The organism is Trinickia sp. LjRoot230 (genome assembly GCF_964253315.1).
Lineage (GTDB): Bacteria > Pseudomonadota > Gammaproteobacteria > Burkholderiales > Burkholderiaceae > Trinickia.
This window is the reverse complement of sequence record NZ_CAXUQX020000001.1, coordinates 3,479,224-3,590,374: the sequence shown is the minus strand read 5'-3', so window position 1 is coordinate 3,590,374 and position 111,151 is coordinate 3,479,224. Positions and strand designations below refer to the sequence as shown.

Below are 111,151 nucleotides of genomic sequence, written 5' to 3'. Positions count from 1 at the left end.
GACGTCGTGATGGGCGAGCCGATTCCCGACAAGGGCCGCGTGCTCAATCAGATGGCGAATTTCTGGTTCGATCGCTTGGCGCATATCGTCCCGAATCATTTGACGGGCGTGGCGCCCGAGACCGTCGTCGCACTCGATGAAGTCGAGCAGGTGAAGGGCCGGGCGGTCGTCGTCAAGCGCCTGGAGCCGATCTTGGTCGAAGCGGTGGTGCGCGGTTATCTCGCCGGCAGCGGCTGGAAGGACTATCAGGCGACAGGCGCCGTATGCGGCGTGACGCTGCCCGCGGGCCTCGCGAACGCGCAGCAACTGCCCGAGCCGATTTTTACGCCGGCGGCCAAGGCCGAACTGGGCCAGCACGACGAAAACATCACGTTCGACGATATGGAGCGGCGCATCGGCACCGAACTCTCGGCGACCATCCGCGATATCTCGATCAAGCTGTACAAAGAGGCATCCGAATACGCGGCGACGCGCGGCATCATCATCGCCGATACGAAATTCGAGTTCGGGCTCGACGAGCGCGGCCGACTGTTCCTGATGGACGAAGCGCTGACGGCGGATTCGTCGCGTTTTTGGCCGGCCGACCAATATCAGGTGGGCAGCAATCCGCCATCGTTCGACAAGCAGTTCGTGCGTGACTGGCTGGAAACGCAGCCGTGGAACAAGACGGCGCCCGCGCCGCAACTGCCGGCCGACGTCATCGCCAAGACGAGCGGGAAGTACCGTGAAGCGCTCGAGCGTCTGACCGGGCAGACGCCCGCGTAACGGCGCGGCGTTCGCCACCTTGTATCGTTGATAAAGCGAAGGAAAACCGCACGATGAGCGAAGCAGTCCAAGCCGCCCAGATCGCCCCAAGCGCCCATACCCATGACGCGCCGCTTGTCGGCGTTCTGATGGGATCGAGTTCCGATTGGGACGTGATGAAGCACGCAGTGTCGATTCTGCAGACACTCGGCGTGCCTTACGAGGCGCAGGTCGTGTCGGCGCACCGCATGCCCGACGAGATGTTTGCCTATGCCGAGACGGCCCGGCAGCGCGGGTTGCGCGCAATCATCGCGGGCGCGGGCGGCGCGGCGCATCTACCGGGCATGCTCGCGGCGAAGACGACCGTGCCGGTGCTCGGCGTGCCTGTGGCGGGCAAGTATCTGAAAGGCGTCGATTCGCTGCATTCGATCGTACAGATGCCGAAGGGCGTGCCCGTCGCGACGTTCGCGATCGGAGAGGCGGGCGCGGCCAACGCGGCGCTCTTCGCGGTGGCGTTGCTCGCAGGGACGATCGATGACTATGCGGATCGGCTCGCGGCATTTCGTGCGCAGCAAACCGATGCGGCCCGCGCGATGGTGCTGCCGGCGCTGTGAAGCGCCGCGTTGCGCTCGCCTGGCTTTGAAGACCATTTGAAGACCACGAAGCGATGAAGATGTCCATGCGAGCAGCGTTTGCCGCACAATACGCCCATCGGGCGAGAGCAAGATGACCCCAGACAACACTCCCGTTTCCCCGATCCTGCCGGGCGCCTGGCTCGGCATGGTCGGCGGCGGCCAACTCGGCCGCATGTTCTGCTTTGCCGCGCAGGCGATGGGTTATCGCGTGGCCGTGCTCGATCCCGACGAAGCGAGCCCGGCTGGCGGCGTCGCCGATCGCCATGTGCGCGCCGCTTACACCGATCAGACAGCGCTCACCGAGCTTGCCCGCTTGTGCGCTGCCGTGTCGACCGAGTTCGAGAATGTGCCCGCAGCGAGTTTGGATTTCCTCGCGCGCTCGAGCTTTGTGAGCCCGGCCGGCCGCTGCGTGGCGATTGCGCAAGACCGCATCGCCGAAAAACGTTTCATTGAAAGCTGCGGCGTGCCGGTGGCGCCGCATATCGCGATCGACTCGGCCGACGCACTCGCCGCGCTGACCGATGCGGCGCTCAGTGCCGTGCTGCCCGGTATTCTGAAAACCGCCCGGCTCGGCTATGACGGCAAGGGGCAGGTGCGGGTCGCGAGCGTGCAGGCGCTGCGCGAGGCGCATAACGCGCTCGGTGGCGTGCCGTGCGTGCTCGAAAAGCGGTTGCCGCTGAAGTACGAGGTGTCGGCGCTGGTCGCGCGCGGCGTGAACGGCGCGACGGGTGTGTATCCGATTGCGCAGAATATCCATCGGCATGGCGTGCTCTCGCTCACGATGGTGCCGGCGCCCGACGCCGGCGCGGCGCTCGTCGAGCGCGCGCAGCAGGCGGCTCTGCGCATCGCAGACGCGCTCGGCTATGTGGGCGTGCTCTGCGTCGAATTCTTCGTGCTCGAAGATGGCTCGCTCGTGGCCAACGAAATGGCGCCGCGTCCGCACAATTCGGGGCATTACACCGTGGATGCATGTGCTGCGAGTCAATTCGAGCAGCAGGTGCGGGCGATGACGGGTATGCCGCTCGGCGATACGCGCCAGCATTCGCCTGCCGTCATGCTGAACGTGCTCGGCGATGTCTGGTTCGCGGGCAATGGACCGACCGGCGCGCCCGGTGCGGCTTCGGCGACGCCGATCATGCCGCCCTGGCATGAGGTGGCCGCGATGCCGACCGCGCGGCTTCATCTGTATGGCAAAGAGGAAGCCCGGCCCGGCCGCAAGATGGGGCATATCAACTTCACGGCCGCGACGCTCGACGAGGCGCGCACGGCGGCGCGCGACTGCGCGCGGCTGTTGCACATCCCGCTCGGCTGAAAGCCGGCGGCACGCATCCTGACGGACACGTTTCAATGCCCCCTCGCGCGACTCCTCCCCCGACTTCTTCCGACGCGCCGGCCGTCACGGCAGCGCAAATCGAAGCGGCCGCGGCGCGGCTCGACGCGGGAGAGCTCGTCGCATTTCCTACCGAGACGGTGTATGGGCTCGGAGGCGATGCCGAAAATCCGGAGGCGGTCGCGCGCATTTATGCAGCGAAGGGGCGGCCCGCCACGCACCCCGTCATCGTCCATCTCGGCCCGCATGGCGACCCGCAATATTGGGTCGATGCGTTGCCAGCCGATGCGCAAAAGCTCATCGACGCATTTTGGCCGGGCCCGCTCACGCTGATCCTCAAGCGCGCCGCGCACATTCCGCCCGCGGTCAGCGGCGGCCAGGATTCGGTCGGGTTGCGCACGCCTTCGCACCCTGTGGCGCAGGCGCTGCTCGACGCATTCGGAGCGCGGCGCGGCGGGCACGGTGGCGTTGCGGCGCCGTCGGCGAACCGGTTCGGCCATGTGAGCCCGACCTCGGCGCAGCACGTGCGCGACGAATTCGGCAGCAGCATTTATGTGCTCGACGGCGGGCGCTGCGAGGTGGGGATCGAATCGACGATCATCGATTTATCGCGCGGCTTCGCCGCACTGTTGCGCCCAGGGCGTATTACGCCGTTCGAGATTGCCGATGTGCTTGGTGTGGCGCCGCGTCTGCCCGACGGCAGCGATGCGACTGCCCCGCGCGCGTCGGGCACGCTAAAGGCCCATTACGCGCCGCGCACGCCATTGACGCTTGCGCCGTTCGAGGTTCTTGAGCCGCTGCTCGTGGCGGCCCGGGATGCAAATACGCGCGTGGCGCTCGTGGCGCGGCGCTCGTGTGCCGGCGTTTGGGCTGATGCGCACGATGTCCATTTCGTCGCGGCGCCGGAAGACCCGCATGTCTACGCGCGCGAGCTTTATGGCTTGCTGCGGGCGCTCGATCGGGCCGATGTCGCGCGCATTCTTGTCGAGCGGCTGCCCGACACGCCCGCGTGGGCGGCCGTCAACGATCGGCTCGGGCGGGCCGCCGCAGCGTTCGAAGCGAATCCCTGAGCGAAGGGTGGGCGTGATGCGGTGATGCCGTGATGCGCGCCGCGCCGTAAGACGCGGCACGCGAAACGAACACTCACTGAACGAGCCCGGCCGCGGCGATCCGCTGTTCGACGTATTGCGCGAAAAGCAGATGCGCATGCGTGGTCGGATGGACGTTGTCGGCGAACATATACGACTGATCTGCCCCGGCCACCGTCAGCGTTTGCGGCGAGCAAAACAGCGACGACGCGAGCGAGGCGCCGAACTGCGCCGCCGTCTGCCCTGGTAACAACACGCTTGGGTTGTTCGTCGCGTAGGTCGTCCCCGACGCCTGCATTTGCGTCAGATTGCAGGCCGTGCCCGTATTGCCGACAGTGAAGCCATTGGCCGCGAAGTTGGCGCTCACGCCGTCTTGCCAAGTGAACGCGTCGATGTAGAGCACCTTGCTCGACAGGCCGAGTGCTTGCAGCGTAGCAGCCAGTGTGGAGTTGAAGATCGTCGACAACTGCGTGAAGGCCGCCTGCGTACCGGACGCAACCGCGAGCGGCGTGCCCCCGATATCGGGCACGTTGACGACAACGACTTTCGTCGCGCCCGCGTTGACGATCTGCTGCACGACGCCGCCCAACTGCTGAGCGGCGGTGCCGATTGCGGTCGCAGCGGCCAGTTGCGCCGCAGGCGTGTTGCCGGCCGCCTGCGCCACTTGCGCGTTGTAGAAGATGTCGTTCGCGCCGCCTTGAATCAGCACGAGTTGGCCCGCGTTGAAACTGCCATGGCTGGTCAAATAATTCTGCACTTGCGTGGCGACAGGCACGGTCGACAGCGTCGGATAGCTGATGCCCTGCGCATTGGTGACGCGCGCGCCGCCTTGCGCGTAACCCATTCCGCCGACGTTCACCGTGGCTTGCCCAAAGCCGCTATGGACGGCCGGCGTGAGCGTGTCGCCGTAGTTCGCCGCAACGTCCTGGGTCCAGACGAGACCGGGGTTCGTCGTGAAGCGGCCGCCGCCAAAGGTCGGCTGCACGTAGCCTGCATAGGTTCCGGCATCCGACAAACTGTCGCCGAAGGAGACAACCTGAACCCGCGCGCTCGGCGTCGGCGACGATGAACTGTCGCCGCCGCCGCATGCGGCGAGCAACGCGAACGCGACGCTGGCTAGAGCCGTTCGCGCCGCTCGCTTGAGGCGTCCGATTTGCAAGCTATAGGTGGTGTGTTCCATCGACTTCATCTCCTCGTATGTGCGGCTGAGCCGTAATGTGCGTTTGTCTCGGTGTGCGCGCGGCAGCCCGCTCGGGCGGGGCAAAGAGCGCGCGCAGCTTGTTGCGCAGGCCGTCGGCGCGCGCCGCATCGGCGAACATCGACGCCCATTCGTGAAACGTCGCCGTGAGCGGATTGTGGGTAATCAGCGGCTCGACGATGCCGTACTGGGGCGGCTCGCTCGGGTCTTCCTCGACATAGCTGCCGAATAGCCGATCCCAAATCACGAGCACGCCCGCATAGTTGCGATCGAGATAGCGCGGGTTGCGCGCGTGATGGCATCGGTGCATCGATGGCGTGTTGAAAACATGCTCGATCCAACCGAGCCGGCCGATTGCCTGCGTATGGACGAAAAACTGGAAGGCGAGGTTGATCAGCACGATCGCAATGACCTGCCGCGGCGAAAAGCCGAACAGCGCAAGCGGTATCCAGAACACCCACATGCCAGCAATCGGATACATCAGGCTTTGGCGAAAGGCGGTCGACAAGTTCAAGTGCTCCGATGAGTGGTGCACGACGTGCGCCGCCCAGAGCCAACGCACACGATGGCTCATGCGATGGAACACGTAGTAGAGCAGGTCTTGTGCCAGAAACAGCACGGCGAACGCGCGCCATCCCGGCTGCCAAGTGATCAGCCGCCAATGCGAGTAGACGTAGTCATAAACGGGCACGACCGCGAGCCAGGCGAGCTTGTCGGCGCCCTGATGCATCAGCGCCAGCGCAGCGTTGCACAGCGTGTCGCGCCAGCTGTAGATGCGCGCCTGCGGCCGTGTGCGCGTGAAGTGCCAGGCTTCCCATCCAATGCATGCGAGAAAGACCGGCGCCATGGCGATCAGGAGCAATTCGGCGTCGAATTGCATGGACGTCTTCCTCCTGGCTTTTCCTCGATTTTGTCTTGTCTTGCAGCGCGCGGCCGCGTGAGCCGCAGTGCCGTCGCTGCTGTCCCCTTATGCGAATCGAGTTACGAAGAATCCTGGCCGCTGTCTCGATTGCTGCCCGACAGCGTACACGCTAAGGCGCTCTGCCCGCGCGCTTTATCCTAGAAGAACTATTCGAGGGCGCGAGGGCGCGAGGGCGCGAAGGCCGTCGCCGTAAACTTTCAGCGCAGCCCGCGATAGACCCAATCGAGCAGCGCATCATGCGCGGCGCGTGCGGCTGCGGCATGGTCATCGTTGATGAAGCTCACGACGACGTAGCTTTCGCCGTTTGCCGCGGCGACGTACCCTGCGATCGCTCGCACGTCGCGCAGGGTGCCCGTTTTGATGTGCGCGTTGCCGAGCACCGGGTCGTTGCGCAACCGGTTGCGCATCGTGCCATCCACGCCGGCGACCGGCAGCGATGCGACAAACACTTGCGCGACGGCGCTCGCGTTCGCCGCTTGCAGCAAGTCCGCAAGCGAGAGCGCGCTGATGTGCTCGTCGCGCGAGAGGCCGGAACCATTCGCGAGCGCGAGCTCCGGCATGGCGAGGCCCCGCGAGTCCAGAAAGTGTCTGATTGCCGTTGTCGATTTCTCGGGCGTGGCTGGCGGCTTGTTGGCGACGGCGCCGATCGTCAGAAACAAGTTGCGCGCCATCACGTTGTTGCTGAACTTGTTGATGTCGCGCACGATGTCCGAGAGCACCGGGCCATGATGGGTGGCGACGAGCCGCGCACCGAGCGGTACCGCGCCTTCGTGCACGGTGCCCGCGAAGGTGCCGCCTTGTTGGCGCCACAGAGCGAGAAAGCCGCCCGCGAAGAAGGCGGTGTGATCGAGCACGGCGAGGTTCACCGTGCGCGGCCCGCAACGCAGCGGGTAGTCGCCCGAGAAAAGCGCATCGACGGTTCCGTCTTTTTGCGGCGTGACGCTCGGCGTCGCGGCGTCGCTGCCGACGCAGGCGCCCGGTTTCGCGCGTAGCGTGTTGTCGATTTTCAATTGCGCGAGCGGCGGCAGAACGTCGACGGCCACCGTGCCGTCGTTTGCCGGCGTCAACGTGAACGACAGCGATTTGAACGCATACAGCAGAGGGTCGGGGCCGACGTTGTATGGCGCGTTCGCGTCGTCGTCGAACGGCGGGAGGTCCCGCGTCGATGGATCGAAGAAGCGCTTGTCGAGCACGAGCGCGCCGTCGATGCCGGTGATGCCCGTCTTGCGGATCTTGTCGACAAGATCGATCAATTCCTCCGGCACGAGCTTCGGGTCTCCCGTTCCTTGAATGTAGAGGTCGCCATGCAGCACGCCGGCGGTGTCGATGGTGCCATCCGCATAGGCGCGGGTGGCCCAGCGATAGTCGGGCCCGAGCATCGCCAAGCCCGAGTAGGTGGTGACGAGCTTCATGGTCGACGCGGGCAGCATCGGCTTGGCCGCATTGAGTGCCACGACGGGTGTCGTGCTGCCGATGCGTTCGATCACCACGCTGACCGAGGCGAGCGGCACGTGGGCGCGCTCGAGCGCGCGCGTCACCGATAGCGGCAACTCGGTACTAACGTTTACGCGCGGATGGTGCTTGAGCTTGCGGGCGTCGGCGGGCGCTGCGAACGCCAACGCGGCGGCGAGGCCGGCCGCCACCGCGGCGCGCGCGCGCACGCTGCGGCTGGAACACGGCGAAGACGGTAGGAAACGGCAGGCGAGTTGAAGCGTCGAGATAAGCGAGGCGATCGTCATGAAAGCGAGGAACACGAGAGGCAAGAGAAGTCGAGCGGGGCCACGCTGATCGCTGATCGCGCCCACGCGGGCGGCGAGCCCGCGCACATTGTAGAGCCTAGCCGCGCCGCGGGCCCGCTACAATGCGGTTCATGATGGACTTCCGGCGCGCTTTCACGCGCGAAGCGATGCGGATACTGCTGGTTGAAGACGATAGGATGATTGCCGAAGGCGTGCGCAAAGCGCTGCGCGGCGACGGCTTTGCGGTCGATTGGGTGCAAGACGGCGAAGCCGCGCTAACGGCAGTGGGGGGCGAGCCCTACGATCTCGTGCTGCTCGATCTCGGCTTGCCGAAGCGGGACGGCTTGGACGTGCTGCGCGCGATGCGCACGCGCGGGCTGACGATGCCGGTGCTGATCGTCACGGCGCGCGACGCCGTGGCCGATCGCGTGAAGGGGCTCGATGCCGGCGCCGATGATTACCTGGTGAAGCCATTCGATCTCGACGAACTCGGCGCGCGGATGCGGGCGCTGATCCGGCGCCAGACGGGGCGTAGCGAATCGGTGATCCGCCATGGCCCGCTGACGCTCGATCCGGCGGCGCATCAGGTGACGCTCGACGACGCCCCCGTGGCGCTTTCTGCACGCGAATTCGCGCTGCTCGAAGCGCTACTGGCCCGCCCTGGCGCCGTGCTTTCGAAAAGCCAGCTCGAGGAGAAGATGTACGGCTGGGGCGAGGAGATCGGCAGCAATACCGTCGAAGTCTACGTTCATGCGCTGCGCAAGAAGCTGGGCGCCGAACTCATCCGCAACGTGCGCGGCTTGGGCTACATGATCGCAAAGGACGCCTGAGTGTCTCGCACGCCCGGTTTTTTCATGCGTTCCATTCGCCATCAACTGCTCGTCTGGTTGTTGGCGATCGTTGTAGCGGGTGTCGGGGCCGCGGGCTGGCTCATTTATCGGCAGGCGCTGGCCGAGGCGAACGAACTGTTCGACTACCAACTGCAGGAAATTGCGGCGGCCTTGCCGTCCGAGCCGTTCTCGCAGATCCTCGGCGCGCACAAAGAGGCCGACGAAGGCATCGTCATCCAAATTTGGAGCCGCACCGGCGCGCTGATGTATTACTCGCATCCGCGCGCGCCACTCGCGCCGCGCGCCGAACTCGGATTTTCGACCGAGCGCACCGAGCGCGGCGATTGGCGCGTGTACGGTGCGATCGTCGGCGACAACGTCGTGCAGCTCGGCCAGCCGATCTCGGTGCGCAACCGGCTGGCTGCCAACGTCGCGTTGCGCACGCTTTGGCCGCTGATCGTGCTGCTGCCGCTGCTCGGCTTCGCGGTCTGGATGATCGTCGGGCGGGGGCTTGCGCCGCTCGCGCGGGTGACGCGCGCGCTCGATGCGCGGCGGCCCGATGCGCTCGATCCGGTGCCCGATACGCGGTTGCCGCTCGAAGTCCAGCCGCTCGTGCGTGCGCTGAACGGGCTGCTCGCGCGGCTCACCGAGGCGCTCGACACGCAACGCGCGTTCGTGGCCGACGCCGCGCACGAGTTGCGCACGCCGCTTGCCGCGGTGCAGATCCAATCGCAGCTCGTGGCCCGCGCGCAAGATGCGGACGCGCGCCGCGAGGCGCTCGTCGATTTGCAAGCAGGCGTCACGCGCGCCACGCGTCTTGCCGAGCAACTGCTCGCGCTCGCGCGCGCGGAGCCGTCAGCCGGTGCGGTTCGTGAACCCGTCGACTTGCAGTTGCTGCTGGCCGAATGCGTCGCTGCGCATGCGCCGCTGGCCGAACGGCGCGGCGTGGATCTCGGTTTCGAGGAGGCGCAGCCCGCAACCGTGACGGCCGACGGCGACGCGTTGCGCGTGATGTTCGGCAACCTGCTCGACAACGCCATCAAGTACACGCCGCCCGGCGGGCGTATCGACGTGACGCTGGCGGTGGATGCCGACGGCCGGCCGCGCGTGGCGATCGCCGATAGCGGCCCCGGCATCCCGGCCGATGAGCGCGCGCGCGTATTCGACCGCTTTTATCGCGACGCCTCGGCGCGCGCACGCACCGACATTTCGGGTAGCGGCCTGGGGCTTGCCATCGTCAAGCGCGTGGCGAACCAATGCAATGCGAGTATCGACCTCGGCGACGCCCCACTGGGTGGCCTGCTTGTCACTGTCCGGTTTTGAACGTGGGACGGCGGCCCCCCCGCTTTACGCAACAATACGGCTCACATCGTTAAGATTCCTTTAAGAGAGGCCGCTTAATCTGCGTTCCATCAGTTAGGAGGCCTATCTCATGAATACGAAGATCCTGTCTCGCGGGGCGATTGCAGTCGCGGTCGCGCTCGCTGTTTCCGGCGGTTACGTGGCCGGCACGCGGCACGCTGATCCGCAGATCATTACGGCCGCGCACGCCGCGGCGATGATGCCTGCCGAGGCGGCTGCCAAGACGGGCATCCCTGATTTCTCCGGCCTCGTCGAAACCTATGGCCCTGCTGTCGTGAACATCAGCGCGAAACATGTCGTGAAGCGGCAGGCGCGCCGTACGCAGCAATTGCCGATCGACCCGAGCGATCCGTTCTATCAGTTCTTCAAGCGTTTTTACGGCCAGTTCCCGGGCTTCGGCGATGGCGACGGCACCTCGCAGCAGCAAGCCGATGTGCCGAGCGCGAGCCTCGGCTCGGGCTTCATCATCAGCAACGATGGCTACATTCTGACCAATGCACACGTGGTCGATGGCGCCAATGTCGTGACGGTGAAGCTGACCGACAAGCGCGAGTACCGCGCGAAGGTGGTCGGCACCGACAAGCAGTCCGATGTCGCGGTGCTGAAGATCGACGCGTCGAACTTGCCCGTCGTGAAAATCGGCGACCCGCAGCAAAGCAAGGCCGGGCAATGGGTAGTCGCCATCGGCTCGCCTTACGGCTTCGAGAACACCGTGACCTCGGGCATTATCAGCGCGAAGGGGCGCTCGCTGCCGGAGGAAAACTACACGCCGTTCATTCAAACCGACGTACCGGTGAACCCGGGCAATTCGGGCGGTCCGCTCTTTAACCTGCAAGGGCAGGTGATCGGTATCAACTCGATGATCTATTCGCAAACGGGCGGCTTCCAAGGGCTGTCGTTCGCCATTCCGATCGACGAAGCGATGCGCGTGAAAGACGAGCTCGTCAAGACAGGGCATGTGAGCCGTGGCCGGCTCGGCGTGGCCGTGCAAGGCGTCAACCAAACGCTCGCCAACTCATTCGGGCTGCAAAAACCGGCCGGCGCGCTCGTGAGCTCGGTCGATCCGGGCGGCCCGGCGGCCAAGGCCGGCCTGCAAGCGGGCGACGTGATTCTGGCTGTGAACGGCGTGGCGGTTGGCGATTCGACCGATCTGCCCGCACAGATTGCCAGCATGAAGCCGGGTACCAAGGCGACGCTCGACGTCTGGCGCGACAAATCGAAAAAGCAGCTGGCCGTGACGCTCGGCTCGCTTTCGGACACCACCGTGGCCGCTAAGGGCGGTGCCACCGCCGAGCCGAGCCGGCTTGGCGTGGCGGTGCGTTCTCTGACGCCGCAGGAAAAGAATAGCAGCTCGCTCACGCATGGCCTGCTCGTGCAGCAAGCATCGGGGCCGGCTGCCAGTGCTGGCATTCAGCCGGGCGACGTGATCCTCGCGGTGAACGGCAGCCCGGTGTCGTCGCCGGAGCAGTTCAAGCAGATCATTGCGAAGTCGGGAAGCAGTGTGGCGCTCCTGATTCAGCGTAACGATGCGCAAATCTTCGTGCCGGTCGATCTCGGCTAACGGCAGCGACGGTAAGCGTTCGGGTACAAGCATTGCTGAGCCACATCTTCATGCGGGGAACCGGCGTATGCTGACACCTCGCGTAACGAAAGGAGCGAAGCCATGAGAGAGTCAAGCAGCAAACGGGCAGGCGCGATGGCCATGGCCGCGGCGCTTGCGATTGGATTCGCCGGTGCGGCGTTTGCACAGGCGTCCGACGGGACCGTCGGCGGCACGACGACCGACATGACGAGCGCCGGCAACGCCAACGGCGGCGGGATGCCGCAAATCCAGCATCAAGGTTCGGTCGAATATGTGTCGGGCGGCGTGGGTCTCGACGAATCGACGGCATTGAAGCGCGCCGCGTCTCATTGGCCGCTGGCGTTGCGTTTTACGGGCCCGACGGCCGAATACCTGTCGGGCGTGCATGTGAGCATTGGCGGCGCGGGCGACACCGCTACGCTGGACGCCGATTCGAGCGGCCCTTACATGCTCGTCAAGTTGCCGCCGGGCCGTTATACCGTCCATGCGCGCTACAAGGATCAGGAGCAAACGCGCACGGTCACAGTTTCGAGCCATCCGGGCGCGCACGCCGATTTTCACTGGAAAACGCAATAGCGCGCGAGCTGCGCAAGCAGGTCCGCTTTGTTTGATAATGGATGCCACGGGTACGCGCCCGTGGTTTTTTTTTGCATCGCGCGCCGAACATTGTTAATAGATCGCAAGGGAATCGCCATGCCGAATGCCGTTTTCCATCAGATTGAAATCGAGCCCAATCCGCATCGCTTGCGTGTCATTCATTGCGGCATCACACTGGCCGATACTTCACGCGGGTTTACGCTGAAAGAGACGGGGCTGCCCGAGGTGCTTTATTTCCCGCGCGAGGACGTCAATATGACGCGTTTCGAGCGTTCCGCGCATGTGACGCACTGCCCGTACAAGGGCGACGCATCGCATTTTCATTTGCACACCGAGGCCGGTGAGATTGTGGAAAACGCGGCGTGGAGCTACGAGATGCCATATGAAAACGCCGCGGCCATCAAAGACTGCGTCGCCTTTTATCCGTCTCGCGTTGATCGTATCGATCAGACTTCCTGATTTCGGATCGAGCGAGGTGCGCGTGCGAAGGAGACCGCCGTGGAACTGACCAATGCGCTGCGTATTCCGCTCGACATCACCGAGGTCGCCAACGCGCTTTCCGACACCGCGCTCGTGCGTGCGAGCCTCGAGAATTGTGAGTCATTCGCCCGTTTGTCGAGCGGTGAGTATGCGATTGCGTTCACCGTGCCCGTCGGCCCGCTCAGGGCGCGCTACGATCTGCGCGTGCATGTGGCCGCGGCGATGTCGGGCGGCGACACAGCGGGCAACCGCCAGGATGAAGGACTGTGGCGGCGCGTGCTGAACATCAAGGCGAGTGCGCCGGGGATCGGCTCGCTGCGGGGGCAAGTCGAGATCGTGCTCGATGATGATAGCCGAACCGCTCAGGGTCACGCCGATGGCAATGACAACGACCATGACCATGACAACGGCACGGCGCACACCATCGTCCAGCATGATGCCGCCGAGACGGTTCGTCTGACCGAATCCGCCACGCGGATCGAATACGCGGTGTGGGCGACGTCGACCGGACCGCTCGCCGCGTTGCCGCCCAGACAAATCGAAAACGCCTTGCTCGGGCTGGCCGAAGATTTTTTTGCGGAGTTTGCGGCCGTGGTCGAGACCAAGCACGGCAAGCGGCCAAACCGCGCCGCGACGGCAGCACACACGCGGCGCCGACATGTGTTCCTGCGACCGATCAGCTTGGCCCGCTTTGCTCGGCGAGCGGCACCGGCGACAGACGAGGCGTCCGAGGCGGCGCCGGGCCGCTGGGGCAGTCTGTTGCTCGGGCATCGAGCCGCGCAGGAGGTCGAGCGTCGTGCGCCGAGGGCGATGCCGTTTTGGGTGTGGGCCGCAATCGTAGTGCTCGTGGCTGCGCTGCTTTACGTGCTGCGCCGCTTGCAATAACGCGCTACCTATCGGCTCTATGCTGCTGAGCAGCCGTGCATCAAGCCGTGCCGCGGAATTCACGCCGGTACGCGCGCGGAGATGTCTTGAAGGTACCGGCGAAGTGCTGCCGCAGCGATACCGCCGAACCGAACCCTGTCGATTCCGCAATCGCTTCCACGGTCTGATCTGTCGTCTCGAGCAGCTGTTGCGCTCGGGCGAGACGCGTCTCGAGCAGCCACGCGCCGACGGTCGTTCCTGTTGCTTGCCGAAACCGGCGCGTGAACGTGCGCCGGCTCATTAGCGCACGCGCCGCCAGCGTATCGAGCGAATGCGGCAGATGCACGTTGGCGCGCACCCAATCGAGCAGCGAGGCCAAGCGTTCGTCGCGCGCATCGGCGCTCAACGGCTGCTCGACGAATTGCGCCTGCCCGCCTTGCCGATGGGGCGGCACGACGAGCCGCCGCGCCACATAGTTCGCGGCATGTGCGCCGTAACGCGTACGCAGCAGATGCAGGCAGCAATCGAGGCCGGCGGCGGTACCGGCCGACGTCAGCACGTGGCCGTCTTCGACGTAGAGCACCGATGCATCGACGTTGACGGCAGGATACCGGCGGGCAAATTCGCCCGCCCAGGCCCAGTGCGTTGTGGCTGTGCGGCCATCGAGCAGCCCTGCGGCGGCCAACACAAACGCACCGAGGCACAGACCGACGCATTGCGTGCCTCGGGCATACGCACGGCGCAGCCCGTCAAGCAGCGCTTCGGGCGGCTCGAGTGCCTGGTTCCAGCTCGGCACGATGATGATATCGGCCGCCGCTAGCGCTTGCGTAAGCTGATGGCGCGCGCTAATCGTAAAGCCGGCTTTGGTACCGAGCGCGCCGGCGCTGACGGCAGCCACGCGCAGATCGAAAGCCGGCAGGCCCGCGGCGGTGTAATCCTCGCCGAAGACGATGCATGGCACGGCGAGATGAAACGGACTGATGCCCTCGAACGCGACGACAGCGACGACAGGACTGGATTGGGCTCCCGCTACGGCGGAGGGGACGGCGGGCATGGTCGCTCCTGCGATAAATGATTGGCCCAATTATATCGATTGATGGCAGATGGGCCACTATTGTTGAACGGTCGAAATGGGAACAATGGCTCCTGTCGACGCGCTTTCCGACGCACCGCAAAACGCAGCGGCCGCGCCCCGAGCGCATTCGATCCACTCATTTTTCGATACCAGGAGCCCATCATGTCTACCGTCCCGCGCCGTGCACTGATCGTCATCGACGTACAAAACGAATATGTGACCGGCGATCTGCCGATCGAATATCCCGACGTGCATCGTTCCCTTGCCAACATTGGCCGCGCGATGGATGCGGCGCGTGCGGCATCCGTACCGGTGATCGTCGTGCAGAACATTGCGCCGCCTGATTCGCCGCTTTTCGCCCGCGGCACCGATGGTGCCGAACTGCATCCGGTCGTTGCGGGCCGCCCGCGCGATCATTACGTCGAAAAGTCGTTGCCTAGCGCCTTCACCGGGACCGATCTGGCGCAATGGCTCGCCGCGCACGAAATCGACACGCTGACCGTGGTGGGCTACATGACACACAACTGCGATGCGTCGACGATCGTCCACGCGTTGCATATGGGTTTGAAGGCGGAGTTTCTCTCCGACGCGACGGGTGCGGTCCCCTACGAGAACAGCGCCGGCTATGCGAGCGCAGAGGACATTCATCGCATCTACAGCGTGGTGCTGCACTCGCGCTTTGCCGCCGTCGCCGACACCGATGCATGGATCGCCGCTGTGGAGGCGAATGCGCCGCTCGAGCGATCGACCATCTACGCGTCGAATCAGACGGCACGGGCACGGGCGGCGGCCGCAATGACGACGGCTTAAAATCGGGTTTGACTTCAATACGCACGTGCGTATATATTGGCGTCAATACGCACGAACGTATTGACGCCATGACCAAACCCTCATTACGCGAAAACATCATTGCGGCCGGCCTGGAGACGATGCTCAAGTCCGGCTACGAAGGCGCCAGCGTGCGCGATATCTGCGCCGCCGCAGGCGCACCGCATGGCTCCTTCACCAACCACTTCCGCTCGAAGGAGGCTTTTGCCGAGGAAGTGCTGGACCGCTATTTCGCCCACACCAAAACATTCGTCAAAACGGCGTTGGACGATAAGTCACTGACGCCGCGGCAGCGCTTGAAGCGGTACCTGGACATCATCAGCGGCGTGCTGGCGGACGACAAATGGCATCGCGGTTGTCTGATCGGCGATTTCAGTCTCGAAACCGCTTCTCGAAGCGACCGCCTGCGCGAGCGGCTCGAGGCGATCTTTCAAGAGTGGCGGGTGCCGTTTGCGTCGTGTATCGCCGAAGCGCAAGCGGCCGGTGAACTCGATCCGGCGCTTGATCCCATCGAACTCGCGGAATTCCTGCTGGCGTCCTGGGAGGGGGCAATTCTTCGAATGAAAGTCGAACGTGGTCCTGCCGCGCTCGAGCGGTTCAAGCGCATCGTTTTTCAGACGTTATTCAAGGAGCAAAAATGACAATGACAGCCTCTTTTGATGTTTCGTTGCCGTCGCTGGATGTCCTGAATTCCACGATGGCTTATCGCGAAGCGGGAGACGCCGACGCACCGGTCGCGCTTTTTCTGCATGGCAACCCGACTTCGTCGTATATCTGGCGCAATATCATTCCGCTCGTCGCGCCCGTGGCGCATTGCATAGCGCCTGACCTGATCGGCTTTGGGCAATCGGGCAAGCCGGATATCGAGTACCGCTTCGCCGATCACGTCCGATATCTCGATGCGTTTATCGAGAGAGCGGGAATCTCGTCGGCCTTCGTCATCGCGCAGGATTGGGGCACTGCGCTGGCATTTCACTTGGCCGCTCGCCGGCCGGAATTTATCCGCGGGCTGGCTTTTATGGAATTCATCTGGCCGATGCCCAGCTGGGACGATTTTCATGCGGATGCGCGCGAAACCTTCCGCAAGTTCAGAACGCCCGGCGTTGGCGAGCAGATGATTCTGGAAGGCAACGCATTCGTGGAGCACGTGCTTCCCGGAGCGACTTTGCGAAAACTGATGGACGAGGAAATGGCTGTCTACCGAGCTCCGTTTCCCACGCGGCAATCGCGTCGGCCAACATGGCGTTTGCCGAACGAGCTACCCGTGGCCGGAGAACCGGCGGACGTCTATGCAACGCTGGAACAAGCGCACCTCGCGCTCGCACAGTCGTCGTACCCAAAGCTATTTTTCACCGCGAATCCGGGCGCATTGGTGTCCCCAGCCGTCGCTGAGCGTTTCGCCAAGAAACTGAAAAACTGCCGCGTCGTTGAGCTTGGCGCGGGCGCTCACTACCTGCAGGAGGATCATCCGGCCGCCATCGGTGCTGCTGTCAAGGACTGGATGATCGGCCTAGGAGCAAGTCCGCACCATCAATAGACCGCGGCAACGCCGGGCGGCCGGTGTTTGAAGCGTCGATGCACCCAATAATACTGTTCCGGAAACCGCAAGATCTGCGCTTCGAGAAACGCGTTCATTCTGAGCGCATCGTCGGTATCGCTTGCGGATGGAAAATCGGTGAGTGGCTCGAAAATGGTGAGCTTGTACCCTTTGAAATCGGGCAGTACTTCGGTCACGAACGGCACGACGCGTGCATTGCCCATTTTTGCCAGGCGCGAGACCGATGTCAGCGTGCAGGCCTGAACGCCGAAGAATGGCACGAAAACCGAGTTGTCGATGCCGTAATCCATGTCCGCCGCCAGCATGACCGGTTTGCCGGACCGAAGGATGCTGAGGACTTTTCTCGCGCTCGTGGCGCGTTCGATCATCTGCGCGCCAAACCGGCCGCGCTGCCGCCGCGCAAGCTCGCAAAGCCGCGCGCTCGACATCCGCGTATAGAGGGCCGCGACGGGCCACTGCATCGAATACAGCATGCAGCCGACCTCGATGCCGACGAAGTGGAAACCCATAAAGATGGTTGGCGGCGCGTTTTTATCGTCGAGATCAATTTTGCTGTCGATCTGAACGATGTTTTTTATCGCGCGCGCACTACCGAACCACTGAATGCCTCGTTCGAGATAGCTGCGAACCACTTGCCGGAAATGATCCTTCGCGAGCGCGTGATGCTCGGCTTCGGACTTGTTCGGAAAGCAAAGGCGCAGATTGACGAGCACGATGTGCTTGCGGCGGCTTGGCAGCGCATATAACCCGGCGCCGATCAGGTTGCCGAGCCGCGCCACCAGAGGATAAGGAAGGATCGAGAAAGCGCGCAGGAGCGCGATGACGAGGGCGTGACCGAGTTTTTCCACGAGTTCCTTCTGGGCGCAATAGCCGACCTGCGCCATGGGGGAAGTTACCGTCCGCCGATAACGAACGGCCAACGAGGCATGTTGTACAAGCAGCGCCGTTGTTTTGTCGCGCCCGGGTCAAGCGGTGCGTCGCGGGATCGAGGTCGACCCTGCTCAGCGTGCCGCCAGCCTGCGCATTATCGCATGCTGCGACCCCCCAAATTTGGTGGGTCGCGGTTGGCCTGCTCGCATAGGGTTTCTGACCGAAGCGCCGCGCTGGGCTAAACCGCTCCCCCCGCACGCGCCCGCATCGCCTGACTGGAGCGCAAAGTGTCGAGGCAGGCGTCGACGAACGGCTCGGTCTGCGCGTCGAAACCGACCGACGGCGGCATCATCAGTGCGTCGCGAAGGCAGCCCCCGATGAACGCGTGTAGAAAAAGCGCCGCGCGCCGCATATCGAGATCGGCCGGCAACTGACCCTTTCGCACAGCCAGACGCAGATCGTTTTCGAGCTTGCCGATGCCTTCTTGCATGCTCGATTGGTGTCGCGCCTTGACCGGGCCCATCTCGTCGACGAATTCGCATTTCAGAAACAGAATGTCGAATACGCGCCGCCGCTGCGCATCACCCGACACCGCGTGCAGACACCATTTCAGCTTGTCGGCGAGCCGGCCGAGCGGGTCGTCGGGGTCCCCATCCGCCGCGTCCAGTTCATCAAGCGGTAACAGCACCCGGTCGAACATCGCGGTAAAAAGATCGCCCTTGTTCGCGAAGTGCCAGTAAATCGCGCCGCGCGTCACGCCGGCAAGCGCTGCGATATCGGCGAGCGACGTGCGCGACACGCCTTTGTCGTAAAACACCTGCTCCGCCGCATCGAGAATCCGATTGCGTGTCTCCCGCGCCTCTTCTTTCGTTCGTCTGACCATGTTGCTAGCCCGCCCCCTAACCCCCAACGGCTTTTCTGACGGTGGATATCGTAAGAATCGAATCCGGCCAATTGGTCGGATCAGTCAATTACAGCATGTTACAAGCGCGATCGTTGCGGACCCCGGTAATTTCAAGCAATGAAAAGCTTTTACATACATCCATGAATGTATATACAATACATGCCGACGCGCGAAGGGTCCAGTGCGGAATCCCGGTAATATCCCTGACTGGCCGCCGTTCGCGCGAGCCGGCCGCCTTCGGGTGTGCCGCTCGAGCCGTGCGTATGTCCATCAGGTGCGTTCCAACGCAGTGCCGCGTGTTCGATTCCGCGCGTCTCAGCCGCACCTGCCGGTTTGCATCAAGCGTTTTGCGACATGCGCGTTTGCGACATGCGCGTTTGCGACATGCGCGTTCGCGACATGCGCGTTCGCGACATGCGCGTTCGCGACATGCGCGTTCGCGACATGCGCGTTCGCGACGTGCGTCGTGCCGCGCGCCCCGTGGGGATGGGGCGCAGCGGCTCTACATGTTCCCAGTCTTTGACCAGAGGTCGCTCCATGCGTGTCGAACCGGTTCCTCTTCGCCTGATCACTATCGCGACGGCTGCCCTGATGATGGCCGCGTGCGGAAAAAAGCCGCCGGCGCCGCAGCAGCGCACGCCGGAGGTCGGCGTCATCACGGTGCAAACGAGCACCGTGCCGGTCGTCACCGAACTGCCGGGCCGCACCAGCGCATTCCTGGTGGCGCAAGTGCGTGCGCGCGTCGATGGCATCGTGCTGCGCCGTGAGTTCACCGAAGGCAGCGAGGTCAAGGTCGGCCAGCGCCTTTACAAGATCGATCCGGCGCCTTTCATCGCCTCGCTCAACAGCGCGAAGGCGTCGCTCGCGAAGGCGCAGGCGAATTTGGCCAGCACCTCTGCGCAGGCCACCCGCTACAAAGTGCTCGTCGCAGCAAACGCCGTGAGCAAGCAGGATTACGACAACGCCGTCGCCTCGCAAGGGCAGGCCGCGGCCGATGTCGCAGCGGCGAAGGCTTCGGTTCAGACGGCGCAGATCAATCTCGGCTACACCGACGTCGTCGCTCCCATTACGGGCCGCACGGGTGTCTCGCAGGTCACGCCGGGCGCGTATGTGCAATCGAGCGCGGCCACGCTGATGAATACGATTCAGCAACTCGATCCGATGTACGTCGATCTGACGCAATCGAGCCTGGATGGGCTCAAGCTGCGTCGCCAGATTCAGGAAGGGCGCGTGAAGACGAACGGCGCGGGCGCGGCCAAAGTCACGCTGACGCTCGAAGACGGCCAGACCTATACGCAACAGGGCAAGCTGCAATTCGCGGATGTCACCGTCGACCAGTCGACCGGCTCCGTGACGCTACGCGTTATTTTCCCGAACCCGAACCGGGTGCTGCTGCCCGGCATGTTCGTGCGGGCGCGCATTGAAGAAGGCGTCAACGAGCGCGCGATGCTCGTGCCGCAAATTGGCGTCACGCACGATCAGAAGGGCGATGCCATCGCGCTCGTGGTCGGCCCCGATAACAAGGTCGTGCCACATACGCTCGTGACCTCGGGCATGCGCGGCCCGAATTGGATCGTCGACAGCGGTATCACCCCCGGAGACCGCGTCATCGTGCAAGGCACCGAGAAAGTCCGCCCGGGTATGACGGTCAAGGCGGTGCCCGCGCAACTCGGCTCGACGGCCGCGCCGGCGTCAGGCGCCTCGGGTGCCGCGGCACCGCAAGCCGCATCGGCATCGACACCGGCATCGAAGCCGGCGTCGGGCGCGTAACAGAGGGGAGCCCGGCACATGGCCAAGTTTTTTATCGATCGCCCGATTTTCGCTTGGGTGATCGCCATCATCCTGATGCTTGCGGGCATCGCGTCGATCTTCAGCTTGCCGGTGGCGCAGTATCCGACCATCGCGCCGCCGTCGATCCAAATCAGCGCGACCTATCCGGGCGCATCGGCGAAGACGGTCGAGAACACCGTGACGCAGGTCATCGAGCAGCAGATGAGCGGGCTCGATCACATGCTGTACATGTCGTCGACCAGCGACGACTCCGGTACGGCGACGATCACGATCACCTTCGCGGCCGGCACGAATCCCGACATCGCGCAGGTGCAGGTGCAAAACAAGCTGTCGCTCGCGACGCCGCTGTTGCCATCGGTCGTGCAGCAACTCGGCACCAAGGTGACGAAGTCGAGCAGCAGCTTCTTGCTCGTGCTCGCGTTCGTGTCGCAAGACGGCAGCATGAGCAAGTACGACCTTGCCAACTACGTCGCCTCGAACATCCAGGACCCGATCAGCCGAATAGACGGCGTAGGCACGGTGACGGTGTTCGGCACGCAGTACGCAATGCGGATCTGGCTCGACCCGACGCGGCTCACGAACTACGGCCTGACGCCAAGCGACGTCACCACCGCGCTCACGAATCAGAACGTGCAAGTCGCGGGTGGCCAGTTGGGCGGCACGCCGTCGGTGCCGGGGCAGATGCTGCAGGCAACGGTGACGGAGCAAACGCTGTTGCGCACGTCGGCTGATTTCGGCGGCGTGCTGTTGAAGGTCAACCAGGACGGCTCGCAAGTGCGCGTGCGGGACGTGGCGCGCATCGAACTTGGCGGCGAGACCTACAACTTCGACACCAAATACAACGGCCAGCCATCGGCGGCGATGGGTATCCAGCTTGCGACGGGCGCCAATGCGCTGCAAACGGCGAAGAGCGTGCGCGCGAAGATTGAGGAGATCTCGAAGTACTTTCCGCACGGCTTGGCTGTGACGTATCCGTACGACACGACGCCGTTTGTGCGGCTGTCGATCGAGGAAGTGGTCAAGACGCTGCTCGAGGGCATCGTGCTGGTGTTCCTGGTGATGTATCTGTTCCTGCAGAACCTGCGCGCGACGTTGATTCCGACCATCGCCGTGCCCGTGGTCTTGCTCGGCACGTTCGCCATCATGAATCTGGTGGGCTTTTCGATCAACGTGCTGTCGATGTTCGGCCTCGTGCTCGCCATTGGTCTGCTCGTCGACGATGCGATCGTCGTCGTCGAGAACGTCGAGCGGGTGATGTCCGAGGAGGGTTTGTCGCCTCGAGAGGCGACGCGCAAGGCCATGGACCAGATCACGGGCGCGCTGATCGGCGTGGCGCTCGTGCTTTCGGCCGTGTTCGTGCCTGTTGCGATGTCGAGCGGCTCGGTCGGCGCGATCTACCGGCAGTTCTCGCTGACGATCGTCTCGGCGATGGTCTTGTCGATTCTCGTCGCGCTCGTGCTGACGCCCGCGCTTTGCGCGACCATCCTCAAGCCGATTCCCGCCGGCCATCATGAGGAGAAAAAGGGCTTCTTCGGCTGGTTCAATCGCACCTTCGAGACGAGCCGCGACAAGTACGGCAGCGGCGTGACGCACGTGGTGCGCCGCTCGGGTCGCTGGCTGGTGATCTATCTCGCGGTGATCGTCGCCGTGGGGCTGCTGTTCGTCAAGCTGCCGAAGTCATTCCTGCCCGACGAGGATCAAGGCCTGTTGTTCGTCATCGTGCAAACGCCGACCGGCTCGACGCAAGAGACGACCGCCAAGACGCTTGCCAATATTTCAGACTACCTGCTCAAGCAGGAAGGCTCGGTCGTGGAATCCGTCTTTACGGTGAATGGCTTCAGTTTTGCCGGGCGCGGACAGAACTCGGGCCTCGCGTTCGTTCGCTTGAAGGATTACGGTGTGCGGCAGGGCGCCGATCAGAAAGTGCAGGCAATCATCCAGCGGATGTTCATGCACTACGCGGGCTACAAGGACGCGATGGTGATCCCGTTCAATCCGCCGTCGATTCCCGAACTGGGTACGGCTTCGGGCTTCGACTTCCAGCTGACTGACAACGCGGGCCTCGGCCATGACACGCTGATGGCCGCACGCAATCAGCTGCTCGGCATGGCGGGGCAAAACCCGACGTTGCAATTGGTGCGCCCGAACGGCCTGAACGACACGCCGCAGTTCAAGGTCGATATCGACCGCGAGAAGGCGGCGGCGCTCGGGGTGTCGCCCGAGGCCATCGACAACACCTTCTCGGTGGCCTGGGCGTCGAAGTACGTCAATAACTTCCTCGACACGGACAACCGGATCAAGAAGGTCTATGTGCAATCCGATGCGCCGTTCCGTATGAAGCCGGAGGACATGTCGAACTGGTTCGTGCGCAACAGCGCGGGAACGATGGTGCCGTTCACGTCGTTCGCTTCAGGTCGCTGGATGTTCGGCTCGCCCAAGCTCGAGCGTTACAACGGCGTATCGTCGGTCGAAATCCAGGGCCAAGCGGCGCCGGGCAAGAGTACCGGGCAGGCCATGACAGCGATGCAGCAGATCGCGGCCAAGCTGCCGGTGGGCATCGGCTACTCGTGGACGGGGCTGTCGTTGCAGGAAATTCAGTCGGGTTCGCAAGCGCCGATTCTGTACGGCATTTCGATCCTGGTCGTGTTCCTTTGTCTGGCCGCGCTCTATGAAAGCTGGTCGATTCCGTTCTCGGTGATCATGGTGGTGCCGCTCGGCGTAATCGGCGCGCTCGTCGCGGCCACGGTGCGGGGGCTGGAGAACGATGTGTTCTTTCAGGTCGGCTTGCTGACGACGGTGGGGTTGTCGGCGAAGAACGCGATTCTGATCGTCGAGTTTGCGCGGGAGTTGCAGCGCACCGAAGGCATGGGGCCGGTCGAAGCGGCAATGGAGGCCTCGCGATTGCGGCTGCGTCCGATTCTGATGACGTCGCTCGCGTTCATTCTCGGCGTGATGCCGCTGGCAATCAGCAACGGCGCCGGTTCGGCGAGCCAGCACGCGATCGGCACTGGCGTGATCGGCGGGATGCTGACGGCGACCTTCCTCGCGATCTTCTTCATTCCGATGTTCTTCGTGGTCGTTAGGGCGAAGTTCTCCGGTGACGCTGAGGACCCGGAGGTCGCGGCACGGCTCGCGCAGGAGCATCACGCGGCGAAGTCGCGCGACAGCGACGGGCACAACGACGAGGGTGGCGGTGAAGCCGGCAAGGACGGTAAGCGTAATAACGGTAACAACGGTAACAACGGCGGCTCGGGCAACGAAGGACAGTGAGATGCAGATGCGAAACCATTCTTTGATTGCGAGCGCCGCGGCGGCCGCTGCCGTGGCGCTTGGTGCCGCGGGCTGCTCGTTCCAGCCCAAGTACGAGCAGCCGGCTCCGCCGGTGGCAGGCGCATTCCCGAGTTCGGGTGTGTACGCCACGCAACCGGCCGCGACGCCGGGCCGCAGCGCAGCGGGCCAAGCGGCCGCCGATATCGGTTGGCGCGATTTCCTTGCCGATCAGCGCTTGCAGCGGCTCGTCGACATTGCGCTGGCGAACAATCGAGACCTTCGCGTGACGATGCTCAATGTTGATTCGGCTCGTGCCCAATATCGCGTGGCGCGCGCGGCGCTATTCCCGTCGCTCGACGCAACGGCTGAAAAGAGCGTCTCGCGAACGCCGAAGAATCTGTCGTTCCTCGGGCAGACGATTTCGAACAAGTATTCGGTCGGACTGGATACGTCGTGGGAAATCGACTTCTGGGGGCGCATTCGCAGCCTCAAGGATCAGGCGCTCGAGAAATATCTGTCGACGGCACAGGCGCGCAAGGCGGCGGAAATCTCACTCGTCTCACAGGTGGCCGATCAGTATTTGCAGATGCTGGCCGACGACGAACTGCTGAAGGTCACCGACGACACGCTGCGATCGGCGCTCGATCAGTACAACCTGACGAAGCTGCAATTCGATAACGGCACGGGCTCCGAACTGGATCTGCGTCAGGCTGAAACGGTGGTCGAGCAGGCGCGCGCGAACCGCGAATCGGAAGCGCGCTTGCGTGCGCAGGCGGAAAACGCGCTCGTGCTGCTGATCGGCCAGCCGCTGCCGGCCGATCTCCCGCCGGGCCGCCCGCTCGGCGATCAAGCGCTGCTGACCGACATTCCGGCCGGGCTGCCGTCGGACTTGCTTACGCGTCGCCCCGACATCATGGAAGCCGAGGCCACGCTGCGCGCGGCGAACGCGAATATCGGCGCGGCACGCGCGGCGTTCTTGCCGAAGATTTCGCTGACCGGTTCATTCGGTACCGCGAGCCCGACGCTCGGGGGGCTTTTCAAGCCGGGCTCGGCGGCCTGGACCTTTGCACCGCAAATCTCGTTGCCGATCTTCGAAGGCGGACAGAACATCGCCAATCTCGATCTGGCGAATATCCAAAAGCGCATCGAGATTGCGAACTACGAGAAAGCGATCCAATCGGCGTTTCGCGAGGTGTCCGATGGGCTTGCTGCGCGCAGCACCTACGATGCCCAGATCGGTGCGCTCGAGCGCAATACGAATGCACTGCAGCGAACGCTCGATTTGTCGCAACTGCGCTACCGCAATGGCGTGGATAGCTACTTGCAGGTGCTCACAGCGCAAACGAGCCTCTATTCGGCGCAGCAGTCGCTAATCAGCGCGCGTGCGGCGCGGCTCACGAGCCTCGTCGATTTGTACGTGGCGCTGGGCGGCGGTTGGTTGCAGCAGACCGGCGAAACGCCGCGTTCGCCCGATGCCGACACCGACTATCGTTCGATGCCCGCCCAAGTGCCGCAAAGCGGCACAGCACCTGCCGCTGCGAAGGCTGCGCCCGCGAGCTGAGCTTGACCTGATAGCTGATCGGGCCCGCGCACCCAAGTGGGGGGGCGTGTCTAAAGCGCAAGCCTCGGCACCACATACACGCCGTACGCGGGGCCGATGCCCGACGCCGCAACGCCCACGCGATAGCCGCCGGCGAAGTGACCTTCGATGTATTTGCTGCTGCCGCCATATGACCCATCGACATGGAACGCGGCGAACGCGACGATCGGCACGTAGGTTTTGCTATCGATGTTCGCCGCCACCGGCACGAGAATCGTCGTGCCCACCGGCACGTCGCTATAGATCGCCGTCTTCACGCCGGGCTCAATCCAGATGCTGTCGCCAATCGAGAGTGACGTCGGGTTGCCCGATGCAATGAGGCCGCGGATCGTCGTCACGTCGTCCGCATTGGTCAGGAACGACGTCCATTGCCCCGCGCTGCATGAACCTTTATAAAGCTGGCCATTACCGATCTGCACTTCGTAAGCGCTGCCCGTCGAAGGGTCGATCAACGGTTCGTTCGTCTGCGCGTTCCAGTACGCGTCGAGCACGCATTGGCTGACGACGATCGGAAAAAGCCCGCCCGGGCCGACGGTCGATGGCGCGGCGCTGACCGCCACGGCCGTCGCGCTGGCCGGTGAATGCAGCGAGTCGAGAAAGCCGCCGAGCAGTAACGCGATGGCGCCGCCGTTTTGTCCGCTCGCGCGCGTGATCGTCACTTGCACCGCGGGTGCGTCGTAAAGCGTCTGCGTGATGGTGGTGGGCTGCAGCGTTGCCGGGTTGCCGGTCACGTTCCAGTACCCGGTCTGTACGCTGGCTGCGCTGAGCGTCACGCCATCTGAACTGTTGAGCGGCACCGCTGCGCTCGTGGCGCTTGCGGCGCCGGCCCAATCCGGGCCATCCCCGCCGGCACGCAGTTGCGCGGCGCCGGCGAGCGCGGCGGCATCGGCGGCGTTTTGCAGTTCGTTGCGCACGGTGGCCACGCGCGGCAAATCAACGGCGAACGCGCCGAAGGTCAACAGCACCGATACCAGAAACAAAAACCACAGCGTGGCCGAGCCGCGCTCGGCACGACGCGCGCTTCGCCGTGGCTTACGCGTGCCGCTCATGTCACTCATAGTTCATCACGGTGGTGGCCGTCACGGTAGCCGGGCCCGTCAGTGCGCTGATGGCGGAACCCAGCACCAAGCCGTCGTACGTGTAGGTCACCGTTACCTTCAGCGGATTGCCGGGCGCGGTGCCGGCCGATTGGTCGACGCTCACAGTCGGCGTCGTCGCCGTGCCGCCGGTGACGAGATTGTTCTGCGCGTAGGAGAGCGCGACGTTGGCAATTTCGCCCGCGCTCAGTTGCGGCACGCGCACGACGACACCCGCGCGCGCTGCTTCGCGCGAGGCGTTCGTGATGACGGCTTTATCGCAAAGCAGCAGGCTCGCGTCGACGATGCCGAACAGCAGCGTCATCAAGAACGGAAACACGAGCACGAATTCGAGCGCGACCACGCCACGCTCGTTCGCCGCGAAGCGCGCCAGCGGTCTCATTCGCGGCCTCGATCGGCCAAGCTGCCGGCTGTTGTGGGCGCGAGTGTCGGCACTGGCCCGACGCGCACCGCGTTGTCCTGCTTCGCGGCCGAGAACCGGCTGCGCACGGTCTGATAGAAAAGCAGGTTGTCGTCGACGGAGGCCGCGGGCAGGTCGGCGAGCAGAATGCGTTTGGCTGCCTCGCCGTTGCCGAGCAGGCCGTAGGCGAGCGCCAGATTCTGTCGCGCCTGCAACGGCGCATCAGGCAGTCCGGCGATGTCGAGCAGCACGTTGGCGCCTTCGCGCGCCTGCTGCGAGAGGATCAGCGATAGGCCGAGATTCGTCTTGAGCCCTTGCGCGTCGGGATGCTGCTGCAAAGCAGCGCGATAGACCGCCTGCGCGTGCGCGTGGTCTCCCTGCAAATCGAGCGCGGTGCCAAGCCCCTCGGCGGCAATCGCTTGACCCGGCAATGCCGCCATCAGCGCACGGTAGCGCGCCACGGCGTCGTCAAGGCGCCGCTCGCGCAACGCCACGCGCGCCAAGCCCAATTGTGCGCGCGGGTCCGCAGGCCCGGCTGCGGCAACATGCGAATACAGCACACCGGCGCGTGCGAGATCGCCGGTCTGATACATCGCGTCGGCCAGCCCCAGCTGTGCGTCGTTCGACTGCGGCGACGCTTTCAGCACCTTCTCGAACAGCGTGACGGAAAGCTGCGTGTCGCCGCTTTCGAGCGCGCTTTGCGCGATGCGCAGATCGGTGGAAGTGTCGGTGCCGCGCTCGGAGAGGACCGGACGCGTCGTCAACGTGCCGCCGCTTGCGCACCCGCCCAGCAAAACCGAGATGGCCAGCGGCAAGCCGAACGCGAAGGCGAACGAACGCGTGCGCGTGAAGGCTCGTAACATAACAGAGGACGTATTCATGGCATGCAACCTGTATCGATAAAACGTCACTGATTGGACTAGTTAGTTGTGCTAACGAATACTCGTCTCTTTCTCAATGACGAAACACGGCAATGAGCCGGATGACGGCCGGCCCCGCGGCGATCAGCGCAACGGTCGGCATGATGAACAGCATCATCGGCAGCGTCATTTTCGGCGCGAGCTTCGCGGCTTTCTCTTCGAGCGCGATGATCTGCATCGCACGCTCGGTCCGCGAAAGCATGCGCAGCGATTGCGTAATCGGCGTGCCGTACTGCTGCGACTGCACGAGCGTCGTGACCAGCGCGCGCATCGAGGGCAGGCCAATGCGTGTTGCCATCGCGTTCAGCGCGAGCGCGCTGTCGCCGCCGATGCGCAGCTCGTCAGCCGTCACCGAAAACTCGTCGGCGAGCGCGGGGCAGATCGTCTGCAGCTCGCCGGCCACGCGCTTGATCGCAACGACGAGACTGTTGCCGGCGTTCGTGCAGATGACGAGCAGGTCGAGCGCGTCGGGCAACGCTGCCGCAATCGATTTTTGGCGGCGCCGCGTGGCGAAGCCGACGCCATACTCGGGCAGCATCATGCCAATGACAAAGGCGCCCACCATCATCAGCGCACGAAAGACGAAGTACTCGCCGATGCGCGGTATATGCGGGCTGATTACGATGGCACTCAGCGCGAGGCATGTGCCGATGACCACCTTGAGCCCCGCGACGACGGCTACCGCACGCCGTTCGCGAAAGCCGGCACGGGCCAACCGCATCGCAAGCTTGGCACGCTCGCCCGCGTCGATGATCGGCATATGCTCGCCGAGCGTCGCGATGCGTCGCACGAAACGTTGCGGCATGTTCTTGACCGGCGCACTGATTGCGCCGGCAGGCTCGTTTGCCGCGCGTGCGACGCCCTGGCGCACGCGCTGAGCGATGCGCGCGCGTGCACCGGTGCCGCGCAACACGAGCCACAGTGTGCCGAAGGCGAGTAGTCCGACGAGCGCCGCATTGCGCCAAAAATCGAGAGTGTTCATCGCGAGGTATCCAGGTTCGAGATCTTGCGAATCATAAAAAGGCCGACCGTCAGCAAGACGGCCGCAAGCACGAGCATCTTGTGGCCGGCGCGCGTGTTGAACAGCAGCGCGACGTAAGGGCGATTGACGATCGAGAGAAACCCCATGATGAAAAACGGCACGCCGGAGATGATCTTGCTGGAGATGCGTCCTTCGGCCGTGAGCGCCTTTGTCTTGGCGCGGATGTCGCGGCGCGTGCGGACGATGCCTGCAAGGTTCTCGAGCGTCTCGGCCAGATTGCCGCCGGTCTCGCGCTGCAGGATCAGGCATACGGAGAAGAACGAAAAATCGGCGAGTTGCAGTCGTTGCGCGGCTTTCTCGAGCACGTCTTTCACTTCCGCGCCGACGAGCAGTGCATCGCCCATCGAGCGAAACGTCGTGCCCACGGGCTCTTCGCTTTCGACGCCGGCCGTGCAGATCGCCTGTACTGCGGGAATGCCAGCACGCACCGCGCGGATGATCAGATCGAGCGTATCGGGGAAAACGGCCAGGAACCGTTGTTTGAATCGCGCGAGCATCCAGCCGTAGACGCCGCGCGCGGCGGCCAGCGCAGCGACGAGGCCGATTACGACGCGCAGTGCGGGCGAGAACGAGAAAAACGACGCGACGGCAACGGCGACGACGCACGCGACGAATGCGGCCAAGCCGATCGTACGCATGCCGCTGCGCCCGCTGACGGTCTGCACGCGCGTGCGCCATGTGTCGAACCACGCGAGCCATACACCATGCTCGCCGTTGCGACGCGCGAGGCTGAACAACTGATGCGGGGCTTGCCTGCCGGGGCGCGTTGTTTTGGTCGCTTCGCGTGAATCGTCGCGCAGCTCGACCACGCGGGCGCGGATGCGCGCGCCGGGTCGGCGCGCGGCCAGATCGCACAGCGTGCGCAAGATCAGCCCTGCGATGATGATCGCAAAGAACGCACCGCCGGCGACGACGTCAGCGGGCGTCATGGCTGCATCGCCGCGATGAGGGCGTCTTCGAGCCCGTAATAAGCGGCCCGCTGAGCGAACGCCGGGCGCAGCGACGAGCACTCGAACGCGCCGCTGACCTGCTCTTCATAGGCGCTTGCGTTGTAGCGAAATGAAAAGAGGTCCTGCGTGATGACGATATCGCCTTCCATGCCGCTGATTTCGGTGACGCGTGTCACGCGTCGCACGCCATCGCGCATGCGTTCGATTTGCAAGATCATGTGCACGGCGCTCGCGATCTGGCGGCGAATGGAGATTAGCGGAAGATTGCCGTTGGCCATCATCACCATGCTTTCGAGCCGCGTGATGGCATCGCGCGGCGTATTGGCGTGAACCGTGGTCATCGATCCATCGTGCCCGGTATTCATCGCCTGCAGCACGTCGAACGCCTCGGTGCCGCGCGTTTCGCCGAGGATGATTCGATCGGGCCGCATCCGCAACGCGTTGCGTACGAGGTCGCGCTGCGAAATGCCGCCGAGCCCCTCGCTGTTCTCGGGCCGCGTTTCAAGGCTCACCACGTGCGGCTGCTGCAATTGCAATTCGGCCGCGTCTTCGATCGTCACGATGCGTTCGTGTGCATCGATGAAATTGGACAGTGCATTCAGAAGCGTTGTCTTGCCCGAGCCCGTGCCGCCCGAAATCACGATATTGAGCCGGCAGGCGCTCGCGATGCGCAGGACTTCAACCATCGCCGTCGAAATGTTGCCCTGCTGCGCCATGCGAGCGAGCGTGATGTTGCGCTTGGCGAATTTGCGAATCGAGATCGAAGCGCCACGCAGCGCGACCGGCGGCAGCACGACGTTCACACGGCTGCCGTCGGCCAGCCGCGCGTCGACCATCGGGCTGCTTTCATCGACGCGCCGTCCCACCGCCGCGGCAATGCGCTGCGCAACGTTGATCACGTGTGCGTTGTCGCGAAACTTGAGCGGCGTCAGTTCGAGCCGGCCGCCTCGTTCAACAAAGACCTGGTCCGGGCCGTTCACGAGGATGTCGGTGACGCGTTCGTCGGCCAACAGCGGCTCGATCGGACCGACGCCGAACATGTCATTGAGGATTTCGTCGACGATCAGCGCTTGGTCGGCCTGCGACAGCGTCAGGCGATCTTTTGCGATCGTGTCCGCGGCGATGTGTTCGATGCCTTCGCGCACTTCGCTGCGCGACATCATCAGTGCGGCCGACATGTTCATCGACGAGAACACGGCCGAGCGGATCGTCTTGAACGTATCGGAGCGGATCAACGCCTGATGCCGGTCGGTGGTGGGCAGCGGGGCGGCCGGTGACGGTGCGGCTTGTGCGAGCGCGTGGGCGCGCGCGGTGGGCGGTGCCGAGACGGGGGCGGCAGCCGCAACGACGACGTCCGACGTGCCGGCGTCGCTGTGCGCCGGCACGGCGTCGTCAGGCCGTGCCAGGCAATGCTCGTACGTGCTTGCCCCGTGCGTGTCGGGCACGTACGAAGCTGAAACGGGCTTGACGCTGCGGCGACCGAACATCAGCGCGCTCCGCGTTTGGGCAACAGCTTCGCGTACCAGCGAGCATCGGCGGGCAACGCCGTGTCGCCGCCGGTGATCGCATCGGCAAGCGAGACGATGGCACGTGAGAACGGCGAGCGCCGAACGTCGCCGAGCCCCTCGCCGAGATTTTCCGCGAGCGCCAGCGTTTCCGGTTCGTAAGGGAACCGATGAACCGAAGCACGCGCGAGCGCATGCGTGAAATCGTCGGATGTCACGCGCCCGCTCACGGGCTGCTGCGCGTCGTTGAGCAGCACCGAGATCGCCGGATCGCCCGCTCGCCCTTCCGCGAAACGGCACAAGCGCGCGGCCTCACGTGCCGCATGCACGGAGCGGTCCGCGACGACGTGAATCATCGCGCAGGCATCGAGCACTTCGTCGGTGAGCGGACCCGCACGCTGCGGCAAGTCGAGCACGACATAGTGAAACTGGTGTTTGAGGGCGGTCAGGAGATCGGTGACGGCCCCCCGGCGCAAGCTGAAATCGGCATCGAGCGGCTGCTCCGACGACAGCACGAAGAGCCGATCGCTTTGCGCGACGAACGCTTGATGAATCAGCTGTTCATCGAGCCGCTGCGTGTTTTGCAGCAATTCGGCGAGGCGGTTGTTGCTCGACACGCCGAGCATCGAACTCGCGGCGCTGCCGTACGGATCGAGATCGACGTAGGCAATGCGGCGGCGCGTTTTGTCGGCGAGGTGGCGAGCGAGTGCCGTGGCGATCGTCGTGACGCCGACGCCACCGCGCGCGCCGACAAAGCCGAGCGCCTTGCCCACGCGGGCCGACGCGCTCGGGTCGCTCGCGGCGAGCGCACGCTGCACGAGTTCGACGGTAAGCGGCTTGACGAGATAATCTTGTACGCCGATGCGCAACAGGTTGCGAAAGAGGCCCACATCGTTGCGTTCGCCGGTGACCACGACAGACACCGACGGGTCGACGACGTCCGCGAGCCGCATCAGATCCGATACGGGCATGGCGCTCGCCGAGACATCGACGAGCAGATGTCGCGGGGCTTGTCCGGCTTCGCGCATCAGCTCGATGGCGTCATCGAGCGTGCCGCGCACGACGTGCGCGTTCGCGATGCCCTGATCGAGTATCAGGTTCTTCACGACTTCTTCGCTGCCGGCGTCGGCGACGACGGCAACGAGCCTGTCGCCCGCGCGCGGCGCGGTGCGATGTTTTGCGATATTCGGTTCGAAGGCACCCATTTGCGAAGCGGCTCCGTCAGTGGCGGTCGGTGAGTCGGTGAATCAGTAAGCCGATAAGTCGATAAATCGATAAGTCAGCGTGAGATGCGTGAAGTCGTCGATGTCGGGTTGAGCGGCGTCATGCGCCCTTCGTCGTAGCGGCGCACGGCGCTAGCGCCCAAGGCTGCGTCGGCACCGGCATAAGGCTCGGGTGCCACGAGGTCGGCCGGACGCGCGAGCATGGCGGCGAGATTCGAATAGGTCGCACAGCCGAACGCAACATTAGGCCGGCCCCGGCCCGCATCGACCATATGAGACGGCTGAGCGAGCGCATCGCATGTCGGCGCAACGGCGTGACCACCGTCGCCGGGCGTGAAGCCGATCACCGACGGATCGGGCATGCCAAGCGGCGGGTGGGCCGACATGCAGCCGGCGATGCCTGTCAGCGCGGCTGTCAGCGAAAGCGCGAGAGCAACGCGTGCGGCGAGCGAGTTGGAAAGGGTCCGGGTGTTCATCGAAATTCTCTGTCGGCCGCCGATATCAGTAGACGAAGCCTGCGGCGCCGATCAGGCGCGGCGCATCGCCCGATAGCGGATCGATGCCGAGTGCGCGTTGCAGCGCGTATTCGATATCGCTGCTCGGGTGCGTGACGCCGTCGAGCGCATCGTGCAGTTGTCCGGGGCCGGCCGGCTGCACGATGTACGGCGTGACGATCACGACGACTTCGGACTTGTTGTTCAAATAGTTCTTCGATGAGAACAGCTTGCCGAGCACCGGCAGATTGCCGAGCCCCGGCAATTGCGCGAGCACGTCGCTCGTTCTGCTTTGCAACAGCCCGCCGATGGCGAAGCTCTGGCCGCTGCCGAGTTCGACCGTCGTATCAACGCGGCGCACCGTCAACGCCGGCACCTTGATCGAGCCGGTGGTGACACTGTTGGCCGGATCGATCTCGCTGACTTCGGGGCGCACCTTCAAACTGATGCGATTGTTCGCGAGCACGGTCGGCGTGAAGTCGAGCGACACGCCATAAGGCTTGAACTCGATCGTGATGCCGCCCGTCGTGTCTTGCGCCACGGGAATCGGAAACTCGCCGCCGGCGAGAAAGCTCGCGGTCTGCCCGGACATCGCCGTCAGGTTCGGCTCGGCGAGCATCGTGATCAACCCTTCCTGATCGAGGGCATCGAGCACGCCGTCGATCGAATACTTCGACGTTCTAAAGCCGCCCACCACCGAGAAAGCCCCGGTCGGCGAGAGGTTGAATGCGCTCGCAGCGGCATCGGCAATCGCGCGGCCGTTGAACAGCCCGCCGATGAAGTTGCCATCGCGCCCCAGCGCGCTCCAATTGATGCCGAGTTGCTGCGTGATGTTGCGATCGACTTCCGTGATGCGCACGCGCAAGTGAACTTGAATCGGCTGCGCGAGTGTCAGGCGGTTCACGATCTCCTCGCCCTGGTGCAAATACGGCTTGAGCGTTTGCACGACCGCATCGGCATCCGATGCGCTTGGCACGCGGCCCGCGATCATCAGCGAGCCCGGCGCGCTCGTGACGGTGAGCCGCAACTGCGCGAAGCGCGCGTCGAGCAGACGCTGGATCGACTGCGTATCGGTGGCGACGCGAATCGTCTCGCGCAAGATGGTGCGATTGTTGGGGCCGAGCGCAAAGAGCGTCGTCGTTCCGGCGCGCTTGCCGAGTACGAACACGGTTTGCGGCGTCGGCACGTGCACGTCGGCTACGTCGGGATCGGCGACGAACACAGCAACGGCAGGCTCGGGCAGCTTGATCATTTCGCCGCTGCCGGCTGCCACCGAGATGATGCCGTCCTGCGTCGCGGCGCGCGCAAGCGGTATCAATGCGCAGCCGAGCACCAGGGCCACAAGCCAGGCGAATATAACGGGGAATCGACGCATCCAGCGAATCATGATTAGGAGTCCTAAGCAGCAGGGTGCGCAGCGGGCTGCGTAACAGGTTGCGTAGCGGGTGGTGCACCCGAAGGCAGCGGCGGCAATCCGGTCGGCAGGCCCGGCATGGCTGAGCCGCCTGCATCGCTTTGCCGCGAGCCGCGATAAACGAGTACCGCACGCGGGCTCTCGACGGGGCGCGAAAGCGCGGTGCGCGTGGCGCTCGCTTGCGGGGAGGCAGTATGCAGCGCGCGCGAGACATCGCCGGCCCACACCGGCGGCGTGTGCAGATCGGTGATCGCTTCGGCGTCGGGCGTATGTCGATCGCGCGTGGCGAAGCTGCGCAATGCGAGCGACAGCGAGCCCAGATGCGCGGCTACCGTCACGACTTCGGCGCTTCTCGGCGTCAACTCGAACGTGACCGTGCGCGCGCGCGTGTTCGGTGCCGCGGCGGCGTCGTTCGGACGGCGAAACGCTGAGCCCACCGCAAGCACGCGCACGCGTTCGACGATGGCTTCCGTTTCGACCGCGCGCTGTGCGTCGGGCTGCGCACCGGTTGCCGTACGCATTTGCTGCGTCAGCAACACATCGACATAATCGCCCGGTTGAATGAGGCCGGCGTTGCCCGAGACATCGTCGATTGCGACCGAGATCGCGCGCATGCCGGGCTTGAGTGCCGCAGCGAGAAAACCGGGTGCGTTCGGCGAGATCACATCGGCTTGCCCGAGCGGGGTACCCGCCTTGACGGCATGGCGCAGCAAATCGCCCTTCAGATCGACCTCGGATGTGCCCGTTTCCTGCGCTTGGGCTTGAGCTTGGACTTGGACCAATGCACCAGCGGGTACTTGGCCGCGCGGCACGGCTTTCCAGACGAGATCGCTTTCGCGTAACAGCAGGCCATCGGGCAGATCGGCTGCTGCGGCGCGGATGTGCACTGTCGGCGCGGTGGGTGCCGGGCCGGGGCGCGACGAAGCAATGTAAAGCGCGCGCAGGACGAACGCACCGATGGCCGCGACGACCACGAGCGCAGCAAACTTGATGATATTTCGCATGGCGACGGCTTGCCGGGAGATGTTAGGAAAGTCGTGCCAACGCATGCGGCAACGCATGCATCGACGCGGGGGCGAGCCATACGGCGACCAGGCCGCCGGTTGCCAGTGCAATGCCGTAAGGCACCCCGCGTACAGGCGCGAGCCAGTCCAGTCGCGGGCGTGCCCACGTGTGATGTACGGCAACACGGCCTACGGCAAAAACGGTCAAACCGAGCATCAATCCCGACACCGAAATAATGAAAAAGACGCTCGCGGCGTACGACGGGCCGGCCCATAGGAAGACGGCGGCAGCGAGCTTCGCGTCGCCGCCGCCGACCAAGCCAAAGCGAAAGAGGACTGCCGCCGCAAACAACGCGACGACACCGGTCAACGTATGGGCGACCAGCGCCGGATCGGCATCGCGCGAGCATGCCGCTGCGACGAAGTAGAGCGCTGCGAATGCGGCGACCCCGAGATTCGGCAGGCGGCGTGCACGCAAGTCGGACCAGGCGAGCATCGCGAGCACGCAGCAGGCAGTGAGTCTTACCCAGTCCATCGTGATCGTATGCGCCATGAAAAATGGGCGGGCGCTTGATACAAGTGCTCGCCGCGGGTTACCTCAGTGGCCGTTGTTCTGAACGCTCGTCACTTTCGTGACCATGCTCTGGAACAGTGCGGGAAGGCCGTCGGTGCCGCCGAAGATTGCACCCGCGGCAGCTACCGCCACGACGACAATGCCCGCCAGCACCGAGTACTCGAGGGCGCTGACACCGCGCTCGTCACGCGCGAGAGATTGGATGAAACGCAGCATGGATGGCTCCTGTTAAAGGTCACGCTCGAACCGGCGGACGTCGCCGCAACGAGTAAGGTCGGGAGGCAAAGCGCCTCTCCGTACGCGTTTACGGCAACCGTTTGCGAGGCTTGTATAGGTAGGAGTACTAATGATTTCGTCAGACAAAAAAATTAGTTCGGACAACTAATCATATGAGTGAAGCAGATGGACCAATGGCGCGATCTGAGGCCAAAAATCGGCGTATTTCATCTACCGTATTGATATGATCAATGGCACTCTTGAATTAGTTCGGACAACTAACTAATTGATTCGAAGCGGGTGGCAAATAGTGTTGGATAACCGAATGCAGGTCGCCACAATTCGAGCCGAATGAGGCCGAGGACGATACACACCGCTATGATGTACCGCGTCTGGCGCCCCGCAGCATGGCGGCATGACGGCAACCGTTCCATCACACGATCAACGGACCCTCGACAATGCATTTTCTCGGTATCGATCTGGGCACGGCCTCGCTGAAATTGGCCATCATCGACGAGCAAGGGCGCGAGCGCGCGGCATCGGGCGCGACGTACCCAATCGAAACACCGGTGCACGGCTGGGCGCAAACGCCGGTGAGCGCATGGTGGCAAGCGCTCGTCGACGCAGCCGCACATTTGCCGAGCGAGGCGCGCGCCGCTGTGTCGGCCATCGGCATCGCGGGCCAGATGCACGGGGTCGTGCTCGTCGATGCGCACGCGCGCGCGGTGCGGCCCGCGATGCTGTGGCCCGACACGCGTGCTGCGAGCCTGATGGACGCTTGGTCCGAGCCGCAGCCGAACCCGGTTGCGCCCGGCATGGCCGGCCCGCTGTTGCGTTGGATCACGCTGAACGATCCGCAAGCCGTTGCTGCCACCCGCTGGGCGTTGCAGCCGAAGGATTGGCTGCGCATGGCGTTGGGCGGCAGTGTCGTCACCGATCCGTCGGATGCGTGCGCGACGGCGCTGGCGTTCGCATCGGGGGAATGGGACCATGCATTGATCGATCGTCTGAGCTTGCCGCGCGGATGGTTCGCACCGTGCTGCGCGAATTCGTATGCACTGGCCGGCACGCTGTCGAGCGAAGCTGCGCATGCGTTGGGGTTGCCCGCCGGCGTTGCGCTCGCGGCGGGCGCGGCCGATACGGCCAGCGCGGCACTCGGCAGCGGCCTCACGCACGACGGCGACGCACTCGTCACCACGGGCAGCGGCGGGCAAATCGTCGTGCTGTCGAGCGATGAGCCAACACCCGCGCGCGGCTTGCATCGTTACCGCACGGCGACGGGGCAGTGGTACCGCATGGCCGCTATGCAAAACGTCGGTGTCGCGCTCGAGACCGTGCGCGGCTGGCTTTCCTATGCATCGTGGCCCGACGCCTATCGCGACGCATTTCACCGCGACGCCGCGCCGACGAACGGCAGCAAGCTGAGCTTTTTGCCTTACTTGAGTGGCGAACGCTCGCCATGGATGAACGCGGCCGCGCGTGGCGGCTGGCTCGGATTGAGCCTCGACGATACGCGCGGCACGATGATGCGCGCCGCGTTCGAAGGCGTCGCGTTTTCATTGCGCGCGGGGCTCGATGCGATCCGCGCGAATGCGCACGCGAGCGGTGGCGCGCCGGTGCATCGCTTGCGGCTCGCGGGAGGCGGCTCGGTCGAGCCGCGCTGGCGCCAGTTGCTGGCCGATGCGCTCGATGCCGATCTGGAAGCGGTCAGTTGTCCCAACGTGGGCGCGAGGGGCGCGGCACTCGTCGCGGGGCTCGCGACCGGGCACTGGCGCGAAGCCGACTTGCCGGCACTGGCCCCGCCTGCCGAACACGTGGCCAGCCCGCGCGGCGATACGGCGCTTGCCGCACGCTATGCGCGTTTTCTCGATCTATATGGGCGCACCGAAGGCTGGTTCGATGCGCCGTTTTAGGCGATGATGACCGGCTGCGCGACTACGCCACTGAGCGCCTCGTTACACACAACAAGGAGCATGTATAGATGAAGACGAAAGCCGCAATCGCATGGAAAGCCGGCGCACCGCTTGTAATCGAGGACGTCGATCTCGAAGGGCCGCGGGCCGGTGAGGTGCTGATCGAAGTAAAGGCAACCGGCATTTGCCATACCGATTACTACACGCTCTCTGGCGCCGACCCGGAGGGAATTTTTCCGGCAATTCTCGGGCACGAGGGTGCGGGCGTCGTCGTCGACGTCGGCCCCGGTGTGGGGAGCTTGCGAAAGGGCGACCACGTCATTCCGCTTTACACGCCGGAATGCCGTGAGTGCAAGTTCTGTCTTTCGCGCAAGACGAACCTGTGCCAGAAAATCCGCGCCACGCAGGGCAAAGGGCTGATGCCCGATGCAACCTCGCGCTTTTCCATCGACGGCAAGCCGATCTTCCATTACATGGGCACCTCGACGTTCTCGAACTACATCGTCGTACCCGAAATCGCGGTGGCGAAGATTCGCTCGGACGCGCCTTTCGACAAAGTCTGCTACATCGGCTGTGGCGTGACGACCGGTGTCGGCGCGGTGATTTTCACGGCGAAGGTGGAAGCCGGCGCGAACGTCGTGGTGTTCGGCCTCGGCGGCATTGGCCTGAACGTGATTCAAGGCGCGAAGATGGTGGGCGCGAACAAGATCATTGGTGTCGACCTGAACCCGGCGCGCGTGCCGCTTGCGAAGCAATTCGGCATGACCGATTTCGTCAACCCGAGTGAGGTGGCTGACGTCGTCGATCACATCGTTCAGTTGACCGATGGCGGTGCCGACTATTCATTCGAATGCATCGGCAATGTGAAGACGATGCGTCAAGCGCTGGAGTGCTGTCACAAGGGCTGGGGACAGTCGATCATCATCGGCGTGGCGGCGGCCGGCCAGGAAATCAGCACGCGGCCGTTTCAACTCGTCACGGGCCGCGAGTGGAAGGGTTCGGCATTCGGAGGGGCACGTGGGCGCACCGACGTGCCGAAGATTGTCGATTGGTACATGGACGGCAAGCTCAACATCGACGACCTGATCACACATACGCTGCCGCTCGAGCGCATCAACGAAGGGTTCGATCTGATGAAGAGCGGCGAGTCGATCCGCTCCGTGGTTCTTTATTGAATCGAATCCAACCGAATCCATTTCAATTCAACTCGCTGAACCCAGCATAAGGAGACGCACGATGCTCGAACTGATCGAGTCGCATGCCTGCCACGGCGGCGTGCAGCGTTATTGCCGGCATGAATCGAAGACGATCGGCTTGCCGATGCGGTTTTCGGTTTATCTGCCGCCGCAAGCGAAGCATGGCCGTGTACCAGCCCTGTTCTATTTGGCGGGGCTCACCTCGACGGAAGAGACATTTCCGATCAAGGCCGGCGCGCAGCGTTTCGCGGCACAACACGGCTTAGCGCTCGTTTCGCCGGACACGAGCCCGCGCGGCGCAAACATCGAGGGCGATTCGGAGATGTGGGATTTCGGCGTCGGAGCGGGCTTTTATCTCGATGCCACGCGCGAGCCATGGTCGAAGCATTACAAGATGTACTCGTACGTGCGCGACGAATTGCGCGAGGCCGTACTCGCCGCACTGCCGATCGACGGCGCGCGGCTCGGCATCTTCGGCCATTCGATGGGCGGCCACGGGGCACTGGTGTTGGCGTTGCGCAATCCGGGGCTTTATCGCTCGGTATCGGCTTTCGCGCCAATCGCGGCACCGATGCGCTGTCCGTGGGGCCAAAAGGCGTTTTCGGGCTACCTCGGCGAGGATCGCGAAACGTGGCGGCAATATGACGCGAGCGAGCTCGTCGTGCGTGCCGATGCCGCCCGCTTCGAGTCGGGCATTCTTGTCGACCAGGGGATTGCCGACCAATACCGCGTGCAGCAACTGCATCCCGATGTGTTCGAAGCCGCTTGCATCGAAGCGGGACAGCCATTGACGCTGCGCCGGCATGAAGACTACGATCACGGCTACTACTTTATCGAAACGTTCATCGAAGATCACATCGCGCATCACGCGCGTGCGCTTGCCTGAGGGGATCAACTGCAATAGACGATGACGCGAGCCGCTTAGCAATGCCCATCCACTACCTTCGCGGGTTCACCAAGGTCGAGCGCACCGACGAGGCCAATCGCCGGCTTGGGCGGTGGCTTGCGTTTGTCGGGGGAGCTGCCAATGCAGGCGGGTTTCTGGCTGTCGGGCAGTACACCTCGCACATGTCAGGGATCGTTTCGTCACTGGCCGACAACCTGGCGCTCGGCGGTCTCAGCGTGGCGGCGAGTTGCGTGGCCTCGCTTTTGTCGTTTCTCTGCGGCGCCGCCACGTCGGCGATTCTGATCAATTGGGGCCGGCGTAGCGGCCTGCGCAGTTTGTATGCGATGCCGCTGATGGTGGAAGCCGGGCTTTTGCTGTGCTTCGGGCTGCTCGGCTCGAACCTCGAAGCGCATCGTGTGCTCTTCGTGCCTGCCACCGTTGCGTTGCTGTGCTTCGTGATGGGGCTGCAAAACGCGATGATCACGAAAATATCGAAGGCGGAAATCCGCACGACGCACGTCACGGGGCTCGTCACCGATCTCGGCATCGAACTCGGCAAACTTTTTTACTGGAATGGCCCCCGTAGCGGGCCGATGCGCGATGCGGCGTTCGTGCGTTGCGACAGACAACGGCTCGTGCTGCTGGCTTCGCTGCTTGCCGCGTTCCTCGGCGGCGGGCTCGCGGGTGCAATCGGCTTCAAGCATCTCGGCTTCGTCTCGACGCTGCTGCTTGCGACAGTCCTCCTCGCGCTCGCCGTGGTGCCGCTGATGGACGACGTGCTCGGGCAGCAGTAGGGTCGGCGAAAGTTGGCGGGGGTCACTGCGGCCCTTGCGTCCTCGCAAGCTCAATGTAGGCGCGATCCCATCCGTACGGTTCACCCGTCTTGACCTCGGCGACCTTGATCAGCCTCGGGAATTGTCTCAGTAGTATGTCGCCAAGCAAGTCCGCGTCGAGTACGGCGCCAAGATGTATTCGGCCGTCGTTCGCGAGCAAGCCCTCCATCACCTTCAAGACATCGGTCAGAAACTCCTGCGACTCGCCATAGTACGAAAAGACGCTCCACGCGCACAAGATGCGGTCGAAGCAGTGCGGTGAGAGTGCGGCGGCAGCTTCGTGAAGCGTGTTTGCGAGAAGATAATCGGCTTTCGGAAATGCCCCTGCCGGGTCGACGCCTATTGAATGGACGCCTTTGCCGCGCAGTTCCTGCACAAGTTGCCCGCCCCCGCAGCCGACGTCGAGCACGTTCATGCCGGGGCGCAACTGCTCCAGAAGGTCGGAAGGATACACACCGTAGGGGCCAAACAGCACTTCGCTGCCCCGGTTGGTGACGATGTATTCCTCTGGCGGGAGATGCTGTATCGGCGCGCCGATCGCAGCCGAACGCTTGGGCCTGGGCGGCAGGTCTTCGAAACGTGCATCAGTGAATCTATTGGAAGGCGCTGTCCGCGAAACGACCGGGTCGTCGTTTTGCCCGCCTTTGTCGGGCGGCGGGAAGGCCCCGCAGTTATGAATGCCTGAGACCACGGTCCTAATCTTGAATTCCACGCTGGAACCTACTTGTAGCACGCAAGAGCAGCGCTTTGGCGGGCGGACCGAAGCCACATAACGGCGGACGAACCGTCGGACGCCATCGATCAATGCATGCACCCGCTTTTCGCAATGCACCATCGAAACCCGAACGTCGCCCTTGACAGTCCCGAACGCGTATCCGATCATTCGATCACCGCGTGAGCAATTGCTCGTTAGATGAGCGATAGCCCGCCGCACAAAAAACGGGTCAATTCACCCCCAACGGAGACGGTTCGTGAAATTGCACGACAAGGTGGCGATTCTCACCGGCGCTGCGAGCGGCATCGGCGAGGCGGTCGCGCGACGCTACTTGGATGAGGGCGCGCGCTGCGTGCTAGTCGACGTGAAGCCGGCTCACGCGTTTGCGCAGCCGCTGGTCGAGCGCTATGCCGAGCGCGTGCATGTCGTCACGGCCGATATCACGCGCCGGGACGATATTGCTCGAATCGTCACCTCGGCGGTCGATCATTTCGGCCGCATCGACGTGCTGTTCAACAACGCTGCCATCTTTGACATGCGTCCGTTGCTCGACGAATCGTGGGACGTCTTCGATCACCTTTTCGCCGTCAATGTAAAGGGCATGTTCTTCCTGATGCAGGCCGTGGCGCAGCGCATGGTCGATCAAAACGAGGGTGGCAAGATCATCAACATGTCGTCGCAGGCCGGGCGCCGCGGCGAAGCACTTGTTGCGCACTACTGCGCGACGAAAGCGGCCGTGCTCAGCTATACGCAATCGGCGGCACTGGCACTTGCGCCGCACCGAATCAACGTCAACGGCATTGCACCGGGCGTCATCGATACGCCGATGTGGGAGCACGTCGACGCGCTCTTCGCGCGCTACGAGCATCGCCCGCTCGGCGAAAAAAAGCGTCTGGTCGGGCAAGCGGTGCCGCTCGGCCGGATGGGGCTGCCGGCCGATTTAACGGGCGCAGCGCTCTTTCTGGCGTCATCGGACGCCGACTACATCACCGCGCAAACGCTGAATGTCGACGGCGGCAACTGGATGAGTTAGCGCGCTTTTTCCATGCGGCATTTGGCGGCCGCACAACCGCAGTTCTTCACCACATAAAAGAGAAGGAGACGAAGCGATGCAATCCACTTTCGATCCCAGCCGCCGCGTCGCGCGGCAGGCGTTTGCGGCTGCGGCACTCGCCTTTGCGGCGGCGGGCGCGAGCACTGCATCGGCGGCCACGGTCACCGTCGCCACGCTGAACAATCCCGACATGATCGAGCTCAAGAAGCTCTCGCCCGCGTTCGAGCAAGCGAACCCCGACATCAAGCTGAACTGGGTCGTGCTCGAGGAAAACGTGCTGCGTCAGCGCGCAACGACCGACATCGCGACCAACAGCGGCCAATTCGACGTGATGATGATCGGCACGTATGAAGCGCCGCAGTGGGGCAAGCGCGGCTGGATCACGCCGATGACGAACCTGCCGGCCAATTACGATCTCGACGATGTGGTGAAGAGCGCGCGCGAGGGCTTGTCATATAACGGCACGCTCTATGCGCTGCCGTTTTATGTCGAAAGCTCGATGACCTATTACCGCAAGGATTTGTTCGCGGCGAAGGGCCTCAAGATGCCTGACCAGCCAACCTACGCGCAGATCGCGCAATTCGCCGACAAGCTCACCGACAAGGCCAACGGCGTCTATGGCATCTGCTTGCGCGGCAAGGCCGGTTGGGGCGAGAACATGGCGTACGTGACGACGCTGGTTAACACCTACGGCGGACGCTGGTTCGACGAGAAGTGGAATGCGCAGCTCACCACGCCGGAGTGGAAGAAGGCCGTGACGTTCTATGTCGATCTGTTGAAGAAAGACGGCCCCCCCGGCGCGAGTTCGAACGGCTTTAACGAGAACCTCACGTTGATGTCGTCGGGCAAGTGCGCGATGTGGATCGATGCCACCGTGGCAGCCGGCATGCTCTATAACAAGAAGCAGTCGCAGGTGGCGGACAAGATTGGCTTCGCCGCGGCCCCCGTGCAGGCCACGCCGAACGGCTCGCATTGGCTTTGGTCGTGGGCGCTCGCGATTCCGAAATCGTCGAAGCAGCAAGACGCCGCGAAGAAGTTCATCACGTGGGCAACGAGCAAGGACTACATCAATCTCGTGGCGAAGGACGAAGGCTGGGCGTCGGTGCCGCCGGGCACGCGTCAATCGACCTACAAGAACGCCGACTATCAGCAAGCCGCGCCGTTCTCCGCGTTCGTATTGAAGGCGATCGAAACGGCTGACCCGTCCAAGCCGAGCGCGAAGCCCGTGCCCTACACGGGGGTGCAATTCGTTGGCATTCCTGAATTTCAATCGTTCGGGACCGTCGTCGGTCAGAGCATCTCGGGGGCACTTGCCGGGCAGATGAGCGTCGATCAGGCGCTTGCGGCCGGCAACGCGGCGGCCCAACGCGCCGTGCGCCAAGCGGGCTATCAGAAATAAGTAAGCACTACTAAGTAAGTGTCAAAGCAAGGGCGATGCGCGTATGCGCATCGCCACGAAACCGGGGCCGCGTGGTATGCGCGCACCGGCGTCGAGGCAATCAGCCTGGATCAGGAGGCCGCTACGATCATGCGACATGTTCCCCTTCCGCTAACGTCCGCCGATACGCCGGCCGATGCGCCGGGTACCGCGCGACGGGCCGTGTCGACACGCTGGCTCGCGGCGCCTTCGGTCGTGGTGCTCGTGCTGTGGATGGCGATACCGCTCGCGATGACGATCTGGTACTCGCTTTCGCACTACAACTTGTTGAATCCCGACGCGAAGGGCTTTGCCGGGCTCGACAATTACCGCTATTTGCTGAGCGACCCGGCGTTCACGCCGTCGATCGTCAACACGCTCGAGCTGATCGGCTCGGTGCTGATCATCACCGTCGTGGGCGGCGTGCTGATGGCGATTCTGTTCGATCGCAAGTTCATCGGCCAGGGCATTGCGCGGCTGTTCGCCATCGCGCCGTTTTTCGTGATGCCGACCGTGAGCGCGCTGATCTGGAAGAACATGATGCTGCACCCGGTCTACGGTCTCGTGGCCGATGCGATGCGTGCGATGGGCATGCGGCCGATCGATTGGTTCGCCACTTATCCGCTCGCAGCCATCATCGTCATCGTGGCTTGGCAATGGCTGCCGTTCGCGTTCCTGATTCTGTTCACCGCCATCCAGTCGCTCGACGAGGAGCAAAAGGAGGCCGCGCGTATCGACGGTGCCGGCCCGATCGCGATGTTCTTTTACATCACTTTGCCGCACTTGAGGCGCGCGATTGCGGTTGTCGTCATGATGGAGACAATCTTCTTGCTGTCGATCTTCGCCGAAATCTATACGACGACATCGGGCGGCCCAGGCAACGCCACGACGAACCTGTCGTATCTGATCTACGCGTTGGGCCTGCAGCAGTTCGATGTCGGCTTGGCTTCCGCGGGTGGCATCTTGGCGGTGGTGCTTGCGAATATCGTTGCGTTCTTCCTCGTACGCATGCTCGCGAAGAACCTGAAAGGGGAGTACGAAAAATGAGCCATCCGACGTTACCTGCCGAGCGGGCTATTAGCGGGACCATCACGCGTGCGCTCAAGCGTGCTGTGCCGGCCGCGCTCGCATGGCTAATCGCGCTCGCGCTTTTTTTTCCGATCTTCTGGATGAGCATCACGGCATTCAAGACCGAGCGCGATGCCTATGCGTCCTCGCTGATCTTTTCGCCAACGCTCGACAGTTTTCGTGAAGTCTTCGCACGCAGCGACTATTTCGCGTTCGCGCGCAATTCCATTTTGATCTCGGCCGGTGTGACGCTGTTGTGTTTGGCGCTCGCTGTGCCTGCCGCGTATACGATGGCTTTTTTCCCGACGCGTCGTACGCAAAAGCTGTTGCTGTGGATGCTGTCCACGAAGATGATGCCCTCGGTCGGCGTGCTGGTGCCCATTTACTTGTTATGGAAAAACATAGGACTGCTTGATACCGTGTGGGGCCTCATCATCGTTTATGCGTTGATGAATTTGCCCATTGCGGTATGGATGGCCTTCACTTACTTCAACGAAATTCCACGCGACATTCTCGAGGCGGGGCGCATCGACGGTGCTGCCACCTGGCAGGAGATCGTCTATTTGCTCACGCCGATGGCATTGCCGGGCTTGGCTTCAACAGCACTGCTGCTCGTGATTCTCTCGTGGAACGAGGCGTTTTGGAGCATCAACTTATCAAGCTCGCACGCGGCGCCGCTCACCGTTTTCATCGCCTCGTATTCGAGCCCCGAGGGCCTGTTCTGGGCGAAGCTGTCGGCGGCATCGCTGCTTGCCGTCGCGCCGATTTTGCTGGTTGGCTGGTTATCGCAAAAGCAGCTTGTGCGGGGGCTGACGTTCGGAGCGGTCAAATGACGGGCGCGACGGGATCGAAGGGATTGTCGCCATTGTCCGAATCGTCCAACGTCCGAGCCGAGCGCGTGCTGATTTGCGATTGCGATGGCGTGCTGATCGACAGTGAAGCGGTGGCGGGGAGCATGCTCGTTCAAGAGTTGAGCGTGCGCTGGCCCGGCGTGGATGTCGAGCCCGTCGTCGTACCGCTGCTCGGCTTGCGCATCGAGCGCGTACTCGGGGATGCCGCCGCAGTGCTCGGCAAAACGCTCGCATCGGACGAGATCGAAGCCATTCGTCGCACCGTCGAGGCAGCGGCGCGCGATGCGCCCGTGGTCGAGGGCGTCGAGGCGGCACTTGCGCAAATCGCCTTGACGAAGGCTTGCGCGAGCAACAGCTATACGAGTTATGTCGAGGCGGTGCTGGCCCGAACGGGCCTCGGACGCTTTTTTGGCGCGCGGCTCTTTTGTGCCGACCGTGTCGCGCGGCCGAAGCCGGCGCCCGATGTCTATCTGGCAGCGGGCGACACGCTTGGCGTGGCGCCGCAGGCGTGCCTAGTCGTCGAGGACAGCGTGGCCGGCGTGGCAGCGGCCAGTGCCGCGGGCATGCGCGTGCTGGGCTTCGTCGGCGGCGCGCACGCGAGTGCGAGCCAACTCGAAGCGCTGAAGGCGGCCGGCGCGTGGCAGGTCTTCGACGATATGCGCCGCTTACCGGCGCTCGTCGACCGATGGCTCGATGCCGATGGCGATGCCGACCCCGGGAGCGACCCGGTGCGGGCATCAACGAATAGCAAAGGAGACGAATCATGGCAAGCGTAACGCTGCGCGGTATTGCGAAGCAGTACGACGACAACGAAGTGCTGCGTAACGTGAACCTCGACATCGCCGACGGCGAATTCGTCGTTTTCGTCGGGCCGAGCGGGTGCGGAAAATCGACGCTGCTGCGCATGATCGCGGGCCTCGAGGACATCAGCGGCGGCGAGCTTGCCATCGATGGCAAGCGCGTGAACGAAGTGCCGCCGGCCAAGCGTGGCATTGCGATGGTGTTTCAGTCTTACGCGCTTTATCCGCACATGTCGCTCTACGACAACATGGCGTTCGGCCTCAAGCTGGCCGGTGCAAAAAAGCCCGAGATTGATGACGCGGTGCGCAACGCCGCGAAGATTCTGCATATCGACCATCTGCTCGATCGCAAGCCCAAGCAGCTCTCGGGCGGTCAGCGCCAGCGCGTGGCGATCGGGCGCGCGATCACGCGAAAGCCGAAGGTATTTTTGTTCGACGAGCCGTTGTCGAATCTCGATGCCGCACTGCGTGTGAAGATGCGGCTTGAATTCGCGCGGCTGCATGATGAACTCGCCACGACGATGATTTACGTGACGCACGATCAGGTTGAAGCGATGACGCTCGCGGACAAGATCGTCGTGATGTCGGCCGGCAATGTCGAACAAGTTGGGAGTCCTAACCGTTTGTATCATGCGCCGGCCAATCGCTTCGTGGCGGGCTTCATCGGCTCGCCGAAGATGAATTTTCTCGCGGGTGTCGTCGATCGTACAGGGGCCGATGGTGTGCTCGTACGTTATGAAACGGACGAGACGCAATTGGTGGCGGTCGAGCCGGGCGCTTTGCGCGCGGGCGAACTGGTGACGGTCGGCATCCGGCCGGAGCATTTGCGTGCGCTGCCGCCTGGGGGCAGCGAGTACGGGGTAGCCGCGAGCGTGATGACCGTGGAGTCTCTTGGCGATGCGGCTTACCTTTATGCCAACTCGCCGGTTGCGGCCGAGGGCCTGATTGCGCGCATTCCCCCGCTCGAGCGCCATCAGCGAGGCGAGCCGTTAAAGCTCGGCGCCGAGCCCGGGCATTGCCATCTGTTCGATCAAGCGGGCGCGGCGTTCGAGCGCAAGATGACGGAGCTGTTGTCGGCGGCTTGATGCCGAGATCAGGCGGGTTGCGCTGGCGAGCGGCACAAATGCTTGCAATGGCGTACCAAATTTGGTACGATCACGCTATCCTAAATCCCGCAACACTGAATGGTCCGATCCATCGAGATTGTCCTCAGCGTCCGCTTTTTCCGAACGGCGACCGATAACGAACCTGTCCGCGAATGGCTCAACGAGCTGGAGGCGCAGGATCGGAAGACGATCGGCCAGGACGTCAAGACGGTCCAGATTGGCTGGCCTCTTGGTATGCCGCTTGTGCGGAAGATGGCAAGGGGTCTATGGGAGATACGAATCCATCTTCACCGGCGGATCGCGCGTGTCCTGTTTACGGTCGTGGGCGATGACATGGTTCTGCTGCACGGCTTCATCAAGAAATCGCAGGACACGCCGCTAGGGGATTTGGATCTGGCGAAGGAACGACTGCGCCAGATCTCGCGGGCCTAAGTTTATTGCGAACGGAGTCGCACATCATGGCAAACAAGCACATTGGCGGAAATTTCGATGACTTCCTCGCCGAAGAGGCAATGCTCGAAGAAGTCACTGCCACGGCCATGAAGCGTGTGATCGCTTGGCAGATCGAGCAGGAAATGAAGGCGCAGCATCTTTCCAAAACGGCGATGGCAACCCGGATGAAGACCAGTCGAGCGGCGCTTAACCGTCTGCTCGATGAAACGGATACCAGCCTGACGCTGACCACCTTAGCTAGCGCAGCTGCTGCACTCGGCAAGACATTTCGCTTCGAGTTGGCTGCCTAAGCCCTGCCTAAGCCCGCTTACGCGCCGGTTCGCCAAAAAACGCCTTGAACTTCGGGCACTCCACGAGCGGGTCGTGCTTGCATCTTGCCGCGTGCCTCAGGCCATCGCGCATGCGCGTGAGCCGCTCGATTTCCTCGTCAAGCGTCTTCGCCCGCTCGGCCATGCGCGCACGCAGATCGGTGTCGCCCGGTCGGGTTGCGAGAAACCGTCCGATCTGCGTGAGCGTAAAACCCGCCGATCTGGCGCACGTGATAAGCGCCAGCCGGCTGATGACGTCGGCGTCGAACGTGCGACGCAAACCATTTCGGCCACGCGACACGATCAGTTTGCGCTTCTCATAGAAGCGAAGCGCTGATGGAGCGAGGCCCGATTGCCGGGCGACTTCTGCGATATCGAGCAGCATGGCGGTTCTCCCTTGACTTGAACTGTGCTTCAAGTTGCATTCTCGCAGATGCCGGTTGATCCGGTTCAATCAAGGAGCGTTTGCCATGCCATTGCATCTTCAAGTACAGACTCACCTCGAGCGCCTCGCCGCGACGAGCTTCGCCGAGCTGCACACCCTCCCGCTTGCGCGAGTCCGCGAAGGCATGCGACGCATGTCGCAAAGCTTCGGCGAACCGGCGGCCGTTGCAAGCGTGCAGGATCGCGTCGCCCATACCGACGCGGGCGAAATGCGCGTGCGCATTTATCATCCGGCACCAGGCGAACTTCGGCCCGTCATCGTCTTCTTTCACGGCGGCGGCTTTGTGCTCGGCGATCTCGACACGCATGACGGCCTCGCGCGGGCGCTTGCGAATGGAGCGGGCAGCGTGGTTGTTGCGGTCGATTATCCGTTGGCACCCGAGCACAAATACCCCGCAGCGCCGAATGCCGCCTATGCTGCCGTGCGATGGGTGGCCGAACATGCGCCGACGTTCGGCGGGGATGCGGCAAAGCTTGCCGTCTGCGGGGACAGTGCGGGTGGAAATCTGGCGGCGGGGGTAGCGTTGCGTGCGCGCGATGCCAGTGGCCCTGCGATCTTGTTTCAATTGTTGATTTATCCCGATCTCGATTTCAGGCGGTCGAATCGATCGATTAGGGAGTTTGCGGGCGAATACGGCAATATCAGCCGCGCCACGCAAGGATGGTTCATGGACAACTATCTGAACAACGAGGATCAGAAGCTTGATCCGCTCGTGTCGCCGCTGCTTGCTCCCGAACTCGCGCGTTTGCCGGCGGCGCTCATCATCACCGCCGAATACGACGCGCTCCGGGACGAAGGCGAGCAATACGGTGAGCGGCTTCGCGAGGCCGGCGTGGATGCGACGGTGAAAAGATATGACGGAATGATTCATGATTTCGTGCGATGGCCGTTCGACGATAGTAAGCGTGCGTTGAACGACGCGACGAGCGTGCTGCGGGATAGATTCGGGAGGTAGTAATACGATTAGCCGTTCTATTAGTTGGTAGTCCTAAGTTTGTTCGACGGCTGGCGGGCGCGGAGCGGTTCGACATCGGAAACAGGATGCCTGGGACGCACGAAATGCCTCGATGCATTCGTTGGCGCAGCGCTGCCTTCGCAGCGCGACGAATGCGCTTAGGTCATCGCGGCTAGCATCAGCAATCATCACAATACCGGGCGAGCCGCTATGCGACCGAGCGTTTCACGTCTACTTCATCCCAGTCAGTGGGGCCCCGGCCGCGCTCAGCGCCGGTCGTCCACGGGCGGACACGAACACGTCCCCTCGGCCCGGCAGACAAATTCGCCACTGAGCGGGTTGGCCCCACGGTCTAGAGTGGGTGCCTCAGACGCGGCTGAAGCACCCGCGGCGGAGCTCTCGGAGGGGCAAAAGGCGCGCGAAGCGGAAGACGCGCGAAAAGCGAAAGAAGCGGAGGATGCGCGAAAAGCCTTAGAGAAAATGCGCGACGCGCAGCACAAGCTCAGCTTGCGACTGAGGGACGAAGTGCGTTCAGCGAATGATTTTCCGAGCGTGCGCGCGATTCTCGGTCCCGACGACGGGGGGGAGTCGGGCATTGACGTTGAGCATCTCGCGGAGCGTGGAGCAATACGCGACCTTAGCGATTCCACGTCTGGAGACGGTTCGCCCAGTCAAATCCTGAAAGCGTTGGCCGTGCGTATCAAAGATATCGGCGAGGGACGGGATCAAGCGTTTGTAGCAGTGCGCGACAGAGCCGCGAACATGAGAGGCTACCATCACACGGAAATACGCATCGTGTTGGCGCGACAACTCGAAACATTGCCGCCCGATGATATCGAAAGCGCTTATTGCGAGATGCTCGAGACTTCGCGCAATGGATTCAACAATCAAGAAAAGGCGCGCAACGACTGGCGCCAATTCTCGCTGAACGACTTCCAGTACGGGCACGTGCTGACGGGGTTGGCACGCGCACTTCCTAGGCTTCCCGCGCCCATCCAGCGCCAGAAAGCCGAAGAACTGCTCGACGAAATCGAGCGATTGAATGGCCGTGAGGGGTATCAGGCAGAGGCTTTGGAAGCGTTCGCTTCGGGCATGGAGAACATGGACTCTGATGCACTCGAAGCTGTCTTTGACCGCACGCTCGACGCGTTGACACCGATGCTCTCGCTCACGCCTGCAGCTTGCGCGCTCCCGCATTTGGCGACCGCGGTTTCCCGTCTGTCCGATGTCAACATACGAGTCGACCGGTTCGCGCGCGTGTTCGCGGCTGCTAACAAGGTACCTACCGAACTGAATGCCGCCGGTCTGCCCAGAACCTACGAACGCGGCTTGGAAAGCCGAATTCCAAGCGAGGTGCAAGGCAACGCGTTGCGCGCGCAAACACTCGTCAACCTAACGTCCGCAGCTGGGACATTTGCACCGGGCACAGCAGGTTCTCAGATCGCCATGGTGCTTCACAGCCTCGAGCTGCTGCCTGACCAGCATGCGTCGATCCAGGATGCATTCGTCGCGATGCGGCCAAGCGCGTTGCCACCCGGCGTGTTTACGCGAGCGTTCGACGATGTACTTACGCGTCTGTCGGCATCGAAGGCGCTCAGCAAAGAGGTTCGCACGGCTCAACTGCATTCGTTGATTGATTCGCTCGGTCACCTCGACGACGAAACGTTGCGCGACGAGCGCTTTGCGCCGCTGGTTCTTCTGGTCGCCCAAACGCCGTTGGCGGAGCGTCAATCGTTTGTCAATGGTTTGCGAAATCAGATAACGGGCCTGCCGTCGGATAACCAGCAGGCATCGAGGCAGTACCTCGATAGGCTGATGCAGGTCCCCTGAGATCCGGCTTTGCAGCTGATACACTCCCTTTCAGCGCACGCGCCCCCGCTTCATCTCGCGCACCTCTTCGCCCAACGCCGCACGCGCACACGCTTCGTCGGTCACGAGTCCCGACAGCCAACCGCCCTTTAACGCCGCGAGCACCGCGCGATGCTTGCGCGGGCCGCCGACGAAGCCGATCGTCGGGCGCGTGGGCGGCGCATCGAGCGGCACGCTCGTCACGCGGCGCCCAGTCGGCGATTCGACGCGTTCGCCATCAGCATTGATTGGCAGTCCTAACATTTCGGCAACCGCACCTCGCCCCGTGAGCTCCTGCACCTCGGCTGCCGTGATGAAGCCGTCCACGTGAAGCGGGCATTCCGGCCCGATGTCGCCGATGCCGACAAACGCCACGTCGGCTCGCGCGCTGAGCCCTTCGACAATGCGATAAAGCCGATGATTGCACCACTGCTCGCGCTCGGCTTCGCTGTCGGCAATGAGTGGCGCGGGCAGCAGGAAGTGTTTGCCGCCGGTCTTTTCTGAGATATGAAGGGCAACGTCGTATCGGTTTGAAGAACCGTCTTGTGCGATGGCGCCCACCATCGAAACGAGCCGATGCTGCGGCCGGTCGATCTGTCCGAGTTGATCGACCGCCGCTTTGAGCGTGCGCCCGCTGCTCACCGCAACGATCATCGGCTTCGCTTCGCTCAGGTAACGCTCCATGACTTGCGCGCCTGCCACGGCGAGCTTGCGCTCGACGGCATCGGGGCTGTCGTCGTCGACGGGCACCACTTCGCACATCGCCAACCCGTAGCGTTCGCAAAGGCGTGCGGCAAGCGTGAGGCAATCGGCCAGGCGATGCTCGACCCGCACGCGAATCAAATTCTTCTCAACCGCAAACGCGACGAGCCGCTGTGCGACCGGGCGCGAGACCTGAAGCTTTTCGGCAATTTCGTTTTGCGTATCACCCGCCACGTAGTAAAGCCATGCGGCGCGTGTTGCGAGATCGAGTTTATCGTTGGATTTGGACACAGATGTAATGGTTATTCAGGACTGCGAATCAATTTCGAATTTCAACTTTCAACTTGCAACTTTTCAATTAAGCAAGACGTTCCCGCGCAGGATCGAACAGCGGCCGCACATGGCGATAAAGCGCACGATAACTGTCGAGCCGCGCGCGCAAGTGCGCATGGCGCTCGGCGTTCGGCTCGAATTGCGCGACCACAGGCGGTTTGGCCAGCGCCTGCGCGGCATTCCCTCCGGCCGCTAACCAACCCAAACGCGCGGCGCCCAACGCCGCACCGGTTTCCCCGCCGCCGTGCTGACGTGTTGGTGTGGCCAACGCATCGGCGAGCAGTTGGGCCCAGTAAGCACTGCGCGCGCCGCCGCCTAGCAGCGACAGCGCAGTGGGCTTCGTGCCAGCCGCGGCCAACGCGTCGAGCCCGTCGGCAAGCGCGAGCGTGACGCCTTCGAGTACCGCGTAGCCGAGCAGCGCGCGATCGGTAGCGTGCGTCATGCCGAAGAATACGCCCTGGGCGAACGGGTCGTTGTGCGGTGTGCGCTCGCCCGACAAATAAGGCAGAAAAAGCGGAGCGTCGGCGAGTGCTTCCGGCGGCAGCTTCGCAACTTCGCCCACGAGCGTCGGCTCGTCTGTGCTGGTGAGCTTGCAGACCCAGCGCAGGCAACTGGCGGCGGACAGCACGACGCTCATCTGATGCCAGCGATCGGGAATCGCATGACAAAACGCGTGAACCGCCGACGCCGGGTTCGGCAGAAAACGGTCGCCGACGACGCACAGGACCCCCGAGGTGCCGAGCGACACGAACCCATCGCCGGGCTCGGTCGCGCCAATGCCGATCGCACTCGTTGCATTGTCGCCGCCGCCCGCCGCCACGATGATCTCGCCATCAGGCAGGCCCCATTCGCGCGCGACTCGCGGGCTGAGTACCCCTGACGGTGCACTGCCTTCCGCGAGCCTCGGCATCTGCGCCCGGCGCATATCGCATGCGTCGAGCAGTTCGTCGGACCAGTCGCGACGCGCGACATCGAGCCAGAGCGTGCCGGCCGCGTCGGACGGGTCCGAAACTTTGTCTCCCGTCATCTTGAGCCGCAGGTAGTCCTTCGGCAGCAGCACGCAAGCCGTGCGGCGAAAATGGTCGGGTTCGTAGCGTGCGGCCCAGAGCAGTTTCGGCGCAGTGAAGCCGGGCATCGCGAGATTGCCGGCGATCTGGTGCAGCCTCGGTGCCCGACGCGTGAGTTCGTCGCACTCGTCGACGCTGCGCATATCGTTCCAAAGGATGGCCGGGCGCAGCACGCGGTCGGCATCGTCGAGCAACACCGCACCGTGCATCTGCCCCGAAAGGCCGATGCCGCGCACTTGCGAGAAGGCTTCGCGATGCGCCTCGCGCAGCTTGGCCAATGCCAGGCAGGTGCCGTCCCACCAGTCGTCAGGGTTCTGCTCGGACCAGCGCGGGTGAGGGCGCGATACCGAAAACGGCGAACCGGCTGTGCCGAGCACACGGCCGTTCGCGTCCAGAAGGAGAACCTTGACTTCGGAAGTGCCGAGATCGATGCCGAGATACATGGCGAAAAGCCTTTGAAATTCGGAGTCGAAAAGCGCGAATGCGCTACTTTAGCCGCGCCCGATCGCGTCCGGCAATGCGGGCGAGCCCTGCTGACTCATCCATGCCGGTCGTACTAACTGCCCGGACTGCGCGAGGCGAGCCATGCGTCCACGCGCGAACACGCAGCCCGCAACGCCGACAACAGCCCCGGTTGTTCCGCCATCCCGCCCCACAGCAGGCGCGATGCGCAAAACGCGGCCAACGGGTCGGGCGTGGCGAACCAGGCGTGCACGGCGGCTTCATCCATCAAACCGTCCTGATAAGCATAGGGCAGCGTGCCGCGCGCCCAGCGCTCGATAAACCGGAAAAAGAGCGCGGGCAGTACGGCCGTGGCTTGCGGTTCGACACCGCGCGCGAAGCATTCGGCGAGCGTCGGCGCAATAAAGCCGGGAATTTTCGAGAAGCCATCGGCGGCGACGCGCTGATTCGTGTCCTCGATGTAAGGATTGCTGAACCGATCGAGCACCACATCGCGGTAGCGAGCCAAATCGAGCGGGCTCGGCGTCAGACAAGGAATCACATCTTCGGTGACATAGGCATGCGCTAAGCGCCGAATGTCGGCATCGGCCGTGCCCTCGTGAATGAACCTGAGCCCCGCGAGCGTGCCGGCCCAGGCGATGCAGCTATGGCTTGCGTTCAGAATGCGTATTTTCGCTTCCTCGTAAGGCAATACCGATTCGACGAGCTCGGCGCCGACGCGCTCCCATGCAGGACGGCCGGCACAAAAGCGATCTTCGATGACCCATTGAATGAACGCTTCGCCCATCACTGGGCAGGCATCGTCGACTCCAGTTGCGGCCTTCACGCGTGCGCTGACTTCCGGCGTCGGGCGCGGGGTGATGCGGTCCACCATCGAATTGGGGCAGGTGGCATTCGCATCGAACCAAACGGCTAGCGCCGTCTGCCCGCTTAATTCGAGAAACGCGCGCATGCCGGCCTCGAAACGCTCGCCGTTGCTGCGCAAGTTATCGCAGCTTTGCAGCGTGACGGGGCCGGCGCTCCGAGCGCGGCGCGCCTCGAGAATGGAGGTCAATGCGCCGTAGATCGTCGTGCGCGCGCCACGCAGGTCAGCCGCCACATCGGGGTTCGCCGTATCGAGCCGGTCGTGCTCGTCGAGGTAGTAACCGCCTTCCGTCACGGTGAACGAAACGATCTTGCAAGCGGGATCGGCACCTGCCTCGACGAGCCCGTCGAGTGCCGGCGACCATTGGACGACGCGCGTAATCGAGCGGATCGTCTCGTAAGCGCGCTCGCCTTGCGGCGTCACGGTTTCGAGCGTGTAGACGCCGCGCTGGGCCTGCAGCGCGGCGAGCACGGCATTCATATCGCCGCGGATGTTGCCGACCGTGAGCGACCAGCGCGCCTCGCCGGGCGCGTTCGCCGCGATGAGCCGGTGCAGATACCAGGCCTGATGCGCGCGGTGAAACGACCCCGCGCCGAGATGCAGAATTACGTTCGAAGCGCCGCCAAGCACGTCGTTCATCGCTTGTCTCCTGAATAAAACGATCGTGCCACTTATCCCGCGCTAAAAAGGGAGTGGGGTGATCTTTTGTTCTGTCGATGAGCGAATGATCTGATTGGGGCGCGCGAAAGTCAAGGCGCGGTGCAACGCGTGGCGTTAGCGCTGCCGCCGCGCGAGCAGGCTCGCGAGATAAACGAGCGCGGCGAGCGCGGTGATCCAGAAGCTCGTCGGCCAATCGGTGTAGAACGCGAGCGTCACGCCGAGCCATGCCTGCCCGAGTGCGAGCAGCGCGGCAAGCGCGATACCTGGGCCGAGCCGGGTCGAGATGTTTTGCGCCGCGGCGGCGGGGCCGACCATCAGCGTGAAGACGAGCAGCACGCCGACGATCTGCGTGCAGGCGGCCACCGTGAGCGCGGCGATCGCGAGAAACAGCATCGATACCGCGCGCAGCGATACGCCCTTGGCCTCGGCGAGCTCTGGCTGCAAGGTGGCGAAGACGAGCGGCCGCATGACGATGCCGAGCGCGATCAGGCAGGCCGCGCCGATGGCGGCAAGCACCGCGAGCGTTTGCGAGGTGACGCCGAGCACGTTGCCGAACAACAGTGCCGTGACTTGGGTCGCATAGGCCGTAAAAAAATGCAGGAACAGCAGGCCGCAGCCCAGCGAAAGCGAAAGCACGACGCCGATCGCCACGTCGCGTCCTGCGAGCCGCTCACCGAGCGCTCCCATCGACAGGCCGGCCGCGAGCGTGAAACCGATCATGCCCCAAAGCGGCGACACACCGATCAGAGCGGCACCCGTTGCGCCGGTGAAGCCGACGTGCGAAAGCGCGTGTCCCGCGAAGGTCTGCTCGCGCATCACGAGGAAGTAGCCTACGATGCCGGCCAGCACGGCGACGATGCCCGACGCCGCAAACGCGTTCACCATGAAGTCGTATTCAAACATCGTGCGTGTGCCCGTGAGAGTGGCTGTGCCCATGAGCCGCGTCGTCTTCATGCTCGTGGTCGTGCTTTTCGACTTCGACGCCTCCCGACATCACGAAGATGCGGCCATTCACGCGCATGACGTCGATAGGCGAGCCATAAAGGCGCGACAGCACCGGGCGTGTGATGACTTCGTCGACGGTGCCGAGCGCCGCCGATCCGCTGCCCAGATACAGCACGCGGTCGAGTGCATCGAGCAGCGGATTCAGTTCGTGTGCGGAAAACAGGACGGTGATGCCGAGCTCGCGCTGCACGCGGCGCACGAGTTCGACCACGCCGCGCTGGTGGCGCGGATCGAGGCTGATCAGCGGCTCGTCGAGCAACAGCAGCCGCGGCTTGCCGAGCAGGCATTGCGCGAGCAACAGGCGCTGCCGTTCGCCGCCCGAGAGCTCGGACAACGGGCGCTTCGCAAGCGCGCTTGCGTCGACGAGTTCGAGCACGCGCTCGATGTCGTCAACCGTGGCGGCGTTGGCGTGCGGCAACCCCCAGCGATGGCCGTTGGCTGCCATCGCGATGAAATCGCGGCCACGCAGGCGGCGACCGGCGATCGCCGTGCGTACCTGTGGCATATATCCGATCGCAGCGTTGCCGCGCGCAACCGGTTCGCCCGCCACGCGAATGCTGCCGTGTGCCACCGGCAGCAAGCCGAGTACGGCGCGCATCAGCGTGGTCTTGCCGGCGCCGTTGGGCCCGAGCACCCCGATGAATTCGCCTTCGTCGATGGCAAGGCTCGCATCGGTCAATATCGTCCGAGCGCCGAGCGCGATCGATACATGCTCGAATTCGAGAGCAGGGCGACGCGCGTGCGACGGGTTCATGGCCGCTTGCCTTCGAGCGCGGTCGATAGCGCGTCGAGTTGCGAGAGCATCCAGTGCTGATAGGTCCAGCCGGCCGGCAGCGTTTCGGTGACGCTGACGCTCGGCACGCCCGAGACGCGGGCCAGCTCGCGCAAGCGCCGCGTCATTGCATTGGAGGCTTGTCGGTTGTAGATGAAGACACGCACCTTTCTATTGCGCAGATCGCGCTCGAATGCGGCGATATCGGTGGCGCTGGGCTCGGTGTCGTTCATCGTCGCCAGTTGGAAACGCATGTTGCGCATGTCGAGCCCGATCGCCTCGGACAGATAGCCGAAGACCGGCTCGGTAGCCGTGACCGGTGTATGCGGATAACGCAGGCGCAGCTCACCCACCTTCGCGTCGAACGGCTTCATCGAATCGAGGAAGGCCGCCAGATTTTGCTCGAAGTCGGCTTGATGCGAGGGATCGGCCGAAGCGAGTGCCTGCGCAATCGCCCGCGCGACCTTGGGCATCGTCGCGGGGTCATACCAGAGGTGCGGGTTGTCGCCCGCCTTTTTGCCGACGAGTTCGGCCGCAACGATCATCGTCCGATTGCCGCCTTTGGATGCCGCGAGCAGCTTGTCCATCCAAGGGTCGTAGGCGGCGCCGTTGTAGACGACGATGGCGGCATGCCGCAATGCGCGCGCCGTCGATGGGCTGGCTTCGAAAAGGTGCGGGTCCTGATCGGGATTGTTCAGAATGCTCGTGACATCGACATGATCGCCGCCCACTTGGCGCACGACGTCGCCGTAGAAGTTTTCGGCCGCGACGACGTTGACTTTCGCATCGGCTGCCGACACGCTCATTGCCATCGAAAACAAGGCAAGCCCTGTCAGGAGCGTTTTCCACACGTTTGCTCGGGCGATCAGACTCATTTATTCGTTCTCCTTAGTATTGCGTTTCGATGATGCAAACCGTCACGAGCGTTTGCACTCGCCGCATAGCCCACTCAATTCGACGACTTGCTTGTGCACTTCGAAGCCATGCGCGGGTGGTGTTGCCGACAGCCGCTCCGCGAGTTCGTCACCGGGAATTTCGACGGTCTCCCCGCAGCGTTCGCAAATCAGAAACTGGCTTTGATGCGGCTTGCCGATTTCGCAGCAGGCGACGAATGCATTGCGCGATTCGATGCGATGCACGAAGCCGTATTCCACGAGAAACTCGAGCGCGCGATAGACGGTGGTCGGCGGCACGCGTCCGCGCTCGGGCTCGAGTGCCGCGAGCAGATCGTAGGCGCCGATAGGGCGCCCGGCACCGGCGACGAGCGCGTAGACCTGCCGGCGCAGCGGCGTCAGCGCGAGCCCGCGTTCGGCAGCGAACGCGTCGGCCCGTGCGAGGCGCGCAGCGAGGGAATGGGCGGCATGAGGCATGGCATCGATCCGAACGGCTGCTGATGGGAAGCTGATGGCGAACTTGTTGGCAACAGATTCGCAGTGGGTGAGATGATATAACATATCGCGCCTACGTGCTGACGGCGACAAAGACAGCAACCGCGGCCATGCAGGCGCCGAACAGATATCCCTGCACTCTCATTGCCTTGGGGTCGCTGAACCGCTTGAAGATGATTTGTCCGCCATAGATCCAAGGGAAATGGCAAGCGATGCACAGCACCGTGAAGACAGCCGATATTTGAAGCACTTGCTGGGCGAGTGCGAGATCGGAGCGCAAGCATTGCGAGAACAACACAAAGATCATCGAATGGATTTTCGGATTGAGCGATACCGATAAAAAGCCGTCGGTGATCGTCAATTCCGGCAGATCAGCATGCTCGCCGGGCTTCGACGGTTTGACGAAACCGTATGCAAGATAAAGCGTGTACGCGATGCCGGCCCACTTCAGCGCATGCGCGGCTGATGGCGCTTGATCCAACAGCCGGCTCAAGCCGAACCCGTAAGCGAGACACCAGACGAAATTGGCGAGTTCGAACCCGAGCCAGAACGGCACGGTGCCTTTCACCCCGAACCGTCCGCCGGCTGCGGCGAGCATCGTGTTGCCGGGTCCCGGGCTGATGATCATCGGCACTGAAAAAGCGATGACCAATATCCATATTTGAGTCGAAACCATGCGTTTTCCCCTTTGACGATTCGCGAATGCCGGTCATTAAACGCAGGTTTGCTTAGCGGGTCCAAGCGAGCTATTTTCATGGGCTCGATAAAGTGAGATTATCGAGCCCATGCGCCGCTTGCCACCTTTGGGCGCGCTTCGCGCCTTCGAGGCGGCCGCGCGCCATTTGAACTTCACTCATGCCGCCGCCGAACTGTTCGTCACGCAGGCGGCCATCAGTCATCAAGTTCGTCAGCTCGAGCAATGGTTAGGACTCCGATTGTTCGAGCGGCGCGGCCACTCGCTGACCATGACCGGCAAGGGGCGCGACTATCTCGCCGAAATCTCGCTTGTGCTCGATCGGATCGCATCGGCGACGGCGCGCGTGAAAGACGGTGTCGACGGGCCGTTACGCGTCACGGTGCTGCCGTCATTCGCCGCATGCTGGCTCGTGCCGCGGCTCGACGCATTTCAAGCGGAGTATCCCGATATCGATCTGAAGCTGACGGCTTCGGCTCAACTATGGGACGGCACCGGGAGCCGCTTCGATCTCGGCATTCGGTCGGGCCTCGGGCAGTGGCCCGGGCTGCATGCGGAATTGATCGCGCGCGAATTGCGCAGCCCCGTGTGCGCGCCTTCGGTCGCGGCAGGCGCGCTACCGCTGCGCGAGCCTGCCGATTTGCGCCATGCGCGCCTGCTTCACGATGCACCGCGCGATGCATGGCCGCTTTGGTGCGAGCATGCGAACGTGATGGGCTTCGATGTTCAAGCAGGACTCGCGTTCGACGACGCGGCGCTTGCATTGCAGGCCGCGTTGCGCGGGCAAGGGGTCGCGCTTGGCCGATTGACGCTGGCGGAGCGTGATTTGCGCGAAGGCCGTCTCGTGCAGCCGTTCGACATTGCGGTGCCGAACGATTACAGCTACTGGCTCGTCTATCCGCCCGCCAACGCCGCGCGTACCGACGTGGCGGCGTTTCGCACATGGTTGCTTGGGCAGGCAGGGCAAGACGCCAAACCGGGGCGCGACATCGGGCAGGCGCAAGTGCGGGATCACCGCCTTTGAGCGGCGCATTCGATGTCACCCCTCAAAGCAATGTGCGCACGTGCCATAGCTCGGGAAACAGCACGACGTCGAGCATCTTGCGCAGATAGGTGGCGCCGCTCGTTCCGCCGGTACCTTGCTTGTTGCCGATGATTCGTTCGACCGTGGTTACGTGCCGAAAGCGCCACTGGCGGAATACATCTTCGAGATCGACGAGCGATTCCGCCATTTTATAAAGCCCCCAATACTGCGACGGGTTGCGGTAGACCGCAAGCCAAGCCGCTTCGACCGTAGCGTCGGGTGTGGTGGGCTGTGTCCAATCCCGTTCGAGGCGGGCGGGGGCGATATCGAAGCCGCGTCGTGCGATGAGCCGCACGACTTCGTCGTAAAGCGATGGCGCCTCGAGTGCCGCCGTCACCTCGGCGAGCACGTCGGGCCGGTGCGCGTACGGTGCGAGCATCCGCGCGTTTTTATTGCCGAGCATGAATTCGATCAGTCGGTATTGATATGACTGAAAGCCCGACGACGAACCGAGGTACGGGCGCATGGCCGTGTATTCCGATGGCGTGAGCGTCGCCAATACGTTCCATGCCTGAACGAGTTGCTCCATGATGCGCGAGACGCGTGCAAGCATCTTGAATGCGGACGGCAATCTATCGTGCCGTACGCGCTCTAGCACCGCGCGCAACTCATACAGCGCGAGCTTCATCCACAGCTCGCTCGTTTGATGCTGAATGATGAACAGCATCTCATTGTGATCTGGCGAGAGCGGATGTTGCGCATGCAGGATCGAATCGAGCGAGAGGTAATCGCCATAGCTCATCGACTTCGAAAAGTCGAGCTGAGCGTTGTGCCAGCCGGCATCGTATGTCGGCTCCGGGGCCGAGGACGCGTCTTCGACACGCATGTGCTCACTCATCATTTAGGACTCCTTATTTCACGCTCAAGTCACCGAGTGGCGGGCGGTGAATTCGGGCGTGCGCCAGGCATCGGTGTCGAGCACCGTGTGTAGCGTCTCGACGGCATCCCAGACATCGACGAAGCGCGTGTAAAGCGGCGTGAAGCCGAAGCGCAGAACGGACGGCTCGCGATAATCGCCGATCACGCCGCGCGCGATCAGTGCCTGCATCACCTCGTAGCCGTACGGGTGAGCAAAGCTCACATGCGAGCCGCGCTGCACGTGCGCGCGCGGCGTGACGAGCGTCAGCGGATGCCCCGCGCAGCGCGCTTGAACCAATGCGATGAAGTGATCGGTCAGCGCAAGCGACTTGCGGCGCACGGCCTCCATGTTCGTCTCGAGAAACACGTCGAGGCCCGCTTCGACGAGTGCCATCGACACGATCGGCTGCGTGCCGCACAAGAAGCGCCCAATGCCGGCGTCGGGCTCGTAGAGCGGGTCCATTGCGAACGGCGCGCGATGTCCCCACCATCCCGACAGCGGTTGTTCGAGCGCGTCCTGATGGCGTTTCGCCACCCACGCGAAGGCCGGCGAGCCGGGGCCGCCGTTCAGATATTTGTAGGTGCAGCCGACGGCGAGGTCCGCGTTGGCGCCGTTCAAATCGACGGGCACCGCGCCGGCGGAATGCGCCAGGTCCCACAGCACGAGCGCGCCGCTGCGATGAATGAGCTGCGTGAGCGCGGCCATGTCGTGCATGTAGCCGGTGCGGTAGTTCACGTGCGTGAGCATGACGAGCGCGGTGCTGTCATCGATCGCGGCGGGCAACTCGGCAGGGTCATCGACAAGCAGCAGCGAATAGCCGCGATCGAGCTGGTCGATCACGCCTTGCGCAATGTAGAGATCGGTCGGAAAGTTTGCGCGCTCCGATACGATCGTCCGGCGCCGCGCATCGAGCTTGTCGCGCTTGTCGACCTCGCGCAGCGCGGCGCACAGCAGTTTGAACAGGTTGATCGAGATCGTGTCGGTGACGACGACTTCGTTTTGTGCGGCCCCGATCAGCGGCGCGAGCTTGTTTCCAAGGCGGCGCGGCATGGCGAACCAGCCGGCCCCGTTCCAGCTGCGAATGAGCCCGTTGCCCCACTCCTCGCCAATGACGGCTTGGGCGCGGGCGGCCGCCGCAACCGGGGGAATGCCCAACGAATTGCCGTCGAGATAGATCACCTGCGGGTTCACTGCAAAGCGGCTGCGCAACGGCGCGAGCGCATCGCGGGCGTCGAGTGCGAGTGCATCGTCACGTGTTTTCATAGGCGCGACAATCGTAAGGACTGCAAAGTAATTTGCTGCGCTCGGCTGACTCAGCCATTTATCGAGGGCTTAGCGCAGCGAGCGCAGCACGGCGCGCACCGGGCTGGCATCGGCCGACGCGAGCTTGAGCGGCAGTGCAATCAATTCGTAGTCTCCCGGCGCGACAGCATCGAGTACCAGCCCCTCGAGTATGGCCATACTGTGCGCGCACACTCGGCGATGCGCGTCCATTGTTTCGGAATCCTGAGGATCGAGCGAGGGCGAATCTACGCCGATCAGTGTCACGCCGCATGCGGCGAGCAAGTCCAGCGTGGCCGGTGCGATCGCGCAAAACGCGCTGTCCCAATGCGTAAGCGGTGCTTGCGCGTAAGTGCGCAACAACACACGCGGGGGCACGCCCGCCAACCAGGGCTGGACGTGCGCAGGTGTAACGAGCGGCGCCGCGCCGATGCAATTGATCACTCGGCAAGGGCCGAGGTAGGGCTCGAGCGCGACGGCCCCGATTGGTGCGCCGTCGGCATCGTAGTGAAGCGGCGCATCGGCATGCGCGCCGGTGTGCGGCGAAAGCGTGATGCGACCAACGTTCACCGATGCGCCCGCTTCCATTTTCCAGACGCGTTCGAAGGACGGGACGGTGTCGCCGGGCCAGACTGGGGTGCGCTGGTCGACCGCGGGCGAAATGTCCCAGAGCGTCTCCATGTCCATGTTTTTGCACCGCTTTTCAGATGAATAGTCCGATCATAGGGAACAGTTCGCGCAAGGTGCTTGCGAATTCGCCGCCCGGAACGCGGCGCACTAGAACATAATTCGAGATAAGCCGAAAAAGGGAGCCAAAAATGAACGCGATCTCGCTGGACGCCACGGATTGCCGCATTTTGAGTGTTCTTCAAAACGAGGGGCGCATTAGCAATCTCGATCTCGCCGAGCGCATCTCGCTGTCGCCTTCGGCATGCTTGCGCCGCTTACGCTTGCTCGAGGAGCAAGGCGTGATCGAACGATACCGCGCGTGTCTGAACCGCGAGGCGCTCGGCTTCGAACTCGAAGCGTTCGTGCAGGTGTCGATGCGCAACGATCAGGAAAACTGGCATGAGCGCTTTGCCGATGCGGTGCGGGAATGGCCCGAGGTGATAGGCGCATTTGTGATTACCGGAGAAAGTCATTACCTGCTGCGCGTGCTGGCACACAACCTCAAGCACTACTCCGAGTTCGTGCTCTCGAAGCTCTACAAGGCGCCCGGCGTGATGGACATCCGCTCGAACATCGTGCTGCAGACGCTGAAAGAAGATTCAGGCGTGCCCGTCGCGCTCACGCGGACGAGCCCGCGCGGGCGTGAGGCCTGAGAAAGTTCGAAGATGATGTCGGTCAGGGGGTAATTCGGTCCTAGTTCAGCGGTTCCATCGAAGCGCGGTTTTTGTTCGAACGCTATCGTCGAGCGCACTCGATCAACTCACGCGGAGAACCCGGCATGAAATGGACAACGGCGGCAATCGTATTACTCGATCCCAACGACGACGTAATTCTCCGGGATGCCACGGCATGGAAGCAACGCTACGCGATTCCCGATCATCTTTGCTTTACCGCGCCGCTGAAAACAGGCTATTCGCTTAAAGGCTACCGGCCGCTCACGCCAAACTGCCTGTCGTTTTCGAATCTGGAAACGAAAATCATCGTGATCAGTCATGGCTTGCCGGCGGGCATCGTGATCAATGGGCGTCAGAGCGGCGCTCGCACGGTGACGGAGTGGTTGGCGCAATGGGGCTTAAGGCAGGTCGGCTTGCTGACGTTTCGCGGCTGTTGGCTCGGCGCGGGCACGTTTCTCGACGAAATGGTCGCGCGCTTGACCAAGCGCGGCATTGCGGCGGGCTGGCTGCTTGGCTACAAGTACGCTGCGAGCCAGGTCGGTTTTACCTCGCACGAGTGCTCCGGTGACGCCGACCGACGTTTGCGCCGCGCCACGCAAGGGCGCTACAAACTGCCGGACAGCGAGCGCGTCAAAATTGTCCAGGGCAATCGCGATGTCGTGCCGCCCACGGGGCCCAGCCGACGTTATCCGATATTCGAAACGTTGGTCTGATGCGCTGGCCGCTGGCGGATTCGGCGGCAGCGCTCACTGCGCCAACCGTGCCTCGATGTAGTCGATGAACGACCGAACTTTCGGGCGGGGGAGCGCGTCGGGCAGATAGACGAGGCGCACCGGTCGCGGGCTTGGCACCCATGCCTGCAGCACCGGCACGAGGCGGCCCGCTGCGATGTCCTCGGCCACGAGCACCTCGGGCTGCAGCAGCAGCCCGGCGCCGCCAAGCGCCGCTGCGCGCAGTGCATGACCGTCGTTCGACACGAAGCTTCCCGTCACGGGCCAGACCACTTCTTCGTCGCCATTGCGCAGATGCCATACCGCGCCGCGGGTCCACGCAAGGTGGCCGAGGCACCGATGGCCCGCCAGTTCCCCCGGTGCGTGCGGCGTGCCGTGTTGGCTCAAATAAGCGGGCGCGGCACAGATGGTCATGCGATAAGGCGGCATCGGCTTGGCCACAAGTGACGGGTCGACCGCTTCACCGATCCGAAACGCCAGATCGTAGCCGTCAGCGATGAGGTCGACATACCGGTTATCGAGCACCAATTCGATCGTGACGCGTGGATATTGAGCCAGGTAATCCGCGATGAGCGGTGCCACCACCCACGCCCCCAGTGTCACCGGCGCGCTAATGCGCAGCTTGCCCTGTGGCTCGCTGCCGAGCGCATGCACCGAGGCCTCGGCGATGCGCACCTGCTCGAGTGCGGCTTTGCAATTGTCGTAGAAGGCGGCGCCGGCGTCGGTCAGCGCTTGCTTGCGCGTGGTGCGGTGAATGAGCCGCGTATTGAAGCGTGCCTCGAGGCTCTGGACGTATTTCCCGATCATTACCGCGGACATCTCGAGCCGCTCGGCTGCGGCGCTGAAATTGCGGGCCTCGACGACAGCAACGAATACCTCCATTGCGCGCAGCTTGTCCATTAAGATTCCTAACCGTCAGTTAGTAATGGACGAATTATAGGCTCATTTATCAAAGCGGACGACGCGCGCACAATCCCTCCCATTCATCGATTTATCCAGCCACGAATGAGGGAGTGAAACGCAAATGAGCGCAATAAAAAAGGTATTGCTGGTCGGCGCGACGGGCACGGTGGGGTCTGCTGTGGCGAAACGGCTCGCGGCGGTGGGGCACGAAGTCGTTCGTGCGGGCCGCCGTAGTGGAGATGTGCAGGTCGATATCGCCGACGACGCGAGCGTTGCCGCGCTTTTTGCGCAAGTCGGGCCGGTGGACGCCATTGTCGCGACGACGGGCGAGGTTCACTTCGGCCCGCTCGCGCAAATGAGCGCGGCGCAGTTCAACATCGGCTTGCAAGGCAAGCTGTTGGGCCAGGTTCGACTTGCGCTGATTGGTCAGGCGCATCTGAACGATGGCGGGTCGATCACGCTGACGACCGGTATTTTGACGGAGGAGCCGATTCGCGACGGCGTCAACGCCACAGCCGTCAACGGGGCCATCGAAGGCTTCGTGCGCGCGGCCGCCACCGAGTTGCCGCGCGGCATTCGGATCAATGCCGTCAGTCCGACATTGCTGACGGAATCGGCTGCCGCGCTCGGGGCGTATTTTCCCGGTTTTGAGACGGTGTCGAGCGAGCGTGTCGCGCTGGCCTACGAGCGCAGCGTCGCGGGCGTGCAGACGGGGCGCGTCTATCGAATTGGTTAAGGAGGGGGGCGCGGGCGTGTGATGCGCTCGCTTAGTCGCCGCGGCGCTTGAGCCCATGAAAAGCGCCGTTGTGAAACACGAGCGGTGCGATTTTGTCCGCATCGGGGTGCACACCGCAACGCTCGACTTCGCCGACGAAGATCACATGATCGCCCTCGTCATAGCGGCTGCGGTTATGGCACTCGAACCAGGCCAGCGCACCGTCGAGCACCGGCATGCCGGTGCCGCCCGCAGCATGCGAGACACCGACGAAGCGGTCGCCTTTGACGGTGGCAAAGCGCTGGCACAAATCGTATTGAGATTGCGCGAGCACATTGACGACGTAATGGCTATTGGTGCGAAAGACCGGCATCGATGCCGATCGCGTGGCAAGGCTCCAGAGCACGAGCGGCGGATCGAGCGACACGGAGTTGAACGAACTCGCCGTGATGCCGATCAACTGGCCCGACGGCGCACGCGTGGTGATGACGGTGACGCCCGTGGCGAATTGCCCGAGCGCGTGCCGAAAGGCGGCCGCGTCGAAGTCAGGTGGGCTCGCGCGCTTCATTGCGTGTTCATTGCGTATTGATTGCAAAAGGCTCCCCATTGGCGCGGCGCGGGGGCGCAGGGTGCGGGCAAGCGGGACGGCGGTGTCAAACGTAACGAATCGAGAGTCATGGTGCGAAAACGGCGAGTAGCCGAGATTCTAAAGGAATCCGTGCGTTTCGCCCTGCGGTACGAAAGGCACACAGCGTCGGGTCAACCGCTTTGCATCGGGCCGACTAAGCAACATGAGTAAGCGACATGAGTAAGCGGCATAGTGGCGGCGTCGGGGCAAACGCACTAAGCTCTCAGATCTGGCAATGCGCATTGGGCGCCGCGCAACGCCTGTTCCACGAACAAGGAGCAGCCATGACTGAGGCGATCGAAACCGCCACCCTGGGCGGCGGATGTTTTTGGTGTCTCGATGCGGTCTATGTGGATGTCGACGGCGTTACCGCTGTCGAATCGGGTTACGCGGGCGGCACCACGACGCGCCCGACTTATGAGCAAGTTTGCGACGGCGGCACCGGCCATGTCGAAGTCGTCAAGCTCGAATTTGACCCCCAAAAGATAAGCTATCGCGAGATCCTGCAGATTTTCTTCGCGATTCACGACCCGACACAATTGAACCGGCAAGGCAACGATGTCGGCACACAGTATCGGTCGGCCATCTTCACGCATTCGCAGACGCAGCGGGATATCGCGCTCGACGTCATTCGCGAACTCGAGCAGGAGGGCGTATTCGATCGGCCCATCGTGACGCAGATCGAACCGCTTGACGGTAATTACTGGCCCGGCGAGCCCTATCATCAAAACTACTTCGCTCAGCATCCTGAGCAAGGCTATTGCGCGTTTGTCGTCGCGCCGAAAGTGGCGAAGTTCCGCGCAAAATTCGCCGGCTGGCGGCGTTCGGGTGTTTGAGCCTTCTTACGCCCCATCGGCTTCCTCGCTGGCGCGCGCATAGGCCGCCGCAATCTCGCGCGCGAGCGCGATGCAACTGAGCGGCGCCGACCCTTCGGCCTTGTTGTTCACGACGATCAGCACCGGCTGGCCGGCAAGCGCATAGCGCGCGGCCAGTTCGGCGAGCGCATGCCGTGTGGCAAGGTCTTCGTCGACGAGTCGATCGAACGGCTCGTATTTCGCCTTCGCCTGTTCGTATTTGAAGCCGCTATGCAAGCTCCAGCGCACGACGAGCGGCCCAGCGGGCGCATTGCCGTCGAGTAGCGCCAGCGCCGCTGCCTGGCGCAGCGAATCGGGCATGCGCGCATGCACACCGACACAGTAGCGCACGCCGCACTCGCGCAGCATCCGGATCATTCGGGGCGTGAGCAGGCTCGCATCGCGAATCTCGACCGCATAGCACGGCCCTGGCTGCTCGCCCGCACCGGCAGGCAGCGTCGGCAGCGCTGCCAAGAACGCGCCGAGCCGCTCCACGAATTCGGCCGGCTGCGCGAGCATGCGCTCGGGCAGCGGCGAGAACTGGAACACGAGCGCACCCGCCTTGGCGCCGAGGCCAGCCAAGCATGGCTCGACGAATTCGCGTGCAGCGAGGTCCGCATCGAGAAAGCAGGGATTATCGGCAATGGGCTCGCCCCGCTCGGCGCGCAGCACGGCATCAGTGACGGACGCCGGCGCCTTGACGATGAAGCGGAAATCTTCGGGTACCTGCTGCGCATAGCGCAGATAATCGGCGATCGAAAGCGGCGCATAAAATGACCGGTCGATACTGACCGTCCGCAGTACCGGGTGCGCTCCGTAGGCGGCCAAGCCGTCGCGGGACAACTTGGAATCGCTATAGGCGTCGCCGTAGACAATCCCTTGCCAGCCCGGAAACGACCAGGACGATGTTCCAAGATGCACATGCGGCGGCAATGCCTGCGCCGCCGCGCTGGCCTCGGCGTCCAGCGACGCGGGCAACACCGCCCGCGAACGGGAGGTGCGGCGCCCCCCAGCGACGGGTTGCGTCGCGTCGCCGCCGGGTACTGCGTCGGCAGACGGAGGGGGCGCCCCGTCGGGACGAGGCGGATAGGATGCGCCGAACAGGTCGAACTGCGGATCGTCGTCGTTGTTTTTTTCAGTCATCGATGGGCACGCGAATGGGCTCGGGGCTCAGAGCGCATGCCCTGAGCCGCCATCCTCAAAGCGGCCGATCGTACATGTAGCGACGCGACCACGGCAACGTCCGCGCGCTGCGCCCGGCCTTGTGACAGACCACTTGATAGATCGACACGTCATCGTGCTCGAACGCGTAGGCGCAGCCTGCCAAGTAGAGCCGCCAAATGCGGAACTTCTCGTCGTCGACGAGCTTGCGGGCCTCCTCGGCATGCGTTTCGAAGTTTTCCGCCCAGATATCGAGCGTGCGCGCATAGTGCCGCCGCAGGCTTTCGATATCGAAAGCTTCGAGCCCGCCGCGCTGCATGGCTTCCAGCGCGAGGCTGATATGCGGAAGTTCGCCGTCGGGGAACACATAGCGATCGATGAACTCGCCGCCGCCCAGCGCAGTCTCGCCACTGTCGAAATCGGACGAGGTGATGCCGTGGTTCATCGCGATGCCGTCATCGGTCAGCAACTCGCAGATTCTGGCGAAGTAACCAGGCAGATTCTTGCGTCCGACGTGCTCGAACATCCCGACGCTCGTGACCCGGTCGAACTGCCCGGCGATATCACGGTAGTCTTGCAGGCGAATTTCGATCTGGCCGGACAGGCCCGCTGCGCGCACCCGCTCGGTGGCGAGATCGAACTGGTTTTGGGACAACGTCACGCCCAGGCACTGCGCGCCGAATTTCTGCGCCGCACGCAACACGAGCGCGCCCCATCCGCAGCCGATGTCGAGCAGCCGCTGCCCCGGCTGAAGTTGGATCTTCGTCAGAATGTGGTCGATTTTCTTGATCTGCGCCGTGGCGATATCTTCATCGCCATTTTCAAAGTACGCGCACGAATAGACCATGTTCTCGTCTAGCCATAGCCGGTAGAACTCGTTCGATACGTCGTAATGATATTGAATGGCCTTTTTGTCCGACGTTTTCGTGTGATTGAAGTAGCGTCGCACACGGGCGAGCTTGCCCGCATGGCTGACGGTATTTCGCGCGAGCGAATAGCCGACGGTAATGATGTCCGAGAGCTTGCCCTCGATGTCGATCTTTCCTTTGATATAGGCTTCACCGAGATTGTCGAGACTCGGTTCGAGCAACAGCGGTAGCGCCGATGCATGATTCACCTTCAGCGTGACCTGCGGAGCCGCAAAACTGCCGAAATCATGCTGCTGGCCATCCCAAAGCACGAGACGCGCCGGCAGATTTGTCTTCATCCGCACATCTTCTACCCACTGAGCCAACTTCTTTTCCCAGAACATGCGTGACTCTCCGTGTCTGTTGAAATGAATAGCACAGCAAAGCAAAACGACCATGCCTCGAGCGCGCGAGCACTCAGGCATAGCGTGTACTTCCAAAAACGGTCTGCAGTGCGGGCGAAACGGTCGGCGGCTCGGCCGCACCCGTTCGCGCCATCAACTGTCAACTATCAACTATCAGTCAAGGCGATAGCCGCGACAAACGCCAATGATTGTTGGCGTCGCGCGTGTACAAAATGCGGTCGTGCAGTCGCGACGGCCGCCCTTGCCAAAATTCGATGGTAGCCGGCACGAGCCGGTAGCCCCCCCAGTGAGGCGGGCGTTTGGGATTTTCGCCGAACTGCGCCGCAAACGCTTTTTCGCGCGCTTCGAGCAACTCCCGGCTCGGAATCACGCGGCTCTGTTCGGACGCCCAGGCGCCAATGCGCGAACCGAGCGGGCGCGACGCAAAATAGGCGTCGCTCTGTTGCTCGCTGGTTTTTTCGACGATACCTTCCACGCGAACCTGACGCTCGAGTTCGATCCAGTAAAAGAGCAGGCTCGCCTGCGGGTTCGCTGCCAGATCTTGCCCTTTGCGGCTTTCATAATTCGTATAGAAGACGAAGCCCCGTTCGTCCACGCCCTTAATGAGCAAAATACGTGCCGATGGCCGGCCGTCGGCATCGGCGGTGGCAAGCGTCATGGTGTTCGGCTCCGGCAGCTTCGCGTCGAGCGCCTGCTGGAACCAGATGTCGAACTGGCGGATCGGGTTCGGATCGACGCTCGCTTCGTCGAGCGACCCGCGCGCATAGTCTTTGCGGAGTTCGGCTAGGGTGATCATTTTCTTATGTGACCGCTTTAATCGATTCAGTATAGCCAAGGGCGAAAAAACGTGCGCGATCGTGCCACGTTGCGCTGTTCAAAGGCGCGGCAGCGCATGCCGATCGGGCACAATACGCGTTTTAACCGCTGTCAACATTCAGGCATCATGTCCGGCACCTTGGCGACGAGCCCCGATCTTATCCCTCCGAACCGGCTTCGTGATGACGCCGATCAAGCCGACCGCGCACGCCGCTTCGGCGGTGTCGCACGGCTTTACGGCGCACCCGCATTAGCCGCCTTCGAGCGCGCGCACGTGGTGGTGATCGGCATTGGCGGCGTGGGTTCGTGGGTCGCCGAGGCGCTCGCGCGCAGCGCTGTCGGCACGCTGACCCTCGTCGATCTCGATAATGTCGCCGAAAGCAACACGAACCGGCAGATTCACGCGCTCGAAGGCAACTACGGCAAGCCGAAAGTCGAGGCGATGGCCGAGCGCATCCGGCTCATCGATCACGCTTGCGACGTGCGTGTCGTCGAAGACTTCGCCGAGCCGTCGAACTTCGAAGCGCTGTTTGGCAATGGCTGCGACTACATCGTCGATGCCATCGACAGCGTGCGCACGAAGACGGCCCTGATCGCGTGGTGCGTGGCGCGTGGCCAACCGCTCGTCACCGTGGGCGGGGCCGGCGGCCAACTGGACCCGACCCGCATCCGCATCGACGATCTCGCGCTGACAATTCAAGACCCGCTGCTCTCGAAGGTGCGTGCGCAATTGCGCAAGCACCACGGGTTCGCCCGCGGGCCGAAAGCGAAGTTCAAGGTTAGTGCTGTCTACTCCGACGAGCCGCTCGTCTATCCCGAAGCGGCCGTGTGCGACATCGACGACGTTGCACAGCATCTGGCGTCGTCGCCGGGCCATCCAGGCCCGGTCGGGCTCAATTGCGCCGGATTCGGCTCGAGCGTGTGCGTGACGGCGAGCTTTGGGTTTGCCGCCGCCGCGCACGTGCTCGCGGCGCTCGCGAAAACGGCGCCTAAGGGTGGCTGAGCGCTGCTGAGCGCGCCGCTTTTGCCGCCGCGAGTGCGAGGTAACGCGACAAAGCCGCCGCGTCCCAAGCCGCCGCTCAGTGCAGCGCCGCGCTCAGCTTGCGACGCCACTCGGCGACCAGCTCGGGCCGGTGCGAAGCAAGATCGAATACCGATAGCATCGTCTTGCGCCCGATATCGTCGCGAAAGCTCCGATCGCGCTTGACGATCTCCAGCAGCTGCGCGAGCGCGCCTTCGTAATCGCGCCGCGCGATGAACGCGCTCGCCAGATCGAAGCGGGCATCGAGATCGCCCGCGTTCGTGGCGACGCGTGCCTCCAGTGCGTCGGTCGGCGGCAGCTCAATGGCCGCATCGAGCGCGTCGAGCCGCGTTTTCAGCGTGTTGTAGCGCACATCGATGCCCTGCGTGGTCTTCGGCGAAAGCAGCTCGGCCTCGCTGCGCGCGTCGTCGGTGCGCTCATCGTCGAGCAGGCATTCGATCAAATCGAGCCGCGCGTCATCGAAGCCCGGGTCCAATGCGAGCGCGGCTTTCAGGTGATCGAGCGCGGCGCTGCGCTGGCCGCTTTCGAGCGCTGCGCGCGCCAGCTGACGCTGGACTTGCGGCGCATTGGGCACGAGCTGGTCGATGAACGCGCGCAGTTGACCCTCGGGCAGCACGCCGATGAACTGATCGACAGGCTGGCCGTCCGCAAACGCAATGACATGCGGAATGCTGCGTACCTGAAAATGCGCCGCCAACTCCGGGTTTTCGTCGACGTTGATTTTTACGAGCTGCCATTTGCCGGCATGCTCCTGTTCGAGCTTGGCGAGCAGCGGGCCAAGCGCCTTGCAGGGGCCGCACCACGGCGCCCAGAAATCGACGAGGACCGGGACGAGCCTGGATGCCTCGATGACGTCCTTTTCGAATGTGGCCAAAGTGGTGTTCATCGCTTCCTCGTTAGCGTTAGCAATAGACCGATACTGTAGTTAAGGTCCGCTTCGCGCGATTTCAAGCACCTTTAGCGTGGTCCGTGCGCCGGCAGTGGGATCCACTCGGTCTCGCCGGGCACCTTGCCCATCGTCTGATCTGTCCAGGCGCGCTTGGCCTGCTCGATTTTCTCGCGCGCACTCGCTACGAAATTCCATTCGATAAAACGCTCGCCGGCAAGTTTCGCGCCGCCCAGCAGCATGACCGTCGCCCCCGCGGCGCTGGTGAGGGTGACCAGCGCCGCCGTCGTCAGCACGGCCATCTGCCCTGGCGCGAGCGCTTGGCTATCGACCGTCAGATCGCCCTCGACGAGGTAGACGCCGCGCTCCTCGTGTTCCGCGTCGAGCGTCAGTGCGCCGCCCGGTGCGAAGCGCGCCGCGGCGTACAGCGTAGGCGAGAACGTGCGCACCGGCGAGCGCGCGCCGAACGCCGAGCCGGCGATCAGATCGAGCGTGACGCCGTCGCGCTCGATGCGCGGCAGCGTGGCGGCGGCGTGGTGCTCGAATGCCGGCTCGGTGTCTTCGTGCTCGAGCGGCAGCGCGACCCAGGTCTGGATGCCGTGCATCGGTCCGCCGCTCGCGCGTTGCGCGTCGGGCGTGCGCTCGGAATGCACGATGCCGCGTCCGGCCGTCATCCAATTGACGTCGCCCGGCATGATTTGCTGCACGGAGCCCACGCTGTCGCGGTGCATGATGGCGCCATCGAACAGATAGGTGACGGTGGCGAGGCCAATATGCGGATGGGGACGCACATCGAGGCCGGCGCCCGGTGCAAGCACGGCCGGCCCCATATGGTCGAAGAAAATGAACGGCCCGACGAGCCTGGCGGCAACCGCGGGCAGGACGCGGCGCACCGCGATGCCGCCGACGTCGCGCAGCGACGGCTTGAGGAGGCTTCGAATCGACGAAGGCATGGCGGTCTGGGGCTCCATTGTGTACGTTGCAAGCGAAAGCAGCGGCGGCCATTGTACGCGCCGCGCCGTCGTTACCGCGGCGCTTCAGTGCTGCCTTCGCGCGTCAGGCCATGCGGTTCTTGGCGAGCGGCGGATTGGCCGCGAAATACCGCTTGATGCCCTTCAAAATCGCGCTGGCCATTTGGGCACGATAAGCGTCGTCGTTCAGTCGCGCTTCCTCTTCGGGATTGCTGATGAAAGCCGTCTCCACGAGAATCGAAGGCACGTCGGGCGCCTTGAGCACCGCAAAACCGGCTTGCTCGACCGAGCCTTTGTGCAGCTTGTTGATATCGCCCACCTCGCGCAGCACGAACGACCCGTAGCGCAGCGAATCGCGAATTTGGGCGGTGGTCGACATATCGAACAGCGCACGGTTCACCGCTTCGTCTGCGGTTTTGACGTTGATGCCGCCGATCAGATCCGACGCGTTTTCCTTGTTCGCCATCCAACGCGCCGCCGCGCTCGACGCGCCGTGCTGCGACAACGCGAAGACCGACGAACCGCGCGCTTCCGGCGTCGTGAACGCATCGGCGTGGATCGATACGAAAAGATCGGCACCGACGCGTCGCGCCTTTTGCACGCGCACGTTGAGCGGCACGAAGAAGTCGGCATCGCGCGTCATCATGGCTCGCATGTTCGGTTGCGCGTCGATCAGCGCGCGCAGCTTCTTGGCGATGTCGAGCGCGACATGTTTTTCGTACGTGCCCGCGCTGCCGATTGCGCCGGGGTCTTCGCCGCCGTGGCCGGGGTCGATGGCCACCGTCAGCAAGCGGACCGTGCGGTTCGATTTGGGCGCGGAGAACTTGTAAGTGTCGGTGTTGGCGTTGGCGTCGTCGGCAAGGCCATCGTCGCCGTTGCGGGCGTATGCGTTGGCGGCGCGATCGCTGCTATTGCCGTGCGCGGCGGGTGGTTTGCGTTTCGTGGCGGCGCCATTGCCCGCGTTGCCCCCAGGTGTCTCGGGGGCCGTGTTTTGCGCGTAGCGTTGGAAGAAATCGTCGCTGTTGTCGGCTGTGCCCGTGCCTGCACCCTCGGTCGGTGCAACGGGTGCACTCGGTGCGGCCGGCGTATTGGGCCCGGCGAACGGCGCTGGCGTCAGCGCGTCGGCATTTGCCTGGTTTTCGTCGAACCGCTTTTGTTTGCGTTCGCTCTGGGCGAGCAGTTCCATCAGCGGATCGGGCGCGACGCTCGGGTAAAGGTCCAGCACGAGCCGGTAGCGATACGTGCCGACCGGCGGCAGCGAAAACACCTGCGGCTTGACCGAGCCCTTCAAGTCGAATACGAGCCGCACGACACGCGGTTGGAATTGCCCGACGCGCACCGCACGGATTTGCGGATCATTAGGCGTGATTTTCGAGACCAGATCGCGCAGGGCCTGATCGAGATCGAGGCCGCTCAGGTCGACGACGAGCCGGTCCGGCCCTTGCAGCAGTTGCTGTGCGTTTTGCAGCGGCTGATCGGATTCGATGGTGACCCGCGTATAGTCGCGGGCCGGCCACACGCGCACGCCGAGCACCGAGCTTGCGAGCGCCACGCCCGGTGCAACAAACGGTGCGAGGCCCAACACCAGTGTCGAGGCGCCGGCACGCAGCACCTGACGTCGACGCCAGTTATGCGTGGCGACAGCGGCCGATTCGATTGACCGGAACGGCTTGATCAACATCTTTCGAGACATGCTTTTCCTGATTCGCTATAGGCGCGGGCGTCGAGCGTGCGGCGCTCGCCGTCGGCTTGCAGCGCGAATACGAGATCGGGTACGCCCAGCAGGTCGCCGGCCTTTTCCGGCCATTCGACGAGGCAGATCGCGCCCGAATCGAAATATTCGCGAAAGCCGGCGTCGGCCCATTCGGCCGGGTCGGCAAAACGATAGAGATCGAAGTGATAAAGCTCGAGTTCGCCGTGTTCGCGCGCGAGTGCGTACGGTTCGACGAGCGTGTAGGTGGGACTGCGCACGCGCCCCGGATAGCCCAGGCTTGCGAGCGTCGCACGCACGAGCGTGGTCTTGCCGGCACCGAGATCGCCGCAAAGCTGCACCTGCAGTCCGCTAAACGAAGGCGTGACGCGCACCGCTTCGATAGCCTGCGCGAAACGCGCGCCGAATGCTTCGGTAGCGGCGAGATCGGCGAGCGCAAAGCGGCGCTCCAGCAGCACGCTTGGCAGCAAATGAAGCGATCGATCGGGTGCCACGGGCATTCTCGTAAAATAGCGTGATGAAACCATGTCCGGAACCCGCCTGCAGTGCTCAAGACGAGCAGCGCGCATCGATGCGCCAGCTCGACGATGCGGCGCTGAGCGCGCTTGCGCAGCGCATCAAGGCCTGGGGCCGGGAACTCGGCTTCGGCGCTGTCGGCATCAGCGATACGGATCTCTCCGGCGCCGAAGCGGGGCTCGCGGCCTGGCTCGATGCTGGGTATCACGGCGAGATGGATTATATGGCCAAACATGGCGCCAAACGCGCACGGCCGGCCGAGCTTGTGGCCGGTACGCGACGCGTGATCACCGCTCGCATGGCCTATCTGCCGTCGGCGACGCTCACGCAGTCACCGGATGAAAGCGCTTCGTCAGGTGCCGGGAAAACTGCGCATACCGCGCGCACTTTGGCGCTCGACGATTGGCGCGCGCGCGAACAAGCACGGCTGTCGGACCCGGCTGCCGCGGTCGTCTCGATCTATGCGCGGGGGCGCGACTATCACAAGGTCATGCGCCAACGGCTGCAGCAATTGGCCGAGCACATCGAGCGCGAAATCGGTCCGTACGGGTATCGCGTGTTCACCGATTCGGCGCCGGTGCTCGAAGTCGAATTCGCGCAGCGCTCGGGCATCGGCTGGCGCGGCAAACACACGCTGTTGCTCGAGCGCGACGCGGGCTCGCTTTTTTTCCTCGGCGAAATCTATGTCGACATCGCGTTGCCGACCGATGCGGATGTGCGGAACGAACGAGACGAACAAGACGTGAGCGACGAGCCGCCCATCCGCGCGGCAGGTGCGCACTGCGGCCACTGTACGCGTTGCATCGACGCCTGCCCGACGGGCGCGATCATCGGCCCCTATCGTGTCGACGCGCGGCGCTGCATCTCGTATCTGACGATTGAATTGAAGGGCAGCATCCCACTCGAACTGCGGTCGCTGATCGGCAATCGCGTGTATGGTTGCGACGATTGCCAACTCGTATGCCCCTGGAACAAGTTCGCCCAGGCGGCACCCGTCGACGATTTCGACGTGCGTCACGGTCTCGATCGCGCTACGCTGGTCGAACTCTTCTCGTGGAGCGAGGACGAGTTCGACACACGCATGCAAGGCAGCGCGATTCGCCGTATCGGCTACGAGCGGTGGCTGCGCAACATCAGTGTGGCGCTCGGCAACGCGCTGCGTGCGAGCGGCCGCGCGGCGTTGGCCGCCGATGAACGCGAACGCATCATCCACGCGTTGCGCGGCCAGGTCGATCACGCTTCGGCAACCGTTCGCGAGCATGTGCAATGGGCACTCGAAGCATGAAAGCGATAGGAGACGGGTCGATGTACAGCGCCGTGATGGACGCACCGTTCGGCAAGGTCGGTCTGCGGGTCGATGCCGCCGCGGGCGTCGTGCAGCTGATCGAATTCTTGCCGGCGTCCGCGGCAAGTGTCGCGCCGAACTGCGCGCTGGCCGAGCGCGCCACGCAGCAACTCGCGCGTTACTTCGATGCGTCCGGTGCGCCGTTCGACTTGCCGCTCGCCGATGTCGGCACGCCGTTTCAGCGGCGCGTATGGCAGGCGATGCGCGCGATCGCCCCTGGCGACATGCTCACGTACGGCGCGCTGGCGCAGCAGGTGGGCGGCATGCCGCGCGCGGTGGGGCAGGCCTGTGGCGACAACCCTTTTCCGATCGTCATTCCGTGCCATCGCGTGGTCGGCGCGGGCGGGCTCGGCGGCTTCGCGCATCATGCCGGCGACGGTTTTTATCTGCGCGTGAAGCGCTGGTTGCTCGCGCATGAAAGTGCACAACAGGCGCTGGCGTTATGAGCGAGCTTGCGTCGCCTGCCAACTCGCCGGCCCCCGTGGCCGAGCGCACACCGTCCCCCGAGGCGAGTGCGAGCGCGCAATCGATCGACGCATTTTGCGACGCGATCTGGCTTGAGTATGGCTTGGCGCGCAACACGCTGGATGCCTACCGGCGCGACTTACGGCTCTACGCCGAATGGCTCGCCCAGGCGCATCGGCTGCGCATCGAGGAGGCGGCCCAGGCGCATGTCGAGGCCTACATCGCCGCGCGCCGCGACGGCCGTGCGACCTCGGCCAACCGGCGCCTGTCCGTGTTCCGCCGGTTCTACGCCTGGGCGATACGCGAGCATCGCGCAACGGCCGACCCGACGCTCAAGATCCGCTCGGCGAAACAACCGCCGCGTTTCCCGTCGACGCTGACAGAAAACCAGGTCGAGGCGTTGCTGCGTGCGCCCGATGTCGAGACGCCGCTCGGCCTGCGTGACCGAACGATGCTCGAGCTGATGTACGCGAGCGGGCTGCGCGTGAGCGAACTCGTCTCGCTCAAGACGGTGGAGGTCGGTTTGAACGAGGGCGCCGTTCGCGTGACGGGCAAAGGTTCGAAGGAGCGGCTCGTGCCGTTCGGCGAAGAGGCGCACGGATGGATCGCTCGCTACTTACGCGCCGCGCGGCCTGCGTTGCTCGGCGCGCGCTCAGCTGATGCGCTTTTCGTGACGGCGCGCGCCGACGGCATGACGCGCCAGCAATTCTGGAACATCATCAAACGCCATGCGCGTGCGGCCGAGATTCACGCGCCGCTCTCGCCGCACACGCTGCGGCACGCGTTCGCCACGCATTTGCTCAATCACGGCGCGGATTTGCGTGTGGTCCAGATGCTGCTCGGCCATGCCGACATTTCGACCACGCAGATTTACACACACGTCGCGCGCGAACGGTTGAAGATCTTGCATGCCGCCCACCATCCGCGTGGCTGAGCGCGGAGCGCTGCGTTTAGAATGCGCCGATGAGTAAAGAGAAACACATTTCCGAGACGCCTGCCACGCAGCTTTTACGTCGCCACGGCGTGAGCTTCGGAGAGCACCCGTACGATTACATCGAGCACGGCGGCACGGCCGAATCGGCGACGCAGCTCGGTGTGGACGAACATCACGTGGTGAAGACGCTCGTCATGGAAGACGAACACGCCAAACCGCTGATCGTCCTCATGCATGGCGATCGCACCGTCTCAACGAAAAACCTCGCGCGCCAGATCGGCGTCAAGCGCATTGAGCCTTGCAAGCCGGAGGTTGCGAGCCGGCATTCGGGTTACCTGGTTGGCGGCACGTCACCGTTTAACACCAAGAAGGCGATGCCCGTCTATGTCGAAGCCAGCATCCTCGCGCTCGAGCGCATCTATGTGAACGGCGGCCGGCGCGGCTATCTCGTGAGTCTCGCGCCGTCGGTGTTGAGCGCATTGTTGAACGCGCGGCCGGTACAGTGCGCGAGCGTCGATTGAGCGACGGGCCGGGTTCTGTAGAATGTGCGCGCGCGCTAGCCACAGCGCACGTTTTCGCCCTCCGCCGATACGTTCAAAGAGCTCGTCCATGGAAATAGTTCTTGCTGCCCTTTTTGCTTACCTGATCGGATCGGTGTCGTTCGCCGTGATCGTGAGTGCCGCCATGGGGCTCGCCGACCCGCGCTCGTATGGCTCAAAAAACCCGGGCGCCACGAACGTGCTGCGAAGCGGCAATAAAACGGCCGCCGTCCTGACGTTGGCAGGTGACGCCTTCAAAGGCTGGCTCGCGGTATGGCTCGTCGCGCATATCGGCCCGCGCTACGGCCTCGATGAAAGTGCGGTGGCCGCTGCCGCCCTGGCCGTGTTCCTCGGGCACCTCTATCCGGTGTTCTTCAAGTTCAAGGGCGGCAAAGGGGTCGCCACGGCTGCGGGCGTATTGCTGGCCATCCATCCCGTGCTCGGTCTGGCCACCGCGCTGACCTGGATCATCATCGCGTTTTTCTTTCGCTATTCGTCGCTGGCCGCGCTGGTATCGGCTGTCTTTGCGCCGCTTTTCGACATCTTCCTGTTTGGCCCGAACGTCATCGCGTGGGCGGTGTTCGGCATGAGCGCACTGCTTGTTTGGCGGCACCGCGCCAACATCGGCAAGCTGATCGACGGTACGGAAAGCCGCATCGGCCAGAAGAAGGCCGCAGCGGGGGCCACGGCGCCCGCGCGCAAGCGCTGAACTTGAAAGCGCATGCGGCGCCGCGCATGGGCGACGCCGACGGCCGTGCTGCCGGCGCCTGCTCAGTCGCGGAAGTTGTTGAAGTCCAGCGGTGTATCGGTCACGTCGCGGCGCAGCATCGCGATCACGCTTTGCAGATCGTCGCGTTTCGCGCCTGACACGCGCACGGCGTCGCCCTGGATGCTCGCCTGAACCTTGATTTTGCTCTCTTTGATGAGCTTGACGAGCTTCTTGGCGAGATCGCCGGACACCCCCTTTTTAATGGTGACGATCTGCTTGACCTTGTCGCCGCCGATCTTTTCGACCTTGCCGTAATCGAGAAAGCGGACATCGACGCTGCGCTTGGCCATCTTCGAGACGAGCACGTCTTTTACCTGGCCGAGCTTGAAATCGTCGTCGGCGAATAGCGTCAATTCGCCTTCTTTTTGTTCGACTCGCGAGTCAGAGCCCTTGAAATCGAAGCGCGTCGAAATCTCTTTGTTCGACTGTTCGACCGCGTTTTTCACTTCGACCATGTTGGCTTCGCAAACGACATCGAACGACGGCATACTTTTTCTCCCAGGTTTGAAGCGTCGGCAACGCAGGCGCCGTGGCGTGCGTCACTCGCTATAATCACGGACCGACCGCCATTTTACCGATCCCGTTCCCTTTTGCCCAAGCGGCAGCGCTTGTTCCGATGCATCTCACCGATTCCCTGCATTTCGCCTCTGATTACCCGCTGCGCGCGCACAACACGTTCGGCTTCGATGTGCGTGCGCGTCTTGCCTGCCGCGTCGAAACCGCCGAGCAGTTCGTGCTCGCGACGCGCGACGCGCGCGCGGCCGGCCTGAGCAAGCTGGTGCTGGGCGGTGGCAGCAATGTCGTTTTTACGCGAGATTTCGACGGCCTCGTGCTGCTTGTCGCACTGGCTGGCAAGCGCCTCGTGTCGGAGGACGCCGAGGCATGGCACATCGAAGCCGCCGCAGGCGAGAGTTGGCACGCGTTCGTCGACTGGACGCTCGACATGAATTGGCCGGGGCTCGAGAACCTTGCGTTGATTCCTGGCACGGTCGGCGCTGCGCCGATTCAAAACATCGGCGCTTATGGACTCGAGATCAGCGAGCATCTTGCCCTTGTGCGCGCGGTCGACTTGGCGAGCGGCGAGCGTGTCGAATTCGACGCCGCCGCATGCCAGCTCGGCTATCGCGACAGTTTTTTCAAGCGGGAAGGGCGCCAGCGCTTTGCGATCACCTCGGTGACGTTTCGCCTACCCAAAGCTTGGAGGCCGCGTGCCGATTATGCGGACCTCGCCCGCGAACTCGATGCCCGCGCGGCAGCGCTCACGCCGCGTGCCATTTTCGATGCGGTCGTGGCCGTGCGCCGCGCCAAGCTGCCTGACCCGCTCGTGCTCGGCAATGCCGGTAGCTTCTTCAAGAACCCGATTGTCGATGCGGCTACCTTTCAGATATTGCGCGAGCGCGAGCCGGACGTCGTCGGCTACGCGCAAGCCGACGGACGCGTGAAACTGGCGGCGGGCTGGCTGATCGACCGATGCGGCTGGAAGGGGCGCGCGATCGGCCAAGCGGCGGTGCACGAGCGGCAGGCGCTCGTGCTCGTCAACCGAGGCGGCGCGACAGGATCTGACGTCCTCACCCTCGCGCGTGCGATCCAAGCGGACGTGCAGCATCGGTTCGGTGTTGCGCTCGAGCCTGAGCCGCTGATACGCTAGCGCTACACCAGGGTCAGTGATTCAACTTACCCAGCAACAGAAATTCCATCAGCGCTTTTTGCACGTGCAGGCGGTTCTCGGCTTCGTCCCAGACGACGCTTTGCGGGCCATCGATGACGTCAGCGCTCACTTCCTCACCGCGATGGGCGGGCAGGCAATGCATGAAGAGCGCGTCGGGCTTCGCGCGGCGCATCATGTCGGCATCGACGCACCAATCGGCGAAAGCGGCTTTGCGGGCCTCGTTCTCGGCTTCGAAGCCCATGCTGGTCCAAACGTCTGTCGTGACGAGGTCCGCGCCGGTGCAGGCGTCGTTGGGGTCGGTGAACTGTTCGTAAAACGGTGCGCTGTCGGGTGCGACGAGCGCGTGATCGAGCTTATAGCCGGCCGGCGTGGAAATCCGCAGCTTGAAGCCGAGAATGTGCGCGGCCTCGATCCACGTGTAGAGCATGTTGTTCGCATCGCCCACCCAGGCAACCGTTTTTCCGGCTAGTGGGCCACGGTGCTCGTAGAACGTGAAGATATCCGCCAACACCTGGCACGGATGATATTCGTTCGTCAGACCGTTGATGACCGGCACGCGCGAATTTTCGGCGAAGCGCTGCAAGATCCCCTGCCCGAACGTGCGGATCATGATGATGTCGACCATCCGCGAAATGACCTGCGCGGCGTCTTCGATCGGCTCGCCGCGACCGAGTTGGGTATCGCGCGTGCTCATGAAGACGGCATGACCGCCAAGCTGGAAGATGCCGGCTTCGAACGACAGGCGGGTGCGCGTCGAATTTTTCTCGAAGATCATCGCCAGCGTGCGGTCGTGCAGCGGGTGATAGGTCTCGTAGTTCTTGAACTTGCGCTTGAGGATACGGGCGCGTTCGAACACGTACTCGTACTCGTCGAGCGAGAAATCGTTGAACTGCAGATAGTGGCGGACTTTTTTGTCGGACATAAACAAATACGGCGAGCTGACCTGGCCGGAAAGCCGGGCCGCGCTGCCGTCGAAGAGGGTAACTGGTTGCAGCATAAAGGATTTCGCCGGGTTTGACGAGCCGGCGACGGGCCAGCATGCACGTGGGCTCGGCGGCTTTATTGCAGTGCGGAAAGTGGTCCGCTGCGGTATAATCGCGCGGTTTTCCTCGAGCCCGGCGGGCATGCCAGCTTCGGGCGCCTCACATGGGTTTCTTACATGGTCGAAGCACCCTTCACCGAGTATTTCATTCAGGGCATCACCAAGGACGGAAGGAAGTTTCGGCCGAGCGATTGGTCGGAGCGTCTTGCAGGCGTCATGGCCTGCTATGGTCCGGGTGCACGCGGGCCCAACGCCCGGCTGCAGTATTCGCGCTATGTTCGCCCGACGCTGCTTGGCGACCTCAAATGCGTGATCCTCGATTCGCGCTTGCGCGATCTCGAACCGATGGCCTTCGATTTCGTCCTGAACTTCGCCAAAGACAACAATCTCGTCGTCACCGAGGCGTGCGAGCTGCCTGACGATTACGGCGCCGCGAACCAGAACAACCGATAAGCTTGGGAGCAGCAGAGCCTGCTCAAAACGCAAAAAGCCCGCCGGTGTGTGCGGGCTTTTTCATGCTCGTGCGTCAGTCAGTCGAGTCGGCTGACGCAGGAAGGGGGAAGACCCCCTGCGCTTACTGTGCAGCCGGCTGCAAAGCCTTCAGTGCTGCGGCGAGGCGGCTCTTGTGGCGAGCGGCTTTGTTCTTATGCACGATTTTCTTGTCGGCGATGATATCGAGCGTCTTGGCCGACAGGCGGAACACTTCGACCGCTTTGGCTTGATCGCCAGCTTCGATGGCTTTGCGGACAGCCTTGACTGCCGTGCGATACTTCGAGCGCAGTGCCGAGTTGTGCGAGTTTGCTTTTGCGGCTTGGCGGGCGCGCTTGCGTGCTTGTGCAGAGTTAGCCATGAAGGTTCCTTGTCCTGTACTGTTCCGGTGCCCGGACAGCCGTCTGTTCGAGCGCCGCTTTTCGATCTAAACCACCGGGAGCGGTTGCCCGGGGCGCAATAAAAGTCGCGTGAAACGTCGAAACACGTCGGCCGGCGTATTCAGCAAGTGCCGCGAGCGAGCTTCGAAACGCGCGAGTATAGCAACAAAATCAGGCACATGGCAAATTTCGCTCGGCGCGCCGAGGCGGGGCGACCCGTGCCCGTATAATAGGCGCCCCATGAATCTCTTCCGCGCCCTGATAACGGTCAGCGGGTTCACGCTCCTTTCGCGCGTGACCGGCCTGATCCGAGAAACGCTGATTGCCCGTGCTTTCGGCGCCAGCCAATTCACCGACGCCTTTTACGTCGCCTTTCGCATTCCGAATCTGCTTCGGCGCCTGTCGGCCGAGGGCGCGTTCTCGCAAGCATTTGTGCCGATCCTGGCCGAGTTCAAGAACAACCAGGGGCACGACGCGACCAAAGCGCTCGTTGACGCTATGTCGACGCTGCTCGCCTGGGCGCTCGCGGCCGTGTCGCTGTTGGGCGTGGCCGGCGCTTCGTGGGTCGTGCTCGCGGTCGCCTCGGGCCTGAAAAGCGAGGGCCAGGCGTTCGTTCTCGCGGTATCGATGACGCGGATCATGTTCCCGTACATCATCTTTATCTCGCTGACGACGTTGGCCTCCGGGGTGCTCAACACCTATGGCAGTTTTTCGCTGCCGGCTTTCGCGCCGGTGCTGCTCAACGTCTCGTTCATCGTGGCGTCGGTCTTCGTGGCGCCCCATTTGAAAGTACCGGTGTTCGCGCTGGCGGGAGCCGTTGTGGTGGGCGGCATTCTGCAATTCGCCGTGCAGTGGCCGGGGCTGCGCAAGATCGATATGGCGCCGAAAATCGGGCTCAACCCGATCGCGGGGCTCGCGCATCGCGGCGTCAAGCGCGTGCTCCTCAAAATGGTGCCCGCCACGTTTGCCGTGTCGGTGGCGCAACTGAGCCTCATCATCAATACCAACATCGCTTCGCGTCTGGGGCCCGGCGCCGTTTCGTGGATCAACTACGCGGACCGGTTAATGGAGTTCCCCACTGCATTGCTCGGTGTTGCACTTGGCACGATCTTGCTGCCGAGTCTGTCGAAGGCTCACGTCGATGCCGATACCCATGAGTATTCCGCGTTGCTCGACTGGGGTTTGCGTGTGACCTTTTTGTTGGCTGCGCCGAGCGCACTCGCGCTGTTTTTCTTCGCCGAACCGTTGACCGCCACGCTGTTCAACTACGGACACTTCGATGGGCGCGCGGTCGTGATGGTCGGCCGCGCGCTGGCCGCTTACGGGGTAGGGTTGATCGGCCTGATTCTGATCAAGATTTTGGCGCCCGGTTTTTACGCGAAGCAGGACATCAAGACGCCGGTGAAGATCGGCGTAGGCGTGCTAATTGCAACTCAGTTGGGCAACCTCGTATTTGTCCCGATCTTCGCGCATGCGGGCTTGACGCTCAGTGTCGGGCTCGGCGCTTGCGTGAATGCCTTGCTGCTGTTCCTGGGGCTGCGCCAGCGCGGGATTTACGCGCCATCGAGCGGGTGGGCGCTCTTTTTCGCTCAACTCGTGGGCGCGTCGCTCGTACTGGCGGGGGCGATGCATTGGTGCGCGGGCAACTTCGACTGGATCGGCATGCATACTCGCCCGGTCGCTCGCATCGCGTTGCTCGCGGCCAGCGTCGTGCTGTTCGCCGCACTATATTTCAGTATGCTTTGGCTGATGGGCTTCAAGTACGCATACTTTAGAAGGCGTGCCAAGTGACGATCATGACTTCGGTTCTCGATTACTTCGCTACCCTTGTCGCCGACGACGACACCCTGCCGTTGACGGAGACCGCGCTCGCGCTGGCGCAAGATGCTTATCCCGACGTCGACTTGCAGGCCACGCTCGCGGAGCTCGACGAGCTGGCGCTGCGGCTCAAGCGCCGTTTGCCCGATCATGCTGGCCTGCCCGAGAAGATCGGTGCGCTGAATCGATTTTTTTTCCGCGAACTGGGTTTTGCGGGGAATCTGAACGATTACTACGACCCCGACAACAGCCACCTCAATACCGTACTGAGGCGCCGGCGCGGCATTCCGATTTCGCTCGCCGTCGTTTATATGGAATTGGGCGAACAGATCGGCGTGCCCGTGAGTGGAGTGTCGTTTCCTGGGCATTTCCTGATGCGTGTGACGTTGCCCGAGGGCGATGTGATGCTCGATCCGACCACGGGGCAGTCGCTCTCCGAAGCGCAAATGGTGGAAATGCTCGAGCCGTATTTATCGCATGCGACCGAATCGCTCGGCAGTGCGTTGCGCATGCTGCTGCAGCCGGCGACGAGCCGTGAAATCATCGCTCGGATGCTGCGGAATTTAAAGGCGATCTATCTGCAGACGGAACGCTGGCAGCGGCTGCTGGCCATTCAACAGCGCCTGGTGATTCTGCTGCCGGAGAGCATCGAAGAGGTGCGCGATCGCGGCTTCGCCTATGCGCGGCTCGACTATCTGCGGCCCGCGCTCGAAGACCTCAAACGTTACCTCGACGACCGCCCCGATGCCGAGGATGCAACGACGGTCGAATCCCAACTTCAAGAGCTGCGCCAACGGACCGATCAAGCAGGCGATTGAACGCGTCCGCGCAAGCATCTGAACTTATTTCGGCTGCATGCGAATCGCACCGTCGAGCCGGATCACTTCGCCATTGAGCATCGGGTTTTCGAAGATTTGCTTGACGAGCATCGCGTATTCGACCGGTTTGCCGAGCCGCGGCGGGAACGGCACCATCGCGCCCAGTGCATCCTGCACTTCCTTCGGCATGCCGAGCAGCATCGGTGTCTCGAAAAGGCCCGGCGCGATCGTCATCACACGAATGCCGTTGCGCGACAGATCGCGTGCGATCGGCAGCGTCATGCCCGCTACGCCGCTCTTGGACGCCGCGTAGGCCGCTTGGCCGATCTGCCCGTCGAATGCGGCCACGGAGGCCGTATTGACTACGACACCGCGTTCGCCGGCACCATTCGGCTCATTGGTGGCCATCGCCGCAGCGGCGAGCCGCAGCACGTTGAACGTACCAATCAGATTGACCTCGATCGCGCGGCGAAACGCGTCGAGCGGATGCGGGCCGTCTTTGCCGACGGTTTTGATGGCCGGCGCCACGCCCGCGCAGTTCACGAGCCCGGCGAGCTTGCCGAGTTTCGTGGCCGCAACGACTGCGCGCGCGGCGTCGTCCTCCTGGCTTACGTCGCACTTTACAAACACGCCGCCCAGTTCCGCCGCAAGCGCATTGCCCGCCGCTTCGTTCAGATCGGCGAGGACGACTTTGCCGCCTTCGGTTGCGATCAAGCGCGCTGTCGCCGCGCCCAAACCCGATGCGCCGCCGGTTACCAAGAATGCGTTGCCGCGAATCTCCATGCTCGAACTCCTTTACGTTTTGACGAGGGTTGCGTATCCCGCGCTCGGGCGGCTTGTGACCGCGAGGCGATGGACCGCCGACGATTGTAATCGGTCGCGGGTGTAAAAAACCCGCCGACGCGGGCGGGTGGGGTCATGCTGCGCAAAGCAGGGAAGGCGCCGTCTTGCCGCAGTGTTATTTCAGCGCTTCGAAAACGCGTTGACGAATGTCATCGACCGAACCGAGCCCGGAGATGCGCCGGCACTGCGGTGCCGTCAGGCCGTTTTCGGCGCCGCGTTGCGCCCATTGCTGGTAATACTCGACGAGCGGTTTCGTTTGCGCGACGTAAACGTCGAGGCGCTTTCTCACCGTTTCTTCTTTATCGTCGTCGCGCTGCACGAGCGGCTCGCCCGTTACGTCGTCCTTGCCTTCGACCTTCGGCGGATTGAATTTGACGTGGTACGTGCGCCCCGACGCAGGATGCGTGCGCCGCCCGCTCATGCGCACGATGATTTCGTCAAACGGTACGTCGATCTCGAGCACGTAATCGATCGCGACACCGCCTTGCTTCATCGCCTCGGCCTGCGGCAGCGTACGCGGGAAGCCGTCAAACAGGTAGCCGTTCGCGCAATCGGGTTCGCGCAGACGTTCTTTCACGAGGTTGATGATGAGCGTATCGGGCACGAGTTCGCCCGCATCCATGTAGCGCTTCGCTTGAACGCCGAGTGGCGAGCCCGCCTTGACGGCGGCGCGCAGCATGTCGCCGGTTGAAATCTGCGGAATCCCGAATTTTTCTTTGATGAAACTCGCTTGGGTGCCCTTTCCGGCGCCGGGTGCACCCAACAGGATCAAACGCATGGTGATATCTCCGAATTGTATGGAATGCTGCGGCGCGAACCTCGGCGCTTAGTCGTTTGCCGTTTGCCGGGCCTCTCGCCCAAGCGACCACGGCCCGCCGGCGGCGCATCGCATTTTGCGACGCGCCCGCGAAAACGGGCGGCAGACAGACGGACGGGAACCGGAAGCCGAATGGTGCGAATGCTCGCGCAATCGGCCCTGATTATGCCATGGCTGGTCAGGGCTCTGAGCTAAAAAGCAGACGCACGCGTTCGAGATCGGCAGGGGTGTCGACACCGGGTGCGGGAGCGTGCGGCGTGACGAGTACGGCGATACGTTCGCCATGCCACATCGCACGCAACTGCTCGAGCATTTCGGCTTGCTCGATCGGCGCTTGCGCGAGATTCGGATACGAGCGCAGAAAACGCGCGCGGTACGCGTAAAGGCCGATATGTCGATAAGTCGAACCGCTTGACGGCGCCGGCATGGCTGGTACGTCGAACGATGCCGGCGAGCAATATGGCTGGTACGCATCGCGCAACCAGGGAATCGGCGCGCGCGAGAAATACAGCGCACGCCCGCGCGCATCGAGCACCACTTTCACCACGTTGGGACTGAAGACGTCGGCCGCATGATCGATCGGGTGCGCGGCTGTCGCGATCGCGCAGTCGGGGTGGGCGGCCAAGTGCGCCGCCACCGCTCGCACGAGCGAGGGCTCGATCAGCGGCTCGTCGCCCTGTACGTTGACGACGATGGTGTCGTCGCTCCAGTTGAAATGCGTGGCCACCTCGGCCAGCCGGTCGGTACCCGACGGGTGGTCGTCACGCGTGAGCAGCGCGTCGATACCCCACGCGTGCGCGGCATCGATCACGCGTGGCGCGTCTGACGCGATCAGCACCTGCGTCGCACCCGATGCGCGTGCGCGCTCGGCCACCCGTACCACCATCGGCTTGCCCGCGATGTCGGCGAGCGGTTTTTCAGGCAGGCGTGTCGAGGCAAGCCGTGCGGGGACGACAGCGACGAAAGCAGGCGCGGCCAAGCGGGTGGAGTCGGTCATCGGGACGGGACGGCGGGCAAGCGAGACTCGGATCGGGCGCAAGCGCGCTTGCGCCCGCGTACGTGCGCCAAGTCGAAGTGTGCGGAAAAGGCGGGCGATGCGGTCATTGCGGCCGCGGCGGCTTCATGCGGCGCCGGAAGGATCGAGCGGCGTGACGACAGTGCCTTCGACCGTCTGCCGGGCTTCATCGACGAGCATGACGGGGATGCCGTCGCGCACCGGGTAAGCGAGTTTATCGGCTTGGCAGATCAGTTCTTGTTGCGCGCGGTCGTAACGGAGTTGCCCCTTGCAAATTGGGCAGACGAGAATTTCAAGCAGGCGTGCGTCCACGGAGTTTCTCCACAACAAGAGCGATAAGGTGGCCAGGCAGCGCGGCTTCGACGGGAACGACCCAAATGCGCGCGTCACGCCAATCGCGCAATTTTACCGCATCCTTTTCGGTGATCAGGATGACGTCGGCCTGCGTTTGCGCGAACGGGTCATCGCGAAACGCGTAATGATCGGGGAGTGCGCGCGTTTCGGGCGCGAGGCCGGCCGCACGCAGCGTCGCAAAAAAACGCTCGGGCGAGCCGATGCCCGCTGCGGCCAGCAGCCGCTCGCCGGCGAATTGCGCAAGCGGCCGGCGCAACGTGGGGTCGGCCAGATGCCAGGCGTCGCCGGGCGTCAGCGTCAGCGCGAACGTATCGGGCCACGGCGGCAATGCGCGGTTGAACGGGTCGTTGACGAGCGTCGCGTCGCGTGCGCGCGAGAGTGGCTCACGCAGCGGGCCGGCCGGCAGCAGGAAGCCGTTGCCGGCGAGACGCTGATCGAATACGACGAGTTCGACATCGCGCGCGAGACCATAGTGCTGCAGACCGTCGTCGCTCACGACGACATCGACGTCGTGATGCGCGGCGACCAACGCCTTGCCGGCGGCGACGCGATCGGGGCAGACCCAGACCGGCGCGCCGGTGCGCCGCGCGATCAGCACGGGCTCGTCGCCAGCCTCTTCGGGATGCGACACGGCGGTGACGGCGCGCGGCGTCGCGAGCCTGGCGCCGTAGCCGCGCGAGACGACGCCTGGCGTAAAACCGGCAGCCCGCAACGCGTCGACCAGCGCGATGACCGTTGGCGTCTTGCCGGTGCCGCCGACGGTCAGGTTGCCAACGATGATCACCGGCACGCCAAGATGCACGCGTTCGCGCCAGCCGAGCGCGAAGCTCGCCCGACGCGCTGCGGCGAGCGCGCCGAAAATCCACGATAAGGGCAAAAGCGCGAACGCGAGCGCCGCACGGCGTTGCCATTCGCGCGTGATCAGCGCCTCGAGCCGCGCTTTGATTGGCGCGGTGCATCGGTCGGCGAACCGGTTCGTCACGCCTATGGGCATATCGTCGGAATCATCAAATATCGGGAGAAAGGAGCAGGCGGCAATCGGAACCCGGCACTCTAGCGCGGCCCGGCTTGGGAGGGCAAGTCGTCCGGCGCGCGGCGAGGCGCCGAACCCGCCGGGCGGCCTGTGGATAACTCTGTGAACAACGCACGGCCGAAACGGCGCAAACGCCGATCAATCAAGGGGCCCATCGGTGGCGAGTGTGCTCTTACAAAATAAAAATCATATAAGAATCAATGGGTTGCTATGTCAGCTTGCGGCTTCGGGCGCGCGTGCTCCGCAACGATGCAATATGTCCTCTATGTGGGAAACCTTGCGCGAAACGACGTTTCTCCGCTGGACGAGCGATGCCTGCGGGGCTTATCGTCTGTCCGGCTAAAAGAACAGGATCCAGCATGCAATCGCGTTCTGCTTTTCCTCCTGCCGGGACCATGGCGGGCCCGGCATCGGGCGGTTTCGACGCCGACGTCGCCGTCCCCGTCTCGGTGCTCAACCGGGCTATCGGCACGATGCTCGAACGGTCGTTTCCGCTCGTGTGGGTGGCCGGCGAGGTGTCGAATTTCACGCGTGCCGCGAGCGGGCATTGGTATTTCTCGATCAAGGATGCGCAAGCGCAAATGCGCTGCGTGATGTTCCGCGGCCGGGCACAGTACGCGGAGTTCATGCCGCGCGAGGGCGACAAGATCGAGGTCCGCGCGCTCGTGACGATGTACGAGCCGCGCGGCGAATTGCAACTGAATGTCGAAGCGGTGCGCCGAACGGGGCTTGGGCGTCTTTATGAGGCATTTTTGCGGTTAAAGACGCAACTCGAGGCCGAGGGGCTTTTTGCGGAAGAAAAAAAACGCGCACTGCCGACGCATCCGCGGGCGATCGGCATCGTCACGTCACTGCAGGCCGCCGCGTTGCGCGATGTGTTGACGACGCTTGGACGGCGCGCCCCGCACATTCCGGTGATCGTCTATCCGGCGCCGGTGCAAGGCGCGGGAGCCGGCGACAAGCTTGCTGCGATGGTGCAGCGGGCCAATGCGCGCCGCGAGGTCGACGTGTTGATCGTCTGCCGCGGCGGCGGCTCGATTGAAGATTTGTGGGCGTTCAACGAAGAAGTGCTGGCGCGCGCCATCGCCGCGAGCGAGCTGCCCGTGGTGAGCGGAGTGGGGCACGAGACCGACGTGACGATTGCCGATTTCGCTGCTGACCTGCGTGCCCCCACGCCGACCGGGGCAGCCGAACTTGTGAGCCCCCAACGCACGCTGCTGCTGCGCGAGCTCGATCAGCGTACAGCGGCGCTTTCGCGCGGCTTCGGTCGGTTGATGGAGCGCCGCGCGCAGCAGCTGGACTGGCTTGCACGCCGGCTTGTGAGCCCGGCCGAGCACTTGCGGCGCCAACGCGTGCATCTCGAGCAACTGCGGGCGCGTCTGGCCGCCGCGGGCACCCGGCCGGTGCGAGACGCGCGTGCACGCTTCGCGCTCGCTCGCTTGCGCTGGCAGCGTTGGCGGCCCGATCTCGATACGTGTCGCAATAGGGTCGCGCAATGTTCGCGAAGGCTTGATGTGGCGCTTGCGCGGTTTAGTGAACGTTACGCCGCCAAGGTAGGCACGTTGTCTGCGCGGCTGGAAGTGCTGAGTCCGCAGCGCACGCTCGAGCGCGGCTATGCGGCGGTGCTCGACGGGCAAACGGGGCGCGCCGTGCGCGAGGCCGCGGCGCTTACGCGCCAGCGTCGCTACACGATGCACTTGGCGCAAGGCGTAGCCGATGTTTCGTTCGCCGACGTGCAGCCGCGTTTGACGGACGGCTTTTGAACGCTTCTTGACTCGTCGCCGCCGCACCGCGCGCATTTTTTACGCTGATTGTTCGATCTTACGGTCATTCCTGCGCAAAAAAGCCGCTGGTTTGCGGGGTTATTCCAACTCGCCTACAATCGAAGGCTCTGAAGCGTTACCACCGACCAAGTCCCCTACACTCGATACAGAAGGAACTGCACCATGGAACATACGCTCCCACCGCTGCCGTTCGCCAAGAACGCGCTTGCTCCGCATATGTCGGAAGAGACGCTCGAATTTCACTACGGCAAGCATCATCAGGCTTATGTCACGAACCTGAATAACCTTATCAAGGGCACGGAGTTCGAAAAGCTGTCCTTGGAAGAGATCATCAAGAAGTCGTCGGGCGGTATTTTCAATAACTCCGCGCAAATCTGGAATCACACCTTCTTCTGGAACGGCCTGTCGCCGAATGGCGGCGGCGCACCAACCGGCGCATTGGCCGACGCGATCAACAAGAAGTGGGGCAGCTTCGATCAATTCAAGGAAGCTTTCTCGAAAGCGGCGATCGGCAACTTCGGCTCCGGCTGGACGTGGCTCGTGAAAAAGGCGGACGGCTCGCTCGACATCGTGTCGACGAGCAACGCCGCCACGCCGCTCACGACGGATGCGAAAGCACTGTTGACGATCGACGTCTGGGAGCACGCCTACTACATCGATTACCGCAATGCGCGGCCGAAGTTTGTCGAGGCATTCTGGAACATCGCGAACTGGGATTTTGCCGCGAAAAACTTCGCATAACGAACGATTCGTGTGGCGTCGAATGAAGGCCCTCTTCGGAGGGCTTTTGATTTTTGGCGCCTAATCGCATTGTTCGATCAACCGATCGCGTTGAGCGATTCGAGTGCTTGCGGTCGTGCGTCTTCGGGGAGATCGTCGATTGCCGATACAACTGCCGTGCGCAAATCGGCCAACTCTTCCAGATTCAGCGATGTATGTGGGTAGTCCTTATTGAAGTCAACCATATGCCCGTACGCTTGAAGAACACCGTTAAATGCGCCAACCCGCGCAGCGGGATCGGGCAGGCTGCCAATCTGGGATGCAAGCGCGGCAAGCGGGTTGGGCCGCATTTCAAACGGAAGCCCGCTGAGGGCATATATACGCGGCTCGTCGCGACGAGTATCCCCAACGATCTGTTTGAGAACCCCGTAAAACGCGGGCCCCCGCCTGGATCTCGGCAATTTGTCGAGCAGCCCGGCTAACCGTGTCAGTTCTGCCTCGTTGCGCCAGATGAGTGTCGGTACCTGACTTAGGCGGCGATCGTATGTCACCACGGAAGGCCGCGCACGCGCGGCCAGGTCGCCCAGGACTCCGATCACACCACTTCGCTGCGAAAAACGATTGGTCGATGACGTCGCCTCGCCGGCATCACCCGCTGCATTTGTAGCATGCCGAACGTGATCGGCTCCGAACCTGTTGAGAAACGATGGCCGCATTTTTGGCTCCTGTCTTCGTCGATCAGTGCACGTTGACTGCCCTCAACCGATCGCGTTAAGCGATTCGAGCGCTTCCGGCCGCGCGTCTTCGGGCAGGTGGTTAATCGCAGATTCAAGTGCTTTGTGCAGTTCGGGCAGCTCGTCTTCCATCTCCATGCGAGTGATCCCCGTGCTGTTGGAGGCGAATTCAATCAAATCTCCGTACGCCTTGAGCACATAGTTAAATTCGCTCACCCGCCTGACAGGGTCAGGCAGGCTGCCAATTTGCGATATAAGCGCAGTCAGCGGCTTCGCTCGTGCGTCTTCGGGCAGGTGGATAATCGCAGATGCAAGTGCTTTGTGCAGTTCGGGGCGCTCTTCTTCCATCTGTTTACGAGTGGTCCCCGTGCTGTTGGACGCGAACGCAGTCAAATCGCGGTACGCCTTGAGCAGCGCATCGTTAAATGCGCTCACCCGCCTGGCAGGTTCGGGCAGGCTGCCAATTTGGGATGCAAGTGCAGTTAGCGGCTTCGTGCGCAATGGCATGGGGAGTCCACTGTAAGGGATCGGGCCATAGGCAGCATCATCGCTAGTCTCCCCAACGATCTGATTGAGGACCTCATTGAATGCGTCCCACCGCCTGGATCTCGGCAGCGTGTCGAGCTGAACCGCAAACCGTGTCAGCTTTTTCTGTGCGTAGGCTTTTCCCGGGACGTTGCTCAGCCGCCGCTCGTATGTCATCACCGAAGGCCGCGCAAGCGCGAGGAGGTCGCTCAGAGCCCCGCCGACACCACTTTGCCGGGAAAAGCGATTCGTCGACGGTTTTGCGTCTCGGGCGTCTTCGCCTGGACTCGCGGCATGCCGAACGTGATCGGCTCCTGATTGTTTGGAAAAAAATGGCCGCATAACGTCCTTCGCACAATGAATAATGAGGGCGCCAAATGTAGCGCTGGAAAGTTGCGCGACCTCGTCAAAGCGCGAATTCAGAGTAGGCGTAGCGAAGTTGCGCCATTTTGTCTCGAACGGATAGGATTGATGCAATAGAGAATACTATGTTCACATAGCTATATAGAAATAGCTATGCTAGAGTAAGCAAATGAACCGTCCCAACGACCTCTTGAATCAAGCCACGCGGCTGCGAGCCCAAATAACGGGATTGGCCCGCCGTCTTCGTCAAGAAGCGCAGCTTGATCCTGTCCAATACTCGCAGCTCGTGGTAATGGGTGCCATCGACCGGCTCGGAAATGGCGTCACGCCCTCGGCCATTTGCGCGGCCGAGCGCATCCGTTCGTCGAATCTCGCGGTGCTGTTACGTGAGCTGGAAGCCGCCGGCTACGTCAAGCGCGACATCGATGCGGAAGACCGCCGCCGCGCGCGGCTGTCGTTGACGACGGCCGGGCGGCGCATGCTGCATGGCAATCGCACGGTGCGCGGCCAGTGGCTCGCATCGGCGATGCTCGAATGTCTGAGCGTCGACGAACGCGCCGTCGTGCTCAAAGCCGGGGAATTGCTTGAACGGCTCGCCCAACTGGGACACGAGCCGCAGCCGCAAACGCCGGCTTCAATCAAGAGGAAACGACCATGAATACCGCTTTCATCGGGCTCGATTACATCGTCGATATCATGCACCCCGATGGCAAGATCGCCCGCAGCGCCGCGCATGCGGCGGCACGCAATGTCATCGAAAATGCGAATCGGGCGCTTGCCATCGCCGCGCAACGCGATTGGTTGAGCGTGCTGGTGAAAGTCGGCTTTGAGCCGGGCTACGCCGACTTGCCGGCCCGCTCGCCCATTTTCGGCCGCGCGCGCGAACTCGGCGCGCTTGCGCTGAATGGCCCCGGCACCGGTTTTCACCCCGCGCTCGATGCGCACGCAGCCAACCTGGTGATCGTCAAGCCCCGCGTGAGCGCGTTTTATGGCACACGTCTCGAGGCCGCGTTGCGTGCGACGCGCATCGAACGGCTCGTGATTGGAGGCGTCAGCACGACCTGGGCCGTGCAGGCGACGGCGCGCGATGGGCACGACCGCGACTACGAAATCTGCATCGTCGAAGACCTATGCGCGGCTGCGTCGGATGATGAGCACGAGCGTTCCATCGATACCTTGCGCGGCATCGCGCGAATCGTGACGGTCGACGACCTCGCAACCCTATAGCGCCCTATAGCCGTGCATGCTGATGCGTCCAGTCTCGCTGCTATGAAAGGAGGGACGATGTCTTCCAGTCCTGATGCTTCCGCACCTGAGCACCGCGATGTCGGCGTGGCGGAGCTGTTCACCGGCTTTCTCGGGCTCGGTCTGATTTCGTTCGGCGGCGCGCTGCCGTTCGTGCGGCGTGCGGTGGTCGAGCAGCGCCGCTGGCTGTCCGCCGACGAGTTCACCGACTTGCTCGGCTTATGTCAGTTTCTGCCGGGCGGCAACGTCATCAACCTGTCCGTTGCCATCGGCATGCGCTTTCGCGGCGCGCTCGGCGCATTCGCGGCCATCTTGGGGCTGATTGCGGCGCCCTCGCTGATCGTCATTGCGCTTGGCATTATCTACGCGAAGACGCAGCACGACCCGATCGTGCGCCATTTGTTCGGCGGGCTCGCCGCAGCGGCTGCCGGCCTGCTCGTTGCGATGGCCATCAAGGTGGCCAAGCCGCTGTTGCGCGCACCCATCGGCGCATTGGTGGCGGCGCTCGCGTTTATTGCGATCGCCATACTGCGTGTGCCGCTGTTGCCGACGATGCTGGCGCTCACGCCGCTTAGCATCGGGCTCGCGTGGTACCGCGCACGCACGTCGCAACGAGGTGCCGCGAAATGAACGGGACACTGCTCGCGTTAGCGACGATATTCAGCCAACTGTCGCTGTTGGCATTCGGCGGCGGCAACACGATCCTGCCGGAAATGCAGCGGCAGGTCGTGCAGGTTCACCAATGGATGAGCGCCGAGCAGTTTTCCTCGTTGTTTGCGCTGGCACAGGCGGCGCCGGGGCCGAACATGATGATTGTCACCATGATCGGTTGGCATGTGGCCGGTTGGCCCGGCTTTCTGGTGTCGACGGTGGCGAAATTCGGGCCGTCTTCGCTCGTCACGGTGGCAACGCTGCACGCGTGGGACCGCTTCAAGGATCGGCCATGGCGGCGCTACGTGCAGCTTGGCATGGCACCTGTGACGGTTGGGCTCGTTGCATCGAGTGCCGCGCTGATTTCGCATGCATCGAATCACACCGTTATTCAATGGGCGATCACGGCCGCGTGCGCCACACTGGCTTATCGCACGCGCTTACATCCGCTCTGGCTGCTGGGCGCGGGCGCGATCATCGGTGCAACCGGTATCGGACAGCTTTAAGAAAGGTCTGCTTCGCTCGCCACGCTCCGCGCGCTCAAAGCAGGTTACGCCGCGCGATATCGTTGAGCACTGCGCGTTCGGCCAGCACTTCGTCGATGAGTCCGTACTTCTTCGCCGCTGCGGCCGACATGAAATTGTCGCGATCGGTATCTTTCGCGATCTGCTCGACAGACTGTCCGGTACGCTCTGCCATCACTTCATTGAGCCGCTCGCGCAGAAACAATACTTCCTTCGCCTGAATCTGAATATCGGCCGCCGTGCCTTGGCTCCCGCCCGACGGTTGATGAATCATGATGCGCGCGTTCGGCAACGCGTAGCGTTTGCCCTTCGCGCCGGCCGTGAGCAGGAATGTGCCCATGCTGGCGGCGAACCCCGTGCACAGCGTCGATACTTCGGGCTTGATGAACTGCATCGTGTCGTAGATGGCGAGCCCGTCGTACACCGAACCGCCAGGCGAATTGATGTAAAAAGAAATATCCTTGTCAGGGTTCTCGGATTCGAGAAACAACATTTGAGCAACGATCAGGCTGGCCGTCTGTTCGTTCACAGGGCCTACGAGAAAGACGATGCGCTCGCGCAAAAGGCGCGAATAAATGTCATAGGCGCGCTCGCCGCGCCCGGTCGTTTCGATGACGGTCGGTACGAGCTGGCTGTATGGATGGGTAGGCATGAGGTCCTCGTGTGAATACCGGAGAGGCGCGCAACGTGCGTGCCTCTCGATTGTGATGACGCACGGATTGCGCTTATTGTGACAACGGCGCGCGTTCGTTGCAGCAACGTGGCGGATGCCGAAAAAAATCGTTGGCTTTGTCACGTTTGAGCACGCTCGAACGTCAACGAACGAGCAGGGCTGTGAAGGATGTACATCGTGATCCGCTCGCAACGCGAGCCTTGGAGCCATTTCGCCTGGAGCGCGAACCATGACGCAACAACCGACCGATAAGACCTTCGATTTCGAATCCGCACGTGCACGGCTGATGTCGATCGCGTGGCGCATGCTCGGCACGCGGGCGGAAGCGGAAGACATCGTACAAGATGCGTGGCTCAAATGGCAGGCCGCCGATGCGCTGGCGGTGCGTTCGCCCGTTGCCTGGCTGACGACGATCACGACGCGGCTTGCAATCGACCGGCTGCGGCGCCTGAGCGCCGAGCAGGCGGCGCGAGAAAATGAATGGCTTCCAGAACCGTGGCGGGACGCATTCATACCGTCCGCGGAGGATGACGTGCTGCGTGCTTCGTCGCTGTCGCATGGGCTGACGCTGCTGTTCGAGCGACTGTCGGCGGATGAGCGCGCCGCTTTCGTTCTTCACGAGGCTTTCGATTGCGACTATGCGCAAGTCGCCGAGGTTATCGGCAAAAATCCCGCACATTGCCGACAACTAGTGCACCGCGCGCGTGAGCGTTTGCAGCGGCCGGCGCGCCCCGCATTCGCCAGCACGCCTAACGAAAGCGCTCGCACGCGCGTGCTGACGCGTCTTGCACAAACGATCGAGCACGGCGATATCGCAGGGGCGATGGAGCTTTTCGGGCAGTCCACGGTTTTCGTTGCCGAGGCCGCGCCTGGCGAGACTGCGGTGGCTGTCTCGCCGGAGAATGCACCTGTGCAAGCCGCCGCCGCACTGATGAGCGCGGCCGACACACTGGGCAGCGGCGTTTTTGTCGAGGCTCAAACGTTGACCATGCGCGAGGACGTGGGCTATGTCGCGCTGCTGGTCGATGGGCAAATCGCAGCGTTGCTTGCGGTGTCGTTCGCGGGGATCGCGGGCATCGCGGGTATTGCGATTGGCCGCGTCGAACTCGTCACCGATGCCGTCTGCCTTGCTGCGATGAATCGGATGTTCGGGCGGCGTGCGATTGCGGCAACGCTGGCACGCATTTGCTCGCGTGCCATGCCGCTCGCATGCACCGTTAAGCTTTGAGGTTCGATTCAGGTATAGGTGAGCCGCGCTTGGTCGCCGATGCGATCACCTGCCCCGCGAGCCCGATTCCCAGTTGATATCGACACACAGCACGTGCAAGCCATCGGCCGTTTGTACCGCAATCGATGCGGTCACGCAAAGGTGCGCTTCGTTGATCGACAGATAAGGCGCCGTCAAATGGACGAGCCCAGGCGTGCGCACCGCCTCGATGAAGTAGGGGCGCCGCTCCCAGCTCGCGCCCTCCGAGTGCAGCAACGGGCGAAAGCGCTTCGCCCGGCGCGACACGCGGCGTCCCGGCGGCACGAGGTTATCGCCGATCTGCCGACCCTGCCCATCCAGCAAAAAGCAGCGCGCGGTATCGGCCAAGACGAGTGCGGGCTGCGCGGCCTCGTCGAGCGGTTTGCCTGCGGCGATATGCGCACACGCTTGCTCGAGCGCGGCGACATACGGGGCCAGCCGGGCCGCCTGCGCCCGTTCGCGCGCCGCGACGCGCTCGCGCAAAGCTGCTGATAGCGCGTCCATCACATTCGCCGCCACGCGCGGTTCGACCGGGTTCGTGCTCGGGCCCGCGAAGTAAGCGCCTTGCATGAAATCGACATTGCACTCGAGCGCGATCAGCGCCTCGCGTTCCGTCGACAGCCCGCCCATCAGCACTAGTCGCCCCGATTCATGCAGCAGCGATACGAGCCCCGGCAGCACCCGCTCGATGTGAGAATGTTCGCTCGCCTCCGCAAGGATGATTCGGTCGAGTGTGACGATATCGGGCTGCAGATGCCAGACGCGGTCGATGTTCGAGTGCTTCGCGCCGAACCCGCCCAGTGCGATCAGAAACCCCGATTTGCGCAGCGAGTCGATGATCGCCGCGAACCGGCTTGTTTCGCCGCCGGCCTGCTCCGGCACTTCGAGCACGACACGCTGCGGGGGCAGGCCGAGTGCCTTGAGGCCGGCGAGCAGAGAGTCGCCGTAGCTCGTGTCCATCAGCGCAGCCGGGTGCAGGCTCAGGAAAAGCCATTCGTCGTGACTGTCGAATGCGCTGAAGTTGCCGAGGTGCAGCGATTCGGCGAGCCGTCCGAGTTCGAGCAGATCGCCGCGCCGCGCCGCCTGTGTGAACACCTCATGCGAACGGACTTGCCGCTCGTCTTCGTCGTGCGCGCGCAGCGACGCGTGATAGCCGATCGCGCGCCGGTGCGAAACCGAGAACACCGGTTGGAAGACGCTGAACACCGTGTAGCCGCCATAAACGACGGTATGCTGGGCGCCCGCATCGCCCGCAACTGGACGCGGCGGCTGAAAGCCGGGAGGATCGAGATCGATCATGCTGAGTCGAAAGCTGGACGGGAACGTGAGAAAGCGCAGCGCGATGCAAATCGCATTTTACTGCACTGCGGGACGCAGCAAAAATCATGCGCAAGATCGATGCCTACGCTGATGTGCGGATTCAACAACGCGTTGCGCCCGCGGGCCGCACTGCGCCTGCGTTTGCTGCACCGCGCAGGTGCGTCGAGCGCCCCGCGTTGGTTCAGCTGGCTGGCGGTGCGAGGAGCCCACCGGGGCTGTTCAAACCACCAGCTCGGCCTTGGGCGCGGTGTCGGGCGCGAGCGTCATCGCGCGGGCGAAAAATGTGCGGGCGCGCGGATCGTCAGCAAACGCCGCATTGATGCGCAGCCAGGGGCTCGTTTGTCCGTGCGGCCGAAAGTAACTGCCGGGGGCAACCACGACACCACATGACGCTGCACATTCGACGAGCCGTTGCGAGTCCTCGATATGCGGCGTGCGCGCCCATACGAACTTGCCGCCAAGCGGTGTCGTGAAGAGCTGCCAGCCGAGCGATTCGAGCGTGCGCGCGGTGACGCCGAGCGCCTCGCTCATGCGCCGGCGCAATCGTTCGAGAAACTTGTGATAAGCGCCGCGCTCGAGCATCGCGAGAGCCACCGCTTCGGCGAAGAGCGACCCGCCGATGCTCGTGAGCACCTTGATGTCAGCAAGGTCCTTGACGATTGCGCGATCGGCCACGATGAAGCCGATCCGCAGTGACGACGACAGCGTCTTCGACAGCCCGCCGATATAGATCACGTGTTCGAGCTGATCGAGCGCGGCGAGCCTATCACTCGCATCGGTCTGGAAGTCGGCGTAAATGTCGTCTTCAATGATTTTGAAATCGTATTCGCGCGCAAGCTGCAGCAGCCGGAACGCAACTGAAGGCGCAACGACCGTTCCGGTCGGATTGTGAAAGACGGTGTTGATGAACATCGCGCGTGGACGATGGCGTCTGAGTTCGGCCTGTAGCACGTCGAGATCGGGGCCCATGCTCGTTCGTGGAATGCCGACCACATTCACGCCGTGCAACTTTAGGAGTCCGAACAAGTTGTAGTAGCCCGGGTCTTCGACGAACATCGTGTCGCCTGCCTTGAGCAAATAGCGTACGAGCAAGTCGACCGCCTGGCTCGCGCCGCTTGTCACGAGTACTTGCGACGCATCGGCATGAATGCCCAACTGCGCAGTGCGCGCCCGCAGGTGGTCTCGCAAGGTGGCGTCGCCGAGCGGGGTCGCGTAATCGATCGTCGACAGACGGTCGGTGCGCGTGACGTGGCGGATCGCCTGCGCGATGCCCTCCATATCGCGCCACGCCTCGGGCATGAATCCGCTCGCGAGCTTGAGCGTATCCCCGGGCTGGTTGAACTGCTGCATGATGTAGTTCGACTCGTCCTCGGCCCGGCGCGGGTCCGAGACACCACCGTGATCGAGTGCGGCGTGCGAGCGGCCGCTCACATAAAAGCCGGAGCCGTGGCGCGATTCGATATAGCCGAGCGCGACAAGCCGGTCGTACGCTTCGATCACGGGAAAGCGGCTGATGCCGTATTCCACCGACAGCGCGCGAATTGACGGCAGCTTCGCACCCACATGCGCTTCGCGTGAGCGAATCCAGCATTCGATGCCTGCGACGATCTGATCGGTGAGCGGCACGCCGCTGCCGCGCTCGAGTTCAAGCTTCATTGCGTTCTCTTCTGACTGTTCGGTAATTTGACCGAACAGTTTTGCTGAAACTGTTCGGAAGTGTGCATGTGATTGTAGACCGCAGCCCGCAATAATGCATCAACGGCATTTGCTTTTTTCAAAGGGGGCTGCGATGCGCGAAATCCGTACGATCGAAATGGAACACGATGAGCCGGCCGCCGCCTGGCGTGTCGCGAGCCCGCTTGCGGTCACGGTGACGGCGGGACAACTGTGGCTCACCGTCGAACACGATAGCGAGGATTACTGGCTCGAGGCTGGCCAATCGTTCGTTCTGCAGGCCGGCGCGCGCGCATGGTTGGGTGCGGGGCGCGATGGTATGCAAGTGGCGGTAACGCACGCTGAGGCTCGCGCTCGGGCAAGTGTGGTGCCGCGGCGGCAGCGCTGGTTGCCGCGCTGGCTTCAGGCCGTTCGCGCGTCGCTTGCTTGATCGATATCGGCGTCGCTCTTAGACTGGTGCGTCCGCCCCACGTTTAACGTCCCGCATTCGGAGGCCGTCGATCATGTCACCGCATCTCGCGCTCGAGCATCTCTGGTCGCTGGCCGGTTGCGCACCGTCCGCGCTCGACGATATTCGGTTCGAAGGAGCCGATCCCGGTCTGCCGTCGGTGTACCGCGTCGGTACGCTGGCGTGCGCGACCATCGGCGCGGCCGCGCTGGCGGCGGCGCAGTGCCACAAGCTGCGTACCGGGCGAGCGCAGCGTGTCGATGTCGCGATGCGACGCGCGCTCGTCGCGTTTCGCAGCGAACGCTACCTGCGGGTGAACGATGGCCCCGCGCCCGAGTTGCGCGATCCGTTGACCGGATTCTACGAAACGCGGGATGGCCGCTGGATACAACTGCACACGAACTTCGCGCATCACCGCGAAGGCGTCGTCAAACTGCTTAGGTGTACGAACGATCGCGACGCGGTGGCTGCTGCGATTCGCGGCTGGGATGCCGCTGTCCTTGACGAGACACTCGCCAACCCGGGACTCTGCGCGGCGATGATCCGCACGCCGCGCGAGTGGGCCGCGCATCAGCAGGCTGCAGCGATCACGGCGTTGCCGTTGTTCGACATCGAGCGCATCGGCGATGCGCCGCCGATGCCGATCGGCCGCCACGATGCGCTCGACACCGCCAGTCGGCCGCTTGCCGGCACGCGCGTGCTCGATTTGAGCCGGATTATCGCGGGGCCGGTGGCCGGGCGCACGCTTGCGCAACATGGCGCCGAGGTCTTGCTGATCAACGGTCCGCATCTGCCGAATATCGCGCCGCTCGTGATTGACAATGGGCGCGGCAAACGTTCGGCGGTACTTGATCTACGCGATGCCGCGGGCCGGGAAATCTTGCGTGAGCTTGCCAGCTCGACTGATGTTTTTTTGCAGGGCTATCGGCCGGGTGCGCTCGACGCGCGCGGTTTTTCTCCGGATGCGCTCGCGCGCGCGAAGCCCGGCATTGTCTACGTTTCCGTGAGCGCATATGGACATGCCGGCCCGTGGCGCGGCCGCCGCGGCTTCGACAGCCTTGTGCAGTCGGCGACCGGCATCGCCTGGACAGAGGGCGGTGCGGTTGCCAGCGCGATGCCGAAGCATCTGCCGTGTCAGGCGCTCGATCATGCAACCGGGTATCTGGCGGCGTTCGGCGCGATGGTCGCGTTGCAGCGTCGTGCGCGCGAGGGCGGCAGTTGGCATGTGCGTGTTTCGCTCGCGCAGACGGGGCACTGGCTGCAATCGTTCGATACGCTCGACGATGGCTGGCGCACCGCTGACGTGACGCTTGACGATGTGCGCGATGCGATGGAATCGACCGAAACATCTTTTGGCCGTGTGCTGGCGGCGGCGCCTGCCGAGCGGATGGACGAGACGCCGCCTCGTTACGATCGCCCGCCGGTTGCTATCGGCGCCGACGAGCCTTGTTGGCTTGCTTAGCCATCAGCGGAACCTCGGTTACTTGCGCAGTTCCGCAACGAAGTCGTAGTAGTCGTTGCGGCAGTAAGTATCGGTAAGTTCGATCGCGCGTTGATCTGCCGAATAGCCGATGCGCGTGATCAACAGCAGCGCGTCATGCGGCGCGATGCCCATTTGCCGGGCGATTTCTTCACTCGCGTTGACTGCTCTGAAGTGCTGCAACGCGCGCACGATCGCAAGGCCGCGCTGTTCGAGGTAGCTATAGAGCGAGTCGCCGATGGCGTTCGGGTCGGGTATGACCGAGGCGGGCAGCGTCGAATTTTCGACGGCCATCACGATGCCGTCGGCCAGGCGCAAGCGTTTCAAGCGCGTGACCGCGGCGGCCGGCGATAAACCGAGCTGAATCACTTCGTCGCGGCTGGCCTGCTGGATTTCACGCGAGAGCCATTTCGAACTTGGCACGAAGCCACGGCGCCGCAGCATCTCGTTGAAACTCGAAAGTTGCGACAGAGGGTCGTCATAGCGCGGGGTAATGAAGCTGCCCGCGCCCTGCGTGCGGCGGATGAGCCCTTGCTCCACGAGCAGCGCGAGGGCCTTGCGCGCGGTGATGCGCGACACGCCGAGCGCATCTGAAAGCACGCGCTCGGACGGCAATGCTTCTCCGGCGTTCCAGCGACTTTTGTGGATCGCTTCTCCGAGCTTGCGGGCCAGCTGGAGGTAAAGCGGTGTGTCGTTATCCGGGTCCGGGCGCAAATCGCGCCAGCGGTCTTCCGAGGGTGCATTCATGGACTATGCGCGACGAGGGGCAAGCGGCAATTTTATGTCATCGGAGCACGCCATACGCGAGTCCGGCCGCAAGAATTGTTGCTAACCGCTACACTCGGACGATTCTTTCGGACGTTTGAAGGAGGCCGCGATGAGCACTGATGGCATCTGCGTGACGTTGCCGAACGGCGAAAGCGTCGCCAAGCTTGGGCAGGGCACCTGGGAAATGGGAGAACGCCGGGCGGCGCGCGAAGCCGAGATTGCAGCGCTGCGCGAAGGCATCGCGCTTGGCATGAACGTCATCGATACCGCCGAAATGTACGGCGAGGGTACGACCGAGACGCTGATCGGCGAAGCCCTCGCCGGTTTGCGCGACGAGGTCTTTCTCGTCAGCAAGGTCTATCCGCACAATGCGAGTCGCCGCGGAGTGGCGGCCTCATGCGAGGCCAGCCTCAGACGGCTAAAGACCGATCGCCTCGATCTCTATTTGCTGCATTGGCCTGGCTCGATCGCGCTCGAAGAGACGGTGGAGGGTTTCGAGGCCTTGCGTCGTGCTGGGAAAATTCGTCATTGGGGGGTGAGCAATTTCGACGTCGACGACATGGAGGCGCTCGTTGCCGCGGGCGGCTCGGCGTGCGCCACGAATCAGATTCTGTATAACGTCGCGCGACGCGGACCGGAGTTCGATTTGCTGCCGTGGATGCGCGCGCGCGATATGCCAGCGATGGCGTATAGCCCGATCGATCATATGCGTTTGCCGAAGCGCTCGGTGCTCGACGAGATCGCGCAATCGCGACAGGTGTCGATGACCACGATCGCGCTGGCATGGGTGCTCGAGCAACCGGGCGTCTGTGCCATTCCCAAAGCGGGGAATATCGAGCACGTGCGTGAGAACAGGCGCGCGCTCGACATTCGATTAACGAATAGCGAGCGCGCGATGATCGACGCGCAGTTTGCGCCGCCCGGAGCGAAACGGCCTCTCGACATGCTGTGACGTGACAGAGGGGCTTGGCACTACGCGGCGCAAAGCCGCCGCGTCGTGCTAAGGGCATCAGTGACTGCCACCGTGGCCACCGTTGTTGCCGCCGTTGCCGCCGTTGCCGCCGTTGCCGTTGTTGCCGCCGTTGCCGTTGCTGCCGCCGTTGCCGTTGTTGCCGTTGTTGCCGTTGCTGCCGCCGCTGCCACCGCTGCCACCGCTGCCACCGCCGCTGCCGCTGCCACCGCTGCCACCGCTGCCACCGCTGCCACCGCTGCCACCGCTGCCACCGCTGCCACCGCTGCCACCGCCGTTACCACCGCCGTTACCACCGCCGTTACCACCGCCATGGCCGCCGCCGTTGCCGCCGCCGTTACCACCGCCATGGCCGCCGCCGTTACCACCGCCGTTGCCACCGCCGTTACCACCGCCGTTACCACCGCCATGGCCGCCGCCGTTACCACCGCCGTTACCACCGCCGTTGCCACCGCCATGGCCGCCGCCGTTGCCGCCACCATGACCACCGCCGTTGCCGCCGCCGTTGCCGCCACCATGACCACCGCCGTTGCCGCCGCCGTCGCCGCCACCATGGCCACCACCGTTGCCGCCACCATGGCCGCCACCGCCGCCATGGCCACCGCCGTCGCCGCCACCATGGCCACCGCCGCCACCGCCGCCATGGCCACCGCCGTCGCCGCCACCATGGCCACCGCCGTCGCCGCCACCATGGCCACCGCCGTCGCCGCCACCATGCCGCCACCGCCTGTGCCACCACCGCCCGTGCCACCACCGCCCGTGCCGCCACCGCCCGTGCCGCCACCGCCTGTGCCGCCACCGCCTGTGCCGCCACCGCCCGTGCCGCCACCGCCCGTGCCGCCACCGCCCGTGCCGCCACCGCCCGTGCCGCCACCGCCTGTGCCGCCACCGCCTGTGCCGCCACCGCCCGTGCCGCCACCGCCCGTGCCGCCACCGCCTGTGCCGCCACCGCCCGTGCCACCACCGCCCGTGCCACCACCGCCCGTGCCACCACCGCCCGTGCCACCACCGCCCGTGCCACCACCGCCTGTGCCGCCACCGCCCGTGCCGCCACCGCCTGTGCCACCACCGCCTGTGCCACCACCGCCCGTGCCACCACCGCCCGTGCCACCACCACCCGACGCGCCACCGCCAGAACCACCACCGCCAGAACCACCACTACCGTTGTCGCCGCCACCGCCCGAGCCGCCCGAGCCGCCCGAGCCGCCATTACCGCCGCGTCCGCCGCCTCCTGTCACGCCACCGGCTGCGCTGCCGGCCGCGGCACCACTTTCGGTGCCACCGACGTCAACCGTCGATAACTTAAGACAGGCTTCCGACGTCGGATCGGCCGCACATGGGCCTGCCGCATTCGATCCGCCTGCCGATTCTGTTTGCGCCAATTGCACTCGAAGTGCTGCGGCTTCGGCGCCACCGTCGTCTCCCACCACTGCGTTTGTCGTAATAAGCCACCGCGCCACCGTATCGTCGAACTCAGCGGCCTGTGCGTGTCCGCCGAAAACAAGTGCGATTGCACTCGCAAGCGCTCCCCCGAGTGCTTTCGCATTTATGTAGGAGTCCTTACTAATTTTCTTGATCTTCATCTGTTGATCCCCCGAAGGGAACAGCGGTCAAATGCCGCCGTCGTCCCATCGCCCGCCGGGCGAACACGGCAAGGCTCGACTTCGTCCACGGGTCGGGCAGCGCACGAGAACACATGCACGCGTGCCATCGCTATCCACCATGGCTGGTGTTAGCGACGTGGCTCGAGGCGGTCGCGCGATGGCGCGGCCGTGCGCTGGGGTATCGCGATAAGCGTGCCATCGCGCGACGAAGCACGTCGCACATGGCGAGAGTCGATTGATGTTTAGAAACGGCCCTGAAAAAAGCCTTAAACGTTTCAGGAGTGATACACCGCTCAATGCGAAACGCTCGATATCGACCTTCCGAAAGCCGCTATCGAGCCATCAAACACAACGTCGAGGATGACGCGCGACAACCGCTCACACACCTTGCGGTTCGTGACGCATATCGCGCAATTCTGAGACAGGGATATGACAACGAATCAGATGCCCAGCGCCCGCATCGGCGAACGGTGGATCAACCTTCTCGCATAACTCGCCGAGCTTGCGTGCACATCGCGTCTGAAAGACGCATCCCGTGGGCGGCGCGGTGCTGCTCAGTGGCTCTCCGCACAGACGCACACGTGCATTGTGCGGATCATCCACACCGGGTGTGAAAGGCGGCATCGCCGAGAGCAGTGCCTCGGTGTAGGGGTGATGTGGTCCATCGAACACTTCTTGCGCGAAGCCTATTTCGAGCAGGCGTCCCGCGTAAAGCACCGCGATGCGATCGGAGATGTAGCGCACCACATGAAGGTCGTGAGAGATGAACACATAGCTCACGCCTCGTTCGCGTTGAAGGTCGACGAGCAGGTTCAGAATTGCGGCTTGTACGGAGACATCGAGCGACGATGTCGGCTCGTCGCAAACGACGACGCGCGGGTCCCCTGCAAACGCGCGCGCGATCGCGACGCGTTGCTTGAGCCCGCCGGAGAGTTGCCGCGTGCGCGCATCGAGATAGCGGCGCGGCAGACGCACCGCATCGGCAAGCGAGCTCAACTCGGCGCCATGCGCCGCACCGCGCAACATACCGAGCTTCGACAATGCCCGGCCGATCAGATGCCGAACCGAATGCGCGCGATTGAGCGCCGAGTCGGGATTCTGAAAGACGATCTGCAATGACTTCAGCTGCTCACCATTGCGCCGTTCCACGCGCGGCTGCAACGACTTGCCGTCCAGTTCGATCGTCGCGCCTCGATCGGGAGCGATCAGCCCGACGAGCAGCCGCGCGAGTGTCGTCTTGCCGCTACCCGATTCGCCGACGAGGCCGAGCGTTTCGCCCTGTCCGAGCGTGAGCGAAACATCATCTACAGCGCGCACTGTCTGAGCCGATCCGACGAACGTCTTCGAGACATGTTCGGCGCGAAGCACCGGCGTCGTTTGAGCAACGGCGCGATCCGAGCTCGCATCGCGATGTGCGCTCGGCGGGTGTGGCCGCGAGTCCATGTCGAACGGCAGCGCTTGCGCGTTTTCATGATAGTGGCATCGCGCCATTTGCACGCCATGCGCAGCGCCGAATCGATAGGGCGGCGGCGCTTCGCGCCTGCAGCGTTCGTCGGCGAGTTTGCACCGCTCGGCGTAGGCACAGCCGATAACGGCCATGCCGGGCGCGGGCAAACTGCCCGAGATGGTATCGAGCCGACCGCTCGACTTGCTGCGTGCACGCGCGGGCAAGCAACGCAACAGCCCCACGGTGTAGGGATGATGCGGCGCCCCGAACACGTCGGCGCTCGCGCCTTCTTCCACCAGACGCCCCGCATAGAGCACCCCGACGCGGCTGCACATGCGCCCGATCACGGCAAGGTTATGGCTGATGAAGAGCACAGCGGTACCCAGTTCGTTGCGCAGTTGAGTGACCAGGTCGAGGACTTCGGCTTCGACGGTGGCGTCGAGCCCTGTCGTCGGTTCGTCCAGCACGAGCAGCGCCGGGTTTGATGCGAGCGCCATTGCAATCACGACGCGCTGTTGCATGCCGCCCGACAACTGATGCGGGTACCGATCCATCACCTGATCAGGCGATGCAATGTGCACGCGCGCCAGCATCTGCCTTGCGCGTGTGCGCGCTTCCTCACGAGAAATGGCATACGCCACCTCGAATGCTTCGGACACCTGAATGCCTACCGTCAGCGACGGGTTGAGCGCGCGAGACGGATCTTGATAGACCATGGACACGGTCTTTGCGCGCATCATTCGCAGTGCTTCGGCATCGAGCGTGGCCAGATCCGCGCCTGCGATCGCGATGCGTCCGCTTTTGATGCGGCCATTGCGCGGCAGGTACGAGAGTGCTGCGAGGGCGAGCGTCGATTTTCCGCAGCCCGATTCACCGACGAGCCCATAGGCTTCGCCGCGGCGGATGCGGAACGTGACATCGCTCAGCACTTCGCGCTCTCGTGAGCGCACGCGATAGGCGACGCTCAAACCCGTTGCGGCGAGCACGTCATCGTCTGCCCTCGTCGTTGTATCGAGCACGGCGAATGTGTTGCGCGGCGCAGCGCTCATGGCGCAAATGCTCCTTGAACCCCGTCGGCGACGAGATTCACACCTACGACGAGCGTGGCGATCGCCAGCGCATCGAACACCACGGTCCACCACGCGCCACCGGTCATCAGCGAATACGACTCGGACAGCGCAAGCCCCCAATCCGGCGAAGGCGGCGCCACGCCGAAGCCGAGAAAGGAGAGCGTCGCCACGGCGAAGATGGCATAACCCAAGCGAACGGTGGCCTCGACGATGATGGGCGGCAGAACGTTAGGCAGGATCTCGGCGAACATGATGTAAAGCGCGTGTTCGCCGCGCAATTGCGCGGCCGCCACATAGTCGAGATGACGCTCGGCGAACACAGCGGCACGCACGGTGCGCGCCGTGATCGGCATGAACGTGAGCCCGATCACGAGCACCACGGTGGTGTTCGAGGCACCAAGCGCGGCCAGCGCAGCTAACGCCACGATAACCAGCGGCAACGCCAGTAACGCATCGATGATGCGGCCGACGACTCTGTCGATCCAGCCGTTGGCATAGCCGAGCAAAAGGCCGAGGGCTGTGCCCGCGAACGTGCCGACGAGCGTGGCGAGCGGCGCTATCTTGAAGATGTCCCGCGCGCCGGCGACCACGCGCGAGAACACATCGCGCCCGAGTTGATCGGTGCCGAACCAGTGCACGCCATCGGGTGGCGCGAGCGAGTTGAGCGGATCGGATGCGTAAGGATCGTGCGGCACTACCCACGGTCCGAGAATGGCGCACGCAAGCCAGAATCCGACGAGCAGCGCTCCGGCGAGAAAGCTAGGCGAGCGCAGCAACGCACGAAGTATTTGAAAGCGCGGCGTGGCTGCCGGCACATGGGTGGCAGCTAGCTGTTGCGAATCGCGCATGTCGGTGTTCATCGCGTCCCTCCGGTGCGTCTGCGCGGATCGAGCGCAACG

113 protein-coding genes (2 of these 113 running past the window's edge) are annotated in these 111,151 nt (G+C 63.5%); 55 read left to right on the top strand and 58 right to left on the bottom strand.

The genetic code is table 11. The features are described 5' to 3' along the window. The 4 genes from ACSQ20_RS16390 to ACSQ20_RS16375 form a co-directional block, all read left to right on the top strand. Positions 1-765 carry the 3' portion of a phosphoribosylaminoimidazolesuccinocarboxamide synthase gene (locus ACSQ20_RS16390; RefSeq protein ID WP_436021744.1) on the top strand. It extends 126 nt beyond the left edge of the window, so the window shows 765 of its 891 coding nt (coding positions 127-891); its start codon lies beyond the left edge, outside the window; its stop codon occupies positions 763-765. 53 nt (positions 766-818) lie between these two features. After that, positions 819-1,358: a 5-(carboxyamino)imidazole ribonucleotide mutase gene (purE, locus tag ACSQ20_RS16385; RefSeq protein WP_436021742.1), complete on the top strand. Its 540-nt coding sequence runs from the start codon at positions 819-821 to the stop codon at positions 1,356-1,358. Between the two features lie 112 nt (positions 1,359-1,470). Further along, positions 1,471-2,691, top strand: coding sequence for a 5-(carboxyamino)imidazole ribonucleotide synthase (locus ACSQ20_RS16380; RefSeq protein WP_436021740.1), 1,221 nt, complete (start codon positions 1,471-1,473; stop codon positions 2,689-2,691). A gap of 35 nt (positions 2,692-2,726) precedes the next feature. Then, positions 2,727-3,779 carry an L-threonylcarbamoyladenylate synthase gene (locus ACSQ20_RS16375; protein ID WP_436021738.1) on the top strand — a complete coding sequence of 351 codons (1,053 nt, stop codon included), beginning with the start codon at positions 2,727-2,729 and terminating at the stop codon, positions 3,777-3,779. Positions 3,780-3,852: 73 nt separating this feature from the next. Here the strand turns inward: ACSQ20_RS16375 and ACSQ20_RS16370 are convergent, their stop codons facing one another. The 3 genes from ACSQ20_RS16370 to dacB form a co-directional block, all read right to left on the bottom strand. Continuing rightward, positions 3,853-4,986, bottom strand: a complete 1,134-nt coding sequence (locus ACSQ20_RS16370; protein WP_436021736.1) for an SGNH/GDSL hydrolase family protein — start codon at positions 4,984-4,986, stop codon at positions 3,853-3,855. Continuing rightward, the gene (locus tag ACSQ20_RS16365) at positions 4,958-5,875 is read right to left on the bottom strand and encodes a sterol desaturase family protein (protein ID WP_436021734.1); all 918 of its coding nucleotides are present in this window, start codon (positions 5,873-5,875) and stop codon (positions 4,958-4,960) included. The genes ACSQ20_RS16370 and ACSQ20_RS16365 overlap by 29 nt, the downstream gene beginning before the upstream one ends. A gap of 239 nt (positions 5,876-6,114) precedes the next feature. Next, positions 6,115-7,656, bottom strand: coding sequence for a D-alanyl-D-alanine carboxypeptidase/D-alanyl-D-alanine endopeptidase (gene dacB, locus ACSQ20_RS16360; RefSeq protein WP_436023174.1), 1,542 nt, complete (start codon positions 7,654-7,656; stop codon positions 6,115-6,117). A gap of 167 nt (positions 7,657-7,823) precedes the next feature. Here dacB and ACSQ20_RS16355 point away from each other — a divergent pair, with 167 nt between their 5' ends. From ACSQ20_RS16355 to ACSQ20_RS16330, 6 genes are all read left to right on the top strand, one after another. Next, entirely contained in the window at positions 7,824-8,486 is a 663-nt protein-coding gene (locus ACSQ20_RS16355; RefSeq protein WP_436023172.1) for a response regulator, read from the top strand. 24 nt (positions 8,487-8,510) lie between these two features. Further along, entirely contained in the window at positions 8,511-9,809 is a 1,299-nt protein-coding gene (locus ACSQ20_RS16350; protein ID WP_436023170.1) for an ATP-binding protein, read from the top strand. Between the two features lie 109 nt (positions 9,810-9,918). Then, the gene (locus ACSQ20_RS16345) at positions 9,919-11,409 is read left to right on the top strand and encodes a DegQ family serine endoprotease (protein ID WP_436021732.1); all 1,491 of its coding nucleotides are present in this window, start codon (positions 9,919-9,921) and stop codon (positions 11,407-11,409) included. Positions 11,410-11,511: 102 nt separating this feature from the next. Continuing rightward, positions 11,512-12,006, top strand: coding sequence for a carboxypeptidase regulatory-like domain-containing protein (locus ACSQ20_RS16340; protein WP_436021730.1), 495 nt, complete (start codon positions 11,512-11,514; stop codon positions 12,004-12,006). A gap of 117 nt (positions 12,007-12,123) precedes the next feature. Next, positions 12,124-12,486 (top strand): DUF427 domain-containing protein, encoded by a 363-nt coding sequence (locus ACSQ20_RS16335; protein WP_436021728.1) that lies wholly within the window; start codon positions 12,124-12,126, stop codon positions 12,484-12,486. 39 nt (positions 12,487-12,525) lie between these two features. Beyond that, positions 12,526-13,392, top strand: coding sequence for a CoxG family protein (locus ACSQ20_RS16330; RefSeq protein WP_436021726.1), 867 nt, complete (start codon positions 12,526-12,528; stop codon positions 13,390-13,392). Positions 13,393-13,432: 40 nt separating this feature from the next. Here ACSQ20_RS16330 and ACSQ20_RS16325 read toward each other — a convergent pair whose 3' ends face one another. Next, complete coding sequence (locus ACSQ20_RS16325; RefSeq protein ID WP_436021724.1) at positions 13,433-14,425, bottom strand: GlxA family transcriptional regulator; 993 nt, start codon at positions 14,423-14,425, stop codon at positions 13,433-13,435. Positions 14,426-14,608: 183 nt separating this feature from the next. Here ACSQ20_RS16325 and ACSQ20_RS16320 point away from each other — a divergent pair, with 183 nt between their 5' ends. The 3 genes from ACSQ20_RS16320 (at position 14,609) to ACSQ20_RS16310 (ending at position 16,811) form a co-directional block, all read left to right on the top strand. Continuing rightward, entirely contained in the window at positions 14,609-15,256 is a 648-nt protein-coding gene (locus ACSQ20_RS16320) for a cysteine hydrolase family protein (RefSeq protein WP_436021722.1), read from the top strand. 68 nt (positions 15,257-15,324) lie between these two features. Continuing rightward, positions 15,325-15,915 (top strand): TetR family transcriptional regulator C-terminal domain-containing protein, encoded by a 591-nt coding sequence (locus tag ACSQ20_RS16315; protein ID WP_436021720.1) that lies wholly within the window; start codon positions 15,325-15,327, stop codon positions 15,913-15,915. A gap of 2 nt (positions 15,916-15,917) precedes the next feature. Beyond that, positions 15,918-16,811: a haloalkane dehalogenase gene (locus tag ACSQ20_RS16310; RefSeq protein ID WP_436021718.1), complete on the top strand. Its 894-nt coding sequence runs from the start codon at positions 15,918-15,920 to the stop codon at positions 16,809-16,811. Here the strand turns inward: ACSQ20_RS16310 and ACSQ20_RS16305 are convergent. Both ACSQ20_RS16305 and ACSQ20_RS16300 read right to left on the bottom strand, forming a co-directional pair. After that, positions 16,805-17,716 carry a lipid A biosynthesis lauroyl acyltransferase gene (locus ACSQ20_RS16305; protein WP_436021716.1) on the bottom strand — a complete coding sequence of 304 codons (912 nt, stop codon included), beginning with the start codon at positions 17,714-17,716 and terminating at the stop codon, positions 16,805-16,807. The genes ACSQ20_RS16310 and ACSQ20_RS16305 overlap by 7 nt on opposite strands. A 224-nt stretch (positions 17,717-17,940) precedes the next feature. After that, positions 17,941-18,585: a TetR family transcriptional regulator gene (locus ACSQ20_RS16300; RefSeq protein WP_436021714.1), complete on the bottom strand. Its 645-nt coding sequence runs from the start codon at positions 18,583-18,585 to the stop codon at positions 17,941-17,943. Between the two features lie 558 nt (positions 18,586-19,143). On the opposite strand from ACSQ20_RS16300, the gene ACSQ20_RS16295 reads away from it, so the two are divergent. From ACSQ20_RS16295 to ACSQ20_RS16285, 3 genes are read left to right on the top strand one after another with little or no spacing between them, the layout of a single operon-like run. Then, the gene (locus tag ACSQ20_RS16295) at positions 19,144-20,376 is read left to right on the top strand and encodes an efflux RND transporter periplasmic adaptor subunit (protein WP_436021712.1); all 1,233 of its coding nucleotides are present in this window, start codon (positions 19,144-19,146) and stop codon (positions 20,374-20,376) included. 18 nt (positions 20,377-20,394) lie between these two features. Continuing rightward, positions 20,395-23,667: an efflux RND transporter permease subunit gene (locus ACSQ20_RS16290; RefSeq protein ID WP_436021710.1), complete on the top strand. Its 3,273-nt coding sequence runs from the start codon at positions 20,395-20,397 to the stop codon at positions 23,665-23,667. 7 nt (positions 23,668-23,674) lie between these two features. Beyond that, on the top strand, positions 23,675-25,228 hold the full coding sequence (locus ACSQ20_RS16285) for an efflux transporter outer membrane subunit (RefSeq protein WP_436021708.1): 1,554 nt from the start codon (positions 23,675-23,677) through the stop codon (positions 25,226-25,228). Between the two features lie 50 nt (positions 25,229-25,278). Here the strand turns inward: ACSQ20_RS16285 and ACSQ20_RS16280 are convergent, their stop codons facing one another. The 12 genes from ACSQ20_RS16280 to ACSQ20_RS16225 all read right to left on the bottom strand — a co-directional run bounded on the left by ACSQ20_RS16280 (position 25,279) and on the right by ACSQ20_RS16225 (position 36,106). Beyond that, entirely contained in the window at positions 25,279-26,316 is a 1,038-nt protein-coding gene (locus ACSQ20_RS16280) for a pilus assembly protein TadG-related protein (protein ID WP_436023168.1), read from the bottom strand. Position 26,317: 1 nt separating this feature from the next. After that, the gene (locus ACSQ20_RS16275) at positions 26,318-26,746 is read right to left on the bottom strand and encodes a TadE/TadG family type IV pilus assembly protein (protein WP_436021706.1); all 429 of its coding nucleotides are present in this window, start codon (positions 26,744-26,746) and stop codon (positions 26,318-26,320) included. Continuing rightward, the gene (locus ACSQ20_RS16270) at positions 26,743-27,627 is read right to left on the bottom strand and encodes a tetratricopeptide repeat protein (RefSeq protein WP_436023166.1); all 885 of its coding nucleotides are present in this window, start codon (positions 27,625-27,627) and stop codon (positions 26,743-26,745) included. The genes ACSQ20_RS16275 and ACSQ20_RS16270 overlap by 4 nt, the downstream gene beginning before the upstream one ends. A gap of 91 nt (positions 27,628-27,718) precedes the next feature. Continuing rightward, positions 27,719-28,666, bottom strand: a complete 948-nt coding sequence (locus ACSQ20_RS16265; protein ID WP_436021704.1) for a type II secretion system F family protein — start codon at positions 28,664-28,666, stop codon at positions 27,719-27,721. Then, positions 28,663-29,655: a type II secretion system F family protein gene (locus ACSQ20_RS16260; RefSeq protein WP_436021702.1), complete on the bottom strand. Its 993-nt coding sequence runs from the start codon at positions 29,653-29,655 to the stop codon at positions 28,663-28,665. The genes ACSQ20_RS16265 and ACSQ20_RS16260 overlap by 4 nt, the downstream gene beginning before the upstream one ends. Continuing rightward, on the bottom strand, positions 29,652-31,163 hold the full coding sequence (locus ACSQ20_RS16255; protein WP_436021700.1) for a CpaF family protein: 1,512 nt from the start codon (positions 31,161-31,163) through the stop codon (positions 29,652-29,654). Before ACSQ20_RS16255 ends, ACSQ20_RS16260 begins: the two co-directional genes overlap by 4 nt. Next, positions 31,163-32,386 carry an AAA family ATPase gene (locus ACSQ20_RS16250; RefSeq protein WP_436021698.1) on the bottom strand — a complete coding sequence of 408 codons (1,224 nt, stop codon included), beginning with the start codon at positions 32,384-32,386 and terminating at the stop codon, positions 31,163-31,165. The genes ACSQ20_RS16255 and ACSQ20_RS16250 overlap by 1 nt, the downstream gene beginning before the upstream one ends. A 74-nt stretch (positions 32,387-32,460) precedes the next feature. Further along, positions 32,461-32,880: a CpaD family pilus assembly lipoprotein gene (locus ACSQ20_RS16245; protein WP_436021696.1), complete on the bottom strand. Its 420-nt coding sequence runs from the start codon at positions 32,878-32,880 to the stop codon at positions 32,461-32,463. A gap of 25 nt (positions 32,881-32,905) precedes the next feature. Then, positions 32,906-34,285 (bottom strand): type II and III secretion system protein family protein, encoded by a 1,380-nt coding sequence (locus tag ACSQ20_RS16240; RefSeq protein WP_436021694.1) that lies wholly within the window; start codon positions 34,283-34,285, stop codon positions 32,906-32,908. Positions 34,286-34,296: 11 nt separating this feature from the next. Then, positions 34,297-35,316 carry a Flp pilus assembly protein CpaB gene (gene cpaB, locus ACSQ20_RS16235; protein WP_436021692.1) on the bottom strand — a complete coding sequence of 340 codons (1,020 nt, stop codon included), beginning with the start codon at positions 35,314-35,316 and terminating at the stop codon, positions 34,297-34,299. A 22-nt stretch (positions 35,317-35,338) separates the two neighbouring features. Continuing rightward, positions 35,339-35,869 (bottom strand): A24 family peptidase, encoded by a 531-nt coding sequence (locus ACSQ20_RS16230; RefSeq protein ID WP_436021690.1) that lies wholly within the window; start codon positions 35,867-35,869, stop codon positions 35,339-35,341. A gap of 45 nt (positions 35,870-35,914) precedes the next feature. Continuing rightward, complete coding sequence (locus tag ACSQ20_RS16225) at positions 35,915-36,106, bottom strand: Flp family type IVb pilin (protein ID WP_436021688.1); 192 nt, start codon at positions 36,104-36,106, stop codon at positions 35,915-35,917. Between the two features lie 458 nt (positions 36,107-36,564). Between ACSQ20_RS16225 and ACSQ20_RS16220 the strand changes: the two genes are divergently transcribed. From ACSQ20_RS16220 to ACSQ20_RS16205, 4 genes are all read left to right on the top strand, one after another. Then, positions 36,565-38,019 carry an FGGY family carbohydrate kinase gene (locus tag ACSQ20_RS16220; RefSeq protein WP_436021686.1) on the top strand — a complete coding sequence of 485 codons (1,455 nt, stop codon included), beginning with the start codon at positions 36,565-36,567 and terminating at the stop codon, positions 38,017-38,019. 68 nt (positions 38,020-38,087) lie between these two features. Further along, positions 38,088-39,194 (top strand): S-(hydroxymethyl)glutathione dehydrogenase/class III alcohol dehydrogenase, encoded by a 1,107-nt coding sequence (locus tag ACSQ20_RS16215; protein ID WP_436021684.1) that lies wholly within the window; start codon positions 38,088-38,090, stop codon positions 39,192-39,194. A gap of 61 nt (positions 39,195-39,255) precedes the next feature. Beyond that, complete coding sequence (gene fghA, locus ACSQ20_RS16210; protein ID WP_436021682.1) at positions 39,256-40,101, top strand: S-formylglutathione hydrolase; 846 nt, start codon at positions 39,256-39,258, stop codon at positions 40,099-40,101. Positions 40,102-40,142: 41 nt separating this feature from the next. Next, the gene (locus ACSQ20_RS16205) at positions 40,143-40,895 is read left to right on the top strand and encodes a YoaK family protein (RefSeq protein WP_436021680.1); all 753 of its coding nucleotides are present in this window, start codon (positions 40,143-40,145) and stop codon (positions 40,893-40,895) included. Between the two features lie 22 nt (positions 40,896-40,917). Here ACSQ20_RS16205 and ACSQ20_RS16200 read toward each other — a convergent pair whose 3' ends face one another. Then, a complete protein-coding gene (locus tag ACSQ20_RS16200) occupies positions 40,918-41,646 on the bottom strand; it encodes a class I SAM-dependent methyltransferase (RefSeq protein WP_436021678.1) in 729 nt (242 codons plus the stop codon). A gap of 259 nt (positions 41,647-41,905) precedes the next feature. On the opposite strand from ACSQ20_RS16200, the gene ACSQ20_RS16195 reads away from it, so the two are divergent. The 8 genes from ACSQ20_RS16195 to ACSQ20_RS16160 all read left to right on the top strand — a co-directional run bounded on the left by ACSQ20_RS16195 (position 41,906) and on the right by ACSQ20_RS16160 (position 48,688). Beyond that, positions 41,906-42,682, top strand: a complete 777-nt coding sequence (locus ACSQ20_RS16195) for an L-iditol 2-dehydrogenase (RefSeq protein ID WP_436021676.1) — start codon at positions 41,906-41,908, stop codon at positions 42,680-42,682. Between the two features lie 76 nt (positions 42,683-42,758). Next, positions 42,759-44,102 carry an ABC transporter substrate-binding protein gene (locus ACSQ20_RS16190; protein WP_436021674.1) on the top strand — a complete coding sequence of 448 codons (1,344 nt, stop codon included), beginning with the start codon at positions 42,759-42,761 and terminating at the stop codon, positions 44,100-44,102. A 129-nt stretch (positions 44,103-44,231) separates the two neighbouring features. Next, positions 44,232-45,167 (top strand): carbohydrate ABC transporter permease, encoded by a 936-nt coding sequence (locus tag ACSQ20_RS16185; RefSeq protein ID WP_436021672.1) that lies wholly within the window; start codon positions 44,232-44,234, stop codon positions 45,165-45,167. Then, positions 45,164-46,021 carry a carbohydrate ABC transporter permease gene (locus tag ACSQ20_RS16180; RefSeq protein WP_436021670.1) on the top strand — a complete coding sequence of 286 codons (858 nt, stop codon included), beginning with the start codon at positions 45,164-45,166 and terminating at the stop codon, positions 46,019-46,021. Before ACSQ20_RS16185 ends, ACSQ20_RS16180 begins: the two co-directional genes overlap by 4 nt. Further along, positions 46,018-46,815: an HAD family hydrolase gene (locus tag ACSQ20_RS16175; RefSeq protein ID WP_436021668.1), complete on the top strand. Its 798-nt coding sequence runs from the start codon at positions 46,018-46,020 to the stop codon at positions 46,813-46,815. The genes ACSQ20_RS16180 and ACSQ20_RS16175 overlap by 4 nt, the downstream gene beginning before the upstream one ends. Beyond that, the gene (locus ACSQ20_RS16170; protein ID WP_436021666.1) at positions 46,803-47,924 is read left to right on the top strand and encodes an ABC transporter ATP-binding protein; all 1,122 of its coding nucleotides are present in this window, start codon (positions 46,803-46,805) and stop codon (positions 47,922-47,924) included. Before ACSQ20_RS16175 ends, ACSQ20_RS16170 begins: the two co-directional genes overlap by 13 nt. 99 nt (positions 47,925-48,023) lie before the next feature. After that, positions 48,024-48,377: a type II toxin-antitoxin system RelE/ParE family toxin gene (locus tag ACSQ20_RS16165; RefSeq protein ID WP_436021664.1), complete on the top strand. Its 354-nt coding sequence runs from the start codon at positions 48,024-48,026 to the stop codon at positions 48,375-48,377. Between the two features lie 26 nt (positions 48,378-48,403). Continuing rightward, on the top strand, positions 48,404-48,688 hold the full coding sequence (locus ACSQ20_RS16160; protein ID WP_436021662.1) for a Fis family transcriptional regulator: 285 nt from the start codon (positions 48,404-48,406) through the stop codon (positions 48,686-48,688). Between the two features lie 7 nt (positions 48,689-48,695). On the opposite strand, the gene ACSQ20_RS16155 is transcribed toward ACSQ20_RS16160, so the two are convergent. After that, the gene (locus ACSQ20_RS16155) at positions 48,696-49,091 is read right to left on the bottom strand and encodes a MerR family transcriptional regulator (RefSeq protein WP_436021660.1); all 396 of its coding nucleotides are present in this window, start codon (positions 49,089-49,091) and stop codon (positions 48,696-48,698) included. A gap of 85 nt (positions 49,092-49,176) precedes the next feature. Here ACSQ20_RS16155 and ACSQ20_RS16150 point away from each other — a divergent pair, with 85 nt between their 5' ends. Together ACSQ20_RS16150 and ACSQ20_RS16145 are read left to right on the top strand one after the other, a co-directional pair. Next, entirely contained in the window at positions 49,177-50,106 is a 930-nt protein-coding gene (locus tag ACSQ20_RS16150) for an alpha/beta hydrolase (protein ID WP_436021658.1), read from the top strand. Between the two features lie 762 nt (positions 50,107-50,868). Then, positions 50,869-51,936 (top strand): hypothetical protein, encoded by a 1,068-nt coding sequence (locus ACSQ20_RS16145; RefSeq protein WP_436021656.1) that lies wholly within the window; start codon positions 50,869-50,871, stop codon positions 51,934-51,936. 30 nt (positions 51,937-51,966) lie between these two features. On the opposite strand, the gene ACSQ20_RS16140 is transcribed toward ACSQ20_RS16145, so the two are convergent. From ACSQ20_RS16140 to ACSQ20_RS16105, 8 genes are all read right to left on the bottom strand, one after another. After that, the gene (locus tag ACSQ20_RS16140) at positions 51,967-52,947 is read right to left on the bottom strand and encodes a sugar-binding transcriptional regulator (protein ID WP_436021654.1); all 981 of its coding nucleotides are present in this window, start codon (positions 52,945-52,947) and stop codon (positions 51,967-51,969) included. Positions 52,948-53,014: 67 nt separating this feature from the next. Continuing rightward, positions 53,015-54,499: a xylulokinase gene (xylB, locus tag ACSQ20_RS16135; protein WP_436021652.1), complete on the bottom strand. Its 1,485-nt coding sequence runs from the start codon at positions 54,497-54,499 to the stop codon at positions 53,015-53,017. Positions 54,500-54,612: 113 nt separating this feature from the next. Further along, on the bottom strand, positions 54,613-56,022 hold the full coding sequence (dalD, locus tag ACSQ20_RS16130; protein ID WP_436021650.1) for a D-arabinitol 4-dehydrogenase: 1,410 nt from the start codon (positions 56,020-56,022) through the stop codon (positions 54,613-54,615). 135 nt (positions 56,023-56,157) lie between these two features. Next, positions 56,158-56,946 carry a metal ABC transporter permease gene (locus tag ACSQ20_RS16125; RefSeq protein ID WP_436023164.1) on the bottom strand — a complete coding sequence of 263 codons (789 nt, stop codon included), beginning with the start codon at positions 56,944-56,946 and terminating at the stop codon, positions 56,158-56,160. Further along, positions 56,939-57,802 carry an ABC transporter ATP-binding protein gene (locus tag ACSQ20_RS16120; protein WP_436021648.1) on the bottom strand — a complete coding sequence of 288 codons (864 nt, stop codon included), beginning with the start codon at positions 57,800-57,802 and terminating at the stop codon, positions 56,939-56,941. The genes ACSQ20_RS16125 and ACSQ20_RS16120 overlap by 8 nt, the downstream gene beginning before the upstream one ends. Further along, entirely contained in the window at positions 57,799-58,632 is an 834-nt protein-coding gene (locus ACSQ20_RS16115) for a metal ABC transporter solute-binding protein (protein WP_436023162.1), read from the bottom strand. The genes ACSQ20_RS16120 and ACSQ20_RS16115 overlap by 4 nt, the downstream gene beginning before the upstream one ends. 105 nt (positions 58,633-58,737) lie before the next feature. After that, entirely contained in the window at positions 58,738-59,190 is a 453-nt protein-coding gene (locus ACSQ20_RS16110) for a Fur family transcriptional regulator (protein ID WP_436021646.1), read from the bottom strand. A gap of 91 nt (positions 59,191-59,281) precedes the next feature. Beyond that, on the bottom strand, positions 59,282-59,884 hold the full coding sequence (locus ACSQ20_RS16105) for a LysE family translocator (protein WP_436021644.1): 603 nt from the start codon (positions 59,882-59,884) through the stop codon (positions 59,282-59,284). Positions 59,885-59,993: 109 nt separating this feature from the next. Between ACSQ20_RS16105 and gcvA the strand changes: the two genes are divergently transcribed. Beyond that, positions 59,994-60,926 carry a transcriptional regulator GcvA gene (gene gcvA, locus ACSQ20_RS16100; RefSeq protein WP_436021642.1) on the top strand — a complete coding sequence of 311 codons (933 nt, stop codon included), beginning with the start codon at positions 59,994-59,996 and terminating at the stop codon, positions 60,924-60,926. 22 nt (positions 60,927-60,948) lie between these two features. Here the strand turns inward: gcvA and kynA are convergent, their stop codons facing one another. The 3 genes from kynA to kynB form a co-directional block, all read right to left on the bottom strand. Then, positions 60,949-61,824, bottom strand: a complete 876-nt coding sequence (kynA, locus tag ACSQ20_RS16095) for a tryptophan 2,3-dioxygenase (protein WP_436023160.1) — start codon at positions 61,822-61,824, stop codon at positions 60,949-60,951. Positions 61,825-61,848: 24 nt separating this feature from the next. Next, positions 61,849-63,108: a kynureninase gene (gene kynU / locus ACSQ20_RS16090; protein ID WP_436021640.1), complete on the bottom strand. Its 1,260-nt coding sequence runs from the start codon at positions 63,106-63,108 to the stop codon at positions 61,849-61,851. Between the two features lie 69 nt (positions 63,109-63,177). Continuing rightward, positions 63,178-63,807 carry an arylformamidase gene (gene kynB, locus ACSQ20_RS16085; protein ID WP_436023158.1) on the bottom strand — a complete coding sequence of 210 codons (630 nt, stop codon included), beginning with the start codon at positions 63,805-63,807 and terminating at the stop codon, positions 63,178-63,180. 137 nt (positions 63,808-63,944) lie between these two features. Between kynB and ACSQ20_RS16080 the strand changes: the two genes are divergently transcribed. Next, the gene (locus ACSQ20_RS16080) at positions 63,945-64,448 is read left to right on the top strand and encodes an Lrp/AsnC family transcriptional regulator (RefSeq protein WP_436021638.1); all 504 of its coding nucleotides are present in this window, start codon (positions 63,945-63,947) and stop codon (positions 64,446-64,448) included. 125 nt (positions 64,449-64,573) lie between these two features. Then, positions 64,574-65,182: a hypothetical protein gene (locus ACSQ20_RS16075; RefSeq protein ID WP_436021636.1), complete on the top strand. Its 609-nt coding sequence runs from the start codon at positions 64,574-64,576 to the stop codon at positions 65,180-65,182. Positions 65,183-65,215: 33 nt separating this feature from the next. Here the strand turns inward: ACSQ20_RS16075 and ACSQ20_RS16070 are convergent, their stop codons facing one another. Continuing rightward, the gene (locus ACSQ20_RS16070; protein WP_436021634.1) at positions 65,216-66,100 is read right to left on the bottom strand and encodes a LysR substrate-binding domain-containing protein; all 885 of its coding nucleotides are present in this window, start codon (positions 66,098-66,100) and stop codon (positions 65,216-65,218) included. Positions 66,101-66,224: 124 nt separating this feature from the next. Here ACSQ20_RS16070 and ACSQ20_RS16065 point away from each other — a divergent pair, with 124 nt between their 5' ends. After that, on the top strand, positions 66,225-66,839 hold the full coding sequence (locus tag ACSQ20_RS16065; protein ID WP_436021632.1) for a short chain dehydrogenase: 615 nt from the start codon (positions 66,225-66,227) through the stop codon (positions 66,837-66,839). A 31-nt stretch (positions 66,840-66,870) separates the two neighbouring features. Here the strand turns inward: ACSQ20_RS16065 and ACSQ20_RS16060 are convergent, their stop codons facing one another. Next, positions 66,871-67,386, bottom strand: a complete 516-nt coding sequence (locus ACSQ20_RS16060) for a flavin reductase family protein (RefSeq protein ID WP_436021630.1) — start codon at positions 67,384-67,386, stop codon at positions 66,871-66,873. A 344-nt stretch (positions 67,387-67,730) separates the two neighbouring features. On the opposite strand from ACSQ20_RS16060, the gene msrA reads away from it, so the two are divergent. Further along, positions 67,731-68,282, top strand: coding sequence for a peptide-methionine (S)-S-oxide reductase MsrA (gene msrA, locus ACSQ20_RS16055; RefSeq protein ID WP_436021628.1), 552 nt, complete (start codon positions 67,731-67,733; stop codon positions 68,280-68,282). A 6-nt stretch (positions 68,283-68,288) separates the two neighbouring features. Here msrA and ACSQ20_RS16050 read toward each other — a convergent pair whose 3' ends face one another. The 3 genes from ACSQ20_RS16050 to pdxH all read right to left on the bottom strand — a co-directional run bounded on the left by ACSQ20_RS16050 (position 68,289) and on the right by pdxH (position 71,530). Further along, on the bottom strand, positions 68,289-69,443 hold the full coding sequence (locus ACSQ20_RS16050; protein ID WP_436021626.1) for a DUF72 domain-containing protein: 1,155 nt from the start codon (positions 69,441-69,443) through the stop codon (positions 68,289-68,291). A gap of 55 nt (positions 69,444-69,498) precedes the next feature. Continuing rightward, positions 69,499-70,713 carry a class I SAM-dependent methyltransferase gene (locus ACSQ20_RS16045; RefSeq protein WP_436021624.1) on the bottom strand — a complete coding sequence of 405 codons (1,215 nt, stop codon included), beginning with the start codon at positions 70,711-70,713 and terminating at the stop codon, positions 69,499-69,501. A gap of 178 nt (positions 70,714-70,891) precedes the next feature. Beyond that, complete coding sequence (gene pdxH / locus ACSQ20_RS16040; RefSeq protein ID WP_436021623.1) at positions 70,892-71,530, bottom strand: pyridoxamine 5'-phosphate oxidase; 639 nt, start codon at positions 71,528-71,530, stop codon at positions 70,892-70,894. Positions 71,531-71,677: 147 nt separating this feature from the next. Between pdxH and ACSQ20_RS16035 the strand changes: the two genes are divergently transcribed. After that, positions 71,678-72,553 carry a tRNA threonylcarbamoyladenosine dehydratase gene (locus tag ACSQ20_RS16035; RefSeq protein WP_436021621.1) on the top strand — a complete coding sequence of 292 codons (876 nt, stop codon included), beginning with the start codon at positions 71,678-71,680 and terminating at the stop codon, positions 72,551-72,553. Positions 72,554-72,629: 76 nt separating this feature from the next. On the opposite strand, the gene trxA is transcribed toward ACSQ20_RS16035, so the two are convergent. The 4 genes from trxA to tsaE form a co-directional block, all read right to left on the bottom strand. After that, positions 72,630-73,478 carry a thioredoxin gene (gene trxA, locus ACSQ20_RS16030; protein WP_436021619.1) on the bottom strand — a complete coding sequence of 283 codons (849 nt, stop codon included), beginning with the start codon at positions 73,476-73,478 and terminating at the stop codon, positions 72,630-72,632. A gap of 71 nt (positions 73,479-73,549) precedes the next feature. Then, complete coding sequence (locus tag ACSQ20_RS16025) at positions 73,550-74,431, bottom strand: pirin family protein (protein ID WP_436021617.1); 882 nt, start codon at positions 74,429-74,431, stop codon at positions 73,550-73,552. 103 nt (positions 74,432-74,534) lie between these two features. Further along, positions 74,535-76,142: an N-acetylmuramoyl-L-alanine amidase gene (locus tag ACSQ20_RS16020; protein ID WP_436021615.1), complete on the bottom strand. Its 1,608-nt coding sequence runs from the start codon at positions 76,140-76,142 to the stop codon at positions 74,535-74,537. Further along, positions 76,124-76,660: a tRNA (adenosine(37)-N6)-threonylcarbamoyltransferase complex ATPase subunit type 1 TsaE gene (gene tsaE / locus ACSQ20_RS16015; RefSeq protein ID WP_436021613.1), complete on the bottom strand. Its 537-nt coding sequence runs from the start codon at positions 76,658-76,660 to the stop codon at positions 76,124-76,126. The genes ACSQ20_RS16020 and tsaE overlap by 19 nt, the downstream gene beginning before the upstream one ends. A 17-nt stretch (positions 76,661-76,677) precedes the next feature. On the opposite strand from tsaE, the gene queG reads away from it, so the two are divergent. The 5 genes from queG (at position 76,678) to plsY (ending at position 80,668) form a co-directional block, all read left to right on the top strand. Further along, positions 76,678-77,961 carry a tRNA epoxyqueuosine(34) reductase QueG gene (gene queG / locus ACSQ20_RS16010; RefSeq protein WP_436023156.1) on the top strand — a complete coding sequence of 428 codons (1,284 nt, stop codon included), beginning with the start codon at positions 76,678-76,680 and terminating at the stop codon, positions 77,959-77,961. Positions 77,962-77,981: 20 nt separating this feature from the next. Then, complete coding sequence (locus ACSQ20_RS16005; RefSeq protein WP_436021611.1) at positions 77,982-78,467, top strand: methylated-DNA--[protein]-cysteine S-methyltransferase; 486 nt, start codon at positions 77,982-77,984, stop codon at positions 78,465-78,467. Then, positions 78,464-79,420 (top strand): site-specific tyrosine recombinase XerD, encoded by a 957-nt coding sequence (gene xerD, locus ACSQ20_RS16000; RefSeq protein WP_436021609.1) that lies wholly within the window; start codon positions 78,464-78,466, stop codon positions 79,418-79,420. The genes ACSQ20_RS16005 and xerD overlap by 4 nt, the downstream gene beginning before the upstream one ends. Positions 79,421-79,449: 29 nt before the next feature. Beyond that, positions 79,450-79,941 carry a Cys-tRNA(Pro) deacylase gene (ybaK, locus tag ACSQ20_RS15995; protein WP_436021607.1) on the top strand — a complete coding sequence of 164 codons (492 nt, stop codon included), beginning with the start codon at positions 79,450-79,452 and terminating at the stop codon, positions 79,939-79,941. Positions 79,942-80,029: 88 nt separating this feature from the next. Next, on the top strand, positions 80,030-80,668 hold the full coding sequence (gene plsY / locus ACSQ20_RS15990) for a glycerol-3-phosphate 1-O-acyltransferase PlsY (protein ID WP_436021605.1): 639 nt from the start codon (positions 80,030-80,032) through the stop codon (positions 80,666-80,668). A gap of 62 nt (positions 80,669-80,730) precedes the next feature. Here plsY and ACSQ20_RS15985 read toward each other — a convergent pair whose 3' ends face one another. Continuing rightward, complete coding sequence (locus tag ACSQ20_RS15985; RefSeq protein WP_436021603.1) at positions 80,731-81,216, bottom strand: YajQ family cyclic di-GMP-binding protein; 486 nt, start codon at positions 81,214-81,216, stop codon at positions 80,731-80,733. Positions 81,217-81,344: 128 nt separating this feature from the next. Here ACSQ20_RS15985 and murB point away from each other — a divergent pair, with 128 nt between their 5' ends. After that, entirely contained in the window at positions 81,345-82,376 is a 1,032-nt protein-coding gene (gene murB, locus ACSQ20_RS15980) for a UDP-N-acetylmuramate dehydrogenase (protein ID WP_436021601.1), read from the top strand. 13 nt (positions 82,377-82,389) lie between these two features. Here murB and argF read toward each other — a convergent pair whose 3' ends face one another. Next, positions 82,390-83,319, bottom strand: coding sequence for an ornithine carbamoyltransferase (argF, locus tag ACSQ20_RS15975; protein ID WP_436023154.1), 930 nt, complete (start codon positions 83,317-83,319; stop codon positions 82,390-82,392). A gap of 237 nt (positions 83,320-83,556) precedes the next feature. On the opposite strand from argF, the gene ACSQ20_RS15970 reads away from it, so the two are divergent. Continuing rightward, positions 83,557-83,892, top strand: coding sequence for a DUF3579 domain-containing protein (locus ACSQ20_RS15970; protein WP_436021599.1), 336 nt, complete (start codon positions 83,557-83,559; stop codon positions 83,890-83,892). Between the two features lie 121 nt (positions 83,893-84,013). Here ACSQ20_RS15970 and rpsT read toward each other — a convergent pair whose 3' ends face one another. Then, positions 84,014-84,289 carry a 30S ribosomal protein S20 gene (gene rpsT, locus ACSQ20_RS15965; RefSeq protein WP_436021597.1) on the bottom strand — a complete coding sequence of 92 codons (276 nt, stop codon included), beginning with the start codon at positions 84,287-84,289 and terminating at the stop codon, positions 84,014-84,016. Between the two features lie 259 nt (positions 84,290-84,548). Between rpsT and murJ the strand changes: the two genes are divergently transcribed. Both murJ and ACSQ20_RS15955 read left to right on the top strand, forming a co-directional pair. Further along, positions 84,549-86,099, top strand: coding sequence for a murein biosynthesis integral membrane protein MurJ (murJ, locus tag ACSQ20_RS15960; RefSeq protein WP_436021595.1), 1,551 nt, complete (start codon positions 84,549-84,551; stop codon positions 86,097-86,099). 5 nt (positions 86,100-86,104) lie between these two features. Beyond that, positions 86,105-86,944, top strand: coding sequence for a SirB1 family protein (locus ACSQ20_RS15955; protein WP_436023152.1), 840 nt, complete (start codon positions 86,105-86,107; stop codon positions 86,942-86,944). A gap of 24 nt (positions 86,945-86,968) precedes the next feature. On the opposite strand, the gene ACSQ20_RS15950 is transcribed toward ACSQ20_RS15955, so the two are convergent. From ACSQ20_RS15950 to lpxK, 5 genes are all read right to left on the bottom strand, one after another. Next, positions 86,969-87,727 carry a 3-hydroxyacyl-CoA dehydrogenase gene (locus ACSQ20_RS15950; RefSeq protein ID WP_436021593.1) on the bottom strand — a complete coding sequence of 253 codons (759 nt, stop codon included), beginning with the start codon at positions 87,725-87,727 and terminating at the stop codon, positions 86,969-86,971. Between the two features lie 175 nt (positions 87,728-87,902). Further along, entirely contained in the window at positions 87,903-88,565 is a 663-nt protein-coding gene (gene adk / locus ACSQ20_RS15945; RefSeq protein WP_436021591.1) for an adenylate kinase, read from the bottom strand. Positions 88,566-88,782: 217 nt separating this feature from the next. Continuing rightward, positions 88,783-89,601, bottom strand: a complete 819-nt coding sequence (gene kdsB, locus ACSQ20_RS15940; RefSeq protein WP_436021589.1) for a 3-deoxy-manno-octulosonate cytidylyltransferase — start codon at positions 89,599-89,601, stop codon at positions 88,783-88,785. Between the two features lie 123 nt (positions 89,602-89,724). Continuing rightward, positions 89,725-89,931 carry a Trm112 family protein gene (locus tag ACSQ20_RS15935; protein ID WP_436021587.1) on the bottom strand — a complete coding sequence of 69 codons (207 nt, stop codon included), beginning with the start codon at positions 89,929-89,931 and terminating at the stop codon, positions 89,725-89,727. Further along, entirely contained in the window at positions 89,912-90,967 is a 1,056-nt protein-coding gene (lpxK, locus tag ACSQ20_RS15930; RefSeq protein WP_436021585.1) for a tetraacyldisaccharide 4'-kinase, read from the bottom strand. Before lpxK ends, ACSQ20_RS15935 begins: the two co-directional genes overlap by 20 nt. Positions 90,968-91,365: 398 nt before the next feature. On the opposite strand from lpxK, the gene xseA reads away from it, so the two are divergent. Beyond that, positions 91,366-92,769, top strand: coding sequence for an exodeoxyribonuclease VII large subunit (xseA, locus tag ACSQ20_RS15925; protein ID WP_436021583.1), 1,404 nt, complete (start codon positions 91,366-91,368; stop codon positions 92,767-92,769). A 183-nt stretch (positions 92,770-92,952) separates the two neighbouring features. Next, positions 92,953-93,531, top strand: coding sequence for a superoxide dismutase [Fe] (sodB, locus tag ACSQ20_RS15920; protein WP_436021581.1), 579 nt, complete (start codon positions 92,953-92,955; stop codon positions 93,529-93,531). 77 nt (positions 93,532-93,608) lie between these two features. On the opposite strand, the gene ACSQ20_RS15915 is transcribed toward sodB, so the two are convergent. Then, complete coding sequence (locus tag ACSQ20_RS15915) at positions 93,609-93,860, bottom strand: hypothetical protein (RefSeq protein ID WP_436021579.1); 252 nt, start codon at positions 93,858-93,860, stop codon at positions 93,609-93,611. Positions 93,861-94,268: 408 nt separating this feature from the next. Beyond that, positions 94,269-95,246 (bottom strand): hypothetical protein, encoded by a 978-nt coding sequence (locus ACSQ20_RS15910; RefSeq protein WP_436021577.1) that lies wholly within the window; start codon positions 95,244-95,246, stop codon positions 94,269-94,271. 55 nt (positions 95,247-95,301) lie between these two features. On the opposite strand from ACSQ20_RS15910, the gene ACSQ20_RS15905 reads away from it, so the two are divergent. From ACSQ20_RS15905 to ACSQ20_RS15890, 4 genes are read left to right on the top strand one after another with little or no spacing between them, the layout of a single operon-like run. Then, positions 95,302-95,790 (top strand): MarR family winged helix-turn-helix transcriptional regulator, encoded by a 489-nt coding sequence (locus ACSQ20_RS15905; RefSeq protein ID WP_436021575.1) that lies wholly within the window; start codon positions 95,302-95,304, stop codon positions 95,788-95,790. Further along, on the top strand, positions 95,787-96,359 hold the full coding sequence (locus ACSQ20_RS15900; protein ID WP_436021573.1) for an isochorismatase family cysteine hydrolase: 573 nt from the start codon (positions 95,787-95,789) through the stop codon (positions 96,357-96,359). The genes ACSQ20_RS15905 and ACSQ20_RS15900 overlap by 4 nt, the downstream gene beginning before the upstream one ends. A 57-nt stretch (positions 96,360-96,416) precedes the next feature. Beyond that, positions 96,417-97,007, top strand: coding sequence for a chromate transporter (locus ACSQ20_RS15895; protein ID WP_436021571.1), 591 nt, complete (start codon positions 96,417-96,419; stop codon positions 97,005-97,007). Next, complete coding sequence (locus tag ACSQ20_RS15890) at positions 97,004-97,534, top strand: chromate transporter (protein WP_436021569.1); 531 nt, start codon at positions 97,004-97,006, stop codon at positions 97,532-97,534. Before ACSQ20_RS15895 ends, ACSQ20_RS15890 begins: the two co-directional genes overlap by 4 nt. A gap of 34 nt (positions 97,535-97,568) precedes the next feature. Here the strand turns inward: ACSQ20_RS15890 and clpP are convergent, their stop codons facing one another. Beyond that, positions 97,569-98,204, bottom strand: a complete 636-nt coding sequence (clpP, locus tag ACSQ20_RS15885) for an ATP-dependent Clp endopeptidase proteolytic subunit ClpP (RefSeq protein ID WP_436021567.1) — start codon at positions 98,202-98,204, stop codon at positions 97,569-97,571. Positions 98,205-98,454: 250 nt separating this feature from the next. On the opposite strand from clpP, the gene ACSQ20_RS15880 reads away from it, so the two are divergent. Beyond that, on the top strand, positions 98,455-99,453 hold the full coding sequence (locus tag ACSQ20_RS15880; RefSeq protein WP_436021565.1) for a sigma-70 family RNA polymerase sigma factor: 999 nt from the start codon (positions 98,455-98,457) through the stop codon (positions 99,451-99,453). A gap of 45 nt (positions 99,454-99,498) precedes the next feature. Here the strand turns inward: ACSQ20_RS15880 and ACSQ20_RS15875 are convergent, their stop codons facing one another. Then, positions 99,499-100,770: an EAL domain-containing protein gene (locus ACSQ20_RS15875; RefSeq protein WP_436021563.1), complete on the bottom strand. Its 1,272-nt coding sequence runs from the start codon at positions 100,768-100,770 to the stop codon at positions 99,499-99,501. A gap of 240 nt (positions 100,771-101,010) precedes the next feature. Further along, entirely contained in the window at positions 101,011-102,447 is a 1,437-nt protein-coding gene (locus tag ACSQ20_RS15870) for a PLP-dependent aminotransferase family protein (protein WP_436021561.1), read from the bottom strand. Between the two features lie 133 nt (positions 102,448-102,580). On the opposite strand from ACSQ20_RS15870, the gene ACSQ20_RS15865 reads away from it, so the two are divergent. Together ACSQ20_RS15865 and ACSQ20_RS15860 are read left to right on the top strand one after the other, a co-directional pair. After that, positions 102,581-102,895: a DUF2917 domain-containing protein gene (locus ACSQ20_RS15865; RefSeq protein WP_436021559.1), complete on the top strand. Its 315-nt coding sequence runs from the start codon at positions 102,581-102,583 to the stop codon at positions 102,893-102,895. A 73-nt stretch (positions 102,896-102,968) separates the two neighbouring features. After that, positions 102,969-104,375: a CoA transferase gene (locus ACSQ20_RS15860; RefSeq protein ID WP_436021557.1), complete on the top strand. Its 1,407-nt coding sequence runs from the start codon at positions 102,969-102,971 to the stop codon at positions 104,373-104,375. Between the two features lie 18 nt (positions 104,376-104,393). Here the strand turns inward: ACSQ20_RS15860 and ACSQ20_RS15855 are convergent, their stop codons facing one another. Continuing rightward, positions 104,394-105,140, bottom strand: coding sequence for a GntR family transcriptional regulator (locus ACSQ20_RS15855; RefSeq protein WP_436021555.1), 747 nt, complete (start codon positions 105,138-105,140; stop codon positions 104,394-104,396). Between the two features lie 130 nt (positions 105,141-105,270). On the opposite strand from ACSQ20_RS15855, the gene ACSQ20_RS15850 reads away from it, so the two are divergent. After that, positions 105,271-106,113 (top strand): aldo/keto reductase, encoded by an 843-nt coding sequence (locus ACSQ20_RS15850; RefSeq protein WP_436021553.1) that lies wholly within the window; start codon positions 105,271-105,273, stop codon positions 106,111-106,113. A 20-nt stretch (positions 106,114-106,133) separates the two neighbouring features. Here the strand turns inward: ACSQ20_RS15850 and ACSQ20_RS15845 are convergent, their stop codons facing one another. The 4 genes from ACSQ20_RS15845 to ACSQ20_RS15830 form a co-directional block, all read right to left on the bottom strand. Then, positions 106,134-107,714, bottom strand: coding sequence for a hypothetical protein (locus ACSQ20_RS15845; protein WP_436021551.1), 1,581 nt, complete (start codon positions 107,712-107,714; stop codon positions 106,134-106,136). A 399-nt stretch (positions 107,715-108,113) separates the two neighbouring features. Continuing rightward, entirely contained in the window at positions 108,114-110,231 is a 2,118-nt protein-coding gene (locus tag ACSQ20_RS15840; RefSeq protein WP_436021549.1) for an ABC transporter ATP-binding protein, read from the bottom strand. Next, on the bottom strand, positions 110,228-111,112 hold the full coding sequence (locus ACSQ20_RS15835; RefSeq protein WP_436021547.1) for an ABC transporter permease: 885 nt from the start codon (positions 111,110-111,112) through the stop codon (positions 110,228-110,230). The genes ACSQ20_RS15840 and ACSQ20_RS15835 overlap by 4 nt, the downstream gene beginning before the upstream one ends. Beyond that, a protein-coding gene (locus ACSQ20_RS15830; RefSeq protein ID WP_436021545.1) for an ABC transporter permease crosses the window boundary here: on the bottom strand, positions 111,109-111,151 show its 3' portion. The gene runs 968 nt beyond the window's last position; only the last 43 of its 1,011 coding nucleotides appear in the window; its start codon lies off the right edge, out of view — the gene reads right to left on this strand; its stop codon occupies positions 111,109-111,111. The genes ACSQ20_RS15835 and ACSQ20_RS15830 overlap by 4 nt, the downstream gene beginning before the upstream one ends.

Coding starts and splice junctions, on each gene's coding strand:
- ACSQ20_RS15985 (WP_436021603.1), bottom strand. CDS start 81,216: ATGCCGTCGTTCGATGTCGTTTGCGAAGCCAACATGGTCGAAGTGAAA.
- ACSQ20_RS16035 (WP_436021621.1), top strand. CDS start 71,678: ATGTCCGGCACCTTGGCGACGAGCCCCGATCTTATCCCTCCGAACCGG.
- ACSQ20_RS15845 (WP_436021551.1), bottom strand. CDS start 107,714: ATGAAGATCAAGAAAATTAGTAAGGACTCCTACATAAATGCGAAAGCA.
- dacB (WP_436023174.1), bottom strand. CDS start 7,656: ATGACGATCGCCTCGCTTATCTCGACGCTTCAACTCGCCTGCCGTTTC.
- ACSQ20_RS16045 (WP_436021624.1), bottom strand. CDS start 70,713: ATGTTCTGGGAAAAGAAGTTGGCTCAGTGGGTAGAAGATGTGCGGATG.
- ACSQ20_RS15880 (WP_436021565.1), top strand. CDS start 98,455: ATGACGCAACAACCGACCGATAAGACCTTCGATTTCGAATCCGCACGT.
- ACSQ20_RS16150 (WP_436021658.1), top strand. CDS start 49,177: ATGCCATTGCATCTTCAAGTACAGACTCACCTCGAGCGCCTCGCCGCG.
- ACSQ20_RS16005 (WP_436021611.1), top strand. CDS start 77,982: ATGTACAGCGCCGTGATGGACGCACCGTTCGGCAAGGTCGGTCTGCGG.
- ACSQ20_RS15865 (WP_436021559.1), top strand. CDS start 102,581: ATGCGCGAAATCCGTACGATCGAAATGGAACACGATGAGCCGGCCGCC.
- ybaK (WP_436021607.1), top strand. CDS start 79,450: ATGAGTAAAGAGAAACACATTTCCGAGACGCCTGCCACGCAGCTTTTA.
- ACSQ20_RS15860 (WP_436021557.1), top strand. CDS start 102,969: ATGTCACCGCATCTCGCGCTCGAGCATCTCTGGTCGCTGGCCGGTTGC.
- ACSQ20_RS16270 (WP_436023166.1), bottom strand. CDS start 27,627: ATGTTACGAGCCTTCACGCGCACGCGTTCGTTCGCCTTCGCGTTCGGC.
- ACSQ20_RS16125 (WP_436023164.1), bottom strand. CDS start 56,946: ATGTTTGAATACGACTTCATGGTGAACGCGTTTGCGGCGTCGGGCATC.
- ACSQ20_RS15855 (WP_436021555.1), bottom strand. CDS start 105,140: ATGAATGCACCCTCGGAAGACCGCTGGCGCGATTTGCGCCCGGACCCG.
- xseA (WP_436021583.1), top strand. CDS start 91,366: ATGCAATCGCGTTCTGCTTTTCCTCCTGCCGGGACCATGGCGGGCCCG.
- ACSQ20_RS16375 (WP_436021738.1), top strand. CDS start 2,727: ATGCCCCCTCGCGCGACTCCTCCCCCGACTTCTTCCGACGCGCCGGCC.
- tsaE (WP_436021613.1), bottom strand. CDS start 76,660: ATGCCCGTGGCACCCGATCGATCGCTTCATTTGCTGCCAAGCGTGCTG.
- cpaB (WP_436021692.1), bottom strand. CDS start 35,316: ATGCGAAATATCATCAAGTTTGCTGCGCTCGTGGTCGTCGCGGCCATC.
- ACSQ20_RS16350 (WP_436023170.1), top strand. CDS start 8,511: ATGCGTTCCATTCGCCATCAACTGCTCGTCTGGTTGTTGGCGATCGTT.
- ACSQ20_RS16105 (WP_436021644.1), bottom strand. CDS start 59,884: ATGGTTTCGACTCAAATATGGATATTGGTCATCGCTTTTTCAGTGCCG.
- gcvA (WP_436021642.1), top strand. CDS start 59,994: ATGCGCCGCTTGCCACCTTTGGGCGCGCTTCGCGCCTTCGAGGCGGCC.
- ACSQ20_RS16160 (WP_436021662.1), top strand. CDS start 48,404: ATGGCAAACAAGCACATTGGCGGAAATTTCGATGACTTCCTCGCCGAA.
- murJ (WP_436021595.1), top strand. CDS start 84,549: ATGAATCTCTTCCGCGCCCTGATAACGGTCAGCGGGTTCACGCTCCTT.
- ACSQ20_RS16115 (WP_436023162.1), bottom strand. CDS start 58,632: ATGGCAATGAGCGTGTCGGCAGCCGATGCGAAAGTCAACGTCGTCGCG.
- ACSQ20_RS16245 (WP_436021696.1), bottom strand. CDS start 32,880: ATGAACACCCGGACCCTTTCCAACTCGCTCGCCGCACGCGTTGCTCTC.
- fghA (WP_436021682.1), top strand. CDS start 39,256: ATGCTCGAACTGATCGAGTCGCATGCCTGCCACGGCGGCGTGCAGCGT.
- ACSQ20_RS15890 (WP_436021569.1), top strand. CDS start 97,004: ATGAACGGGACACTGCTCGCGTTAGCGACGATATTCAGCCAACTGTCG.
- ACSQ20_RS16060 (WP_436021630.1), bottom strand. CDS start 67,386: ATGAAGCGCGCGAGCCCACCTGACTTCGACGCGGCCGCCTTTCGGCAC.
- xylB (WP_436021652.1), bottom strand. CDS start 54,499: ATGTATCTCGGCATCGATCTCGGCACTTCCGAAGTCAAGGTTCTCCTT.
- adk (WP_436021591.1), bottom strand. CDS start 88,565: ATGCGTTTGATCCTGTTGGGTGCACCCGGCGCCGGAAAGGGCACCCAA.
- ACSQ20_RS15835 (WP_436021547.1), bottom strand. CDS start 111,112: ATGAACACCGACATGCGCGATTCGCAACAGCTAGCTGCCACCCATGTG.
- ACSQ20_RS16075 (WP_436021636.1), top strand. CDS start 64,574: ATGAAATGGACAACGGCGGCAATCGTATTACTCGATCCCAACGACGAC.
- ACSQ20_RS15970 (WP_436021599.1), top strand. CDS start 83,557: ATGGTCGAAGCACCCTTCACCGAGTATTTCATTCAGGGCATCACCAAG.
- ACSQ20_RS16070 (WP_436021634.1), bottom strand. CDS start 66,100: ATGGACAAGCTGCGCGCAATGGAGGTATTCGTTGCTGTCGTCGAGGCC.
- msrA (WP_436021628.1), top strand. CDS start 67,731: ATGACTGAGGCGATCGAAACCGCCACCCTGGGCGGCGGATGTTTTTGG.
- ACSQ20_RS15905 (WP_436021575.1), top strand. CDS start 95,302: ATGAACCGTCCCAACGACCTCTTGAATCAAGCCACGCGGCTGCGAGCC.
- ACSQ20_RS15915 (WP_436021579.1), bottom strand. CDS start 93,860: ATGCGGCCCAACCCGCTTGCCGCGCTTGCATCCCAGATTGGCAGCCTG.
- ACSQ20_RS16205 (WP_436021680.1), top strand. CDS start 40,143: ATGCCCATCCACTACCTTCGCGGGTTCACCAAGGTCGAGCGCACCGAC.
- ACSQ20_RS16180 (WP_436021670.1), top strand. CDS start 45,164: ATGAGCCATCCGACGTTACCTGCCGAGCGGGCTATTAGCGGGACCATC.
- ACSQ20_RS16265 (WP_436021704.1), bottom strand. CDS start 28,666: ATGAACACTCTCGATTTTTGGCGCAATGCGGCGCTCGTCGGACTACTC.
- ACSQ20_RS16325 (WP_436021724.1), bottom strand. CDS start 14,425: ATGCCCGCCGTCCCCTCCGCCGTAGCGGGAGCCCAATCCAGTCCTGTC.
- ACSQ20_RS16290 (WP_436021710.1), top strand. CDS start 20,395: ATGGCCAAGTTTTTTATCGATCGCCCGATTTTCGCTTGGGTGATCGCC.
- kynU (WP_436021640.1), bottom strand. CDS start 63,108: ATGAAAACACGTGACGATGCACTCGCACTCGACGCCCGCGATGCGCTC.
- ACSQ20_RS16230 (WP_436021690.1), bottom strand. CDS start 35,869: ATGGCGCATACGATCACGATGGACTGGGTAAGACTCACTGCCTGCTGC.
- kynB (WP_436023158.1), bottom strand. CDS start 63,807: ATGGAGACGCTCTGGGACATTTCGCCCGCGGTCGACCAGCGCACCCCA.
- ACSQ20_RS16275 (WP_436021706.1), bottom strand. CDS start 26,746: ATGAGACCGCTGGCGCGCTTCGCGGCGAACGAGCGTGGCGTGGTCGCG.
- ACSQ20_RS15850 (WP_436021553.1), top strand. CDS start 105,271: ATGAGCACTGATGGCATCTGCGTGACGTTGCCGAACGGCGAAAGCGTC.
- ACSQ20_RS15895 (WP_436021571.1), top strand. CDS start 96,417: ATGTCTTCCAGTCCTGATGCTTCCGCACCTGAGCACCGCGATGTCGGC.
- ACSQ20_RS16120 (WP_436021648.1), bottom strand. CDS start 57,802: ATGAACCCGTCGCACGCGCGTCGCCCTGCTCTCGAATTCGAGCATGTA.
- xerD (WP_436021609.1), top strand. CDS start 78,464: ATGAGCGAGCTTGCGTCGCCTGCCAACTCGCCGGCCCCCGTGGCCGAG.
- ACSQ20_RS16170 (WP_436021666.1), top strand. CDS start 46,803: ATGGCAAGCGTAACGCTGCGCGGTATTGCGAAGCAGTACGACGACAAC.
- ACSQ20_RS15840 (WP_436021549.1), bottom strand. CDS start 110,231: ATGAGCGCTGCGCCGCGCAACACATTCGCCGTGCTCGATACAACGACG.
- ACSQ20_RS16165 (WP_436021664.1), top strand. CDS start 48,024: ATGGTCCGATCCATCGAGATTGTCCTCAGCGTCCGCTTTTTCCGAACG.
- sodB (WP_436021581.1), top strand. CDS start 92,953: ATGGAACATACGCTCCCACCGCTGCCGTTCGCCAAGAACGCGCTTGCT.
- ACSQ20_RS16175 (WP_436021668.1), top strand. CDS start 46,018: ATGACGGGCGCGACGGGATCGAAGGGATTGTCGCCATTGTCCGAATCG.
- ACSQ20_RS16185 (WP_436021672.1), top strand. CDS start 44,232: ATGCGACATGTTCCCCTTCCGCTAACGTCCGCCGATACGCCGGCCGAT.
- purE (WP_436021742.1), top strand. CDS start 819: ATGAGCGAAGCAGTCCAAGCCGCCCAGATCGCCCCAAGCGCCCATACC.
- ACSQ20_RS16305 (WP_436021716.1), bottom strand. CDS start 17,716: ATGGCGCAGGTCGGCTATTGCGCCCAGAAGGAACTCGTGGAAAAACTC.
- ACSQ20_RS16050 (WP_436021626.1), bottom strand. CDS start 69,443: ATGACTGAAAAAAACAACGACGACGATCCGCAGTTCGACCTGTTCGGC.
- kdsB (WP_436021589.1), bottom strand. CDS start 89,601: ATGACCGACTCCACCCGCTTGGCCGCGCCTGCTTTCGTCGCTGTCGTC.
- ACSQ20_RS16145 (WP_436021656.1), top strand. CDS start 50,869: ATGAGAGGCTACCATCACACGGAAATACGCATCGTGTTGGCGCGACAA.
- ACSQ20_RS16155 (WP_436021660.1), bottom strand. CDS start 49,091: ATGCTGCTCGATATCGCAGAAGTCGCCCGGCAATCGGGCCTCGCTCCA.
- ACSQ20_RS15950 (WP_436021593.1), bottom strand. CDS start 87,727: ATGGAGATTCGCGGCAACGCATTCTTGGTAACCGGCGGCGCATCGGGT.
- dalD (WP_436021650.1), bottom strand. CDS start 56,022: ATGAACGACGTGCTTGGCGGCGCTTCGAACGTAATTCTGCATCTCGGC.
- ACSQ20_RS15875 (WP_436021563.1), bottom strand. CDS start 100,770: ATGATCGATCTCGATCCTCCCGGCTTTCAGCCGCCGCGTCCAGTTGCG.
- ACSQ20_RS16190 (WP_436021674.1), top strand. CDS start 42,759: ATGCAATCCACTTTCGATCCCAGCCGCCGCGTCGCGCGGCAGGCGTTT.
- ACSQ20_RS16110 (WP_436021646.1), bottom strand. CDS start 59,190: ATGCCTCATGCCGCCCATTCCCTCGCTGCGCGCCTCGCACGGGCCGAC.
- ACSQ20_RS16340 (WP_436021730.1), top strand. CDS start 11,512: ATGAGAGAGTCAAGCAGCAAACGGGCAGGCGCGATGGCCATGGCCGCG.
- lpxK (WP_436021585.1), bottom strand. CDS start 90,967: ATGCCCATAGGCGTGACGAACCGGTTCGCCGACCGATGCACCGCGCCA.
- ACSQ20_RS16300 (WP_436021714.1), bottom strand. CDS start 18,585: ATGGTCAGACGAACGAAAGAAGAGGCGCGGGAGACACGCAATCGGATT.
- ACSQ20_RS16295 (WP_436021712.1), top strand. CDS start 19,144: ATGCGTGTCGAACCGGTTCCTCTTCGCCTGATCACTATCGCGACGGCT.
- ACSQ20_RS16345 (WP_436021732.1), top strand. CDS start 9,919: ATGAATACGAAGATCCTGTCTCGCGGGGCGATTGCAGTCGCGGTCGCG.
- clpP (WP_436021567.1), bottom strand. CDS start 98,204: ATGCCTACCCATCCATACAGCCAGCTCGTACCGACCGTCATCGAAACG.
- argF (WP_436023154.1), bottom strand. CDS start 83,319: ATGTCCGACAAAAAAGTCCGCCACTATCTGCAGTTCAACGATTTCTCG.
- kynA (WP_436023160.1), bottom strand. CDS start 61,824: ATGAGTGAGCACATGCGTGTCGAAGACGCGTCCTCGGCCCCGGAGCCG.
- ACSQ20_RS16380 (WP_436021740.1), top strand. CDS start 1,471: ATGACCCCAGACAACACTCCCGTTTCCCCGATCCTGCCGGGCGCCTGG.
- ACSQ20_RS16315 (WP_436021720.1), top strand. CDS start 15,325: ATGACCAAACCCTCATTACGCGAAAACATCATTGCGGCCGGCCTGGAG.
- ACSQ20_RS16220 (WP_436021686.1), top strand. CDS start 36,565: ATGCATTTTCTCGGTATCGATCTGGGCACGGCCTCGCTGAAATTGGCC.
- ACSQ20_RS16255 (WP_436021700.1), bottom strand. CDS start 31,163: ATGTTCGGTCGCCGCAGCGTCAAGCCCGTTTCAGCTTCGTACGTGCCC.
- ACSQ20_RS15900 (WP_436021573.1), top strand. CDS start 95,787: ATGAATACCGCTTTCATCGGGCTCGATTACATCGTCGATATCATGCAC.
- pdxH (WP_436021623.1), bottom strand. CDS start 71,530: ATGATCACCCTAGCCGAACTCCGCAAAGACTATGCGCGCGGGTCGCTC.
- rpsT (WP_436021597.1), bottom strand. CDS start 84,289: ATGGCTAACTCTGCACAAGCACGCAAGCGCGCCCGCCAAGCCGCAAAA.
- ACSQ20_RS16080 (WP_436021638.1), top strand. CDS start 63,945: ATGAACGCGATCTCGCTGGACGCCACGGATTGCCGCATTTTGAGTGTT.
- ACSQ20_RS16250 (WP_436021698.1), bottom strand. CDS start 32,386: ATGGGTGCCTTCGAACCGAATATCGCAAAACATCGCACCGCGCCGCGC.
- queG (WP_436023156.1), top strand. CDS start 76,678: ATGAAACCATGTCCGGAACCCGCCTGCAGTGCTCAAGACGAGCAGCGC.
- murB (WP_436021601.1), top strand. CDS start 81,345: ATGCATCTCACCGATTCCCTGCATTTCGCCTCTGATTACCCGCTGCGC.
- ACSQ20_RS16240 (WP_436021694.1), bottom strand. CDS start 34,285: ATGATTCGCTGGATGCGTCGATTCCCCGTTATATTCGCCTGGCTTGTG.
- ACSQ20_RS16365 (WP_436021734.1), bottom strand. CDS start 5,875: ATGCAATTCGACGCCGAATTGCTCCTGATCGCCATGGCGCCGGTCTTT.
- ACSQ20_RS15870 (WP_436021561.1), bottom strand. CDS start 102,447: ATGAAGCTTGAACTCGAGCGCGGCAGCGGCGTGCCGCTCACCGATCAG.
- ACSQ20_RS16370 (WP_436021736.1), bottom strand. CDS start 4,986: ATGAAGTCGATGGAACACACCACCTATAGCTTGCAAATCGGACGCCTC.
- ACSQ20_RS16260 (WP_436021702.1), bottom strand. CDS start 29,655: ATGACGCCCGCTGACGTCGTCGCCGGCGGTGCGTTCTTTGCGATCATC.
- ACSQ20_RS16020 (WP_436021615.1), bottom strand. CDS start 76,142: ATGTCTCGAAAGATGTTGATCAAGCCGTTCCGGTCAATCGAATCGGCC.
- ACSQ20_RS16280 (WP_436023168.1), bottom strand. CDS start 26,316: ATGAGCGGCACGCGTAAGCCACGGCGAAGCGCGCGTCGTGCCGAGCGC.
- ACSQ20_RS16065 (WP_436021632.1), top strand. CDS start 66,225: ATGAGCGCAATAAAAAAGGTATTGCTGGTCGGCGCGACGGGCACGGTG.
- ACSQ20_RS16215 (WP_436021684.1), top strand. CDS start 38,088: ATGAAGACGAAAGCCGCAATCGCATGGAAAGCCGGCGCACCGCTTGTA.
- ACSQ20_RS16320 (WP_436021722.1), top strand. CDS start 14,609: ATGTCTACCGTCCCGCGCCGTGCACTGATCGTCATCGACGTACAAAAC.
- ACSQ20_RS16025 (WP_436021617.1), bottom strand. CDS start 74,431: ATGCCTTCGTCGATTCGAAGCCTCCTCAAGCCGTCGCTGCGCGACGTC.
- ACSQ20_RS15955 (WP_436023152.1), top strand. CDS start 86,105: ATGACTTCGGTTCTCGATTACTTCGCTACCCTTGTCGCCGACGACGAC.
- ACSQ20_RS16310 (WP_436021718.1), top strand. CDS start 15,918: ATGACAGCCTCTTTTGATGTTTCGTTGCCGTCGCTGGATGTCCTGAAT.
- ACSQ20_RS16355 (WP_436023172.1), top strand. CDS start 7,824: ATGCGGATACTGCTGGTTGAAGACGATAGGATGATTGCCGAAGGCGTG.
- trxA (WP_436021619.1), bottom strand. CDS start 73,478: ATGAACACCACTTTGGCCACATTCGAAAAGGACGTCATCGAGGCATCC.
- plsY (WP_436021605.1), top strand. CDS start 80,030: ATGGAAATAGTTCTTGCTGCCCTTTTTGCTTACCTGATCGGATCGGTG.
- ACSQ20_RS16225 (WP_436021688.1), bottom strand. CDS start 36,106: ATGCTGCGTTTCATCCAATCTCTCGCGCGTGACGAGCGCGGTGTCAGC.
- ACSQ20_RS16335 (WP_436021728.1), top strand. CDS start 12,124: ATGCCGAATGCCGTTTTCCATCAGATTGAAATCGAGCCCAATCCGCAT.
- ACSQ20_RS16285 (WP_436021708.1), top strand. CDS start 23,675: ATGCGAAACCATTCTTTGATTGCGAGCGCCGCGGCGGCCGCTGCCGTG.